Here is a 100,333-nt window from a genome sequence, read left to right as displayed (position 1 = left end):
ACACTCGGTGTTAATGGTGTTATCGCTGTGCCTACTGTATATACATTGGGCGTAGTGTAACTTAAGCCACTCGGTGCTACATCATTCACTGTTATGTTGACAATTGCTGTTGTACTACCACCGCTATTAGTTGCTGTAATTGTATAATTTGTCGCTGCACTTATTGCTGTCGGTGTTCCACTAATTACACCTGTAGTTGTATTAAAGTTTAAACCCGCAGGTAATGTTCCACTTATACTGTAGCTAGTTACTGCTCCACCACTCACACTCGGTGTTAATGGTGTTATCGCTGTGCCTACTGTATACACATTAGGCGTAGTGTAACTTAAGCCACTCGGTGCTACATCATTCACTGTTATGTTGACAATTGCTGTTGTACTACCACCGCTATTAGTTGCTGTAATCGTATAATTTGTCGCTGCACTTATTGCTGTCGGTGTTCCACTAATTACACCCGTAGTGCTATTAAAGCTTAAACCCGCAGGTAAAGCAGGACTGATACCAAAATCAGTTACTATACCACCACTATATGTTGGATTGAGTGATGAAATAGTAGAACCCACTGTATAAACATTTGGCGTAGTATAACTTAAGGCACTTGGTGGCACCTCGGTAACAGTTATATTCAAAGAAGAACTATTAGTACATGTTCCATTATTATAAGTATAAGTAATTGTAACATTTCCTTCTGCAACGCCAGTTACTAAGCCACTACTATTTACAGTTGCAATGCTATTATTTGATGAACTCCATGTACCTCCATTGGTGGAATTATTGAGTGTAATGGTGTTTCCCTTTTGAACAGTATTGGGCCCTGTAATATTTGCAACTGCAGGCAAAGGATTAACTGTAATAATAGCAGGGGCTGCAGATGCCGGATTTCCAATTGCACAACTTACGTTTGAGTTTAATGTTAAGCCTATAACATCTGCGTTATTCAAGCTACTATCTATATAAGTTGCTGCTGAGGTTCCAACTACAACATTATTTTTTGTCCAAACAAAACTGGGACTTGTTCCTCCATTTATTGGATTTGCTGTAAACGTTACCGGGGTATTTGCACATATAGTATTACCGGGATTAGCTGAAAAAGATACACTAACTGTGTTACTAGTATTTACAACTACCGGTACTGCATTGGTGGCTGCAGTAACTGAATTTGCACCACAAGTAGAAGTTGCCACACAATAATAATATGTAGTTCCTGAAGAAGATGCTGAAAAAGTTATATCTTTTTGCGTAGCACCGGATATTGCAGTTCCACCTGTATTAGCATTATTGGTATTAGTATACCATTGATATGTTAAATTGCTTCCAACTGCTGACATTGAAAGTGTTGTTGTAGAACCCTGACACAAAGTGATACCCGTTGGCTGTGTAGATATGGTTGCAGATGCACCAGATATTGATATGGTAGCAGCCGTTGAAATAGCCTGTGGGCTACAAGTTCCGGAAACAACACACCTATATTGATAATTATTGGCGCCAATTGGAACGTTGGCAAGTGTTAATTGATTTGTTGTATAATTACTATATGTAATACCATCAGCGGGAGTACCTGAGCCGGTTATATTTACCCAATTGTTTCCGTCTGTGCTTCTTTGCCACTGATAAGATAATCCGGCACCTGTAGCTGTAACTGAAAAATTAACTGTACCACCCGTACAAGCACCAACACTAGTTGGGTTAAACATAATAGCAGGAGGTGCATTTACCGACAAAGTAGTTGGGGTACTATATGCAGGAGGACAAGAACCATTTTGTACCTTTATTCTATATAAAGCACTTGTAGTAGGGTTATTAGCTGTGTAAGAAGTGCTTGTAGCGGCAATATCATTCCAAGTTAATCCCCCATCAGTTGAATTTTGCCAACTTTGAATTGTACCGGTATAACCACTAGAACTTAATGAAACATTAGTTCCTGCACAAACACTTGTACCTCCTGTTGTTGTACCACCCACACTGGCAGGTGAATTAATAATAGAAAGTGTTGAAGCACTGGGATTGCTAGATCCACAACCATTTTTAGCAACAACCGAAATAGAACCACCAGACGTAGTAGCATTTACTGTTACGGTTGTATCAGTTCCTCCATTAACAATCGTCCATCCTGGCGGAATTGTCCAAGCGTAAGAAGAAGCATTACTTACCCTGTTAACGGTATATGTTAAGTTAGAAGAATTATTACAAATTGAAGCTGGCCCACTAATTGTTCCCGGGGCTGCCGGAACAGAAGTAGCTACTGTAACATTTAATGAACGGGTTTGAACACTTCCGCAAGATTTTGTAGGCGTAACAGTTATGTAACCACCATTGCTGCTTGGGGTAACAGTAATTGCGTTGGTTGTTGAAGTACCTGTCCATCCTGAAGGGAGAGTCCAGTTATAACTTGCCCCCAAAATAGGCGGTGTAGAATATAAATAAGTACCATTGTTACCACAAATTATACTATTACCGGTAACAGAACCGGCCCCACAACCATCATTCCGTATAGCAAAATAAGCATAACCATAGTGCCCACCTGCAGAGCAGTCATCTGATTCAAATTCAATAATGATAGTTTTGCCTGACCAACCGGCTATATCCAAAGATGCTTCTGACCAATCTTTAGCATATGCCCCGGAACTGGTTAAGAAAAAACCTTGGGCTGCTTTATCTGCCGCTGAGGCAGGAACAAAATAAGAAACAGAAGCACATTTAATAGTATCTTGCCCAGCAGGCTTTTCTGGATCACGCACTGTAGCTGTAAAACGCGGTTGCGCATCCCAGGCATGCCCGGGATCTTGCAACACCAAAGCATATGCATAAGTTACATTATAAGCGGTAACACCTGTTGGCACATTAATTAAATAAGATATTTTTCTAACCAACCTGCCGGTAGTTGTATTCCCCAATTTTACTGCATAATCATACTGATAGCCATTAATGTTTGGTACAGTTTTGATAGTTGGTGCAATTGGATCAGTTGATTGACTACTACCGGTGTTCGCAAAAATTTGAACCGCATTTTGACCACCAGATTGGTCTAAATATGACTGTAGTGATTGAATAGATGCAGGTGGGGCATTGAATGTAGTAACATTTGTATTAGGAACTGTTGCACCATTGTATAATTGTAAATTAATTGTCCAATACGACAAATTATTATAATTAAAATTGAAATTGGCAGGACATTGAGCATATAAATTATTTATACTCAAAATCAAAAAAGCAGCCACAATAATCAATAACCTATTGTAATAGACTTGTCTGCTCTTTTGTAAATATTCAGAATAATCATTTCTCATATAACATATTTAATCAGGTTAGAATATAAAATGGGCAGACAAAAAATTAGTACATTGAAGAAAGTAAGCCAATCACCATTTTACCTACAGTAAAATGTGCAATAATATTTGCCTCCCTGCCTTTGGGTGAAGTAACCATTAGCCAATCACCATTCTTTGATACCGCAAGTTCCTCACCTGCCTTATTGGTTAAGTGTACTATGCTATTAGGTACTTGAAGCGACGAGAATAACTCACCCGCATCAATTGCGGCCGAGAAACTAAGATTTGAAAAAAATTGAATGATATTTTGTTGATTTTTTTCAACCAATAATGCCTGAGAGATATTTGCCGGCAATGCCTCAAAAGCAATATTTGGTATTAAAAAAATAGTAGCCGTATTAGCAGTCTCTAATTGACCTAGAATATTACCCTCTTGTAATAACTGCAACGACTTTGAATAATCGTTTTTTTGCACTACACTCATTTTGGCTTTTATGTCAGCTACTGTTTGTGCAGATAAATGAAAGAAAATAGAAACAAATAATGCTAGAAGTAAAGTTTTTTTCATATACAAATTTTTTAAGGGTTGTATCAAAAACACAAAAACGTTACAGTGCTAACAAAAGGGCGCTTGTTTAACATTTTGCTATTTTTAAATGATAGCACTCAACAATATGTGTAATTGAAAAAGTTTTTTTAGATCATGTGAGTAATAATAGGTTTTTTCGATATTAAATTTTACTTAACAAATGTAGCATGGCATTGAACAAAAAAAAATGATGTTGAAATCAGTCGAAAAAAAGAAAAATTTGCATTAGTTTATAATATAACATATAAATAACTAAAATTTAACTGAATACATTATTTATATATCATCATTGTAGTAACAATTTGACACTTTAAATCATATAAGACTACTTGGAATATCATTAAACTATTGCAATACAACATGATAGTTTCAAATAATAAATAATAATAAATATGTATATGAAAATCGATAGAAGTAAAAAAACATCAAAAAATATAAGACATTTTACAAGCTGTTAAACAAGGAAATAATAACACATGAATAAACTTAATCGCATCATTTTTTTCGGCAATCATAGTAAACCGATAACTACAAAACATTGATTATCATTTACAAAACACCTAAAAAATAACTATTAAAACATTTATGATGAAAAGGTAATTACAATGATTTTTATTAATAAGGTTAAAATATCATCATTAAACTAGTAATTAGACGACACTCATGCCCTAAGAACTTTATACAACTGAATAATAGTATAGGCATATAATAGAAGGAAAGAGAAGATTTAAACTTATTTAATGCAGAAATGTGAATTCAATAAAATAATATTAACCATCATTCTAAACTAATCAAACTCAGCTAAAGTTTATGAAAAAAACAAAATACCCATTTTAGGGGATTGCTAGGTTAAAAATCGATAAGTATATTTGTTTTCAATTAATTACGAATACATAAAAAGTATGAAATTGGGCTAATGTGCATAATTAAATATTTGGTTCTCAATCGAAAAAAACCATATATTTGACTATAGAAATAACGCAATATTGATTGCTACATATCATTAATATCAATACCAAAAATCCTTATCAAAAACCCGTGCTTTAGTGTTTTAACATCCAAACATCCTACCCAACTATCCTCCGTAAAAAACAACTAACTGTAAATCCTATTCATTATTTTATTATTAGGTTATTAATAATTAGATTTAGTATAAATGCTAAAAAATAAATATTAATAATGTTCATAAAATCAATATAAACGCTATAAATGATAGCCGTGTAAATATTGGTTGAATGAATGTGGGATAATTAAATTAAATAAAGCGTGAACCGGTAAATACGTATTTACTGGTTTAAAAATGCAAATAATTGCTTCTGAGACACAGAAATGTGGCAAAGAGTAGCGCTAGCTTTATGTTTTTTATCGAATAAATGCACACTGATTAAATTATTCAATAAAAAAGTAAAGAAATTACGAAAATGAAATATAACAAAAATGATGCCTAAAATCAATTTTTATGGCTTTAGAAAAAAAATGGTACGCTGTTTACACAAAACCTAAATGGGAAAAGAAAGTAGTTCAACTATTAAACAAAAAAAATATCACAAATTACTGCCCATTCAACAAGGTAATTAAACAGTGGTCAGACAGGAAAAAAACAAGTTATGAGCCTTTATTTCGTTCATACATTTTTGTTCAAATAAGCGAAAAAGAAAAAATAGAAACCCGTAATACAGATGGTGTATTGTATTTTGTAACACATGAAGGCAAACCGGCTGTAATTAAAGAAGAAGAAATAACCTTGATTCAATCTTTCCTGGAACAATACAATAATGTAACAGTAGAAAGTAACAGGATTCATTGCAATGATACAATACGCATTATTGAAGGACCACTAAAAAAATATGAGGGAAAAGTATTAGCCGTTTACAAAAAAAGTATCAAAGTAATATTACCTTCTATTGGCTATGCAATGGTTGCAGAAATAGATGTTCATCATGTTGAAAAAATTGATAACAACCGAACCAATTCAATGAGTGCGTAAATTATTAATTGTCAGTTCCTTGTATGCAAGTTTTTAAAAACTACATCTGAAAAAACAATTGGAACAACAATTAAGCTATATAATAAAGATGCAATAATGGATACCAATATTGAAAGAGGCCGATAAAACGGCATAAAAAAATAAATTCTTACAAAGCAAATTATAAAAGCAAAAATTAAAACCTTTATCCAATAATAATTTATAGTTGTATCCCTTTGTTGTGTTGTACAATTTCTATTTGGTAATTGTAAAATAACCCATACAATAAACCACATTCCAATTGCAGAGCTCAATAATTGCAACCAAGATGTGATATGTAATCGAATGTTAGCAATGTTTATCCTATGTCCACTAATATGTAATAATTGCGCAATCAAGCCATTGTCGTGGGTTAAACTATCCCACAACAGATGAGTAGCACCTCCCAATAAAATAGAAATACATACTACAACATAATGATGTTTAAAGTATGTATTCCAGTTTAAGGAATTATAGGGTAACAATTTATTTTTAAAGACGGGGGGCAAATGCAGCAACAATTGTTGCTTTACAACATAATGAAAAATGTAAGCAAGAATTATGCCAAGTGGCAAATCAGCCCAAATTAATCCGAACCAATTATGTGTGTACAATCGGTTTTTTGACATTCGGATGAAATATTCAAAATCTGGCACTAAACTACCCACTACCAACCCGGTAAGTGAAAAATAATTTTTCCATTTTCTGTAAATGGGAATAATAACTGCTGGATGGGCAAAGGTGAATGGCATATTGCACAAATTAATTATAAACATTCAAAGAATAGCAACAAAGCAATACAAAAAAACATAACTAGGATTAATAATATAAATAATTGGCTTAAAACATTGTTTTTATGAAGGAATTGAAAATAGCGATTATAGGTTTAGGATACGTAGGCTTACCGCTGGCAGTAGAATTTGCAAAAAAATATCCTGTAATAGGTTTTGATATAAATGAAAGAAGAGTGCAAACATTAAATAATGGATATGATTACACACTTGAAACCAATGAAGAAGAATTAAATGCAGTGTTAAAACAACAACATAATGCAGAACCAGGCTTATTTGTTACTAAGAATAAGGCAATTTTAGCTGAAGCCAACTTTTACATTGTTACTGTACCAACGCCTGTTGACAAATACAACAGGCCCGATCTTACTGCTTTAATAAAAGCCAGCGAAATTGTTGGTGAATATTTATCAAAGAACAACATAGTAGTTTATGAATCAACTGTTTATCCTGGCGTTACTGAAGATGAATGTGTACCTGTTTTGGAAAAAAAATCGGGTTTAAAATTTAATCAAGATTTTTATGTAGGCTATTCACCCGAACGTATCAATCCGGGTGATAAGGAACATACCGTTTCAAAAATCAAAAAAGTAACATCGGGTTCTACACCTGAGGCAGCCCAAAAAATAAATGCCGTTTATGCAAGTATCATTGAAGCCGGTACGCATATGGCCCCCTCTATTAAAGTGGCAGAAGCAGCAAAAGTGATTGAAAATGCACAGCGCGATATCAATATTGCCTTCATTAATGAGCTATCGAAAATATTTAATCATTTAAACATTGATACCAATGATGTTTTAGATGCCGCAGCTACTAAATGGAATTTTTTAAAATTTAAACCAGGTTTAGTTGGCGGTCATTGCATTGGTGTTGACCCTTACTATTTAGCACAAAAAGCTATGGAAGTAGGCTATCACCCTGAAATAATTCTTGCCGGAAGAAGATTAAATGACAGTATGGGAAGTTATATAGCAGATGAGGTAATTAAATTAATGGTAAAAAAAGAAATTCAAGTTGTGGGAAGCAGAGTACTTGTTTTAGGAATAACTTTTAAAGAAAATTGCCCCGACGTAAGAAATACTAAAGTAATTGATATTATTCGTCACCTAAAATCATACCAAATTAATGTAGATGTTTATGACCCTTGGGCAAATAGAGAAGAAGTTAAACATGAATATGGCATTGAAGCTTTAGAAGAATTCCCGGAAATTAAACACTATTATAACGCCGTTGTAATTGCCGTTGCACATAAACAATTCACGTATGAACAAATAAAAAATATATGTAGAAAACAATGTGTGGTGTATGATGTAAAATCGGTTTTTGATAAAGAATTAATTGACGCAAGACTGTAATATATGTTTAACAAGCCTTTTCATTCTACTCCACTTAACGACAAGAAAATATTAATTACGGGTGGCGCAGGTTTTATTGGTTCAAACTTAGTTGAATATTTACTAAAATATGAAGCAAAAAAAGTTAGGGTGTTAGATAATTTTAGCACAGGCCATATAAATAATGTAAAGCCATTTTTGCATTATCCCAACTTTGAATTAATTGAAGGTGATATAAGAAATTATGAAACATGTGTTAAAGCAATAACTGATATAGACTTTGTATTACACCAGGCAGCTTTAGGCTCTGTACCACGTTCAATTGAAGATCCTATAACAACAAATGAAGTAAACATTTCAGGATTTTTAAATATTTTAACTGCTGCAAAAAACATAGGGATCAAACGATTAGTTTATGCAGCCAGCTCAAGTACTTATGGTGATAGTAAAAACTTACCCAAAGTTGAACATATTATAGGGAACCCACTTTCACCTTATGCAGTTACAAAATTGGTAAATGAATTGTATGCAAAAGTGTTTTCAACATCTTATCAATTCCACTCTATTGGATTAAGATACTTTAATGTATTTGGTCCAAAACAAAACCCTAAAGGTGCTTATGCAGCGGTTATTCCATTATTTGTTCATTCAATGCTTCAAAAAATTGCACCCAGCATTTACGGTGATGGATTAACATCGAGAGATTTTACATTTATTGAAAATGTAGTTCAGGCAAATATAAAAGCACTATTTGCAGATAATATTTTTGAAAGTGAAGTATTTAACATTGCTTATGGCAGTTCCACAACATTAACAGAACTATGGCAAAAAATTAATGCAATAGGTAATGTAAATATTTCCCCTAATTATTTACCGGAAAGAAAAGGCGATATTAAACATAGTTTAGCCAATATTGATAAAGCAAGAAAAATTTTAGATTATAATCCAGAATTTTCAATTGATGAAGGGCTGGCAATTACCATAAAATGGTACCGCGATAACCCCGATCATTTTGAAACGAAATAAGCAATTTTCATATTCTACCAAAAATAACCTTAACCCTATAACCAATTAGCTATATGAAAACACAATTAAAACAATTTACTTTTTTTTGTTTAGTTATTCTTACTGTTACATCATGTGTTAGTACAAAACGTTCTACCTACTTTTATGATGCAGGACAAGTGCAATTTAAAGTACCGGATGATGTTAAAGAAGTACCTATTCAAAAAGGCGACATTTTATACATTAACATTAGTAGCTTAAATGCAGAAGCCTCTGCTATATTTAATTCTACCAACAACATTAATGCAAGCACCACTTCAAGTACAGGCACATCAGCAAATATTGGCGGTTATTTAGTAAACAATGAAGGATACATACAATTGCCGGTTTTAGGATACATAAAAGCTGCAGGTTTATCTAAAAAAGAATTAAAAAGTTATATCACCAATCAAATTTTGGAAAAGAAATTATTATTAGACCCAATTGTTACCATTCGACAAATGAATTATGAAGTTACTGTATTGGGTGAAGTAGGAAGACCCACCGTAATAACAGTACCCAGCGAAAAAATTTCAATGGTAAAAGCACTCGGATTAGCAGGCGATATAACTATATATGGTAGAAAGGACAATGTGTTATTAATAAGAGAACACGATGGTGAAAGAAAAGTTACTCGTATTGATTTAAACTCACCTTCCTTTTTTACTTCACCCTATTATTATTTAGAACCAAACGATGTAATCTATGTAGAAGCCAATAAAAACAAAGTGGCAAGTGTTAATAGAACGCAACTATTATTACCTGCAGTATTAAGCGGCTTATCAGTAGTTGCCATTGTATTAGATAGAATTATAAAATAATAAATACACGTAAATTATGTCAGCCAATCAAATTTCCGGATTGCCTAAAAATGAAAGCTTATTTAGGCAAATGGTAACAAAGTACCTTCCCTACTGGCCATTATTTGTAGTGTTTTTAATAATTGGTGCAGCCTTAGCTTTTACTTATTTGCGGTATGCTACACCTAAGTATGAAGCAACAGCAACACTATTGGTAAAAGATGAAAAAAAAGGTTATGATGATTCAAAATTTGTTGAATCATTAAACATGATTAGTACCAAAAAAATTATTGAAAATGAAATTGAGGTGTTGCAATCAAGAACATTAATGGATAGTGTGGTGAGGAAATTACATTTGTATGCACCCATAACGCAAGAAGGTAAAGTTCGCCCAAGACCCGTATACAAAGAAAGTCCTGTTTTTATAGAAGCAGCAAATCCTGATTCTATAAAAAATGTAAAAAAAGTGTTTATAAAAATAAACAGTTCTTTTACTTCAGTAACCTTGAACAATAACTTAACATATGCAGTAAATGAATGGGTTTACACACCTTACGGAATATTAAAGTTCATTCCCAACCCAACTGTTTTTGTAGATAACAATAATGATAAACCTTATTATTTTTCTTTGTTAAGCCCGAAAGAAACGGTAGAAAATATTTTACGAGTATTAAAAGTAAGTGCATCCAACAAATTATCAAGTGTTATCGATTTAAGTTATCGCGATGCAGTTCCTAAACGGGCAGAAGACATTTTAAACTATTTAATTCAAGAATATAGAAATGCTGCCATCATTGAAAAAAACAACTTGGCAACCAATACATTGGCTTTTATTGATGAACGATTAAATTTAGTTGGCCGTGATTTGGATAATATTCAACAAAACATTCAAAGTTATAAAGCAGGCAGCAATGCTGTTGATATAAGTACACAAGGGCAATTATACTTGCAAAATGTTAGTGCCAACGATCAAAAAATGAGCGATTTAAATATGCAAGCTGCGGTATTAGACCAACTCGATAAAACAGTGAATTCAGAAAAGGGAGGCATTATTCTTCCATCTACTTTAGGTGTAAATGATCCCGCATTAGTATTATTAATAACCAACTTAAATAATGCACAGTCTGAATATGATAAACTTCGCAGAACAGTTGCTGAAAACAACCCCATGCTAATTTCTGTAACCGATCAAATTAAAAGAATTAAAGGAGATATAATTGACAATATAAAATCACAAAAAAACAGCATTCAAGCTGCAAAGGAAAAACTTGCAAGTACCAATAACCAATACAATGCAGTATTAACCACCATTCCACAAAAAGAAAGACAACTGTTAGAAATAAGCAGGAATCAAAATATTCAGAATGGCATTTATCAATTCCTATTACAAAAAAGAGAAGAAACAAAACTATCATTGGCAGCAATTATATCAGACAGCAGAATTGTGAATTATGCAGAAGCGGGAACTGACCCGGTAAGTCCTAATAAAATTATTATTTACTTAGCAGCTTTAGCATTTGCATTTGGTGTACCTGTTGTTTTCATAACTTTAAAAGAAGGCTTCAATAAAAAAGTATTGTTTAGAGATGAAATAACTGCACTCACCTCAATGCAAATTATTGGTGAAGTTTTCTTTGAAAAAACCAAAGATGCCTTTGTTATTGAATCAGGAAAGAAAAGCATCATATCTGAACAAATCAGAAAAATTAGAGCTGCATTACCATTTTTAGGAATATCTGAAAAAAATAAAAAAATTCTAATCACCTCAAGCATTTCCGGTGAAGGAAAAAGTTTTATTGCAGCCAATTTAGCAGCGGGCATTTCATTAACCGGTCAAAAAGTTATTTTATTAGATTTTGACTTACATAATCCGGGCTTAAGTAGAGCACTAGAAAAAACAGAAGAACCCGGAGTAAGTGATTATTTAAAAGGTGAAAAAGAGCCGGAAGAAGTAATAAGAAGAGTAAATGGTTATGATAATCTGTTTTTTATACCGGCAGGTAACCTACCCGATAATCCATCTGAATTAGTAGTAAGTGAAAAAACAAAAGAATTGATTCAATATGTAGAAAATATTTTTGATGTAGTTGTTATTGATAGTCCACCTGTTTTCTTAGCTACCGATGCGTTTATCTTATCAAACTATAGTAGTGCAACATTGTATGTAGTACGTCATAAATACACACCTAAACAATTGCTGAAAAGAATAGATGATACTTGTAAAATCAATCCATTAAAAAATGCAGCAATTATATTTAATGGAGTGAAATCGCGTGGATTCTTTAAAAATAATTATGAGTACGGTTATGGTTATGGTAATGATTATGTTTACACCTATAACCGACCTAAACAAAAAAACAAATAATTTATTGATACTACCAATTCCAATTTCCTAAGGTTACCCTAGCCTTGATGAAACCTCCAATAGCCTTTTATTTATAACCCTTTAAAAATTCACAAAATGACACAGAATTGGTATGTAGTTTACACTAAATCAAATGCTGAAAAAAAAGTAGCAATGCATTTAGCAAAGAAAGGTTATGAAGCCTTTTGTCCGTTAAACTGTATTTTAAATCATTATCAAGACAAGAAAAAGCTTGTATTCGAACCTATGTTCAAAAATTACGTGTTTGTAAAAACAACACCTAATAAGTTAAAAGATATTACAAGCATCAGTGATGATATCATTAATTTAGTTTACTGGCTTGATGAGGTGGCCACAATTAAAGAATCTGAAGTAAATGATATTAAATATTTTTTGAACGAGTTTAAAAATGTAAGATTAGAAAAACGCCCTGTTAATCAAGCTACTTTAATGCACATGACAGAGTTTGTAAATGTTAACAAAACCAATACACAATTGGATACAAATACAATCAAATTGTCAATACCTTCATTAGGCTATAATTTATTAGCTGATTTAGCTGAAATACCGACTATGATGTTGGGCACAACTTCAGTAAGTTTTAATAAACTTATGCCATCTTTCTAAACATGGCTTATTGATTTAATTATCAACAATTAAGTTGGGAAGATGCATATATGAAAAACTTTGTAAGAAATATTTTAGCTGAATTACTTGGATTTTGGTATCTGTTGTCGGGAAAAATTAAAAGAGCAAAAAAAGGAGCTTTGAATGGTGAATATATTCTATCTATTTACTTTCATAAACCATCATCCAAATTATTTGAGTTTGTAATCCGTTGGCTTTTAAATAACGGATTTACTATTATTCCTACAAAACAAATTGAAAAAATTGCAACGGGTAAAATTCCCTTTCCAAAGGCAACCGCAATTATAACGGTTGATGATGGCTGGAGAAGCAATATAAAAAATATTGTGGCCGTAGCCAAACAATATCAAATTCCCGTAACCATATTTGCTGCTACTGAAGCCATTGAAATGGGCGGTGGCTATTGGTGGACCTATGTTAATAAAGCTCAAAAACTACATTTAACAACGCACAATGCAGAAGCATTAAAAAAACTAAATAATGCTGAACGATTAAAAGTGGTAAATGAAATTAAAAATGTGTTGAATTTGGATAGAGAAGCAATGTATCCGGAAGAATTGCAGTCCGTATCGGAAAGCAAATACATTACCATAGGAAGCCATACAGTAACACATCCTATTTTACCTAATTGTAATGATGATGAAGCACAGTTCGAAATAAAAGAATCAAAAAAAAAATTAGAACACTTGTTAGGTAAAAAAATTGATGAGTTTGCTTACCCTAACGGAGATTATGGAAAAAGAGAATTAGAATTATTGGAAAAAAATGGATACAAATTAGCATTCACCACTAAAACAAATTATTTAACTAAGGAGCAGCTTACCAACAAATTTGAAATACCGCGTTTTGAAATTTGGGAAAATGCAGGATATTTTGAAACCATTAGTAGAATAACCGGGGTTTGGTTTAATAGCAATCAAAAGAAAAAGTATTAGATGGGCAGTAAGATATTTATCATATTATTCATGTTAACTGTAGCATCATTTTTTGCATTGATGCTATTTACTACCGGCGATAAAAATAAGGCTTATGTACAATTCATATTATTAGCATTCCCTTTCCTTGCAATAGATACACATTATGGCGACTTATTTTTTTCGGATTTTGATGTAGTAACGCTAAGTTTTTTATTTGGGTTTTATTCACCCAAAAAAGTAAATCTTAAAAATGGGAAAGTATATCTTATCACATTCATATTTCTCGTTATTATAATAATTGTAGGACTTTATAAAGCTGAAAGCTTAACAAGTTCCACTACCACATATTGCATAGAATATATATGTTTATTTTTATTTGCTAAAATTTCAGTTGATGAAATAGTTGCCGATCCGACATTTTTTTATAAAATTGTTCAGTGTTTAAAAATAGTATTCCTTTTCTCACTGGCATTTCTATTGGGACAATTTGTTTTGGGTGTAGGATTTTCTTTAGCAAAAGTGCAAAATCCCAACGTATTATCGGAAGGTACCAGATATACAAGCTTTTTTCAAGATCCACAAAAGTATGCACAGTACCTGGCAGCCATGAGTTTTATTTTTTTAATAAAAGATCCAACAACACAAAAAGTATCTACACTTAATTACGCTTTATTTTTAAGCGCATTAGTTGCTATACTGTTTACAGGTGGGCGTGGTGGATTGGGTGGATGGGCTGCCGGAATGTTCTTAGTAATTTTATTTGGAAAATCTAGCTATCGCTACGCCATTATAGTTGTAGGAATTTTAGCTTACATTGTTATTGACAACTTTAAGGATAATATAGCAATGTTTAAACGTACATCGGTTGATGACACCTATGCTTTCAGATTTGCAATTTGGGTTGATGCATTTAAAATATTTTTAGATCACAAATACTTTGGTATTGGATTAGGTAATTATACCAATTATGTTTCTGTTCATAACCCTGACCAGTTTTGGTTGGTCGATAATGAAATTACGTATTATGATCATCCGGAAAGCGGCTATTTAAAGTTTTTAACCGAATTAGGCGCAACAGGATTTATAAGCATATTTTTTATGATTATATTTCCAATGGCGCAAGCGTTTTTCCTTTTTGTTAAAAACAAAGACAGTACAATTATTTTACTAATTGCCGGCGTAATAGCCTGGATGATTGGATTTTATACAGTGTATTCATTTAGTGATGTTAGAATGACCATTTTTATTATTACATTTTTAGTAATGCTGGCAACCAGCTATAAATGGAGTAATTATAATATTGAAAAAAATGCTGCAACAATTCTATAAGAAAATTTCCGGAAGCATATTTAAGAACAGTGCTTGGGGAATATTTTCAAATATTTTTCAGAATATACTATTTAGTGTTTTTTTTATTGTAGTGGCCAGAAAGTATAGTACAGATGATTTTGCCAATTACATTTTAGCCAACACCTTATATTCATTTGTTGTAGCATTTTCCTCATTAGGATTAGGTCAATGGTTTATTAGAGAATTAATTACAACAAACAGCAAACAAATTTTAATAAATAAATTTTTCAAAATTCAAATTTTTGTAGGTGTATTTTTTTATGTTGTTAATTTAATTATCGCAGTTCTTTTATACCAAAATCAAACCATTAGAACACTATCAATCTTTATCGGAATTAATGTAATATTTGATAATGTTATTTATGTAATTAAATACATCAATGTAGCGGAAGAAAAACAAAAGAAAAGCTTTATTATTTTAACCGTAGAAGCAGTTTTAAAATTTGGTGCCGGTTGTTTGCTGTTTATATATCCTATTCCAATCGTTTACTTATCAATCATTTTAATATTACTTCGATTTGTTACACTTAATCTATTTATTAAAATCGGAAGTTCAAATTTGGTAAACATAAAAGCCATTCTACAAACAAGCATAGATTGGACTGAGATAAAAAAATTATTAATCAGCAATTGGTCATTTGTTGTAATAGGTAGTATTTCAATCATCTATTGGCGAATGGGCAATATATTAATCTCAAAAATTTTACAGGCACAAGATGTAGCCAATTATGAAATATCATTTAAGTTATTTTCAATGGCTGAAATATTGCCGGTAATTGTATCAACATCTATATATCCTTTATTGGTGAAAACTTATCAGGAAAGTCAGGAAAAAACCATTCAACTATTTAGAAGAGCATTTGTTGCTTATGCGTTATATGGAATATTAGCATTTACTTTTATTTACAGTTTTTCAGATGCCATTATTCCTTTTCTGTTTGGTGCAAAATATTTAAACACAGCAATGTATTGTAAAGAAATGTTCTTAACAATACTAATATTTCCAACAGCATTATTACAAGCCAATTTACTGGTAGCAATGAAAATGGAGAAAAAGGATATGTGGTTAAATTTGATAAGTTTAGCGTTGAATTTAATTTTTAGCTTAACAGGTTTTTATTTTTTCAAATCACTTTCAGTTATCAACTTTTCTATATTTTTTTCTTTTGGCTTTTTTCATATACTACAAGATGCACTTCTAATAAAAAGAAAAATTATTTCGGTAATGCATACCATAAGTTTTTATGCAGCCACAATAAGCATAATAATTTTATTTTATTGGGGAAGTAAAATAATAAATGAGTATGTGTTATTTATCGGTTTTTGGATGATTGTTACAACTATTATTGGCATTTTTGTTTGGAATATGTATAAAGAAAACTTTGCCAAAAAAATCAAGTTACAGTTCTACAAAAGATAGATAACTGTATAATAAGCTCTTTTAAATACCGACTTTATGGTAGTCGTATATTATACCACACCTTACTTTTTAGATGCTGCTTTAGAAACTATTCAAAGCATAAAGTATCAGGTATTATTACATGTGATAATTGAAATATCACCGGAATCCAAACAGAGCAATGTAATTAATTTAGAAAACTTAGAAAAATACAATTATTTAGAAGATGCTGAATATGTTTTAGGAGAAGAAACATGGAAAAAATTTAAACCCTACTTTGAAGGTGTTTGCAGTGTAAAATTTGTAATACATAAAAGCAAGCGAGGATTTGGATTAACAAGTATTAAATATGCTTTTAAATTAGGAAGTCATATTAATAAGCTAAAAGCAAACATCATACATTTTGACAGTATAACCGCCAGAAGTATAGGACTATATCCATTTATACGATTTAAGAAATTATTCATTACTATACATGATCCCGTTCCACATAGTGGCGAAAATAATTGGAAACTAAACATACCCAGAAAAATATTTTTTAGTTGGGCCAAAGGATATTTCTTTTATTCGGATTTTTCGTTGCAACTTTTTAAAATTAACTATCAAAAAATAAAGGCACCACTAATGCAACTAAAGTTGCTTCCGTACAGTATTTCTGCACAAATAAAGGATAACAAATTTCATAGAAATAGTATCCTATTTTTTGGAAGGTTATCAGAATATAAAGGTATTGACTTATTTATAGAAGCCGCTAAAATTATTTTGAAAAAGCATCCTGAAGAAAAGTTTGTTATTGCAGGAGCGCCATCATTTAATTATGAAATTGATAAAAAACAATTAGTGGGATATGAAATGAATTTTGAGATACATGAAGGCTATTTAACAACTGAAGAATTAAGCGAAGAAATAATAAAATCAAAATTTGTTGTATGCCCTTATAGAGATGCTACACAAAGTGGCGTATTAATGACTGCTTTTGCAAACCGCAGAATGGTTGTTGCAACAAATGTTGGTGCTTTTAAAGAATACATAACACCCCACAAAAATGGATTATTATGTGAACCTAACAGCAAAGACTTAGCTGAAAAAATAGAAGAAGCATTAATAGATAATCAATATCAAAACATTGAAATGAATATTGAAAATGAAGACACTGCTACAGAAATAGAAAAAAACCAACATACCCTTTTGTATGCTTACGAAAGAGTATTAAAAATGAGAAATAAAAGAACTTCAAGTCTTAAATTATTTTTAACAAGAAAGTACAAATACAGAGAAGTACTAAAGATTAAAAGTTAGCAATGCATTTACTTATGCACAATTAATATATGGTAAAAGAAAAAAAAATTGCATTTGTTATACACGGCCTTCCAATGGGTGGTGCCGAAAAATTTATGATTGGTTTAGCAAATCATTTTAAAAACAAAAACTATAAAATACATATTATTCTATTAAGCAATGATGATGAATTAATTAAAGAAGTTCCAAGCGGTATAACAGTAACAAAAATATTAAAAAACAGCAGGTTCGATATTTTAGTTACTAAAAGAATAAAACAATACATTCAAAAAGAGGGAATAAATAAAATAATATGCATTAATTCTTATGCTTATTTCTTAACTAAAATTGCATATATCGGAAATAAGGATACTAAAATATTTGTTTCACTTCATACTACTAAGCCATTCTCTAGAAAGAGCTACTTACAAAATATAGTATATTTTAGATTTATTGATCAACAAGACTGTTTCATTTACATCTGTAAAAATCAAAGAGAATATTTACGAAAAAAGTATTGGATTAGTCCGAAAAATGAAGTAATAATTTACAACGGAATAGATACAGATTACTTTACTGCACAAAATGTAGATCAAAATAAAATTCCTGAAATTAAAACAAAACTTGGCATAAAAAATAATGAGCAAATTATTATTAAAGTAGCCAGAATTCAAAGTGAAAAAAACCATGAAGCAGCTATTAAAGCGCTTGATATTTTACATACTCAACTAAATAATAAGGCACACTTAATATTTGCCGGAAATGGTAATAGTAACTATATCAATAGTTTAACAAGCTTAGTTAAGGAATTAGATTTAGAAAATTATGTACATTTTATCGGAAATCAAGCCGATGTTCGCCCCTACTATGCACTTTCAGATATATTTACCTTAACTTCTAACAGTGAAACCTTTTCATTATCTGCATTAGAAGCAATGGCATTTGGCTTACCCTGCTCACTAACAAATATTGGAGGTGCCTCGGAAATGATAGAAGAAAATGTGAATGGATTACTAACTGCACCCAACAACCCAACATCTATTGCCAAAAGTTGGGATACGCTTTTAAGAATGAATGCAAATAAGGAATTAATAAGAGAATTGGTAATAAGAAAATTCAATATCAATAATATGCTTGTTCAGTACGAGCAACTAATAGAAAATTAAACATTATGAATATATTTATTACTCTTGATTACGAAATATTTTTTGGAGAAGCCACAAAGAATATAGAAAAATATTTAATAGAACCAACGAATAGATTATTAAACGAGTTAGATAAATATAACAAAAAGGCGGTATTCTTTATAGATATAGGATATGTAATTGCTTTAAAAAAGCAAATGCATAAACATATAGAATTACAAGAAAACTATAAAGCTATTGTTACTCAAATAAGTGATATAGATGATCGTGACCATGAAATTGGTTTACATATGCATCCCCATTGGGAAGATTGCTATTATGATGGAAAAAAATGGCATATGCATTTAAGCAGATTTAAACTTGCTGATTTTAACAAAGAAAAAGCTAAAGAACTTTTTATCCAATATCATAAAGAATTATCTGCTTTAGTACAACAAAAAATCATAAGCTACAGAGCCGGTGGTTGGTGTTTGGAACCATTTCATCATATTAAAGAAGCCATGGAAATATGCGGAATTAAAATTGATTCATCTGTATTTAGCAATGGTAAATCAACAACCAAAACCCATCATTTTAATTATACAAACTATCCAAATGAAACATGCTGGAATTTTAAAGAAGAACCCAAAATAATAAATGCAGCAGGGCCTTTCATAGAAATACCCATAAGCTCACACAGCGTAAAACCCAATTTATATTGGAAAGTGCTTTTTGATAGACTATTTAATAAAAAAAAGAATCAAGGAAAAGGGAAGTCTACTAAACCATCTAAAATTGAAACGTTAAAAAAATTATTTACCTCAACAACCGATGTATTATCTATTGATAATTATAAAGCTAATTTATTAATAACGACTGTAGAGAAATATTTTTTAGAGCACAAGAAAAATATTTGCATAATCGGTCATCCGAAATGTTTTTCAAATGAAACATTTCTTCAATTAGAGCAATTACTGCGATTCTCAATTCATAAAAACGCACCAATAAAATTGTTTAAACAAATGGTTCCAAGCAATGCTTTAAAAATAAGATAATATTAATATGTAAGACATAAAAAGCTTCTCTATATTCTTTAATACAATACAACATAAAAAAATGTACAAAAAATTTGAAGAGGTGCTATTCATAGGACCTGAAAAAGACTATGGCGGAATGGGCTCAGTATTAGAAATTTATGCTAACTATATACCAAGCTTTAAATTTATAGCCAGCTACCCCTCTTTCCAGTCGGGGCGAAAAGGATGGGAAAATAAAATATATGCCTCGCTATTTTTTTTGCAGTGTATATTTCACTACATATATGTATTAATATTTGATAGAAAAATAAAAATTGTACACATACATAGTGCTTCCAATGGCAGTTTTATTCGAAAATCAATTTTAACCCATATTGGAAAGGTTTTAAACAAAAAAGTGGTTCTACATATACATTCCGGAAATTTCAAAAACTATTATTACAATGCGGGTTTACTGAAGAAATATATAATATATACACTAAAGAAAAGCGATAAAGTAATTTGTCTGTCAAATGAATGGTTAGAATTTTATAGCAAAGAGTTGAACTTAAAAAATGTAATTGTACTTCCAAACCCGGTTGATACACACGTAAAAACATTGTTTGATTATAATAAAGAAAAAATTAACTTATTATTCTTGGGAAAAGTTTGTAAGGAAAAAGGAATTTTCGACTTAATAGAATTTCTTAAAACAAATGTATGGTTCCAAAAAAATTATATTGGGTTAACAATTGCAGGAAATGGTGAAATACAAAAATTATTACACATTATTAATAACGAAAATTTATCGGAACATATTCAATATATTGGTTGGATAAAAGCTGAAGAAAAAAATAGAGTAATTCAAGAAGCAGACATTTATATTCTCCCATCCTATTTTGAAGGTGTTCCAATTTCTATTTTAGAATGTATGTCAGCAGGAAAACCCATTATTGCAACAAAGGTTGGTGGAGTACCATCAATTGTAGAAGCTAATGAAAATGGGTGGTTATTTGAACCGGGAAAATTTGAGCAGTTAAATAAAATTTTCGATGAAATATTTTCTTCTAAAAAATTAATAACCAAGTATGGTGAAAATTCATGGATAAAAGCACAGAAATATAAACCGGAAGCAATTATTCAAAAATTGTTAACCATTTATTCTGAAATGTTACCTCTTCAGTCCAGTGTAAAAGAAGAAGTTAAGAACTACTTCTTGTAAAATCTCTAAAATTATTTTCAATTTTAAGAATATGCTTTTCAATTATTGGATAGGCCAATTAAGGTTATTAATAATAGATATTGCCAGAGGTACAAATATTAGAAAGCAGCTTGCTTATTTGCGCCGAGAACAATATTTTAATAGTAATGAAATAAAAAAAATTCAAAAGGAAAGATTAGACAGAATATTTGCATTAGCTCAAACCAATACAGACTATTATAGAAACTATAAAAGCTATGAAGAGCTTCCCATTTTAACTAAGGACTTAGTAAGAAAAAATGAAGATGGCCTAAAAAATAAAAATTTTAAAAAGAAATTATTTAAAAAAGGAACCAGTGGTTCAACCGGAACACCATTAGTGTACTATACTACCCAGCTTGCACAATCATTTATGTGGGCAGGATTATTACTTTCATGGGAAGTAACAAAATTTGTAGTAGGTGATAGAATAGCATTTATTTCAGGTTCAGCAATAATAAAATCAAGCACACAACATAATATATTCTACAAATTATTAAACATAAAATGTTATTCAACCTTTACACTAAATGATGAAAATATACAACACTATATTGATGATATTAAAAAAAGAAAAACAAAATTGATATACGGCTACGCAACCGCATTAGATAAAATGGCAACTTATATTAATAATAAAATGCCGGAAATCACATTTCCTCATCTTAAAGGCATTGTAAGTTCTGCGGAAGTATTAACAGAAGAAAACAGAAAAAATATTGAAACAGCATTTAAAACAAACGTTTATAATCAATATGGTTGTAACGAAGCAGGCATTTCAGCATTTGAATGTGAACACAAAAAAATGCATTTAATTTCCACCAGAAGTTGGTATGAAACAGATAAAGAAAACAATTTGATAAGTACAGACTTAGCCAATGAAGGCTTCATTATGTTGCGCTATTTTACAGGCGATAAAGTACTTTTCTCTAAAGAAAATGTTTGCAAGTGTAAAAGAAATTACCCAATCATAGATAATGTAATTGGCAGAAGTTATGACTTTGTGGTTGATATGAATAAGAAAGTTTTACATGCAGCCTTCTTTAATATTTTATTTCGAAACGATCCAACGGTAAAACAATTTCAAGTAACATTTAATAAAAACACCATCAAAATATGCTTAAATGTAGATAATACGAAAAGTCTGTGTGAATACGATATATACTTAAATGCAATAAAAAAACATCTACATTTTGAAAAATATGAAATGATATTTAATACACCATTTTTAACGGCAGAAAATGCAAAACATCGATATGTAATTGATGAAACCAATTTAGCCGGTTAAATTTTTGCAATGGGAAAAAATCTAAATTATACATTATGAAAATATGGTTCGATCTTTCGAATTCTCCTCATGTTAATATGTTTTATCAACTTATTAAGGAATTAGAAGCAGATGGACATGAAGTAATTATTACATCAAGGCCTTTAGCCAATACAATTGCATTATTGAATCAAAAAGGATTAACACATACACCTATAGGCGAACACTATGGAAAAAATATTGTAAAAAAAATATTTGGATATCCCATACGTGTTTATCAACTATACAGATTTTTAAAGAATAAAAAAATTGATGTTGCAGTATCACAAAGCTCATTTCACTCTCCGGTAGTGGCTAAGTTATTGGGCATCCCATCTATTTATACAAATGACAACGAACACGCTATTGGAAATAAAGCAGGTTTTTATTGTGCCACAAAGGTTTTTATTCCGGAAACACTGGCCATTAATAAAATCGCAAAAAATGGAATTTCATCTAAAAAAATTGAACAATATCCGGGTGTAAAAGAAGGTATCTATTTATGGCAAAAAGGAATTGCTATTCAAAATGAACGAAAAAATAATAATGATACTCAAATAAATATTTACATACGTCCTGAACCACAAACAGCACAATATTACAATGGCAAAAAAAATTTTTTAGATGATACGATAATTGCATTACAGAATAAATACAATATTATTATCCTTCCACGTGATAAAGCACAATCAGAACATTATCACCAGTCGAAATTTTCAAACATAGTAGTTGCTGACAAACCCATTGGCTTTGATGAAATAGCAAGAAAATGTACCCTTTTTATTGGTGCAGGCGGATCTATGACAAGAGAATTAGCCATTTTAGGCATACCTACTATTTCAGTATATCAAGATGAATTGTTAGATGTTGATAGATATATCATTCAAAAGAATTTAATGTTTCATGAAAAAGCATTAACACCGGATAAGGTAGAAGCATTTCTTCACAACTTAAATAACAAACAACCGGATTTAGAACTGATGCATAAAGGAGAGGCAGCTTATAAATTATTAAAAAACGAAATTTTAAAATTACAATACGTATGATAAAGGTAGCATTGATTGGCGCCGGAAAAATGGGCATATCACATTTGGCAATTTTAGGTGCACATAGTGATGTTAAAGTAGTAGGTGTAACAGATACATCTAAATTAGTAACCGATGTTTTATCGAAATATGGTTCATTTAACTGCTATAGTGATTATAAAAAAATGTTAGAGGCAGAAAAACCTGAAGCAGTTTTTGTAGCAGCACCCACAAAATATCATACAGAAATTGTAAGTGAATTACTTAAAAGAAATATACACGTATTTGTAGAAAAACCCTTTTCATTGAACACACATGAAGGAAAAACATTGGTTCAGTTAGCAAAAGAAAAAAAACTGATTAATCAAGTTGGTTATCATAACAAATTCTTAGGAACATTTGAAGAAGCGAAACAATTGATATCAGAGGGTTTTTTAGGAAAAATTCAACACTTTACCGGGGAAGCTTATGGCCCGGTAGTTGTTAAACCCAAACAGGATACATGGCGTTCAAAACCAACTGAAGGAGGTGGATGTCTAATGGATTACGCATCACATGTAATTGATTTAATAAACTATTTAATAGCGCCGGTTGAAAATGTGCATGGCTCTATACTAAAATCATTTTATTCAGATACTGTTGAAGATGCTGTATATGCATTATTAGAAACCAGCTCAAAAATTTCAGGAGTACTATCCGTTAATTGGAGTGATGAAACTTACAGAAAAATGTCAACCTCACTCACAATCATTGGCACAAATGGAAAAATAATTGTAGATGCTACTGAATTAAAAGTGTTTTTTAAAGACAATCAATGCCCAACAAATTATACCAAAGGCTGGAACATAAGGCATATTAACGAATTAACACAACCGGTTGATTTTTATTTGAGAGGCGAAGAATACTCATTACAAGTAGATTATTTTATCAAAGCAGTTCAAGGAAAAGTACCCAATATAATTAACACTTTTGAAAGTGCATTATTAACAGATATGGCCATTGAACAAATTAAAAATTTTAAAAATAACTAAAATGGAAAGAATACTATTTGGAGATAATCAGTTTTTTGGCGTGAACCATATATCTGATGAAAAATCCAGAGCACAGGCAATTAAATTTAAAGAAGATGCTGCCATACTTAAAGTGTTAGATCAATCAAGAGACTGTGGCATTAACACTTTTATGTGTACAACCCACGATAGAATAGCGAATATATGCAATGCCATTAGAAGTAATCCTGAGAAATATAAAGGGTATAAAATTTATCCATGCATGCCATATGCACACAAATATGCAAATGCTGTAACCGAGTTGGGAATTATGGGGGCAATGAAACAGTATGTACCCGGTAATTTTTTTGGAAGCTTATTGAAAGGAGGGGTTGCTTTTGTATCGAAGGATTATATATCAATGATGGAATTGATGATTGATGCTGAAATGAAAATGTTCAAAGGAATTGACACACCGGTTATATTTCTACAAAATGTAATAACTGACCTTTTAATTGGGTTAGGCATGAAAGATATTTTAAAAGCATTTAACGACTATATCATTAAAAAATACAATGCCGAACCCGGTTTTATTACTATGAACTTGCCTAAACTGGTTGATATGTTGGAAAGTGTAGGCATTGAAAATCCAATTATATGTACTTCCATAAATAAAGATGGATTTAGAATGTCGGGAGGAAAAGCATTATATGAACAAACATTACAAACTAAAAAAGTTAGAGTAATTGCTATGCAAGTTTTAGCAGGTGGCGCCATTTCGCCCAAAGAAGCTGTTGATTATGTTAATTCCTTACCCAATATTGCTTCTATTTTATTTGGTGCCTCAAGCAAAAACAATATAAAGGAAATGGTAACATTAATTAATACCCACGAATTACAACCACAGTTCAATAGTTTATAAACTATTCTCATCCCATTACTTCATCCCAAACCTTAATGTATGTTAATTACTTTAGTAGCAGGTGCAAGACCCAATTTTATGAAAATTGCACCTATCATTCATGCCATAAAAAAAGCTCAAAATAACGGTACACCCATTATGTATAGACTTGTACATACCGGACAACATTATGATAAAAAAATGAGTAGCGATTTTTTTGAACAATTAAACATACCTGAGCCTGATATAAATTTAGAATGCGGCGGCGGTACACAAGCTGAGCAAACCGCTGCTATTATGGTAAAGTTTGAGAAAGAGCTTTTAAATAATAGACCTAATTTAGTAATAGTAGTTGGCGATGTTACCTCAACAATGGCATGCACCATTACAGCAAAAAAATTATGTATAGATGTAGCGCATGTTGAAGCCGGCATAAGGTCCGGTGATATGACAATGCCGGAAGAAATAAACAGAATAGTTACCGATTCTATATGCGATCATTTTTATACAACCAGTAACTACGCCAATGAATTATTACGTAAACAACAAGTATCGGAAAACAAAATACATTTTGTGGGAAATACGATGATTGATACGTTGTATCACAATCTTCATAAAACTATTCAACCCGATTTTTGGAACCAATATCAATTAACAAATAAAAATTACTTTTTAATTACGCTACATCGCCCATCCAATGTTGATAATCCGGAAAAACTAAATTCTTTATTAAAGGAGATAATGTTAGCAACATCTGATTATCCGGTTATTTTCCCGGTACATCCACGAACTAAGCATATTATTGATCAACTTGAGATACAATATGAGCGATTAATTATGATTGACCCGCAACCCTACCTGCAATTTATATATTTAGTACAACATACCAAAGGAGTTATTACTGATTCCGGTGGCATAACAGAAGAAGCTACAGTACTTCAAATTCCTTGCATAACATTACGCAATTCAACCGAAAGGCCCGAAACAATTACCATGGGTACCAATGAGTTAATTGGTGACGATATGGAAAAAATGCATCAATGTATTCAGTTAATTCTTCAAAATAAATGGAAAAAAGGCACTGTACCACCTTTATGGGATGGCAAAACAGCAGAGCGCATTGTTGAAAATATTGCTAAAAATTACTTACAAAAAAAAGTAGCCATCAAAGAAACCTTGTAACACCTGATTATAAAAAGTGAATTGTAATCGATAATTTTCATATATTTTATGAACAGGCAATTAAAGTATTATTTACAAGCCAGCTTAATTGGGATGGATTTATTCATTCTAAATCTAAGCTATTTTTTGTCACGCATTTTCTTGTATGAAATTATGAATGAAAACATTCCTGAAAGTTTTTATTCATCATACTTTTTATTTTGGCTTTTAATTAATGCAAGCTGGATAATCATTTCATTTTACTTTGGTATTTATAATGAAAAAAGCATTTTACATTTTGAAACTTTTACGAAACGAAGTGCGCAGGTTTATTTTTTATGGATTGTAATAATGCTGTTTTATTTATTCCTATCAAGAGAGTTTAAATTATCGCGCTTTTTTATTATTTCAACAATTACCATTTTTGGCACCGGTCTTATCATCAATCGGTTTTTGTATTTAAGCATTAAAAAATACTTTCGAAAACAAAGTAATTTACTGAGCAAAGTAATGATTATAGGATATAATGATACGGCCAGAAAACTTGAAAGCTATTTTGAAGAAGAAGGATTAAATATGCGTTTAGTTGGTTTTGTTGAAAATAGCGAAAACGTTTCTGAATTAACACATCATCCAATATTTCCCGACATTACCAAAACCATAAAAGTTGCTGAAGATTTAGATGTTCAAGAAATATTTTCTACAATTTCACCAGAGCAAAATCATTACATATATCAATTAATGAAAGATGCAGAAATGAAATGCATTCGATTTAAAGTAGTACCCGATTTATCAGTTTTTTTTACCAAACCTGTACTTATTGATTATATAAGAGACCTTCCGGTTTTATCCTTTAGAAGTGAACCTTTGGAAGATATTGGCAACCGGGTAAAGAAACGAATTTTAGATATTGTTGTAAGTGCTTTGGTTGTAATTTTTATTTTATCGTGGTTATTCCCATTACTGGGTTTATTAATTTATTTAGAGTCGCCCGGGCCAATTTTGTTTAAACAAATAAGAACCGGAAAAAACAATAAACCTTTTTATTGTTACAAGTTTAGAAGTATGCGTATCAATAAAGATGCTGATACCAAGCAAGCTACCAAAAATGATAGCAGGGTTACACGAATAGGACGTTTCATTCGTAAAACAAGCTTAGATGAATTTCCACAATTTTTAAATGTATTAAAAGGTGAAATGAGTTTAGTTGGCCCCAGACCACATATGGTAAAACACACCAACGATTTTTCTAAAATGGTAGATCATTATATGATTCGTCAGTTTCTAAAACCGGGCATTACAGGTTGGGCACAAGTTAATGGGTATAGAGGCGAAATTTTTAATGATGAGCAAATTATTATGCGGGTTAGAAATGATTTATGGTATTTAGAAAATTGGACTATATGGCTAGATATAAGAATACTTTTCTTAACTGTGTACAATGTTATAAAAGGTGAAAAAAATGCTTATTAATTAAAAATGAGGCCCGAATGCAGAACCTCATTTTTAATTTTTCCGGAATGTATTGTATATTCATGTTTATAGTTTCATAATCTTTAAAGTTTGAACGGTAGTACCTTGTTGTACCTTCACATAAAACATACCGGTAGAAAAATTACTTCCAAAATTATAGTCATTATTGGGCGCCCCATCTAGTAAACTGTAAACAAGTTGACCATTGGAATTATAAACATAAATGGATATACGTTGGTTACTACCCGATTTTACTCGCAATTTAAATTGGTTGTGTGTAGGATTAGGAAAAGCTTTAATCTCCAATTTAAAACTATCAGTAGTTGTAGTTGCTGGGGCAATAGTAAATGATTGTTGAGCTGTACAGGCATTAGCGTCTTTAACAATTGCCAAATGATTACCTGCCGTTACATTATAAAACAAATTATTACTTTGAAAAGTGTTATCATCTAAACTATATGAAAATGCCCCTGTGCCTCCTGAAGCATATACAGCAACTGTTGTAGTTGTATTGTAAGGCGCTATAGTTGGAATAGGTACAGAAATAGTTAAAGCAGGTGGCTCAGTAATCGTAATAGTAATTACACCATAATTCCCTTTTGAATCAGTTACCTTGTAAGTATAAGTGCCGGCACCCACAGTAAAGGTACCAGCGCCTGTGTAAGGCGGTGTACCACCGGTTGCACTTACAGTAACAGTAGTTTTATCACCATTACATTTTATAGTTCCGGCAACTGCAGTTGCCCGTACAGTATCTGTTCCTGATGGTTGTGTTAAGGTAAAGTTTTGCGCTGCAGATGAGCAGCCGTTTCCATCTTTAACAACTATTGTATGCGTTCCCGCCATTACATTTGAAAAGCTTCCGGATGATTGAAAACTTCCACCATCTAAACTATAATTGTAACTGCCTGCACCCCCAGTGGCAGTAGCAGTAACCCAAGTACTTCCATTATAAACGGTAATAGTACCTGTATTAATACTAACACCGATGGCTGTTGGTTCTGTAACTGTTATTGAAGTTGAAGCAGTAGCACCGGTTGCATCTTTAACTGTGTAGGTATATGTTCCTGCTTTTACTGTAAAAGTTCCCGTACCTGTATAGGGCGATGTACCACCTGTAGCAGTAACCGTAACAGAAGTTGTTCCGCCGTTACATGAAATATTACCTGCAGTTGCACTTGCCTTTAAAGTTGTAGTAGAACTTATAGATTGAACGATTGTAAAACTTTTTGATCCACTACAGCCATTCGCATCGTTTACAATAACAGTGTGATTTCCCAAACCAATATTTGAAAAAGTAGAAGAGGTTTGAAAACTTCCACCATCAATACTGTAGGTATAACCGCCTGCACCACCCGACGCAGTTGCAGTAACAGATGTAGTACCGGTGGAGGTTGTTATATTTCCGGTAACTACACTTACGGTAATTGGAGTTGGTTGCGTAATAGTTACAGTGGTGCTAGCTGTATCGCCTTTGGCATCGGTTACCTTGTAAGTATAAGTACCGGCACCCACAGTAAAATTTCCGGTTCCTGTATAAGGCGATGTACCACCTGTAGCAGTAACGGCAACTGTAGTAGTACCGCCATTACATGTAATTTTTCCGGCAACTGCACTAATAGACAATGGATTAGTTGCTGCAACATTAGTAGTATGCTGCAACATGCCAATATCGGGTTTAGATGACGGCACTGAATTGCCGGCATAATCAGTTGATAAACCAACACCCTGACCAGTAGCAATTGCAGGACCGGGATTTAATAATGTATAATTCCATTGTGAAGCATCTGAATTACTGGTATTCGTAAACACGGCAGTTGTATTACCTAACAATGTTTCTGTTGGATCTAAAGTAAAATTTGTTTTTCCGCCATTAATTATATGATACAAATTGTTTTGGTGCACCATTTGACCATTGGTGAATTTACTTGCACTACCCGAGCTAATTACACTAATGCCGGTATTTAACCAAAAAATGTTATTTTTTAAAATAATAATATTTTGAATTGAAGACGTAGCCTGCATTCCCAACATATAAGTAGGCAATGTTAGTTGGTTTACTGTTTCTATAATGTTATTATTATAAAACTGAAGGTTATTAATTGTTATAGCAAAGGTACCACTGTTCTGTAAATACGCTAATGAACCATTATTAATAAGTAGGTTATAAGCTACTAACATATTATTACAAGTACCACCGGCATTACTGCCAATTTCAGTAAAGCCATTATTATTAATAGAGGTATTGTACATAAATGTATTATTGTTAATGGCAGACCCAAACATTTCTACCGCTCCCCCATCCCATCCATAGTCATAACTCATTGCCCAACAATCTTGAAATAAGTTATGGGTAACAATGTTATTACTGCCGCCAACCACAATACCATTAGCACCATAATCATCGTTATTATTGACACTGGTTGGGGTATTTCGAACCATACGCATATTATAAATCTTACAGCTATCCATTAAGTTATTACTACTTCCATCCCAAGAAACCCCAACACCAACTAAAGAAATATCTAAATTCCTAAGTTTAACATAATTACATTGATCCATTGAAACACCATATCCCACATTTGAAGTTATGGTATGGTCATTAGGATTCATGGTTGTATCCGTAATCTTAATACCATTTATTTCAATATAGCTTTGCTGATACATATAAATGGCATTACGTGCGGCATTCGATTTGCTATCGGGCAATGCATATTGAAAAACAGGCGGTGCAGATGCACTACCATAAGTAGTAAACACAATTGGTTTCCCAGCACTACCCGATACTGTAATATTTAGGTTACCAACAAAAGTTTGCCCACGCTTAAAAAAAATGGTGTCGCCCGCTTTAAAAGAATACATATTGCTGTTTACAGAAGCAAGGGACTTCCATGGAGTGTTCAATGATCCGTTTTGGGTAGAAGCGGTAGAAGAAGGATCAACATAATAATTAGTAGCTTTTGATTGACTTACTATTGTTAAAAAAATAAACAACAGCAGCCTAGGAATTACATAGGATGGCTTAATCATAAATATTGAATTTTTTTTGATATTGCATTTCCATTTTTTTGGTTGGAAATTTGCAATTATCAAGCCAAATGTAGTGTGTATGGGAATATTAAAGACAAAATTTTGTGGATTTTTTTAAGTATTTTTTACTTTTTTCCACATGTCATTTAATAAAAAACACTTACACATAAACATAATTTTTTACGTAAGCGTTAATTTTTTTGAAAAAAAGTAAATTTTAACACTTTTTAACTTCTGTTTGGCACGGCCAATACCCAATAAACACATCAAAAGGATCACTTTTGAAGCAATCCTTTTAAATAACAAGAAACTAAAATTATTGAATGACTTAAAAAATTTTTTAGTATTTATTCTTAGCGAAGTCTATCTACACTCTTTACCAATTGTTCATCTTTATAAATACCTCGCATAGCTAAAATTAATAAAATGGGCATAGCAATATAAATAAGAATAGAAATAGCCCAAGTACCTTGCACAAATGAACTTGTTTGAAAATACAACAACACTATTTGCAGTATGGTAAGTACAAATAGTAAAAAGGTCAACCACAACTGCCGCTTTCTATTCTTGAATAAAAAGATAAATACAATTGCAAACACACCTATAATTACAGTAATAATATTAATAAGTAATGAACTGCTAGCTGTTAAGCTTTTAAATACTGAGCTTTGGTTTTCCATTACATTACCGGTATAAAAAGGCAACTTTAATGATATAAATGCACAAGCTGCAGTTAATAACAGCCAAAGTGTTTGTATGCGTTGTATCATATGATTTAATTAAATAATTAAAAAACATTAACCTAACTCAGGATACAAGGGAAACTGCAGCATCCAATCATTCACACTTTTCTTAGTTTGTTCGATGATTGCTTGATTATCGGCATTCATTAATACAGTATCAATAGCATCTACTATAAAATTCATATGCTCCTCTTTGCAACCACGGGTAGTAACAGCAGCCACACCAAAACGAATACCGGAAGTAACAAAAGCACTTTTATCATCAAAGGGAACCATATTTTTATTGGCGGTAATATCAGCCATACCTAAAACTTGCTCTGCTTTTTTACCACTAATATTTTTATTACGTAAGTCAATCAGCATTAAGTGATTATCTGTGCCACCACTAATTATTTGATAATTTTTTGCAACGAATGCTTTTGCCATTGCTTGAGCATTGAGCTGAACCTGTTTTGCATATTGGGTAAACTCATCGGTTAAAATTTCTCCAAAAGCCACAGCTTTAGCGGCAATTACATGCTCTAAAGGCCCACCTTGGGTGCCCGGGAAAACTGCCATATCAATTAAATTACTCATCATCCGCACATTTCCTTTCACATCTTTTAAGCCAAATGGGTTTTCAAAATCTTTTCCCATCATAATAACACCACCACGAGGACCACGCAAAGTTTTATGTGTAGTAGATGTTACAAAATGACAATGTTCAAACGGATTGCCTAATAGCCCTTTGGCAATTAAACCTGCCGGATGTGCAATATCTGCCATTACGAAAGCCCCAACTTCATCGGCCACTTTTCTAATTCGGGCATAATCAATATCGCGGCTGTAAGCGCTGGCACCACAAATAATTAATTTAGGTTTTACTTTACGGGCCTGCGCTTCCAGCATATTATAATCAATTAAACCTTCTTCTTTTGTAACGCCGTAAAAATGGGGTTGATACAATTTTCCACTAAAGTTTACAGCAGCACCATGTGTTAAATGCCCGCCCATGCTTAAATCTAATCCTAAAATGGCATCACCTGGCTGCAAAATAGCCAACATTAATGCAGCATTTGCTTGTGCACCACTATGTGGTTGAACATTAGCGTATTCTATATTAAATATTTGCTTTAACCGATCAATGGCTAATTGTTCTGTTTGGTCAACAATTTCACATCCACCATAATATCTTCTACCCGGGTATCCCTCTGCATATTTATTCGTCATCACATTTCCCATAGCCTGCATTACTTGTAAACTGGTAAAATTTTCAGATGCAATTAATTCAATGCCTCTTCTCTGACGCTCTAACTCCTGACGAATAAGATTAAAAACAAGGGTATCTTTTTGCATAGAAATTCTTTTGAAAATTGTTTGTAATTGAATATTTGCAAAAGTAAATGTTCAATCTTAGCCTGCCATAACTTTTAAAAACTATTGCCGAAAAAACTTGATTTAGCTATAAAAAAAAGTTTTACCTATTTTCACACCCCCAAAAATGCACTTAATGATGAATAAACTGATTTGAAAACGGGAAATTATTCACCCAAACTTATTTTTTGATACTAAAGAAAAAACATAGTTTTAAAATCATTTTAGGTTATAAAACAAACCCAAAAACTACCCTCCAATAATGAAAGCAATAATTCCGGTTGCTGGTGCCGGCACCAAATTAAGACCACATACTTATACCCAACCTAAAGCCTTAATTCCTATAGCGGGTAAAACTATTTTAAGTTTTATTGTAGATCAGTTACATGAAGCCGGTATTCAGGAATTTATTTTTATAGTTGGTTACTTAGGTGAAAAAATTCAGGAATATGTTCACCAAACTTATCCGCACTTAATTACCCATTTTGTTTACCAAAATGAACGCCAAGGCACAGGCCATGCCATTGAATTAACTAAAAACATAGTTGGCAATGATGAGGTTTTTGTTACACTTGGTGATACCATTTGCGAATTTGACATAAAAGAAGTATTAGAAAGCCCATATAGCATGTTAGGTGTGAAGAAAGTTGATGATCCCAGGAACTTTGGCGTAGCATCTATAGATGATGATGGGTTTATTGAACAAGTAGTTGAAAAACCCGCCATTCCTAAAAGCAATATGGCATTGGTTGGTTTGTATAAAATAAAGGAAACTAATTTTTTGTATGATTGCTTGCATCACATATTTACCCAAAATATAAAAACATTGGGTGAATACAACTTAACCGACGCACTAGAATGTATGATTGCCAGAGGTGCAAAGTTCCAATCATTCAAAGTAAAAAACTGGTTTGATTGTGGTAAAAAAGAAACCCTTTTAGAAAGTAATGCTACTTTATTAAAAAAGTTTGGCGGAAAAATAGACCCCTCTGCTAAACTGGAAAATACCATTATTATTCCCCCTGTTAGTATTGGTGTGGGCTGCACTTTAAAAAATGCGATTATTGGGCCACATGTTTCAATTGGTGCCAATACAAACATTCAATTTTCTATAGTTCGCGATAGTATTATCGGTTCCTATACGCATTTATATGAAGTTGTGCTGGATAATTCTTTAATTGGCAGTGATGCCTCGGTTAAAGGATTGAGCCGCAGTTTAAATATTGGCGACAATACAGAAATTGACTTTGGATAAATAAGTTATTGAACAAAAATGTACACTGCTATGTTTTCAAATAGCATTACAAAGCTTTTTAAAATACAATACCCCATTATACAAGCCGGTATGGTTTGGGCAAGTGGTTGGAAACTGGCATCAGCAGTTAGCAATGCAGGCGGATTAGGCATTATAGGGGCCGGAAGTATGTATCCACCTGTATTGCGTGAACACATTACTAAATGCAAGCAAGCTACCGATAAACCATTTGCAGTTAATTTACCATTAATGTATCCCGACATTGATAAACATATTGAAACAATTATTGACTTAAATGTTCCTATTGTTTTTACCAGTGCGGGCAACCCAAAAACGTACACAAGTTTTTTAAAAAGCAAAGGCATTACCGTTGTACATGTGGTTAGCAGTAGTTTATTTGCGCAAAAAGCTGAAGCAGCAGGCGTTGATGCTGTTGTTGCCGAAGGATTTGAAGCGGGCGGACATAATGGACGTGAAGAAACCACCACTTTTGTATTAATACCTTTGGTTAAACAGGCAGTGAAAATACCAATAATTGCTGCCGGCGGTATTGCAACAGGAAGACAAATGTTGGCAGCTATGGTATTGGGTGCAGATGGTGTACAAATTGGAAGTAGATTTGTTTGTACTCCCGAAGCTTCATCACATATTAACTTCAAAGAAAAAGTAATAGCAGCAAAAGAAGGTGATACTTTATTAAGTATGAAAAAACATGTGCCTGTTCGCTTATTGAAAAATAAGTTTTTTGAAGAAGTACATGCAGCAGAATTAAATGGTGCTGATGTTAATACATTACAACAGTTATTAGGTAAAGGCCGTGCCAAAAAAGGAATGTTTGAAGGCGACCTAGAAGAAGGGGAATTAGAAATTGGACAGGTAAGTGCCTTAATTAATGAAATAAAACCAGCCGCAGAAATAGTTAATGAAATATGGCAAGATTTTTCGGCAGCATTACAAAAACCTATTGAAGGCATGTAAATAAGAAAGGATGGTGAAATCACCATCCTTTCTTAAGATTAATTTTTTAAAAAAGCCCATTTCCACATTTCTTTCCATGTAGGCTTCTTACCATACATTAAAATACCTACTCTATAAATTTTAGCTGCAAGCCATGTTGTAGCTAAAAAGCCGCCAATTAACAATGCCATACTAACCAACAACTGCCACAAGGGTACACCGTTAGGAATACCATGTGCAATACGTGCCATCATAACAATTGGAGAAGTTAAAGGAAACAAACTTCCAAAAACGGCAATAGAACTATTGGGATCATTAACCGCCTTTGTCATAATAACCATGGCAAAAATAATAGGCATGGTAATAGGCAATAATAAACTTTGTGCATCCTGTGGATCTTCATTTACAGCACTACCTACCGCTGCAAATAAAGAAGCATATAATAAATAACCACCCAAAAAATAAAAAATAAATGTTCCAATTAACAAAGGGAAATTAATGGTGCTTAAAGCAGACATAATACCCTGTAACTCTCCGCTATTTTTTACGGATTCTGCTGCTTGCATGGCACCGGGTTGCATAGGTAAATTATTGGTTTGTTGAGCCAGTTGAGGAAAAAATAGAGGCAACAACATGGTCAATATCAACACCAAAACAATCCAGATAATGAATTGCATTAATCCTACGGCACCAATTCCGGTAATTTTTCCCATCATTAATTTAAAAGGTTTTACACTACTTATAATTACCTCAGCAATTCTATTCATTTTTTCTTCCATAACACCACGCATTACCATAGTTCCATAAATGAACAGTATTATATATATCAAAAAGCCGCTAAAATAACCAACACCATAACTTATTCCTGCTTTGGCATTCGAATCTTTTTCACCTTGCAAACTGGTAAATTGTAATGTATTGGCATTTTGAATACTATCAATTTGTTTTTTATTCAAATTCAAAGCCATTAAACGTTTTTCTTCTAATAATTCCGAAAATTTTCTTTGAATTTTATCGCGGGTAAGTATTCCAATGGATTTATCAGACTTTAGAGAAAGGGTATCAAAACCCATTATGTTATAATTTTCAGGAATTACGATATAGCCGGTAATCTGCTTCTTTTGAATTAAATTATCTAACTCGCTTGTAGTAACGTTTTGCACAACATTAAAATGTATGTCTCCATTTTGTTTATCGTTAATATTCGTCATTAGCTTCGCATTATCAACAATAGCAATTTGAATATGATCACCGGTTTTTACCGAGAAATAAATGATAAGTGCATAAAACCCAAAAATGAGTAGTGGTAACAAAATGGTGGTTAATAAAAAAGTCTTCTTTTGTACTCGTGTTAAAAATTCACGTCGAGCTATTAAAAAAGTTTTACTCATATTAAAATGTTTACATGGTAATAGTTAAAGTTTACGGCAAGTGCATTTATTGTATGGCTTGAAATTTTCGAGAAGCAGCCCCTTGACTATCTTCTACCAATTGTATAAAAATATCATTTAAAGAAGGCAATATTTCATTGAACTGGGTAATATGGACTTTTTGATCAATGAAGAATTGCAGTACATCATTAGTCGAATATCCTTCTTGAATTGTAACCACTAAATTGTTTTTATTCTGAGTAACCACATTAAAAGCAGCGTTTATTGTTGCAGATGGCTGTTCAGAAAATGAAATATTAAATTTATTTTCTTTGAACTGCTGTTTAATATCACCTACATTTCCATCCAATATTTTTTTCCCGAGATTTACCAACACAATATGGTCACAAATTTCTTCAACTTGTTCCATACGGTGTGTACTGAAAATAACGGTAGCGCCCTGCTGTGCTAAACGAAAAATTTCTTCTTTAATAAGATTAGCATTCACAGGATCTAACCCGCTAAATGGTTCATCTAAAATAATAAGTTTAGGCTCGTGTAATACGGTAGTAACAAATTGCAGCTTTTGGCTCATCCCTTTACTTAAGTCTTCTACTTTTTTATTCCACCAACTTTCCATTTCCAGTTTTTTAAACCAAAAACGAATTTTAGTTAGTGCTTCTGCCCTACTTAACCCTTTTAATTGAGCTAAATACAAAGCCTGTTCACCAATTTTCATTTTTTTGTATAACCCTCTTTCTTCAGGCATGTATCCAATTTTGGCAGTATCATTCATGGGATTAAAAGGCCCACCATCAAACAATATCGTACCTTCATCGGGATAAATGATACCGGTTATCATACGCAACAAAGTAGTTTTACCGGCACCATTGGGACCCAACAAACCAAATATGCTACCATTGGTTATTTCAAAACTAATATCATCAACAGCTTTTTGTGTAGCGTAAAATTTTTTTAAATGCTGCAATTGCAGTAAAGCATTATTCATAAAGGGTTAACATTTAGGGTTTACCAAACCGCTTTTAAACAAGTGTTAGCAAGATAAATATTTATTATTAATAAAATATTATATCACTAAAATTTAATGATGAGTGGAATACTTTAACAAACCAGCAGTAAATTAAAGGTGCAAAGTTGCTGCTATAGTGGCCGCAACTAATTCACCATCCATTGCAGCACTAACAATACCACCTGCATAACCTGCTCCTTCCCCACAGGGATATAAATTTTTTACTTGTATATGCTGTAAATTTTCAGTTTTGCGGGGTATACGAACCGGCGATGAAGTTCTACTTTCGGTAGCAACTACTAAGGCTTCATTGGTATAATACCCGTGCATTTTTTTTCCAAACTGATAAAAACCTTTTTGCAAAGATTGATGAATAAAATCAGGCAATACAGTTTGTAAGGATGCCGATTGCACACCTGGTATATAACTACACTCGGGTAGTTGGGTAGATATTTTATTGTTCACGAAATCAACCATTCTTTGTGCAGGCGCTACAAATTTACCCCCACCGGCTGCATAGGCTTGTTGCTCAACCCATTGTTGAAAAAAAAGCAGTAACAATGGATGTTGCAAATAATGCTCTTTCTTCGCATACATTTTTTCCTGCATTTGTAATTGCAACCATTGTTTATGCTTTTGCAACCATTGTCCCGCATCGGCCTCATTTACTTGCACAACCATTCCACTATTGGCAAAAGGATTATTTCGTTTAGATGGACTCCATCCATTTACCACCAATTCATTAGGCGAGGTAGCTGCCGGTGCAATAATGCCGCCGGGACACATACAAAAACTAAATACTCCTCTATCATTTACCTGTTCTACCAAACTGTAAGCAGCAGGCGGCAAATGCGCATTACGTTCACTATGCGCAGGAAATGCTGTCGGTAATGGGCAATGGTATTGTATAGCATCAATTAAGGCCTGTGGATGTTCAACCCTTACCCCTAAAGCAAATGGTTTTGCTTCTATGGCTAAACCCTTTCTAAAAAACAGGTGAAAAATATCACGAGCAGAATGACCGGTAGCCAATATAACTGCATTGCCATGCCATTGTTGGCAATTGGCTGTAATTACACCTTTAATAACATTGTGCTCAATAACAAAATCTGTTACCCGCTGTTCAAAAAAACATAACCCGCCTGCATCAATAATTTGTTGCCGCATAGCAGCAATAATATGCGGCAACTTATTGGTTCCTATGTGCGGATGTGATTGATATAAAATTTTTTCGTCGGCACCAAACTGTACAAAGCGTTGTAGAATACTATCTATACTTCCCCGTTTATTGCTGCGGGTATATAACTTCCCATCACTATAAGTACCTGCACCACCTTCTCCAAAGCAATAATTACTATCTTCATTTACAATACCTTCCTTATTTAGTTTGGCCAAATCTCTCCTTCTTTCTCTAACGGATTTACCGCGTTCTAAAATAATGGGCTGTATGCCATGCTCAATCAACTTTAATGCGGCAAATAATCCCGCAGGTCCGGCACCTATTATGAGTACTTTATGGGCTGCATTATGAACAGAAGAATATTCAATATGTTGAATGGAACGATTAACAAATGGTTCATCAACAAAAACATGAAGGGTTTTATTAATCCAAATTTGCTTTCTACTTCTTGCATCAATGGATTCTTTTTCTATAAAATATCCGTAAATACGGGTTGGAGGAATGCCCAGCTGCTGAACCAAATGGCTTTCAATAGCTTTTTCATTCGCCGCTTCATCGGGCGTTAAACGCAGTACTATTTTTTTTTGCATGTTGATAGGTTTTTATCCTATAAAATCATGAACCATTAAAATGGTAAATCATCGGCAGGCATATCATCGGAAGTAGCATCCGGAACAAAATCGGGAGCATTACTTTGCATGTCGCTAAGTTTAGCCGATTCCATACGCCAAGCATCTAAATTGGTAATGTAGTTTTCTTTACCATCTTTAGTCCATTTAGTACCTTTTATATTAAACAAAACTTTTACTGTTTCACCAATTGAAAATCGGTCGGGCATAGAAGTTTTATCTTGCACACACTGAAATTTTATATAATTGGTAATGGTTCTTCCACCAATATCTTCCGATTTTTCAATAACAAATTCACGTGTTTTAAATGTTTCGGTACGTTGAACAATATCATATTTTGCTACCAACTTACCTGTAATTTCATAACTCATATATCAAATATTTATTGCGGCAAATGTAGCAGTTTAAAAAGGGAATACCATTCTTAAATTTTAATATTTTCTGTACATTTTTTTTGTACCTTACTGCTCAAACACCAACTATCTATGTTAAAGGCCATTTCCATTAGTAGCTTTACCTGCTTATGTATTGCATGCATTGGCCATTCGCAAACCGTTTCAACTGTTCAGTTTCAGTATCACAGCATATCATCTTCTATCCAAGCAGATAGTGCTACCCAACAATGGCTTAAACCCTACAACGATAGTATTGAAAAATATTTAAATACAACAATAGGCTTTGCATTAGAAAATGTTTATAAAGGCAAAGGAGGTGGTGCTTTGGGAAATTTAGTAACCCAAGCAATGTTACACCAAGCACAAACAAAAACCGGCACAACTATACATGCGGCAATGCTTCATCCCGCTTCCATTAAAGGTTATTTGGCGCAGGGAAATATTACAATCGGTTCTTTAACCCAACTTTTACCTTACAATAACCAACTGGTAATTGTTTCAATTAGCGGGTTACATTTAACCCAGTTTATTCAACAAATGGCTGCTGATGGTGGATGGCCTATTTGCGGAATTAAGTATAACATAACACCCCAAGGAAATGCTACCAATATTTACATAAACAATGAACCTATAATTCCCGGCAATACCTACCAAATTGTGGTAACTGATTATATGAAAAATGGTAATTATAAATGCGAAATTTTAAAATTATTACCTCAGGTTTCATTAAATACCAACCTAAGAGAAAGTTGCAAAGTTTATATTGAATCGTTCACCAATAACCATGAGCCACTTGCCATTAATAAAGTATCACCCATAAACTATGTTTATGAATAGAAGAGATTTTATAACAAGCACGGCTAAAGCGGGTTTATTATTCAGCTTGCCTATTATTCCAAACAAATTTTTATGGGTAGATGGTAGCACTATTACATTTACATTATTACATACCAATAATTTACAAAGCAACTTATTTCCTGTAAAAAATGAATATGATACTGAACGCCATACGGGAGGAATTGGAGCACACAAAAAAGTGATTGATGACATAGTAAAAAATAATCCTTATACTTTATTGGTTGATGCGGGTGATTTTTGTGGAGATGGCCCTGTTTTTGATACATTTAAAGGCAAGGCTGAATTAGAAGCTTTGAAATATTTAGGATATCACGCTTTTACATTGGGAGAAAAAGATTTTATGGCAGGAATAGACCATTTAGCGAATAACTTAACATTAACCGGTATGAAGCCTGTAGTTAGCAATTATGATTTCACGCATACAGCTTTACAAAATTGTTATGAACCATACAAAATAATAGAATGGCCAAACTTAAAAATTGGTATAATGGGTATTGTACTGCCACTGCATGACAAAATTTCTATTCCGGATAAAGAAAAAATAGTTTACCTTGATGCGGTGGAACAAGCCAATACAACTGCCAACTATTTAAAGCAAAAAAATTGCAATATGATTATCTGTTTATCGCACTTAGGCGACCGTTATTCAGATGGCAACTTAAGTGATGAAATACTTGCAAAAAATAACTATGATATTGATGTAATTGTTGGCGGCCACACACAACGTTTTTTTAAGCAGCCTAGAATTTATCAAAATAAAAGCAGTGGTTACACAATTGTGAACCAAGCCGGATGGGGAGGTGTTCAATTAGCCCAACTAGATTTTGAAATAGACAATAAAATGAACAAAAATTTGCTGCGAACGAAAAACTTTTTACTAAAGGAAAAAAAGAATCAATAAAAAATTTTTTTTTCAACATAAAGTCTACATATTCGCAGTCCGTCTAAAATTTTTTTGTGCAGTTTGATGCTGAGGACTTATATGGGGCATTCAAAAATTATTCTAAAACTTATTGATAAATTGTTGCAAATAGTATGGTAAAAACTGCTGAATCAATCTGGAACAATTGCCTTAAAATTATTAAAGATATTGTAGAGTGGCAACATTTTAAAACATGGTTTGAGCCCATAAAACCAATTGAATTAAAAAATAATGTATTATTAATTCAAGTACCCAGCCAATTTTTTTACGAATACCTGGAAGAGCACTATGTTAACTTATTAGCTAAAACCTTAAAGCGTGAATTAGGTAAAGATGCTCGTTTGGAATATAGAATAATGGTTGATAGCGGTAATGGAAGAAATGGCAGCATGGACTTGCCTGCCAGTGGCATGAAAATTTATGCAAACAATGAAATGAATTTCCCGCTGGTGATTGATAACCCGGTTAAAAATCCTTTTATTATTCCGGGATTAAAGAAAATGCAAATTGACCCTCAATTAAATCCTACTTATACATTTGAATCATTTATTGAAGGTGATTGTAACCGTGTAGCGCGCAGAGCCGGGAAAACTGTTGCCGAAAAGCCCGGCGCCAACTCATTCAATCCTTTAGTTATATATGGTGGTGTTGGTTTAGGAAAAACACATTTAGCTCAAGCTATTGGCAATGAAGTAAAAAGATTACATCCCGGCAAAGTGGTTTTATATGTTAGCAGTGAAAAATTTATTAATCAGTTTCAAGACCATAGCCGCAATAATGCCATCAACGACTTTATACATTTCTATCAATTAATTGATGTATTGATTATTGATGATGTACAATTTTTCAATCGTGCCGAAAAATCGCAGGATGCATTTTTTGCCATATTCAATCACTTACACCAAAGCGGTAAACAATTGGTATTAACATCTGATAAAGCCCCTAAGGATTTAGATGGCATGCAAGAACGTTTATTAAGCCGCTTCCGCTGGGGTTTAAGTACCGATTTACAATTACCGGATTATGATACCCGCATTGAAATTTTAGAACATAAAATGAAGAATGACGGGTTAGACATGAGTAAAGATGTAGTGAAATATGTGGCTTATAACATTAATACCAATGTTAGGGAATTAGAAGGCGCATTAATTTCATTATTAGCCCAGTCATCATTAAACAAAAAAGAAATTGATATAGAATTAGCCAAAAAAGTATTGCGCAATTTTGTTAAAACAACCAGCAAAGAAATTACCATTGAAGCCATACAAAAAATGGTATGCGAATATTTTGATGTACCGTATGAACGTTTATTGCATAAAACAAGGAAACGTGAAATTGTACAGGCTCGTCAAATTACAATGTACTTAGCCAAAGCATTTACAAAAAATTCATTAAAAACCATAGGCGAGCATTTTGGAGGAAGAGACCATACAACCGTTATTCATTCATGCCAAACCGTAAAAGATTTAATGGATACGGATACCATTTTTAGGGAAAATGTTATGGAATTAACACAAAAGGTGCAATTAGCTGCCATGTAATGAATCAATTTTTCGGCTCAAAAAATATTTTAAAAATTACCAAAGCCGATTTTAGGATTTTACAAACAGCATCCCTATTTTTGCAACCCCAAATAAAACTTGGGAATGGTGAGGTGGGTGAGTGGCTCAAACCAGTAGTTTGCTAAACTGCCGTACGGGTTAAACTGTACCGAGGGTTCGAATCCCTCCCTCACCGCAAAATACACGCACAAGTAAAGTGCGTTTTTTTATCCATAGGGCTTCGGGAGGTAGTTCAGCCCGGTAGAATACCTGGTTTGGGACCAGGGGGTCGCAGGTTCGAATCCTGTCCTCCCGACAGAAGCTTTCAAAAGGCAATCTTGTAAAAGGTTGCCTTTTTTGTTGTTGGAATTGGTCGCAGAAATTCACCTTTTGGTCGCTGCTACACATGCTTTATAACTTAACTAACTTATTTTAGTATAATGAAACAACAGTGGTACGCCAAAAAATGGGTAATTATTGCCATGCACATTGCTGCATGGACACTACTTTTTTCACTCCCTTTTTTACTGCGCCCCTCTTATGAAACCAAACATGAGCATGATGATTCTTATTCCCTTATTAAATACATAATTACAGCCGCACTTTGGGCCGGTTATTTTTATTTGAATGCTTACTTACTAATGCCCAAATTCATTTACAAGAAAAAGTATTGGGAATTTGCATTGATACAAGTTGTGATTTTTGTTATTCAAATTGTATTCGATTGGATTTTGTTTGAAACCTTTTTAGCGGCAAGAACCTATGAATTAAAACCTGCCATACTATTTGTGTTTTTTCCCTTTCTGTTTATTTTGGCCACGAGTACAGCTTACAGAATGATTCGCGACAAAATAAAATACGACCATATTTTACAACAAAAAGAAAAAGAAAATTTAACCACCGAACTTTCTTTTTTACGTTCGCAGGTTAGTCCGCATTTTATGTTTAATGTATTGAATAATATGGTGGCATTAGCCAGAAAAAAATCGGATGTATTAGAACCATCGCTTATTAAATTATCGGCATTAATGCGTTACATGTTGTATGAAGCCGATGAAGAAAAAGTACCCCTCGAAAAAGAAATTGAATACCTGCAAAGTTATATTGACCTGCAACAACAACGCTTTGGCAACCATGTTACCGTTCAGTTTAATGCAAGCACACCTGATAAACATTATGATATTGAGCCCATGCTCTTAATTCCATTTGTTGAAAATGCATTTAAACATGGCACAGGTTTAATAGAAGAAGCAAAAATTGTGATTGAGTTGAAGGCCAATAACAATCAATTATTATTTAAAGTTCAAAATAAATACAACCCAACCTCTAGTGAGGTAAAAGATAAAACCTCAGGCATTGGTTTAAACAATGTTGAACGAAGATTAAAACTGCTTTATGGTCATTTTCAACATTTATCCATTCAGCAACAAGATGGCTGGTTTGTCGTTACCTTACAACTAAACTTTCATGCATGATACAATGTATAGCAGTTGATGATGAGCCCCTGGCTTTAGAATTGCTGGCCGACAATATTAGCCAGGTTCCCTTTTTGCAACTTAAAGCAACTTGCAATAATGCCATGGAGGCCATGAAAGTATTACAAACGCAGCCTATTGATTTAATTTTTCTTGACATACAAATGCCCGGATTAACCGGCTTACAATTTATTCAAAGCTTACCCAACAAACCCATGATTATTTTGGTTACAGCTTATGAAAAGTTTGCATTAGACGGATTTAATTTAGATGTGGTGGACTATCTCGTAAAGCCGGTATCGTTAGATAGATTTGTGAAGGCGTGTAACAAAGCATGGGAACTATTCCAACTAAAAAATGCGCATGCACCAATCAGTCCCACACCTACTCCCTCCTATTTTTTTGTGAATGTAGATTACACCCTCTTAAAAATTGCTTTTAAAGATATTATATGGATTGAAGGTTTGAAAGATTATATTAAAATCCACCTCATCCATTCTAATAGGCCTGTTGTTACCCGCATGAGCATGAAAACATTGGAAGAACAATTACCCGGAAACTTATTCATCAGAATTCACAAGTCATACATCATTGCTATTGAACACATCACTGCCATTAAACGAAGCAGCATTTTCATCAACAATATTGAACTGCCTATTGGCGACAACTACAAAGATGCAGTGATTGCTTTAACCGGCAAGACCTCTTAATGCATCCTTTCTAACACAGCAATACAAGAATATCTCTTTTTTATTCATTAATATTTTAGTGAATGCGAAATAGTTAAGCATTATATCAATAAAAAACAAACCGCCTCCCAACTGAACGGAAGACGGCTTTTTGCCTAACAAATCAAACCATCATTACTGAACACCTTGTAGAGCGTCCATACCGGAAGTATTGGTATTTTTTCTTTTAAATAATGAAACATCCATTTTACCAAACCGATAACTAAAGTTGATACGTAACATTTGTGGGTTGCGCAATCTGTTATAATCTTGTACAAAAAAGTTACTGAAAGAGTATTGATCTGAATAGCGTGTTCTAAAAATATCACTCATACTAATACTTACTGTTGCAGCATCATTTTTCAAAAAGCTGCGGCTAATGGCAGCATCAACACTATAGAATGAACGGATATACCCTTGCGAAGCACTTTGTGATTGCATCATTGGTGGCCCCATTTGCTGTCCGCTATTATTATTAACAGGCAAGTTGGTTTTTGATTGGTATAAACCGGTTAATTGTAGTTTAAATTTTCCCGGCAATGTAAAATTGTTGTTGATTTTTCCAAACCAACTCCACAATGCTGCCTGAGAAGTGCCTGTAATATTATTGGTATTGATTTGAGAGTTATAAATGTTTACATTCATCGTCATATCCCACCACTTGGCCAACTTGGCTACTCCCGTTAATTCGGCGCCAACAGTGTAGCTTGAGTTAGCATTTACATATGTATTGATAATATCTTGTTTACCGGTTAAATAGTTTTGTGCAGTATCTAAATATCGAGTTATTAAACCCTCGGTATGCTTATAATAAAGTGAAGCCAGGAATGTATTATTATGGGGTAAAGTTTTTAAATACGATAACTCAAATGAACTGGTAAACTCAGGCACCAAATTAGGATTACCGCGGGTAATATTTAAACTATCAGAATAATCAGTATAAGGAATTAACTGAAAAAAATTAGGTCGGTTAATTCGGCGGGTATAACTAAACTGTACTTCATTCGTACCCTTAAACTTCTGGCTTAAAAATATAGATGGAAATAAACTGATTGGATAACTATTACTAAAATGTTGTTGTGTATTCAACAAATCACCTGAATAGTCTGAACGTTCGGCCCTTAAACCAATTTGGTAACCAAAACTTTTAATAGCACTAGTTACAGAGGCATAAGCAGCATATACATTATTGGTGTTTTTGTAATGAATGGAAGCCAAATTAGAAAGTATAAAATTTTTGCTTGCATTATCTAGATAATAATTATCGGTTTCATTGGTTAATTTTTGTTGCTGAAAACGTAAGCCGGTTTCTAATTTAGATTTTTTACCAAATGGTTTTACATAATCGGTTTGTGCAGTTAGAAACTGATTATAGCCTGTTCCCAAAGTTTGTTGCTGAGTATTATTCACAATTGTACTACCTGCACCATTGTTATAATAATTGGTATTGTACAACACGTTATTGGAGTTGTTACCTGAAAAGTAATTCATGTCAGCAGTAAGTGTCTGCCCCTCTTGTTTAAATAGTTGCTTAAACCCAAATTGTGCACCTGTGCCATCAAACTTACGGTGGGTATTGGCATATCGTTCACTATATTGATTAGCAGTTCCCGATTGTAATAAAGTATCAATATTAGTTGAGAGAAATTGGTTAGGAGTCATATCGGCATGCACTTTAATCATACCGGCTGAAAAAGAGGTACGGTTGGTCATAAAATAATCTAGCCCTACTCTGCCAAAAACAAAACCACCATTATCTTTATCGGTTGAGGATTGATTAACAACCGTACTAGTATCGCCAAAGTTGGTACGATTAGTTGTACCGAAAGTTTTCCCTTTATTTTGATTAACAAAAGCCGAAGCATTGAAATTAAATTTTCCCTGGCGAACATTAAAATCACCTCCACCATTTAAAGCGCCATAGCTATCAACGCCAGCTCTAAGATTACCATTATAGCCTGTTTTTCTATTTTTCTTTAAAATGATATTTAAAATACCTGCACCACCGCCAGATGCATCATATTTAGCAGAAGGATTAGTAATTACTTCTACACTTTCAATTGCATCAGCGGGAATTTGATCAAGCGTTAACGTTGTAGGACGTCCTTCAATATATATTTGTGGTGTTGCATTGCGTAAAGTTACATTGCCATCAATATCTACATTTACCGAAGGAACATTCTTCATTACATCTAATGCTGTTCCACCGGCGTTTAGAATATCTTTCTCAACATTATATACTTTTTTATCTATGTCCATTTTAAGGGTGGGCTTAGCAGTAGCTGTTACCACTACGCCTTGCAATTGATTCACTGATTCTGTTAAACGAATATTACCCAAATCTTTATCAAAAGCATTCAAGGCTTGATTCATATTACCCATTGGTGATTGAGCACCCGGCATAGGCATTACAAAACTTACATTTTGAGAAATAGGCTGAAAACCGGTAGCTGAAATCTTTAATTGAAGTGCCCCAATAATTGGCACATCTTCAAAACTAAAGTCTCCATTGGCTTTAGTGGTAATTCCTTTATACAATACTTCTTTTGTTTTTTTAGTGGTAGCATCTATACGGCTTTGTAATAACAATACAGTAGCATCATGAATGGGTTTTCCGGTACTGTCTAAAATACGTCCATAAATGTGCCCAATATTAGTGGCTGCAGGTTTGCCACCCATACCGGGCATTTGACTATACGCAGCATAACCAATTAACAAGGATAAGCAAATAACAATTAGACTTTTCATATACTATGATTATAGTGCCCAAAATTATATGCACTAAAAGCATGGAAATGGATAGTTGCGACCAGTTAGAGAATTGTTGCGACGAAAATGATTTATTACATAATTCAAGGCAGGCAAATTCGACATTTCTCCCTATCAACAGCGTTGTGCAACGCTGTTGAGTCGAACGAGAATCGAAGCAATATAGAATGGGGTCGGAATAGATTGAATCTTTGGTTGATGATGTATGTCTGCACTATTGGTTACAATACTGCATTACGGCTTGAAAAATTTGCTTGCGAATGGGTGTTACATCAAAATAGGTACCATTCGGTAACAAACCCATGTGTTGCCGATTAATAAGTAAAATAATGGAAGCATGGTATTGGGGTATTACAACTATACTGGTACCGGTAAAGCCGGTATGCCCAAAACTACCTTCAGGTGCATTTTTCATAAATGAATCATGGGCATCCATCATCCACCCCAAACCATTTTGAAAAGCATCTTTTGTAAAAAAGGTTTGCAGTGTAGAAGCACTAATAAAAGATTGGCCATTAACAGTACCATTATTTAAAAGCATATCAACTAGTTGCTGTATGTCTGCTGCTGTGGAAAATAAGCCAGCTGCTCCGGATACACCGCCGTTGGCATACCAAGCATTTCCATCATTAACCTCACCACTTAACACATAGTTTCGCCAACCATTCCATGAAGTGGGATCAATATCTTTTTGGGTAAAACCTAAAGTACTATCATACACCATTCGTTTTTCATAAGGGTTACCGAATGAAGTAGCAGCAAAGTGTGTAAACAATTTCTTTTGTAAAGGATTATAAGTTGTATGCAACATATTCAATGGCTTGAATATTTTTTCTTCCTCAAATTGTTCAAAAGGCATACCTGTAATATTTTGAATAATTTCACCTAGAATCGTAAATCCTAAATCGCTATACTTACGCTGTGCACCAATGGGATACCGTAAAGGTAATTTGGCAATTAAGGAAAACACCTGTTGTCGGTTATGGGCTTTATAAAACAAAGGATACCATTCAATAATGCCGGATGTATGCGTTAATAAATGTCGAATGGTAATATTTTTTTTATCAGGCGTATTAAAATCGGGCACATATTTACAAACCGGATCATCAACCGACAATAAATGCTTGTCGGCCAAGTACATAATTGCCGTAGTTGTACCCACCACTTTTGTTAGCGAAGCCAAATCGAATAAAGTATTTAATTCCATTTTTTCCGGTCGCTTCAGTAATTGATGTTGATTATTGAACAAACGTGCATACCCATAGGCATGTTGATATAAAATCTTACCATCTTTTTTAATTAAAACAACAGCACCGGGTATGTGCCTTTCCTGAACTTGGGTTTGTAAAATACTATCGATGGTATGAGAGAGGCTAAATTCATGTTGGCTTTGTTGTGCAAACAAAGGGAATACACAAACGATTGATAAAAATAATAGAAAAAATTTATTGATAAAGCAGGACTGAATCATAATTACTGGAATTATGTTCTAAAATAATGAATTTCATTGAAGAACATTTCTTTGCCATTCCGTCCAAATTTCAGCATTATCATCCATTTTAGACAAAAAGGATAATGTAGAACGTTCATTTAATTTGTCGTCTTTTATTAACCTATAAATGTCTGCACTGTTAGGAAATTTTTTTATGCATTGTTGTTCAAAATGATTTTTTTGAGTAGGATTATTGATAACATTAAAGGCTAACATAGTAACATAATACCGGAATGGACTAATAGAACCTTCAGCTATTACTAATTGTTGCATGGAATTATCAATAATTTTTTGCAGTGTAAGTGATGCTGAATTTTTGTCTTGAAGTGCCAAATAATTTTGATACTCTAACCAGTTTTCCAGTGATTCATCTAGCATATTGTCATAAGGCTTTCCCGCACCTAAATTTTCCGGCCAAAGTTTTGAACGTTGAATAAAAGCTAGTGCTTTCTCATATTGATGAAGCTTCATTTGTTGAATTGCAAGCATCAATAAGGCTTTCCTATACAAATTTCTTCCAACTGTTGATCCCTCATAAGGCAAAATATTGATAGATTGAAGTAAATTCAAAGCTGTTGAATATTCCTTATTCTGCATTAAAGTTTGGATGTAAGAAATTCCCATTAAATAATTAGCGGTATCATATTCATAAGTTTTTTTTGCCAACAAAATAGCTTCTTCTAATTTTTTATGAAGCGAGTAAAATTCAACTAATGAATTTGCATATCGCCATTGAGTAGGTTCTAATTCATAAGCGCGTAACAAATCATGCAATATAAGTAATGAATCTTCCGGATTATATAAAGAAGCTCGTACAGCGTAAAAGGGCGCATATTCGGGACGATCATCACATGATTTTAATAATTTCAATGCAAGATCTTTATGATTATTATTACGTTCAATTAAGGCACTATAATATTTAAGTTTCCAACTATCAAATTGTAGCATTAGCTTCTTTAATATAAAATTAGTTTCATTCCTAAAAGGAAATATCATATCAGGTTTCAAATAATCAGGCAAAGATTGTTGCTTTAAATACGCTTTCCATATTTGTATCTCAGTGTTTATTGGAGACATTTCCAATAATTCAATAGCCTCTTTATTTCTTCCAATATTCCAATACCATATTGCCATTTCTAAAAAAGTTTGACCGGGAAATTCATTGGTAATGGTAGCAAGGAATTGTTTTTGATTGGTAGCATTTTTGCTTAATAAATATTTTTCATAAGCAGCAATATGATTTAAAGAATTAAATGACAAAAGTTTTTCTAATGATGATGTTTGTAGCTTTATATTCTTTGTAATACGTCCGATTAAAGTTAAAAGTTGATAAGCATCTACATTAAAATAATTTGTATATAATGATTGCTCAGCATAATAAGTTGCTTTATCAAATTGTGCTTCTTTAAAATAAACTTTAGCTAAGTTTATGAATGCCGCACTTCTATATCCTGGGTCTAATGCTGCAATTTGAAACCCATCTTTAGCATCAGGAATTTTATCTAATCGTACATTCGCCAAAGCATAATAATAATTTGCTGCCGGTTGATATGTATTAATGGCAAGGGCTCTTTTCGAAAAAAAAAGTGAATTTAAATCATCACCATTATGGTAATGAATAATTGCAGCATCAATTAATGCAGGTGTGTAATTAGAATCTTTTTGAATTGATTGATTAATATATTTAATAGCTTCAGCATAATTTCTTTCTACCATATTTTCATGCCCCAACGTGTATAAACCATCTGTACTATTCCAATCATAATTAATGGGTAAATCTAAAGGCCGATTTAAAACTAATGATTTAGGATTGGATTGATAATTAAGTAAGTGTTTTCCTATGCTGATAGTGAAATTGCTATCTGCATTAACTAAAGGAATAAATTGATGATATAATTGCATTACATTTAATTGCAATTTTTTTTCTACTAAAATCTTATAATCAGATTTTACAACAATCGAATCATTCAATTTTTGAAGTGGCGAAAAATAAATATCAATTCCATTATGATGCTTAATTACATTCAACGTACCAATATTATTTGCCATTACCATTCCCTTGGTTTTAACTACAGGAAACCAGTATTCAGTCCAGGCATCAGTTGAGTGGGGAGCGAATCCTTTATGTTTGAATGGCGTATAACTACTTTTTTCTTCTGCTTGGTTAAACAATCTTCCACTTTGTACCTCGGTATATTGCCCACTTGAATCCGTTAATAATTTTTCCCAAATCATACCTTGCTGCGATAAGCCCCAAATCCATAACTTTTTACCGGGTTTATCCGCTCTTGTACTATATCTTCCCATTCCGAAATCTTCATCATGCCAATAAGCACCAAAAAAATTGTTCAAAGTTCCAAATACATGGTATGACTTATAACCACCGAAATTATTTTCTTTATACCAATCAATATGTTTGCCATTTTGATGATTGATTGGCCAATTATGGTGTTGCCCTTCATGTCCTAAATAAACATTTCCCGGAAAAATAAATTGTAAATCTTTTTTTGCCAAGATGGCTGCATTCATCCATGTATAATAAGGTTGTTCATCACTACTGGCATTATACCAAAAGGAAGAAGTTGTAAAATAAGCTTTATCCTTTGGTAAATTAATTTCTATTTGCCAAGATGTTCTGGTTAACAAATCTAAAACGCCAATAAAACAACTAACACTTCCATCTTTTTTGTATTGAATTGAATAATCAACAGGAGTAGCACAATTGGGTGTATGCCCAATAATGCCATAATTAGCTTCTATTCCGCCGCTTGTCCATGGACCTCTCATAGCTACGTCTCTAAACTTTACAACATCATTATCATAAATAAAAGGTCTACCGGTAGACTTTTCAATTGCAGTCCAAATTTTTCCACCAATTTCCGGTAGTATTAAAACCCGTATATATTGGTTTTCAAGTTCAATTACCTTCCATGACTTTAAAACGGAATTATTAGTGAACAAATCAAACCTATAGTAAGGATAGATAATATTATTTTGCGGAATGGGATTTGCATCTCGATACGGATACGTTTTTATCAATTTATTGTAAATATGTACAGTTGTGTTCTCTTGGGCAAATGAATGAGAACTTATTAAAAGTATTGAAAGAATATACATGAACAAGAAGCTTCTCATTCTTGTATTTAAACATATACCATGAATCATAAAAGTATATTTAATTATTTGAATCAATTTTGTAAACACTTCAACAGTTCTAATCTTACATTATCATAATCGTTTCCTTTAAGTGACCATGGTGTAGCCGCATCCATTGGTACTTCACTTAAGGCCGCAGGCACAACTTTATTTATGTATTCTAACACTTTATTCCTTCCAACTTTTTTTTCTACCAATTCCAAAATAGCAGCATCTTGCTGTCCGCGTCGCATATTTTGTAAGCGAATAGAAGGGAAGAGTTGGTTTAGACCAAAATTTTCATCAGGATAAAATGGGTTATTTCCCGGATAAAACATGATACCATCACCGTTACCCCATTCCATACTATTATTGATATACGTTAATGGATTTGAGTAGATACGTTGATACAAGTCGCGTTTAGGACCACTATGGTTGTGTTGCCATTGTGTTCCATTCCATATAAACCAAACATTTACACCATATTTATACATAATCCAACTGTTTACTCGACAATCAACAGCTGATGCTTCCAAAATAATAGAACCATACCTAGGTCTATTTCCATTATAAAACCAATGATCACCACCTAGTTTTTGAATAGTTGGAAGCATGGATAAATCTAACCCATCATATCCTGCCCAATATTTTATTATGCTTTTTAATTCAGGTGTATAGGAAGTTGTTGTAAATAAAGGCATGAATTTACCTATACCTGTATCATTTTCAATCCATCGATGGCGTTGTTTAATGAAAGAATACTGCTCCGGTTTGGGTTCATCTATTAAATACCAAAAGTATTGAACGTTGGGGGCAAATTTTTTAAACCAACTTACCCATAAATTGGCTTGTTGTTGTACTGTTATAGAATCATTTCCCATTACCGGATCATCGCCATACATCCCAATGGGGAATATTTTTTCACCAACCCCGATTCCTGGACCTTCATATCCATTGTTTGGACGATATGCATCACCGTTTAAGTAGGGCAAATAAGCTTTTAAATTTTCTGCATTAAAAGAAGTTTTGTTTACAGTAAATCCACCCATAATATCAACCCGGTGTCTATGACCTTCAAACTTCAGCATTCTATCAATTTCATTGTGTGAAAGCGATGGAAAATAAGGATATACATTTTCTGTGTATAACCAAATAGTGTGTTGATCTGTATCGGGCAAATACCAAGGCAAAAGTTCTAATTCAATTGGAATTGTTTTAACAACTTTCCCACTTTCCCGTACTATAACTTTACTGGTATATGAACCAGGCTGAAAACTTTTCTTATCTCTTGGCAAATAAACATCAATCCAAAATGCTTGTGTAGGTATAGTATTGATTGACTTATGGCCAGGATCAATTTCACTTAAGGGCGGCAAATCAATTGGATATTTTTTTATGTTTTTGTATGCGCTTATTGGTATTAAGGCATCCGGAATCCATCCCGTCATTTTTTGTGGCATAGCTTTAGGTGAACCATAATACCAATTAGGATGTGTTGAATCCTTTACAAATAAATAGTGTTCTATAAATATATCAATACAACCATCATCACCATAACTATCACTCGCACTTCCGAAATTCTGATGTGTTACTTGATGAATGAATGGTTGTACTTCAACACTAACTTGTTTAGCACCTGAAGTATACGTTTCAAGCACTACCTGAAAGGCAAGTATTTCATTGTATAACCCTTTTAATTGTATTTTATCTCCATTCCAAATGGAATTGATGTTTTTTTCTGGTGATACAAATCCGGTTTTAAATATTTTTTCTCCATCGCCAATAGCCCATACATTCTTTATCTGTGCATTTAAAAAGCCAACAGAAAATAGAAAGAAAAAGAATAAACAATTTTTCTTTTTTTCAAATATTAAATAACTATGAAGCTGCATAAGCTACCTATTTAGTTTTAATATAAAATCAAAGCTTAATAAAAATTCTGTTCTTCGATAACCAAAAACATAAATACCAATAAATAAACCAAACTACTAAAGCATTAATAAAATAGGCTAATGAATTAGACATGTGCAATAAACTAGAAAAACCACCTATAAAAATATAAACAGTAGGTCGCAGCCATTGGTAACCAACTGTTTCAAAAAACAAATAAATAAATATTGCATTCATTCCCACCGAAGTTATTATCCATGCAAAGCGATGATGATTACGAATATCTATCCACCAATATAATAGTGTCATTATAATTAATACCCAACCAAAAGAAACTAAAACAAAAGCTCCCGTAGCAATACGTTTGATAATGAGAGATAATCCAAAATAGTCAGCAATATATCCGATAATAAGTGCAATTAATGCAAACACGAACATTCGCGTTAATTTACTGTAGTTACTTTTATTTGCTAATAGCCATTTTCCAATTGTAACGCCCCATATTGTGTGTGCAGCAGTTGAAATACAATTAATAGCAACCCATCCATCTGTATTTATTTTACCCATTAATTTTAAATCAATAAAACTTCCCAAATTTTTACCTTCAACAAATGGATAATTAAACGAAGGAATTTGAATAAGTTGGTAAGCAAGATCATTGATCACTATCAACAAAACACCAATAATAATTTGTACTGTATAAGATGAACGTATCAATAAATATGCAATTAAAGTAGTAACAGCTAATTGAGTAAGCACATTCCATAGTTCAAAAACTAATTTTCCGGCATAAACACAATGTAAACCTGTACCTAATAAAAACAATTTAATGCTACGAATAACTATATGCTTTAAGTTATGTTTCCAGGTAATTCCCTTTTTTAACTTTTGTATATAAGATATGTACATGGCTGTACCGGCCATAGTCATGAAAGCAGGTTGTACTAAGTCCCAAAAATGCAAGCCATGCCATGGATGATGAAAAAATTGCTGATTAACATTATGAAGCCATAATGGCAAGGATAAATTATTAATTGATGAATAAACAGTTGCACTTTCCCCAGCAAGCAAAATCATAATCAATCCTCGCATCACATCAAGCGATATTAACCTTTCAGATTTATTGAGCGCTATTGACATATTAACGATTTAATTTTAAATCAATAACACTGGTATCATTGCTAGCAACAAGTATGTGCGATTGCATACCTATATTTATAGATGTTGCACTGCGGACATTAGAGCGGATATTTAAGCCTGAAGAATACTGAGGCACATATTTAAACGCACCTTTTCCATTCCCCAATAATAAAACGCCATGATTAGCATCGTACCTTCCAAACTTAATGCGTGTGTAAGTATTATTTCCTGTTAGTAGTATATCATTATTTCCATCACCATTTACATCTAATACATTAATACCAAATATAGGTGCATATTGTGCTTCAGTTGGCAGAACATGCCATTCAAAACCAGCCTTTCCTTTATTTTCTAAATAACCTGTAGTTAAATTATTACATACCAATTTACCTGCATCGTTTAATTGAGTTTTTGTAAATAAATCAAATATCGTTGCGTTTGCATAATCATGATATTGCAAAAATTTATTTTTAAGTGATGGTATTTGTTCTGTAATATCATCTTTAGAAAATGCCGGATAACTGACACCATTAATATAATAACATAAGATTGGGTCAATAGAACCATTACCATCAAAATCTTTATAATAAAGCTCCATTGGTTCTTTTTCGTTTACTTTAAATTGTGTATTTAAACCATAATTACCTAAGACAATATCCATATCACCATCCTTATCTAAATCAGCTAAGGCTATTCTATTCCACCAACCATTGTTGGGGAAATGAATGTAATTGTTAGAAGAATCAACAAATGAACCTTTTTGATTAATAAAAACTTTTACAGGCATGAATTCGCCTACCACGATTAAATCGGGCAATTTATCTCCATTCAAATCTAAAAAAGCTGCATCGGTTACCATTCCAACTTTTCTAAGCATAGCCGGTGTAGCATCAGTAAAATGGCCTTTCCCATCGTTAATTAAAATAGCACTTGAAGGAGTGAGTGGATAGTTACGAGGTGTTACTCTTCCACCAATAAATACATCTAAATCGCCGTCACCATCAATATCAGCAACTTTCACCACACCGGCACTTATTTTATTTTTAGGAATTGATTGATAACTTCGAATAAACTTTCCATTTCCCTTATTTAGATAAAGTCGGCTTTCTAGTAAAGTATCATTTTCATTTATGTCATACCCACCACTTGCTACAAATAAATCAGGAAGTCCATCGCCATTGGCATCAAAAAAAACTGCAGAGGCATCAACATAATATTTATCTTTTAGGAAGTCTGGATTAACAATTTTTTGAAACGACCCATTTTTCATTTGTAAAAAAAGCTGTCCGGGTTGTAATTTGGAACTACCTAAATACACATCCGTCAATCCATCATTATTCACATCTGCAGTAGCCATACAAGGACCTTGATGAGATAAAAAATTGGGCAATAATGTTTGAATACTAAAATCATTAACATCCTCATCGCGATACTGCATTTGCGATAAAGCATTTTGTGTAAATATTGGCTTAGGATTTTTTAAATTATAATGATACAAGGTATTAGCCTGCCGCAATTGAAATGTTATTGTTTGATTAGGTTTTACATTTTTAATAATCTGAGCTGAATCATTAGGCCAAATAACCAATATAGAATCAATTATAGAATGTGTACCAATCCCAAAATTTAAAATGGGTTCGGTTGAAGATTGAAAACCTCTTACAGGGAAATTTTCTTGATAAAAAACTTCATTAGCACAATACAATTTTACTTTAGCACCTATTCCATTTTTATTTAAACTATTTCCAACAAACTTAACTTTCAGGTAATGATTCTCTGAGTTTTTATTCGCATTATTTCGATAAATTGAAGCAATATCATTGGTATTATTAATAACAACATCCATATCTCCATCATTATCTAAATCGGCGAATGCCGCGCCTGCTGATACCGTAGTTTGATTTAATCCCCATTGCATATTATATTTTACAAAAGAGTCGTTGCCCACATTTTTAAAAACATAACTATGCTGTTTGTTTTCAGGCATTTTCTCAATAAATGTTTTTACTGCTTCCTCCTTATTTAATATGTTAGCTTTAGATGCCTTATCAGCAGAGAATTGTAAAAAATCCATATCGGTATAATCCTTTACATATCCATTAGTCACTAACAAATCTTTTTTACCATCGTTATCAAAATCAGTAAAAAGAGCAGACCAACTCCAATCAGTATTTGAAACACCCGCCAGTTGACCGATTTCAGAAAATGTTCCATCACCATTATTTTTTTGTAGCATATTGCGACTATATTGGTAATAAAACCCTCTATTAAATAGAAGTTGAAACTTATTATAATTTTCAGCTCCACTATGCATTTTTTGTGTATAGTTATCTTCAGGCAACATGTCTAATGTAAATAAATCAATAAGTCCATCATTATTATAATCAGCCGCATCAGAACCCATTGAATATAATGAAACATGATCCATACTTTTATTCAGCTTATCTGTAAATGTTCCATTCCCATTATTCATAAATAAATAATCAGGTTCATTAAAATCGTTGGAAACATATACATCGGGCCACCCATCGTTATTCAAATCAGAAATTGCTAACCCTAATCCAAAAGTATATACATTGGAAGTAATTCCTGCTTGCTTTGAAACATCAGTAAAAACAGGATGTTTCAATTGCTCATTCCAATCATTCCTATATAATTTACATTCGAATTCAGGAATTGATTTATTTCTTAATTCAGGATTTTCAATTGCACCGGTAGTATATTCATGCAAAGAGTGATTAATTAAGAACATGTCTAAGTCTCCATCTTTATCATAATCAAAGAAAGCAGCTTGTGTAGAATAGCCGGTATTATCTAATCCATATTCTTGTGCTTTTTCTGTAAAGGTTAAATCACCATTATTAATAAAAAGTAAATTTCGCCGCATTTTAGAATTAATATCTGCAGAGCGACAAATGTATATATCGAGCTTTCCATCTCCATTAACGTCTACCATAGTTGCACCTGTACACCATCCTTGCATTGCAGCAATACCACTTTTGTCGGTAATATCTTCAAATTTGAAGTTCCCCTTATTTAGATACAATCGGTTTTTAACCATGTTACCTGTAAATAATATATCAGGTAATCCATCATTATTAATATCGCCAATAGCTACGCCACCTCCATTATAAAAATATATATAATTTAATATATTAAATGAAGACTCTGTAAAAAGTTGATTATTAAAATGAATACCTGTTTCATCGGCATCTAACTTTGCTAATAGTTTATTTGAACCGGAATGGCAGCCACAAACTAAAAAAATCAACATTAAGGGAAATAGTGATTTATGTGTTAGCATACATTTTGTTTGAGCTTTAAACTTAAGATTTATAATAAAAGATTCCATCTTTTTAGATGGAATCTTTTATTTAATTGATGGTTAATAAATGCTCTAATTCTTATCCCACCACAAAGGTGTGGTAACTTTATCAGGCCCACCTAATAAATTAACTGCTTTGTTAACTTCAGCTCCGTTGGTTTGATACTCTGATAATAAGAAGGGAATTCTTCGTATCCATTGTGTAGTTGTATTTGTAATATCAGGATTATCTGAGTTTACAACCGGGTACAATTTCAATACATGGCTTCTTCGATAGTCAGCCCAGGCTTCCTGACCATCAGGATATAATGCCAACCATTTTTGCGTCATAATTTGTTCAAGTTGTACAGCAGGATTAGAAGGATCAAACTTAACCGGAATATTAGTCATAGGAGGAGAATTTAAATAATCACCGGGTGCAATTGGTGTAGCCATACTATTAATATAATTATTAATGATAGTAGGATCTGTAATACCCCATTGGTTCATTGATGCAGTAATTCCTTGATTATATAATGTTTGAGGTGTACCACCCATGTTCCAACCTAACATAGCACCTTCAGCACGTAAAAAATATACTTCTGCGCTACACATTATATTTTGACGTGTTGATAATGACGTGGCAGATCCTGTAACATTACCATTAATATCCGTTACATTGGTTGATGACCATCTTTTACCAACATGAGAATTATTATTGTAATTATTGGCAGGCTGTGTTAACTGATTAACACTTAATCCGTTTCGGAGTCCTTGATATTGGTTTGTATTGACAGCCGGCAAAAAATATTCTTTTAATCTTGGATCATTATAGCCTTTTAAAACAGATGCCATTGATGCGCTCATTCTAAATTCATTCCAGTCAGACATAATTGATAATCCATTACCGTCATTTCCTTTAGTACTTCTATCAACCAAAGCATCATCACCACCCGGATTAGCTGTAGGATCCGTAATAGGTGCGCTAACTGTCATTACTCCACCTGCATATGCAGCTTCTCCTTCTGCCTTAGCACGTGCCGGATCAACTTTTGATATTCTAATAGCTAATCTTAATCTTAAAGAATTTGCAAATTTTATCCAATGATTTACATCGCCTCCATAAATTAAATCATAATTACCAAAATGATTCTCCCCTTGATGTTGATTTAGTACTGCAACAGCGTTAGCAAGTCGTTTAAAAAAATCGTTGTAAATCTGATCTTGAGGATCATAAGGAACAGATGGTGTTGAAACTTTTCCTGCTTGAAAATAAGGAATAGGCCCCCAGTAATCGGTTACTCGATGAAAGGTATATACCCACCAAATACTTGCCATTGCATATTCGGCTGAAGTTGAATCAGTGTTTGCAAATATGGTTTGTAATTGTGGCATTACATCTGTGTACATGGGATTAAATGCTGCTCCAACCCAATCTTGTCTTATCACCAATCTATCTGAAGGGAAATAGGTTGCCTCACAGGCAAAATATTGTGCATACTGGTCGGCAAATAAATTTTGAGCTACTTGATAATTATACATATCATGTGGTGCCGCTGAAAGCGCTTTTGAAAACAGAAACGGTAACTCAGCCGGTCCAATAGTAGCAATTGTGTTTTTATCGGTATTTATCGACTTAAAGTCTTTTGTACATGCATTTATTTGAAAAATAGCAACAAAAAACAATAAGTATAAAAGCGGTGCAGAAAATATATTAAACTTTTTCATATTATACTTATTTAATAATTAAAATGTTAATTGCAAATTCACGCCAATTGAACGAGTGGCCGGTAATGTACCGTAAGTAATTCCTTGATAATTTCCATTTCCTAAACTCATATCAGGATCAAATGTCATTTTTCGTTTTCCCAAACCTGGAATATTTAGCAACGACTCACCTCGATATAACCAAAACAAGTTTCTTGCAACTGCTGATAATCTGGCAGCTTTAATAAAGAAATTATTTTTTAATGGAATGTCATATCCTAAAGAAAGTTCTCTTACTCGGAAACTAGTTGCATCATAAGCAAAGAAATCACCAACACCATAACGCTTTCCAGATGCAGTTTGCCAAAACTGCTGAGCATTAATAGTTGTAGTAACTGCATTACCATTGGCATCTACACCACCTAAGCTCCATCCTCCTTCTCTGTATTTAGCTGTTGCAGCAGGTATTCCACTAAACGCTAAGTTCATTTCGGTACCATCTACTATAACGCCACCAATTCTACCATCAACCAATACTCTTAAAGAAAAGTCTTTATATCTAAATGTGTTTGTTAATCCAACAGTTTCATTAGGATTAAAGTTGCCGATATAAGCCTGTGGATCACCTGTTTGATATGAGGTTAAAGGTGTACCATCAGCATTTACTTCATATCTTCCCTTTGAATCTTTCAGCCATTTAAAACCAATTAAATCACCATAACTGCCCCCTTCCTGAATTTGCATGGTTGCAGCTCGGCTATCACCAAAATAAACAGTTTTTAATTCCGGACTTAAACTTATTACCTTATTTCTATTCAATGCAAAATTTAATGCAACATCCCAATTAAAGTTTTTTGAATGAATTGCTGTTGCATTTAACACCACTTCAATACCTTGATTCTGAATGTTTCCGGCATTAATATATTGTGTTGCATAACCTGTAGGTGTTGGTAAACCAATTTGAAGTAATTGGTTATAAGAATTACTTTTATAATAAGTGAAAGTAAAGCCCCATCTGTTTTTATTAAAACGTGCTTCTATTCCTGCTTCTGTATTTTTTACAATCTCAGGCTTTAATCCCGGAATAGGTAAAGTAGTACTTCTACTTAAAAAACCATTACCTGCTCCTTGACTATAACTATAAGTACTAGTTAATAAACCAAATTGACCACCGTTACCTACTTCAGCATAATTTAAGCTAGCTTTCAAGAAAGAAATATAATCGGGTAAATTAACTAAATCTGAAATTAATGCTGAAGCACCAATTGAATAATATTGATAAGCATAAGGTGCAGGTAATCTTGAATCCCAATCGTTCCTAATACTAGCATCTAAATAAATTGCATCTTTATAAGAAAAATTGGCTTGAGCAAAAACGGCTTGTGTTTGAACTTCTGTTCCGGTTTGATATAATGCAGGATTAGTTGCATAGTTTAAACTAAACTTATTAGTAACATTTAAACCATTAGCAATACCCTGCATCAAATCAAACTTATTGTCCTGATAAATGGCACCAAAATGATAATTGGCTTTGAAATTTTGTGAAATCTTATTGCTACCGTCAAAAATCGCATCAAACCATTTTTGAGTAGTTACAATATTCGTTTGTGAGAAATACCCACCAGCTTGATTTGCCCACAATAAAGTGCCTTGTGCATATTGTTCTGTTAATTTATCCATACTTCTATCTAAATTAGCCCTTCCTGTTACGCTTAACCAAGGTGTAATTTGATATTTAGCAGATAAAAAACCCATTATCCTATCGCGTGTTTCATTCAAAGCAGTATTGTTAATCATCCAATATGGATTTTGATAAATAGAATTCAACGTTGATGGCCAAGGATTAGGATTAGGAACACCTACATTACTTATACTTTGGTATTGTTGCGCTTCAGCTAAGCTAACATTTCTTGGTATTTGATAAATATCTATAACAGGTGAATTTTCTTCCCCGGTTCTAGGTTTGTTTTTTATATCTTGATTTATATAAGTAATTTTTGCATCAGTTGAAAACTTGGAACTGATTTGATTTGTAAGCCTTAATGTAATTGTATGGCGCAGCAATATATTTTTAGGAATAATACCTTGTATTGAGTTGTTTGTATAAGATAAATAAGTTTGAGCTTTTGAATTACCACCGGAAACACTGATAGAGTTATTCAATCCAAGCCCTGTTTGAAAAAAGTCTTTGATATTATTTGATTGAGGAGCATATTTTTGAGTTTGCCCTAAAAAGTTAGTATAGGTTTGACCTGTCATTTTTGCACCCCAACTATCCCCAAATAAAGAATCTACGTACTGATTATTATTACCTTGTCCGTAAATATTTTGCACTTTTGGAAGAGCAAAAGCATTTTCAAAAACAGCACCTGAATTTACATTGACAGATATTTTGTCTTTAGATCCTTTTTTAGTTGTAATAACAATTACACCATTGCCTGCTTGGCTACCGTATAAAGCTGCAGCTGAAGCACCACGCAAAACAGTAACTGATTCAATATCATCAGGATTAATATTTGATGCTCCATCTGAACCTTGTATAGAACCAAAAGTACCACCGGCAGCACTATAAGTATTATTCTCAATAGGCACACCATCAACAACAATAAGTGCATTATTATCTCCTTGTATAGAACGATTACCGCGCAAAACAATTCTAGCACCACTACCAGGACCACCAGAACCTTGATTGATAACAGCATTAGCAATCTTACCCTGTAATGAATTCAATACATTATCTGATGCACGAACACCGGTTAACTCAGAAACTTTTACATTTTGTGTGGCATAAACTAAAGTTTTTGCTTGACGAGTAATTCCTAATGCTGTTACAACAACGTCTTTTAATTGACTTGAATCACTACGCATTTCAATTGTAACATTATTTTCATCAGGTCGTAAATTCACTTCTCTTTTCAAATAACCAACAGAAGTAATTTCAAGTTGCACTCGCCCATCAGGCACTTTGAGTGTAAAATTACCATCAGCATCAGCAGCAGTTCCCTGCGATTTACCCTTAATAAGAATAGAAGCCCCTGATATGGGTTTCTTTTCCGAGTCAATAACCTTTCCCGTCACTGTTCTTGTTTGCGCATAAAGTGAATAACTGAGCAAAAGAGTGAAGAGAAAGCATAGAGTGAAGCTAAATTTCCTCATAACACAGTAGTTTTTTTGTAAAAAAAATTTATATAAATATAAAGACAAGAAATGAAATCTTATAATACATTCATTGCGCAAACGTTTGCAAATGCAATTATTTTCAATTGTAAAGACAATACTCAAACAAGTGGTATCATAATAATAGTAATATTTTTTATTTTTCAATATCTAGCATGCAGCAAAAAGTTTTAAAAATGTTTCATCATAAAAATTTCCGCCAACGTTTGCATGGCATAAAAGAAAAAAAATAAACTAAGTTTACTGTATTCTCTAATAATTTAAAAACGATTGCAATGTACAACCGTAGAAAATTTATTAAAACAACGGCATTAACTGGCGCAGGAATTACTTTACTTTCTAATCCTATTTTATCTTTTGCTGCTAATAAAAAAGATAAAATAAATGTAGCTATTATTGGTGTTGGGGCTAGAGGAAAATTGCATTTAGAACAAATGCTAAAAAGAGATGATGTTAATGTTGTAGCAATAGCCGATCCAGATGAGCATAGTATTAATACAGCACAAGCAGTACTAGCTAAATATGGCAAAAGCCCGGTAAAAGCATACAATAATGGCCCCTCAGATTATAAAAGATTACTAGACAGAAAAGACATTGATGGAGTAATAATTGCTTCACCTTGGGAATGGCATATTCCACAGGCTTTATATGCCATGCAAAACAAAATTGCAGTAGGATTGGAAGTTTCCGGTGCATTACAACTTCAAGATTGTTGGGATATTGTAAATGCTTACGAGAAGACAAAAACACCCGTAATGATTTTAGAAAATGTTTGTTACAGGAGAGATATTATGGCTGTTTTAAACATGGTAAGACATGGCCTATTTGAAGATATATTACACGTTGAAGGCGGATATCAACATGATTTACGCGCTGAGTTATTTAACACAGCAGATAAATGTTGCTCGGGAGTATCCTTTGGCCCTACTGCTAAAGGTTCAGCAAAATGGCGAACTGAATACTATGTGAAAGAAAATGAAGATAATTATCCTACTCATGGCTTAGGACCTGTTGCTATGATGATTGATATTAATAGAGGGAATAGATTAACCAAATTGTCAAGTATAGCTACACCGGCAAAAGGCTTCAATAGATATGTAGCTAAAAATCCATTAGGTGGCCCAAACAGTCCAAATGCAAAATTGAAATTTAAACAAGGTGATATTGTAACAACGCAAATTCAAACACATAATGGACAAACCATTGTTATCACCTTATCAACCTCATCACCACGCCCCTATAATTTAGGCTTTAAAGTACAAGGCACTAATGGCCTTTGGCAAGAATTTTCTGCCGGTGAATTTGATAAAGGATTAATTTATTTTGAAGATAAAAGTCCTGCTGAAACTTGGGAAAATCCACAAAAATATATGGAAGAATATGATCATCCACTGTGGAAGAAATATGCCAATGAAGCGGTAGGTTCAGGACATGGCGGAATGGATTTTTTTGTGGATAATGCCTTTGTTGAATGTATAAAAAGAGGTATAGACTTTCCATTAGATGTTTATGATTTAGCAACTTGGTATTCAATTACACCAATTAGTAGAACTTCAATAGCAGAAGGCGGGACATTGCAAGACATTCCTGATTTTACTAAAGGTGCATGGAAAACAAGAAAAAATACTTTTGCACTTAGTGACGATTATTAGTCTTTTCAGTTTTTTCATAAAGCAATCAGTTCCGTTATTTCTATTTCGGAACTTTTTATTTAAATCTCATAATAATTAACCATGCGCAAAATTATTTTCCTATTCTTGCTTATAATTTTTTCTTCCCAAATACAATCTCAAAATAAAGAAGCGATATTGCAATTAATCAAAAGAATCATTCCTTCAAAAGCTTCTTCATTTACCATTAAATATCAAAAGGCTACTTCAGGTAAAGATTTCTTTGAACTATATTCTGAAAATAATAAAATTGTTTTAGTGGGTAACAATAATGTAAGTATTGCAAGCGCATTATATTATTATCTGAAAAATTATACACATTGCGATATCAGTTGGAATGGTACAAATTTAAAATTACCTGACAAGCTTCCATTAATAAAACAAAAAATTGTTCATAATACTCCTTATCAATATCGATACTATATTAACTACTGTACAAATAATTACAGCATGACCTGGTGGGACTGGAACAGATGGGAGAAAGAAATTGATTGGATGGCTTTAAATGGGATAAATATGCCATTGGCAATAATTGGGCAAAATATAATTTGGTCTGAATTGTACAAGTCATTGGGATTTAATAATAATCAGCTAAATAATTTTTTTACAGGACCAGCTTATACAAGTTGGTTTTGGATGAACAATATAGACAAATGGGGTGGTCCTTTGCCATACAGTTGGTTGAAGAAAATGGAGTTATTGCAAAAAAAAATATTGGAAAGAGAAAGAGAATTAGACATGACCCCAGTTTTACCTGCTTTTACTGGTCATATACCTAATTCATTCAATCAGCTTTTCCCAAATGCATTAATTAAAAAAGTAAATTGGGGTCCCGGATATGAGGACGTGTCAATACTAGATCCCAATGACTCTTTATTTCAAATTATTGGAACCGAATTTTTGCGTTTACAAAATAAAATTTTCGGTACTGACCATTTATATTCTGCCGACACATTTAATGAAAATATACCACCCACCAATGACTCTTTATATTTAAACCAACTAAGTTCAACTGTTTATAAAACAATGGCATCCGTTGATTCGCAAGCTATTTGGGTAATGCAGGGATGGTTATTTGTAAATGCCCCGGATTTTTGGAAACCTACACAAATTAAAGCGCTTTTAAACGGGGTTAATGACGAGCACATGATTATTTTAGATTTATGGAGTGAAACAAGACCAATTTGGAGTAGCACCGAGGCTTATTATGGAAAAAAATGGATTTGGTGTATGTTACACAATTTTGGAGGTAATATAGGTATGTTTGGAAAAATGGACACAATTGCTAATGTGCCGGCGAAAACATTACATAACAATAACAGCAAAAATTTAATAGGAATAGGTTTAACACCCGAAGGCATAGAACAAAATCCTGTAATGTATGCACTGCTACTTGAAAATATTTGGCGAGACCAACCCATAGAATTAAATGATTGGCTGAGCAATTATGCTTTAAGAAGATACGGAAAAACAAATAAAGAAATTGATAGCGCATGGCAAATTCTACGAAAAACAGTATATAATGGTGGAAATACTGAAGGCGCCCCCGAATCAATCTTTACTGGCAGACCAACATTAAACAAAGATGCAGTTTGGACTTATACTACTTTAAATTACAATCCAAAAGATCTTCTCCCTGCCTGGCGACTATTTATATATAACAGCAAAAATTTAAATAAAAATGAAGGATTCAGCTATGACTTAGTTGATTTAACAAGACAGGTGTTAGCAAATTATGCAGATACTTTGCAACAACAAATAGCCAAAGCCTTTTATCAAAAAAACAAATTACAGTTTAAATACTTAACAAATAAATTCATCATTTTACTAGATGATATTGATGCTTTATTACAAACCAAAAAAGATTTTTTACTTGGTAAATGGATAAATAGTGCAAAGAAAATGGGAACAAATTATAGAGAAGAAAAATTATATGAAAGAAATGCAAGAAATCTGATAACTACATGGGGTGATAAAAATTCAGGGACACATGATTATGCCAACAAACATTGGGCAGGATTAATTAAAGACTTTTATAAACAAAGATGGTTACAATACTTTAAATTTTTAAAATCAAATTGGAATTCAGATATTTCAACTAAACAAAAAGAATTTGAAGAAACAATAAAAAACTGGGAATGGCATTGGGTAAACAAAACAAATAAATTTTCAAGTTTACCCAAAGGGAATAGTGTACTAGCATCGAAAAAACTTTTTGAAAAATATTATTCTGAAATTTTAGAGCAATATTAAAAAAGGAAATGTTTATATTGTTATCAAACTGCTATTTAAACTATGCCAAAAAGTGCACCTACAATAAAAGAAATTGCAAGAAAATTAAATATATCTTTTTCAACTGTATCAAGAGCATTGCATGATCATCCCAGTATAGGATTGGGAACAAAACTTAAAGTAAAAAAACTTGCAGAAGAATTAGGATACGAGCCCAATCAAACTGCTGTATTTCTGCAACAAGGTAAAACTTATACAATAGGCGTAATACTGCCACATTTAGCAGAATCATTCTTTCCTGCAGCTATTAGTGGAATTGAAGAAGTAGCAATAAAAAATGATTATGTAGTTTTATTAGGACAGTCACTTGACAGTACTGAGCGAGAAATAATGCTTGTAGAATCAATGCGTAAACATAGAGTTGATGGACTTATTATTTCAATGGCAAAAAACACTACTAACTATGAACACTTCGAAAAATTAAAGAAAAGCAATATACCCATTGTTTTTTTTGATTGTATTCCTAGCATGAAAGAAATACATACTGTATCCTGTAATATGATATCGGGAAGCATCCAGGCAGTAAGTTATCTTTTAAAAAAAGGACATAGAGTTATTGGATTAATCAATGGACCAGAAAAACTTACTGCATCAAAAGAAAGATTAGAAGGATATCAACAAGCATTATTAAAAAACCGATTGAAATTTGATCCTTCTCTAGTGGTAAATTCAGATTTAACAAAAGAAGGAAACATTAAAGCACTCCATGAAATTCTAAAAAACAAAAGAAAAATAACGGCTATTGTAGCCTTTCACGATAATTTAGCACTTGATATAATGCAAGAGTTAGATATAACAAAACAAGAGCACAAGCCTGTTATAGTAAGTTATGCCAATTTACCAATGATGCAATTTTTAAAATATAAGCCAAATGCATCCGTTGAACAATTTCCGTATTTACAAGGTAAAAAAGCAGCAGAAATTATACTTGATATTATAAAAAATAAAAACAATGAGCAAAATCAGAACAATGCTTTTTATAAAATAATTTTAGATTCTAAACTCATTGATTATCATTAATCGAATACTATTGTAAGCTTTTTACACAAACGTTTGCAAGTGTTTATCATGCTCAATTATGGTAAATTTAAATTCATAATAATTGAAAATTGATGAACACCATAAATCAAATTCTAACGGAACTTCAAGTTGAAAAGGAAGTAGGGAAAATAGAAATATTCGGGAATGGCCTAGTGAATAATACATGGCTTGTTACTTTAAATAATAGAAAAATCATAGTACAAAGAATTAATACAAACGTATTTAAACATCCTGAAAATATAGACCATAATATCAATGTACTTGCAAATTATTTTAAGAAAAATTATCCTGAATATATTTTCACCAAACCATTAAGCAATAAGTATGGCATTTCACTTTTCAATTTTAAAAATGAATTCTATAGGGCTTATGAATACATCAATAATTCATACTATTATAATATACTAGAAAAAGAAGATTTGGCTTATGAAGCAGCAAAACAATTTGGAAAATTTACCAAACAATGCGAAGGCCTTAATATTAAAGAGTTAAAAACAACGATAAAAAATTTCCATAATCTTAGTTTAAGATATAAATTATTTGAAAACGCAATTTCAAAAGCAGATTCAGAGAAAAAAAATATTGCAAATGATATAATACGGGAATTAAAAGAAAAAAGCTACATAAAAGATAAATATAATTTAATAATTAAATTTAACAAAACAAGACTAAGAGTAACTCATCATGATACTAAAATCAACAACGTCTTATTCGATAAACATGACAAAGGAATTTGCATAATAGATTTAGATACAATAATGCCGGGTTATTTTATAAGTGATGTAGGCGATATGATGAGAACGTATTTAAGCCCCGCAGACGAAAACGAAATAGATTTAGAAAATATATATATAAGAAATAATTATTTCTTTGCTTTGACAGAAGGATATTTAGAAGAAATGAATACAGTACTAAAGGAAGAAGAGTTGAACGAATTTATTTATTCAGGACAATTTATGATTTACATGCAAGCTATTCGTTTTTTAACCGACTACCTAGAAAATGATATTTATTATGGTGCAAAATTTCCTTTAGAAAATTATTATCGAGCAAAAAATCAACTAACATTATTAGAGCGCTATGAAGAAAAAATAGCCGACTTCAAAACATATATCAAAAAACTACTTGTGAAAAAATATATTTAAAACTGAGTTGTATGGAAAATACCAACTTCGATGCTATAGTGGTGGGTAGCGGTATATCTGGTGGATGGGCTGCTAAAGAATTAACTGAGAAAGGTTTAAAAGTATTGTTATTGGAAAGAGGTAGGAATTTTGAACACATTAAAGATTATGTAAACGCCAATAAAGAATTTTGGGATTGGCCTCATCGAGGACAAAGAACGCAGGCTATGATTAAAGCCTACCCTGTACTGAGCAGAGATTATTTAATGGATGAAAATATTATGGATTATTGGCCTAACGAACAAGATTGTCCATATACTGAAATCAAGCGTTTTGATTGGTTTAGAAGTTATCAAATGGGTGGAAGATCTATCATGTGGGGAAGGCAAAGCTATAGATTGAGTGATTTTGATTTTGAAGCAAACAAAAAAGATGGAATAGCCATTGATTGGCCTATACGTTACCATGAAATAGCACCATGGTACAGTTATGTTGAAAAATTTGCGGGAATAAATGGCTCTATTGAGAAGTTACCACAATTACCGGATGGAGAATTCCAACCAGCGATGCAGATGAATGTAGTTGAACAGCACCTTGCAAAAAAACTCGGAAATACTTTTCACCAAAATAGAAGAATGATTATTGGGCGCTCTGCCAATCTTACCAATAATTTACCAGGCAGAACTAAATGCCAATACAGAGATAAATGTGCCTTAGGATGCCCTTTTGGCGGTTATTTTAGTACACAATCATCTACCCTTCCAGCAGCTTTAGCAACTAATAACTTAACTATTAAAACATGGAGTATTGTAATACAAATTATATATGATAAAGACAAAAAAAAAGCAACTGGTGTAGAAGTACTTGATGCTTTAACCAATAAAACTTACATATACAATGCAAAAATAATTTTTTTGAATGCTTCTACACTTAATAGCACATGGATACTAATGAATTCAGCTACAAATATTTGGCCTCAAGGATTAGGAAGTAGCAGTGGTGAACTGGGTCATAATTTAATGGATCATCATGTTGGCATTGATGCTTCTGGTGATGTAGAAGGTTTTGAAGATAAATATTATTATGGAAGAAGAGCAAATGGAATTTATATTCCAAGATACAGAAATTTATTTGGTGACAAAAGAGATTATTTAAGAGGATTTGGTTATCAAGGAAGTGCCAGCAGAGAAGGATGGAATAGAAATGTTGCAGAATATTCTATCGGCAAAAACTTGAAAGATATTTTATGTGAACCGGGTAAATGGAAATTTGGTATTGGTGCTTTTGGTGAAATGTTGCCATATCATGAAAATAAAGTCATGTTAGACAATTCAAAGAAAGACAAATGGGGTTTACCCATTTTAGCTATTGACTGTGAAATAAAAGAGAATGAGAAAAATATGCGAAAAGACATGTTAAATGACGCAGCAGAAATGCTAGAAAAAATTGGTGTAAAAAACATACAAACAAATGATAATGCCGGTGCTCCCGGAAGAGCTATTCACGAAATGGGGACAGCAAGAATGGGTAATAGCCCTAAAAATTCTGTTTTGAATAAATGGAATCAAGTTTGGGATGCCAAAAATGTATTCGTAACTGATGGCTCCTTTATGGTTTCATCTGCTTGTCAAAACCCCTCATTAACATATATGGCATTTACTGCACGTGCTGCCAATTATGCTTTTGAAGAACTAAAAAAAGGGAATATATAAAATGAGAAAAAATATTAAATACAAGATCACCATTTTATTATCATTTTTATTAATGACAACTACTGCATTTGAAACAAAAAGAAATGATAACTCTAAAATAAAACCTTGGCATTTGGGAATTCAACTTTGGACATTCCATCTATATCCTTTCATTACTGCCATTGAGAAAGCAGATAGTTGCAAAATAAAAAATATTGAGGCATATTCAGGACAACCGATTGGTGGTATTTACACTGATTCGTTTAATGTAAATATGTCTGACAAATCAAAAATCTTTGTAAAAACCATACTTGCCCAAAAGAAAATGAAACTTCATTATTGGGGGGTTCTAAATCCATCAGGAAAAAAAGAATGGAATAAAATATTTGAATTTGCTAAACAAATGGGAATAAAAGTTTTAGTAGCTGAACCTTTAAAAGAAGACTTAGATTACGCAGATAGTTTAGCTGGTATATATAGTATGAAAATTGCAATACACAATCATCCAAAACCAGCTCCTTACTGGGAACCTCAACTAGTAATTGAGGCCATGAATAAACATCCCAATATATATGCCTGTGCTGATATAGGCCATTGGGAAAGAAGCGGCTTAAACCCCGTGGAATGTATAAAATTATTAAATGGAAAAATTATTGATGTGCACTTAAAAGATGTAGATGAATTCAATAATATTGATGCCAACAATAAGATACTTGGTAAAGGCATCATTAATTTAAATGGAATTTTTGAAGCATTAAAAAAACAAAAATATACCGGACAAATAACCATTGAACATGAGCAAGACTGGCTGAACAATGTACCAGGAGTAAAAGAAAACGTGAAATGGTACAGCAATGAAATGAATAAATTATTTAGTAGTAATTATAGATAACTATTTATGGACAGTATTGTAAAAACAAAGAAAAACAATCAAAACGCAATTATTATTATAGGTATATTATTTTTCATCTTTGGTTTTGTAACATGGCTAAATGGAACATTGATTCCATTTTTAAAAATCATTTGCGAGTTAAAAACAGACACACAAGCATTTTTAGTAGTAACAGCATCTTACATGGCCTATTTTTTTCTCGCAATACCATCATCATTCATATTAAAATTTACCGGATATAAAAAAGGGATGGCATTAGGTCTTATTATTATGGTAGTTGGAACATTATTATTTTTACCAGCAGCAGCAAATAGAAACTTCACAATATTTCTAATCGGTTTATTTTCTCAAGGAGCAGGTTTGGCTCTACTACAAACAGCAGCTAATCCGTACATAAGCATACTTGGGCCAATTGAAAGTGCTGCAAAACGAATAAGCATAATGGGAATTAGCAATAAGATTGCCGGTGTATTAAGTCCTTTAATACTAAGCACATTGTTGTTAAGTAATATCGAAAATGTTCAAATAAAACTATCTACAACAATAAATACATCAGATAAAAATAATTTATTAACAGAGCTATCTAATAAAATTAGGATGCCATATTTAATAATGGCCATTGTATTGATAATACTTGCCATCGTAATTTTTTTTTCGTCATTACCAGAAATAAATGATAAAGAAACAGTAACGCAAAATGAAAATAAAAGCACGACCAATAAAAGTATTTTCAAATATCCACATTTATGGATGGGTGTGCTTAGCATTTTTTTGTATGTTGGTACAGAAGTTTTAGCTGGCGATGCAATAGGGATATATGGGAATGCAATGGGAATGCCTTTGAATGAAACACGTTATTTTACCTCATTTACTTTAACAGGAATGTTAATTGGATATTTAATTGGTATTGTAAGCATCCCCAAATTAATTTCACAACAAGATGCGTTAAAATTTGCTTCCATATTAGGAATTTTCTTAACCATTGCAATATATGTTACTCATGGTTATTTGGCTATCTTTTTTATAGCAATGCTAGGCTTAGCAAATTCACTGATGTGGCCTGCAATTTTTCCACTGGCTATCAATAAACTTGGTGAAAAAACAAAAATTGGATCTGCACTTTTAATTATGGGAATTGCTGGTGGTGCAATACTGCCATTAATATTTGCTACATTAAAAAGCATTCCTAAAGTAGGTTATAAATTAGGTTTCTTTTTATGTTTACTTCCTGCATATTTAGTTATTCTTTATTACTCATTGAAAGGATACAAACTTGGAATGAAAAATTATAAATAATTAAAGCCAATCCAATATGTATCAAGATATTAGCATAAAAACTACTTACAAACTAGAAAAAAAACCTTTGAAAGACAAGGATAAAATAAACAAAGAAATTAAAAAACAAGCATATCAACTATTTATAAAATATCAACCACCTTTAAGCATAGAGGAGTGGGAAAAAGAAAAAAATAAAATTTATTCAAAAATCATTGAAAGCACTAATTTTCATTTTTATAACAGTTTACCACTAAATATTTCAATTAGTAAGATAATCACGAAAGAGAATTTTACAATTCAAAATATTTATTTTCAAACTCTACCCAATACCTATGCCACAGCTAATATATATATACCAAATGGAACAGGTCCATACCCGGCTGTAATAAACTTACATGGTCACATAAAAGATGGTCGTCGAAATATATCAGTTAATAAAAGAGCTGAATTATTAGCAAGTAATGGCTATATATGTTTATGTATGGATTCGTTTGGTTCAGGTGAACGCTCTGAAATACATGGTGAATCAGACTATCATGGTGCTAATAAAGGTGCTTCTCTACTTAACTTAAATGAAACACTATTAGGAATTCAAATATCAGAAAACATAAGATGTATTGATTTACTGTGTAGTTTAAATATTGTAGACAAAAACAATATAGGAGTTACTGGCGAAAGTGGAGGAGGCAGCCAGGCAATGTGGCTTGCAGCCGTAGATGAAAGAGTAAAAGCTGCAATGCCAGTGGTTAGTGTGGGAACTTTTAATGCATTTGTAATGGAGCACAATTGCGTTTGCGAATTATTACCAAATGGTTTAACATTTTGTGAAGAATTTCAAGTATTAGGATTGATTGCACCCAGGGCGTTGAAGATATGTAGCGCTCTACAAGATCACCATGCGGCATTTACTGCAGAAGAAATGTTGAAAACAGCAAAGTATACAGGAAAAATTTATGAGTTATACCATGCAGATAATTTAATTAATTTTCAAATATTTAATCACAGTCATGAGTTTTCAAGTGAAATAGAACTTGAAATGATTTATTGGTTCAACAAAGTACTAAAAAATGAAATACGAAAAATAAATATATCTTCTCCAAATTCGTACACAGATAAAGAAAGTTTAATGGTGTTTGAATTGGGGAAAAGAGATGAAAAAATCGTAACACAAAGCAATTACTTAAAAAATAGATGTAATGAAATTTTTAGTGACTTATATAATAAAATTGGAAAACCAAAAGCAGAAATCAATGAACTTAAAAAAATTTTAAACATAACGAAAAAAGATTTAGTAAAGGGTTACAATTTTTACACAAAAAATTTGAATAACATTATATTCTCAGATGAAATTATAATTAATTTTAATTTTAAAGGAAAATTGCTTAATGATGTAGAAAAGTACCAATTAAATGATCAAACAACCAATAAACTCGAATTCAATTTATTTGGCACAGGACATTACAAATCAACCGTTGCGAAATATTTTGATCAACAATTAGTTCCATTTCATACACTCGCAAGAGCATATTATTGGATTGGAAAGTCAATAATTAGAGAGTGGATTATACAAATTAAAGTGACAATAGATTATATTCAAAAAATTAAACCCAACTGCGATATCATTCTGAAAACAACAAAAGAGGCTGGAATAGCAGCTATTCTGTGTTCTGCCATTTGGCCTGACAAAATTAAAATTATTGAAATAGAGAATACACCAATTAGTTATTTATACAAAGGTGAAAATAAATTTGATTATTACAATATGTCAATACATTTAAAAGGTATAATTAATTGGGGAGATATTGTGAAAGCTTTGGCTTTGAGTAATACAAATTTTATTTTGACAAAGCCAAGAAATATTCATGGGAAAATTCTTTCGAAAAAAGAAAAAGAAAATTTCATTAAAACTTATTCTAACTTAAAAAAAATTTTAAAAAGCAATTCAAATATAAAAATAAAATAATTTATTTATGAATATTCACATTTTGACAAACAAAAACATTTTGGGTGTATATGCCGGTGAGAATGCAGCTGAATCAATAAAAAAAGCAATAAAATCAAACGGTACTGCAAATATTATTCTAGCTACAGGATCAAGTCAATTTGAAACATTAAATTATTTAATTGCTGATAAAGAAATAGAATGGAGTAAGGTTAGAATGTTTCATTTAGATGAATACATTGGAATAAACCAGTATCATAAAGCTAGTTTCAGAAAATATTTAATAGAAAGATTTTTAAATAAAGTTTCTCCACTAATGGAAACGATACTTATTAATGGAGAAAATGATGCATTGGAAGAGTGTAAGCGTATTTCGAACTTAATAATGAAATATTCAATTGATGTAGCATTAGTTGGAATAGGTGAAAATGGGCATCTAGCATTTAATGATCCCCCTGCAGATTTTGAAACTGAAAAACCATTCTTAATAGTAAATTTAAATAATGAATGTAAACAACAACAAGTTAATGAAGGATGGTTTAATGAATTGAATGAAGTTCCCAATCAAGCCATAAGTATGTCAATTAAACAAATTATGAAATCAAAAAAGATTATTTGTTCAGTTCCAGACAAGAGAAAAGCAATCGCAGTGGAACACTGTATCAAAAATCAGGTTAGTAATCTATTCCCGGCAAGTATTCTTCAATTACATCCGTCTTGTGATATATATTTAGATTATGATTCTGCATCCAATCTATTCAACTTGAAACATTGACAGTTTTATATGAAAACAGCAATAATAAACGCAAAGATTATTAGCAACGATACCATTATCGAAAATGGGAATATATCGATAGAAAACGGAATCATAAATGGCATTAATCAAGTTTTAAATGAAAATAATTTTGATATAATAGTTGATGCTAAAAATAATTTTTTATCACCCGGCTTTATTGACCTACACATACACGGTGGTGGTGGGTATGATTTCATGGATGGCTCTGTTGAAGCCTTTACAAAAATTGCTGAAACACACATTAAATATGGTACAACAACTTTAATGCCTACCACACTTACTGGTTCAACAGAACAAATAATTGATGTAATAGAAACATTTGGAAATTTTATAAAAAATAATACAACTAATGTTTCTTTTCTAGGTATTCACCTTGAAGGACCTTACTTCGCAATGGAACAAAGAGGTGCTCAAAACCCCAAATACATTCGTAATCCGGATATTAATGAAATAAATTCCATTTTAAAATATGAAAAATTAATAAAGCGATGGAGTATTGCACCTGAACTTTTAGGTGCTTTACAATTAGGAAATATGTTGAATGAAAAAAATATTATAGCTTCTGTTGCACATACTAATGCTTTATATGATGATATAGTAGCTGCTGTTAGTAATGGCTATAACTTAATAACACATTTATATTCTGCAATGAATGGAGTTATTCGAAAAAATGCTTATCGATATGCAGGTACAATTGAAGCAGCCTATTTAATTGATGACTTATTTGTTGAAATAATTGCAGATGGAAAACATGTACCAATACCTTTATTAAAACTTGTTTATAAGATAAAAGGTCCTGATAAAATTGCATTAATAACAGATGCAATGAGAGCATCCGGCACCAGCTATACTAAAAGTATATTAGGTAGTAAAGTTGATGGAATTGAAGTTATTATTGAAGATGAGGTGGCTAAATTACCAGATAAAACCTCATTTGCAGGAAGCATAGCAACAACCAGTAGATTGGTGAAAACAATGTGGAAAGATGCAGAATTGCCACTAAGTGATGTTATTAAGATGATGTGCACAACACCAGCAAAAATAGCAGGAATAGATCATAAACTTGGTACCATAGAAATTAATAAAATAGCTGATTTAGTAATTTTTGATGACAATGTGAATGTTTATAAGGTAATTAAGAATGGCGTAATAGTTCATGAAGTAGATTAAATAAATTGCACAAAAAAGCCACCCCCAAACGGGAATGGCCTTTTATTGCTTACCAAAAATTATTTGTGTTAAAGTATTTTGACTAGTGCAATTGGAAAGCTAAACCGGCATGTATGCCTACCATATTAATATTAGCAGCATCACTCATACCAAATTTGGTGTAGTTGTATGACACACCAATTTTGGCCGCAACATTTGAATTGTATCTGCTAAAGGGCAAATCAATACCTGCATCGGCCATGGCAGAAAATTTTCCACCGGAAGTGTTATCGGATGAAAACTCACCTAAATATTGGTTATAAGTTACAAAGCTAATACCTGCGCCTACTGAAGCATAGGGTTGTATTAGTTTAGTTGTTCCTAGAAAAGGCGTATAAGTGAATTTTGCTAATACAGGTACTACTTGTATGGAATTTGACAACACAGCTGAAATTTGTTGATTAGGCGCTAAATCATACACAGCTCTTGGATATTTCTGATAAAAATCTTGAAAACCAAAACCTATGCCAACCGAATATTTATTATTCAAACCTAATGATAAATCACCCATAAAACCTCGTGGTGAAGCATTAGAAACATAATTGGAATTAAAATTTCCTAATGGTAAACCAACATTATATCCTGCATTTAATTTTACAAGACCACGTTGTGCCATTACGGTACTTGTTGAGGTAATACAGAACAATGCAATTATTGCTATAATATATTTTTTCATATAATACTTTTAATATTTATTGAATAGGGAATATTAATTTGCCTTTATGTATGGTGATTGACTAAATAATGCCTGTACTTGACTATCGGCTGTAGTAGCATCGGCAATACCTTCACCCCGTATTAATCCATTCCAAATAATTTTTATTTTTCCGTTGGCAGCTGCATTTTTTAAATCAAGCATGTCGATTGACAGCGCACCTGAATTAATTTGATAAACCCCATAAATGTATGGGGAATAATACCCGTAGCCGCCATATCCCCAAAATGTAGGATCATAATAACCACTATACAAATCATAATAGTCAGTATAATCAATTATACCTGTTGTGGTAGTATTGATATAGGTTACATTAATACCCAAATCAGGATTAGAAGTATTGGATACTAATGTATAACCGGCCTGTTGCATATATTTACTAATAGCATCTATAAATGCTTGTCCGGTTGGTGTTAACGACTTAGACGATTGACCATTATTAATTACCGTTACGGAATCATTAATACTAAAAGTTTTGTAATTACTAAAATTAACAGTTGAATCTCTTTGTGTGATGTAAATACGTGTATCGGCATTGCTTAAATTATTTACCGCACTGTTTTTGGTACAGCTTACCAACCCCAAAACCAGTAGAGCAATAAAACTAAATGCCCATTTTTTAGTTTGTTTCATACAGGAAATTTTTATGATGTAAATTTAATCATTATCGAAAGCATTAGATTGGTGAGGTTGAGAATAGTTAATGCCAATAAATGGTTTTAAGATTTTATTGACATTATCATTAAAAACCATAAAAAAAACACCCTTTTGGGTGTTTTATAAATCAAAATAATTAGTATCAAAGGTTAATGAACGCCTTCAACCAAAACAGTTACTTTATTATTCAATACTTCGGCAAAACCTCCGGTAATAGCGTAATGCTCAGTTTTATTTTTATCAACCAACACTTTAATATTTCCTTTGGTTAATGCACTTACCATAGGGGCATGTTTATCAAGCACTTCAAACAAACCTGAAATACCGGGTAATTGTATTCCGTAAATATTACCGCTATACACTTTCTTTTCAGGTGTTAATATTTCTAATTGCATAAATCTTAGTTTCCAATTAACAATGTTTGAATTAGCTGCGCGCCTGAGCCAATAATTTTTTACCTTTTTCTATGGCGTCTTCAATGGTACCTACCAGGTTAAAGGCAGCTTCAGGATATTCATCAACGGCGCCATCCATAATCATATTAAAGCCTTTAATAGTATCATTAATGTCAACAAAAACTCCTTTTAAACCGGTAAACTGTTCGGCCACGTGGAAAGGCTGCGATAAGAAGCGCTGTACTTTTCTGGCACGGGCAACTACTAATTTATCTTCGTCACTTAATTCATCCATACCCAGAATTGCAATAATATCTTGCAACTCTTTGTAACGTTGTAAAATTAATTTTACGCGGTTAGCACATTCATAGTGCGCATCGCCAACAATTGAAGGTGTGAGGATACGAGAGGTTGAATCCAATGGATCCACCGCAGGATAAATACCTAAGTCAGCTATTTTACGACTTAATACTGTAGTTGCATCTAAGTGAGAGAAAGTTGTTGCCGGAGCGGGGTCTGTTAAGTCATCGGCAGGTACATATACTGCCTGTACAGATGTAATAGAACCATTTTTGGTGGAAGTAATGCGCTCTTGCATTAAACCCATTTCAGTAGCTAAGGTAGGCTGATAACCTACGGCAGAAGGCATACGACCTAATAAGGCTGATACTTCAGAACCTGCTTGGGTGAAACGGAAAATGTTATCAACGAAGAATAAGATATCTCTACCCTTTCCTGTTCCATCACCATCACGGAAATATTCTGCAATAGTTAATCCACTTAAGGCTACACGTGCACGAGCACCGGGGGGCTCATTCATTTGTCCGAATACGAAGGTAGCTTTTGAGTCTTTCAGTTCTTCCAAATTTACTTTACTTAAATCCCATCCACCTTCTTCCATACTATGCTTAAAGCTTTCACCGTATTTCATAATACCGGCTTCTATCATTTCACGCAATAAATCATTTCCTTCACGTGTTCTTTCACCTACACCGGCAAATACAGATAATCCGCCATGTCCTTTGGCAATATTGTTAATTAATTCTTGAATTAATACTGTTTTACCTACACCAGCACCACCAAACAATCCAATTTTACCACCCTTTGCATAAGGTTCAATCAAGTCAATTACTTTAATACCGGTATATAAAACCTCGGTAGCAGTACTTAAGTTTTCAAATGTTGGCGGCTTACTGTGAATTGGGCGACCATTTGCTTTTGAAATTTGAGGCAAACCATCAATAGCATCGCCGGTTACATTAAACAAACGGCCATTAATTCCTTCACCCACCGGCATTGAAATAGCTTTACCGGTATCTACAACTTCCATACCACGTACCAATCCTTCTGTTCCATCCATAGCAATGGTACGAACACTATCTTCACCCAAATGTTGCTGTACTTCCAGCACCAGCGTATCACCATTGGGCTTTTTTATTTCTAATGCATTGTAAATTTCTGGCAAATCGTTTTGGTTGGGAAAATGCACATCCACAACGGCTCCAATAATTTGCTTGATATTACCTATAGCGGCCATAAATAGACAGTTTTTTTAAATTTTGCGGCAAAGGTAAGGGAATGAAGGTTTCAAATTCTAACCATTTTTTAATAAATGGAAATTTTTATGCCGAGATGGTATAATCCCTTCAAATCCGACAGATTTTGCCTTGTTAATTATAGTAAAATTTGTTTTTTACAACCTTATTTAATCTGCCTTATCCTCGTTATATAAAATGTACCCTTTTAATTGATAATATGACAACATGGTTTGTGCCGATAATGCTAAGCCTATATTGGGTATTAAGTCATCCATGGAAAGATTCAAAACATTTAAAGCCTGCCCGCAAGCAATAAACTTCACCCCTTTACTTTGTAATTCTTCTATCAAAGGCAGGTTAAAATTGTCAACTTTATACCTTTTTTTATAATTATTATTGGTTAATAAAGAAAATAAGGATGGGCCGTGTACCAAAACCACCACTTCTAAATTTTTTGCCGGAACACCCGATGCTATGTGCAAGTTCATGATTCTTCCTATTTCTGTAAATCCAGAATTTTCCGTTTTAGCTGAACTGGAATCAGTTGGACCCACTGTTACGCTAAATAATAATTTGTAGGGCAAGTTTACATCAATGTTATCGGTAATTCCTTTTACAGGTATAACCCCCGTCCATAAGCTGGTTTGTATGTAAGGGTGTATAGCCAACTTTTCAAACTTTGCTTGCATACGCGCTTGCCTTTTGGTAAGCTTTTTATCCGCATTTTGGGCCATTACTGCCTGATGAAAAAAGGGAAAAGCAAAAAAGATCATAAATACGCTGCGTATAAAACATTTCATAGATTAAGGGTTTGGCCTATCAAGTTATGCATTGCTATCTGATTTCTCTGTTTTTTCCGAAAAAAAATTATAAGAATTAAAAATAATTTTAATAAAATACATTAAACATTAAAATGAACTTTTTGTTACCGATAATTTTTTAATATCAATTGTTTTTAAATGCCCTTATTTTTGGCGCTTTAATTATTTATTAATCAATTGAAGCGGTGAAACGAAACGGTAAAATTATTTACCGATATGATTTTGTGGGAATTAAGCAAATATTTAGCTTCACCGTTTTAATTAATATTTAATCAACAAACCGTTATCCAACAAACCAAATTTTTATAACCAAACATGCACCTATGGGAAAATTTTACACAAAAAAGTTCTTTTTATTGGGTTTATTAGCCTTTCTGATGATTTCAGCTAAGGCACAAGTTTTTTTAGGGACTTCGCCTTTCATTCAAAATTTTGACACCATTGGAACGAATGGATTGCCAAATGGTTTCACAGTTAGAACAGGCGCCACAAACACAGCATTGGGTACTCCGGTAAGTTTAACTACTACAGCCACCAGTTGGTTCAGTACTTCAGGACGCTTTAGCAATTATGCTTCTGCCACCGGTTTAACAGCCAGCACGCCTGCTACCACTCAAAACACTACTGTTAACCGTGCATTGGGTGTAAGACAAACCGGTAGCTTTGGCGATCCCGGTGCAGCTTTTGTTTTTCAAGCGGTAAATACTAAGGGCAAAAAAGATTTTGCTTTGAGTTTTAACCTACAATCGCTCGATACCAGTTCACCTCGCAGCACTACATTTTTAGTTCAATATGCTAAGGGTACAAATCCAAACAGCTTTACTACCGTAACTACCTCTCCTACACCTTTAGTAACAGGTGGAGGGAAATTTTTTGACACATTAGTAAACGTAAATTTTGGCAGTGCACTGGATGATATTAATGATACTGTATGGATTAGAATAGTAACTTTATCGGCCAGTACAGGTAGCAGCAACCGCGCAACTTCAGCCATTGATAATTTTAATCTTAGTTGGAATGAAATTCCTGCAGACACCATACCACCTGTTGATACACTTTTAATCCCTGCAAATGGCGCAACCGGTTTCTCCTCTGTTTTACCCTTGAAAATTTATTTTAGTGAACCGGTAGTTGCCAATAGTGGAAATTTATACATTACTGATGTTACTGATAATGTTACTGATACTGTTAAAGTTGATAGTAGCATCATTAGTATTAGCGGCAATTTAGTAACCATAAATGCCACGTTACAGCCATTAAAGCATTATGCTGTTGGTATAGATGCCGGTGCATTTACCGACTTTTCTAATAATCCCTATGCGGGTAAAAATGCTACCAACTGGCAATTTTCTACTGCCAGCAATGATACCATTCCACCAATCGTTACAAGTTTATCGCCTGCAAATGGTGCAACGAATGTGCCTATTAAACCCAACTTCAGCATAAAGTTTAATGAGGGCGTTGCTTTAGGCTTAGGTGCCATTCACATTAAACAAGTAAGCAATGATAGTTTGGTTCAACTTATATGGTTGAATACAGCTACTGTAAAGGATAGTACCATTCAATTTTCAGCCATTGAAAATTTAAAATTCAGCACCAAATATTATGTAAAAATTACCGATACTGCATTCCAAGATTTATCGGGCAACTACTTTGCAGGATTTAATGATAGCACACATTGGAGTTTTACTACACAGTCACCTAATTATTTCTTTAGTTTGAATAACTGCAGCAATGGTTTACCGGATGGGTTTACACAATATAACGCTGCCGGCGATTCTACTTGGAATTGCACCATTTATGGTTACCAGGGCAATGGTATTCAAATAAACGGATATGGCGGTGGTGGTGCCCAGTTGAATGATGATTGGTTAATAAGTCCACCTTTAGATTTAACCAGCTTTACTTACCCTTTATTGCAGTTTTATAACAGAACAAAATATAACGGGCCACAATTAAAGTTGTTGGTTTCAACAAATTATTCTGGTTCAGGTAATCCGGCATTAGCTACTTGGACAGAAATAAATGGGCATTTTCCGCCTATTAATTCTGATACCTGGACTAAATGCGATAGCATTAACTTAACAAACTTCAAATCTACTAACACCTATATTGCTTGGCATTATGCTTCAAGCCCAACTGATGGTGCTGCCAGAACTACATTAGATAATATTACTGTTTATAATAGTTCACAAATACCGCAACCCAGCATTTCAGTTCAACCCAATGATTTATTTTTTGGATATACAGCCCCAGGCTCAAACACTGCAGGAAAAGCCATTCAGTTTACTGTTATAGATGCAAACAGCAATCTTACCATAACAGCACCTGCACAATTCCAGGTTTCAAAAGACAGCAGCACTTATGCCAATAGCATACAATACACTCCTACAGAATTGGCACAGCCTAACGTTAAGGCATTTGTGCGGTTTGCACCCAATCAAAGCAACTTAGAATTTAGCGGACAAGTTAATTTTGCTATTGGTGCAGTAAACAAAAACTTTACCAGAGTATATGGCAATACAATCAATAGAAGTAATACGATTGATATTGTTAACTGGAACATAGAGTGGTTTGGCAGCAGTGGTTTCGGACCCACCAATAAAGATTTACAAGAAAATAACGTTAAAAAAATATTGCGTTATTTAGATGCAGACATATACGCGCTAATTGAAGTGGTAGATACGATGCGATTTAGAAGATTAGTGGATTCATTAGGAAGTAATTGGGGTTATACCATTTCGCCTTTCTGTACAAATGCCAGCACCCCATCAGGAGGCAACTGGTTAAGTGGTCAAAAAATGGCATTGGTTTACAAAAAAGATATGGTAAAAAATGTTACAGGAAGAGGCTTTATGTTAACCAGCCCTACTGCTTACAGCAATTGGGCAACAGGTCGCGTACCGTATTTGGTTACTGCCGATGTAACCAAAAATGGTGTAACCAAAACCATTAATTTCTTCATTATTCATGCTAAATCCGGTAGTACCAGCTCAGATTATGACAGAAGATATGCCGGTGTAAAAGAAATGAAAGATAGTTTAGATGCCGGCTTTAGCAATAGCAATGTAATGATATTGGGCGATTATAATGATGATTTAGTAAGTACTATTTCAACGGGTTCAGGACCAGTTTCATCATGGGATCCTATTTTGAAAGATTCTGTTGGAACGAAATTTTATAAAGCACTTACGCTTCCGTTAGATTATCAAGGTTATGCCTCAACCATTGATTATCCGGGCATGATTGATCATAATATCATTTCAAGTAGCTTAGTAAGTAGTTTCATAAATAATTCTGCTAAAGTTCGTACCGATGTAACATCAGTAGTGCCTGATTATTTATCCAACAATACGTCAGATCACTACCCCATATATGTGCGATTTAATTTTGGAACTGCTACCGCTGTTACGCCTGTAAATAACGATCCTAATTTACTAACCTTGCTTGGCAACCCCGTTCACCAACAAATTCGCTTTATGTTTAACAAAAACGTGAATGGACGTTTACAAATTCAATTAATGGATTTAAATGGCCAAATGCTTCAAAACCAAATTGCAGAGCAAGTTACAAAAGGGCAGGTTATAAGTTTACCGGTACAAAGTTTACCTGCAGGAACTTATATGTTACGTGTAGCGCATAAAGATGGAACTACTGTAAAACAAATATTAAAATACTAAGGTTTGGTTGTTTGGTTGATGAAAAAAACCCGTGGCTTTAATTAGCTGCGGGTTTTGTTTTTTATCCTAACGGACACAGATTGATGTAGATGCTTTTTGAACAAAAATTAAACTACTTGCTTACATTACCAATTTTGTTGGCTTATGAATAAGCACAGTAGCATAAGCAACCAACCCTTCTTCTCTGCCAACAAAGCCCATTTTTTCTGTGGTGGTAGCTTTTACGGAAACATCTTCTTCCATTATATTACAAGCGCTTGCAATAACTTGTTGCATTTGTTTAACATAGGGTTTTATTTTAGGGGCCTCTAAGCAAATACTTGAATCTATATTAATAATTTTATATCCTTTTTCAGCAATTAATGAAACGCATTTTTGAAGCAAAATCTTGCTGTCAATATTTTTGTATTCGGCAGAAGTGTCAGGAAAATGCAGTCCAATATCACCCAAGCAAGCAGCTCCCAATAAAGCATCACAAATAGCATGCAATAATACGTCGGCATCTGAATGGCCTAATGCCCCTTTATGATAAGGTATATGAACACCACCCAGCCAAAAATCGCGGCCGGGAACCAATTGATGAAAATCAATGCCAAAACCAATACGCATATAAAAAAATTTAAGTAATAAAATAGTTGCCCCAATTTAGTGCAAAGGTTTTTTACATAAGAATTAAAAACACCTTTGTGCATTACAACAAAAAAGTCCGGATTTTATTAACCCAGACTTTTTTGGCATTAAACTATTGAAATATGATTTATTTTTTTGAACCATTGTTAGCTAAATCAAAATTCAATCCAATACGTATGGTATTGGAAAGTGGATTACGAGTGGTAACATAACCCGATGCTACTAAATAAGAAAGATTGATACCGATATTTTGATAATTCAATCCCAATCCAAAGGTTAAATAGTTTCTGTTTCCACGATATTTGTTTTCATAAAAATAACCCGTTCTAATAAAAAAGGTATTATCGTAATTATACTCTGCACCCGCAGAAACAGTCCATGAAGTTAATTGGTTACTGCCATCGTTAAACGATTTAAACCAGCTTGAGAAAACACTTTGTGTATAGTAAGTTGAAGCGGTTGCTGAATCGTAAGTGGGAACCAACAATTTATTTAAATCGAGAGCAAATGTTATGCTATTGTCGCGATCTAAACGGGCTTTGTAAGCAGCACCTAACCCCAGGTTGGCAGGAATATAATCTTTATTATTCGCATCATTGGTATAACTAATTTTTGACCCCAAATTGCTTAAAGCTATACCCCAAGTAAAATAACTTTTTGTAGTATCAGGCGCTATGTGATATAAAGAAACATCGCCCGCAACTGATGAACCTGCTTTATAAATAACGCCACTATTATTTGGGTCGCCGGAAGCAAGACTACTATTTATATATCGCAATGCCACACCAATACCTAATTGCTCAGATAGTTTACGTGAATAACCAAAGTCAATACCAAACTCACGGGGCATTGATGAACCCAATAAATTACCATTTGCATCGGCAAACTGAATGTTTCCTAAGCTAAAATAGCGCACAGATGCAGATATTACCTGCTCGTCGTCTAACTTGTGATAACCTGCAATACTGGCTAAGTACACATCATTCAACCCTAAATCCCTAAACCAGGGTGAATAAGTAACAGCAATGGAATTATCGCTTTTAGCAAAAGGCAATTTGGCTCTATTCCAAAACATACCATTGGCATCGGGCGAGGTTGCAATACCTACATCGCCCATTCCACTGGCTCTTGCATCGCTGGAAATTCGCAAAAATGGTACTGCTGTAGTCGTAACATTTACAGTTTGGGTTTGTGCCAAGGCTGCTGTGCCTAGCATACATAACACAGGAATTAAAAAGAATAACCTTATTCTCATATTTGATTGAATTGTAAAAAATACCCAATGGGTTAAAAAAAATTTCGGAGTAGAATTACTTCATTCAACTATTTTAGTGAATAATAAATTTGGCAGTTGCCTCAGCTTTTCCTGTATTGGAGAGTGCAATAATATGATAAAAATACAAACCATTCAAGATTTTTTTGTTATTCAGCCCTCGCCCGTCCCAATTTAATTCTAAAACACCACCCTGATTATTGGAAACTGTTTGCAATAACCTTGCCACTAAACTCCCGTTCATGTTGTAAACGTATATTCCCACTTGTATTTCATTATCAGGAAAGTTTTGTACCAACCTAAAAGTAGTTTGGTTGGAAAAAGGATTAGGATAATTATACACCGATAAAATACTTAATGGAGCAGGATTAACTGTAAACGATAAAGTTACCGTACTTGCTATATTAGCCACGTTCCAAGCCTTAATGGTTAAAGTATGCTTTCCTGCACTAATGCCATTTAATGGGAATCGGATGGATCCTGCTTGATAACTATTTGGCAAAGCCTCATAAAAACTATTCAATACCATTGGATTATTGGTATTATCATCTAACACTGCCGTAATGTCGTGGCCTATTCCTGCACCAATGGTGTTAATTCCTAATGAATCAAATAAATGAACCAGCAAAATGGGGTTAGGACCAACTGCACTTCCATTAACAAATAAAGTATCATTCAAATAAGCTTTAATGGTTGGCGCACTAACAGCATGGGGCAATAAACTATCACCACCTCCTATTAAAAAATTAGTGCTGTAACCGGCAGCATCAACAGTATTGTTCCATGCATATAAGCTAAGTTTTCCATTTCCCACTTTGTAATTAATATCTTTTGGAACCACGAAACTAACCTGAAATTGTCCATTACTAACCGATACTTGACCTTTATAAATAATATTGGTTTGTTGCGAAAATGTAGTTACGGGGCTTGCAGGATCATTTCCTAAAGTTTTGATGAGCTGTGGTTTGTCGAACAAAGTAGCGATTAAGTTTCCGTTGAAATTAGTTTGTACTTGCCCTTGACTGTTTGTAACAGTTCCACCCAATGTATAGGTATTTAAAGCCTTTAAAGTATCAGCACCCGTTAATCCTTTACCATTTAATGTAGTTACCTGTATTTGTAATGCAGGAAAAGCCAATTGCATGGCCGGATCGCCAAGCAGGGTGAATTTTCTATTGTTCAACACATCGCCACTAGATTGGTAAGTAAGGTTTTTAGCGGTAAGCACTGCATCGCCCAAGTTGGGGTATGCCCCATTTGCCTTTCGTTGCAAAGCAGCTTTCATATAGTTATTGTTAATAATTTGATTGCTGTAAGCAAAAACTACTCGCGTAGTGGTTAATAATGCAATAGCGCCATTTAAACTGTTATACAATAAACCACCACCTAAAGAATTTTTTGTAGGATCGTCGTATGGGGCAAAATCGCAGGTTGCTGTAATAAACAAGGGTAATTTACCGGCATTGTTAAGCTGTTGTAATTCGGTTTGGCCAAATACCGCTGAATTGGATAGTTGTTGATAGCCACCATGTCCGTTATAGTTAAAAAATAAAGCCCCATTATACAACTGATTTACAATGGCGGTGTTAACCTGAGGGTAACGACTACCTGCTGCAGTACTTACCATTGGGTATGCATCTAAATAAATTTTAGTTGCATTTAAAGTACTATCCATTTGAGCAGCAGTAGAAGCAATGGATTCTGCATCTTGCAAATGCAGGTCATTATCTTTATCATCAGCAACAAAAATAGTTTGATTACGCCAGGCTCCGAATGTAGCAGGATTATGATATTGAATTACTTTATTTACCATGGTGGCAGCTTCAGTAATACTTCTTACAGGGAAACGACCAATTGCCAATTGCAACGGAGGTGAAAGGTTAATTTGGTTAATATCATCTGAATTACCTAGTAATGCAAAAAAATCATCGGTAACATAAGTATTCAAAGGTTCTGTACTATTGCTGCTTTCATAAGAAGGAACAAAATTGGTATTGGGTTGTATGCGATTTTTATAATCGAATGAAGCTGCACCCATTAACAACACATACTTTAATCTATTAACAGAGTCGGAACCAAATTTATCGTAGTACATTTTTAAGAAATCGCGAATGGCAGAAGGATCAGCAATACCACTTCCAAACTCTTGAAAAATTTGTGCCGTTGTTACCACCTGAACCCGCTGCTGATAAAAGTTTTGATGAAAACTGGCCAATTGGTTGGCTGCATTTAAAAATTGAGGATGGGTGATAATGATAAAATCAGTGGGAGAAATTTGATGCAAGTTTTGATTCGGTATTTGACCCAAAGCAATGGGCAAAAGGGCATTAGCATCTGAAAAAGCAATAAACTGTCTTAATGAATCGGCTTTTTGTATAAAACTTAGCTGCCGGTTAGTTACCTGTACCTGCATTTCAATGGGCTGTAAAGGCTGAGTAACATCCCAAACACGAGTAGCATTATTAACATTCACTAATTGATATTGAACCACCTGATTCATACCTACTGTGGCAGGATCGGCAAATTGTAAAAAGGGATTATTGGCATACATGGCTAATTGCCGCCTAAATTGTAAAACAATTTTTTGATACCAACCTTGAGCACCCGATACCCCCGGATTAAATGAAAGTGAAAGCTTTAAAACACTATCTAAGCCTGTTAAAACAACTGTTCCTTGTTGTTGTACAGTATTGGCATAAGCATCTAAAAAATAACCCGATACTGCATTAACTGCCGGTGTGGCGAATAGATTACCATTTAATGCCAAACTAAAATTACTGTTGGTGCCAACACTATTACCTGCCAAGTAATAATTAACGGTAATAGGCACTCCATTTAAAATACCCGGTGTATTCACTGTAAAGGTTCTAGTTAATCCGGCCGATTGGTTCAGAGGATTACTCCACCACAGTTTGCCGCTATTCAATAAGTTTACAGAATCGGGCTCAAAAGCCACATGCTCCATGTAACTGTTAACTTGTATTGTTGGATTGAACCCGGAAGGCTGGGTCAAAACCCTTTTGCCGGCAGGCTGAATGGTTAAGAAATAATAAGCGGTATCACTATACAAATTGTTGACATAATTAAACTGTTGGCTTGTAGTATCAAATACCCACTGCTTTGTTCCGGCAGCATAAAATAAAAAGTAATCATTGTTATTAAAAACCCCATCCCCACCATCGTTTACCCAAATGGCATTTTCAAAAAGGTCATCAATTCTGGGCGTAGCATTATTTTCAGGAATCATTTGTCCGCCATTACCATATAAACGAATATTTGCAGAAGGCAAATTAGCCGTGTTTACACCCAAATTTTTTAAGAAATTAACGTCAATTTTATAAACACCCCCCTTTATCACCCCAATTTTATACCAATTGCCGGTAGATAAAACCGATGCCGTAGCATAATTTCTTTGCGCTTTTAACGTTATTACAGCAAAAAGCGTAAAAAAAAGTAGGGAAAATTTTAAAAAAAAGGCAATAGTTTTTGGTTGGAAACAATTTATCGTTTTATTTAGCATACGCAATTACAACGGCAATACCCTGTTTTAAAGGTTAAAATTAGGGTTTTAGATGTAAGTATGCAGGTTTTATATATTTCATGTTCAAAAAATCGCCTATATTCGCAAAGCGCAAAATTTACCCTCTATTTTTACTGATTAAAAACTTTAAATTTCGAAACATGCAATTGCTTACAACTGCAAGAAACTGTGTGCTGTTATTGTCGCTGATTGGCGCTGCTACTTCTTGTAATGTATTTAAGAAGAAACCCGAAAAATCGTCAGTAACGGGTTGGAATTATAATGATAAAACACAGGGTAATTTTTATGTAGCCAAACCCAAAGACATTAATACAGCCCCGGGTTTAGTATTTGTTCAAGGCGGTACTTTTACAATGGGTGCCACTCAGGAGGATGTAATGGGTGATTGGAATAACATTCCCCGCCGTGTTACCGTTAACTCATTTTTTATTGACAAAACCGAAATTGCCAATGTGCACTATCGGGAATATTTGTATTGGGTAGAAAATGTATTCAGCGATACTACTGCATACCCTGAAGTAATTGAAGCTGCCAAGCCCGATACTTTGGTATGGAGAAGTGAATTGGCCTATAATGAGCCCTACGTTGAATACTACTTCCGCCACCCTGCCTACAATTACTATCCGGTAGTTGGTGTAAACTGGAAGCAAGCCAACGACTTTTGTGTTTGGCGTACCGACCGCGTTAATGAATTGGAGTTAATAAAGAAAGGATACATCAACAAAAACAACATTAAAACCGAGATGAATGGTGGTGGTCAGGAAAACTTTAATACCAAGGCTTACTTAATGGGTGAATACCAAGTACAACCCGGAAAACTGGCTACTTCAAAAAGTAATCCATTAAAAGATGCGCAAGGCCGCCCAAGAACTACTGTAAAATTTGATGATGGTATTTTATATGGTGACTATCGTTTGCCTACCGAAGCAGAATGGGAATATGCAGCCTATGGATACATTGCTGAAAACCCGCAAGTAAAAAGAGGCAAAAAATCAAGAGGCGAAGAAAATATTGCTAATAAACAAATTTACGCCTGGAAAAATGCAGGCTTCGATAACCTTCGTTCAACCAAAGCCGGTGCTTACCAAGGCGCTTTCTTAGCTAACTTTAAAAGAGGTGCAGGCGATAATATGGGCGTTGCCGGAGGTTTAAACGACAATGCTGCTATTCCTGCTGAGGTAACCTCATTTGCCCCTAATGGTTTTGGAATTTATAACATGAGTGGTAACGTAAGCGAATGGGTAGCCGACGTATATCGCCCATTAACCAGTTTAGATGAAGATGATTTCAACCCATTCAGAGGTAACGTATTCAAAAAAGTAGATATGAGCCGCGGTACCGGTAATTTACGCGATAGCTTGGGACGTATTATTATGGTTCCGGAATCTGATTCTGCTTTAAGAGAAAGAAGAAATTACCAAAGAGCATATGCTAAAAACTACTTAGATGGTGATTCATTAAGTGGTGTTAGTTACGGATATGGCATTACCACATTAATTTCCGATAAATCACGTGTAGTAAAAGGTGGCAGCTGGAATGACAGACCTTACTGGCTTTCACCCGGCACACGTCGTTTCCTTGAAGAAGACCAAAGCAGCAGTACCATTGGTTTCCGTTGTGCTATGACGCATTATGGTGCGGCTGAAGGAACTTCAAGAAAAGCACAAACAGGTAACTTTTTCCCTGCAAGAAGAGCTAAAAGATAAAAGGAAAGGTAAATACAGCAATGCCACTTTATTGTGGCAAAAGAAAACGCCATCTGCCATTCATGATGGCGTTTTTATTTAAAATAAGTGATGCCTGCACTAAATTGCAATATATTTCAATGAAACTATATGATTAGTATACCACAATTATATGAGCTTTACCTTCAACACCAACAAGTTCAAACTGATACCCGTAACATACAGCCCAATGACATATTTTTTGCTTTAAAAGGACCAAACTTTAACGGTAATGCCTTTGCGCAAGATGCATTAAATAAAGGTGCAGCTTATGCTGTGGTTGATGAAGCACCAAACCAACCCAATGAAAAAATATTGATGGTTGAAAATGTTTTACAAACCTTACAACAACTGGCTTTGCACCATCGCAAACAATTTAGTATTCCATTTTTAGCCATTACAGGCAGCAATGGTAAAACTACCACCAAGGAATTAATTAACGCAGTATTAAGCAGTCACTACATTTGTTATACCACTCAGGGTAATTTAAACAATCACATTGGCATTCCCCTTACCATTTTGCGCATAAAAAAAGATGCACAAATTGCCGTAATTGAAATGGGGGCCAATCACCAAAAAGAAATTGCCGGCTATTGTACCTACACTTTACCTACGCACGGCATAATTACCAATTGTGGGAAAGCACATTTGGAAGGCTTTGGCGGAATTGAAGGCGTAAGAAAAGGCAAAGGCGAGCTATATGATTTTATAAGAGATAATAAAGGCACCATATTCATGAATGCTGATTATGATTATTTATGGAACATGAGTAATAATATTACCGAACGAATTACTTATGGAACCCAAAATGCTGATATTATTGGCAACATTGCCGGAACTAACGAAATGCTAGCGGTACAAATAACGAAGGGAACTAATGAAATAAAAACCATTCATACACATTTAGTAGGCGAATACAATCTCCCCAATGTACTTTGTGCTGTAGCGGTAGGAAAATACTTTAACGTACCGGAAGAAAAAATAAAAACAGCCATAGAAGCCTATCAACCCAACAATAGTCGTTCACAATTAATTGAATATAACAACAATCATATTATTTTAGATGCTTATAATGCCAATCCTACAAGCATGAAAGCAGCAATTGAAAATTTTGCCAAAATTCCAAGCCAACATAAAATAGTAATGATTGGAGGAATGATGGAATTAGGTGCAGATAGTGTTTATGAACATCAACAAATTGTAAACCTGCTTCAACAATTTAACTGGCAGGCGGTTATATTGGTAGGTGGTGATTTTAAGCACGTGAATCATCCCTACTTATATTTAGAAGATTCAATAGCGGCAGCTGACTGGTTCAAAAATCAACATTTAAATAATACATATGTATTAATAAAAGGGTCCAGAAGCATGCAAATGGAAAAAATACTCAATAAATAATCTCGTTCAAATTATGCAGCCATTATATAAAATGTTTCCGCAATTAGAGCCCGCTTTATTAGAAGAAATTGAAGCGAACGCTATTGTAAAAACAATTCCTGCCGATGAAGTATTAATACGCACCGGTCAATATATTAAAAGTGCCTTATTGGTTATTGAAGGAACTTTAAAAATTTTTAGGGAAAATGATGAAGGTGCTGAGTTCTTAATGTACTATTTGCAACCCGGTGAAGCTTGCGCTATTTCATTGGTTTGTGCTTCTAAGATGGAAGCCAGTAAAGTAATGGTAAAATCTGTTGAAGAAAGCATCATAATGATGGTACCTATTCAACTTATGGACCAATGGATGAGCAAATACAAAAGCTGGTATTATTATGTATTAGAAACCTACCGCAATCGTTTTGAAGAACTATTAATTTTAATTGACCATGTGGCATTTAGAAATATGGATGAGCGTTTAATTTTTTATTTAAAACGCTATGCCAAAGCGCACAAAACCAATTTTATTAACCTTTCACACCAACAAATTGCCGATGAATTAAATTCATCCAGAGAGGTAATTTCAAGATTATTAAAAAAATTAGAACAAAAAAAGCTGTTAGCACTTTCCCGAAACACTATTGAATTGAAAGAAAATTTTTATAAAGAAATTATAGATTAGCGTAACAATTGTCACATTTTGTTAATACCCTTTATATGAATTTTGCAGAAAGAGATTTTGTGAGTAAGCGATTTATTTCAGGGCAGCAACCGGTGCAACATTATTTAAAAGATTTTTTTAGAAATGGTGCAATTATTATTGACATAAGGCCAAATGATGCCTATCATCAAGAACATATTAAGGGAACTACCAATATACCTCTTGAAAAATTAAAATTGGCAATTCCTGCATTAAAACAAATTAACAGAGTATATATATTGGTATGTGAAACAGGGGCCAGTAGCAGCATTGCAGTAAATATGCTTAGAAATGAAGGCATTGAAGCCTATAATGGAGGTTGTTGGAAACAAATAAGTGAAATTGTATTGAATTAAATGAACTAAAAGTTAAAGGTATATGCGTAAAACAAGAAAAAATCCGGGTTATTTAATTGCAACTTTAACCAATAAATGCCCAAGATGCAGACAAGGAAATATATATGTTACGCAAAATGCCTACGACTTAAAGCATAATATTGAAATGCATGAAAAATGCCCTGTTTGCGGACAACCAACTGAGGTTGAAGAAGGTTTTTATTACGGAACAGGTTATGTAAGTTATGCATTATCTGTAGCTTTCTTCGTTACTACATTTGTTGCTTGGTGGGTTCTTATAGGCATGTCTTTTGCCATTGATGATATGCGCATTTTTTATTGGATGGGTACGTCCATTATCTTAATTATACTAATACAACCTTTAATCATGCGTTTATCACGTTCTATTTGGCTTAGCTGGTTTGTAAAATATGATCCGGAATGGGAGAAGCATCCGGCAAAAGAAAAACTATATTAAGTTACCCATTTATAAGAATAGCTGATACTGTAAAGTAACTGCATTCAAACGTTCTGTTTGAACAATCACATTATTTTCAATAGCATAAACGGGACGATTTTGTATATCAAGCGTAATTTTTGATTGTTGCCCATTCATTAAATAATTCAAGCCAACATTAAAGGTATGGGTAGCCAATCCGTTTAATTTATCATACTTAGCTAATGTTGCAGATGCATACGGCAAAAACTTTCCTTTTACTTTTTCATTTTTATTACCAATTAAATACCCCAACTGTGCATAAACAATATGTCCTGTTCCAAACATCGGCAATGCATTTCCGTAAACAGGCCCATTGTTCAACAAACTATTATTGGCATTTAAAACAGTGCCATTAGCGGGATTCATGATGCCATTGTATCGCAAATAATTTTTTCCATAATTGGTATTGATATAACCTAAATAGGCAGATATGGCTGAACCTTTTTTACTATTCAGTGACATGTCTAAAAAACTTTCAATCGCAAAATGCTGCATTGGTTGATAAAGGGTGTCATTATTTTGTAAATGCCAGGATGCATTAGCCTGATAAATACCACCCATAGCAATATTCCATATTTTCTTTTTGCCCAAATAGGTACCAGCCATATAAGGAGTAGTATGAGGTTCCTGCTCAAAAAATTGATATATAATGTATGCCTGCTGCTGTAAATTATGGCGCTTTTGTGCAAATGTTGCATCACTGTTAATGGTAAATAAATTTGTGCCGGCCGATGTAATAGGGAAAGGATCGCTTAGAATAAATCTGTAATCAAATTTACCCAATTGGCCACGGGCATAAAAGCTTAACTTACGACTAAAGATATCTGTTTGATCAACAGTTGTTTGTAAAAAAACTGGAACATCCATGGTTAAAATACTGCTGATAGATGGTTGCGTGAATCTGGAAAGCCCGGCAGCAATTGTAAGTCCGGCGCCTAATTTTAACTCGTTACCTGATGTAAGACTATATTCACACAAGGCATCATGAAAAAAAGCAGCTACTTTTCTATTACCATTGTTGCTATTGTATTGTGCATTAAAATTGTTTTGCCCAAATTGAAAATACAGAAAAGCCCTATCCGTTATTTTACCAAACATTTGTATTCTTGTACGGCGTAAACCAATATCAAACGTATTTTTTTGCAAATCGCCTTCTACTGTTGTACCCGGATTGTTTTGATTATACCTTAACCAAACCTGATTTAAGAATGTAAATTGAAAATATTGACTTCCTGATTCATTTAAAGAAAAACGTAAACTATTTTGTTGGGCAAAGCAACAGTTAATACTTAAAATAAGTAAACCAATAAAACGCATATAGCCAGGGTTAATTTTTCAAAGCCGTAATATAATAAAGCTAAGTTTACCCTGCAATACTTTTACAAACGAAAGTGTAATTAACTATTTTTTTGATGAACGCTTGAATTTCGCAGTATCATCAGCATAATGTGTACCGTGCAAATAATCGTAGTGACTACGAATTAAAAAATCTGTGAGATTAATGGTTGGCTGCATAGTGTACAATATTGATTTATAACGCTGTTGAAGTGCATGATTGTTACCTACTTTAAACACTAAGGTATCAAGGTTATTTAACCAAATCAGTTCTTTATGCGAAGCTGAAATTAAACGGAAAGTATCTAAATACTTTTCCCAAAAAATGCCTTTGGGTGTACAAACAATTTTTTGTAATGCAGATTGAACAGAGTCACCTTGCTGCATCTTAAAATTATATACATGAATCAACAAATCATTTTGCCTGCTAAAATATACATAAGAGGTATCTCTGCCTTGTATTACCCGCCAGTTATTGTTGCCGAATAAATGATAGATACTGTCCATTTGATACACGGGCATTAATACAACCTCATTAAAGGTGTTTTCTTTTTTTTGTTGTGCACAGGCCAATAACAACAAAACATTCAATAGCATCAATAAAAAACGAACCATATTTATGAATAAAAAAGAAAACAACAGTCCCATATGTATAATATGAGACCGTTGTTGTGATAAATGAAATATTAATTAAACTTTGTCCATGTTTTCCACCAGGCATCACCCGGAGCGCAAGCACCAATATATGCTACAGATGTGAAAAAACTGTTTGTCAATTTTGGATGGGTAAAAGATGCACCTGACTTTGCAGGTGAGTTAGCTGTTGGATTAAAATCGGGGGTTGAGTAGTTAAAAGGATCTCCTAATGCCAACTCACTGTTTTCATTCAATATGGTATTTTTATAAGCAGTTGTATTGTACCATCCTAGAATTGATGCGTCAGTTGCACCGGTTGGTGCAGTGGCAGAAGGTGCATATTTAACAGGGGTTGTACAGCCTGCTATCATAGTATTTTGTACAAATAAACTTGGATTGGAACCTGAAAAATTTAAATCGGTTGGTGTACCCTTACTGGCATCAATTAATAAACCTTGGGGCCATCCGGCAATAATTGAGTTCATGATGCTGATGCTAGAATTCCTTCTTATTTGAGCACCGCATAAAAATAAATTATTCCCCTTATTATTTATTTGTGCTTTCGGGCCTAATACCGTCATATTACTAAATACGGCATTAGTCTGTGGCAATAACGTACTGCCATTGGCGTCGTTATCACTTTCAAAAGCTTCACTTTTTGAAATGTCGGCTACGGCACTATCACGCAAAGCAATACCAAATTGAACATTACCCTGGTATCCGTTGTCGGTATCAAAATCATCATCTAAAGTTCTAAATGAAATCAAGTGTTTACAATTAACGGTTCCGCCAAACCATTCAAAAGAATCATCATTTGCATACGAAACTTGTACATAATCAACTACCGTACCATTACCTACACCACCAAATGTTAACCCATTAATTTCCTTATCAGGTAAAAATGCATAACCGGCATATTCTATACGAACATATCTTAAAATTCCACTATTGTCGGCAGGATTAGAACTGGCACCCAAACCATATAAACCCAATCCATCAGCATTGTTAATGCCACCTTCAATTTCACCAACACCGGCTTGTCCATTAAAAGATGCATTGGTAGGTGCTTGGCCTAATAATACTAAGCCAGACCAATCGCCCCTTTGAGGATTAGCGGCTTCTGAAGTAAATACAATCGGCTTATCGGGCGTACCATCGGCAATAATTTTTGAACCGCGAGTTATTACCAAACCACCTGCTTTATTTAATTCACCTACAATTTTAGTACCGGGCTCAATGGTTAAAATTGCTCCTTCCGTTACATAAACCAAACCACGTAATTTATAAGTGTAGTTGGCTTTTAAAGTTGTGTTCACTTTAATTCTTCCTTCTAAAATTGTATTTTCAGTTCCCTGAGGTTGTGTGGGTGTTGAATTACTCACCGTTCCATCTACCTCAATTTTTCTGCATCCGCTAGTAATAAAAAGGGCTGCAGTTAGCATCATGAATAATTGCTTCATACGTAAAGTTGGTTTAATTGAACAATTTTATTTTATAATTGAATAAGCAAATGCTACGTTAATGTTGGTACCATACTTCCTTCTGATTGCAAGGGCATCAACACCGGCATCATATTTTTTATTATCATTTAAATCGTGGTAAAAACGGGCTTCCTGATTAATAATATCAGAAATATTTAATTTGATTTCCCCTCTGTTTTTCAATACTTTTTTGGCAACCTGTAAATCTAACAACGGCCTTGGTGCCTCCCATACCGGTGGATTATCACTACCCCCTACATAATAAATACGGCGACCAATTTGATTGTAGAGCAGCGTAGTATTTAATCCTAAACGTGGCACATCATATTGCAAGCCGATATTTAACAAGTATGGACTTTGTCCCTGCATGGGTCTGTCTAAACTGGGTACACGGTTGTAGATGTAGGAAAGATTTCCCTGTACCGTAAAATTTTTAAGTGCATAAAACATATCTAATCGCTTTCTAAATTCTACCTCTGCACCTACACTTTGTGCATTATCGGGCGAAATATAATTGAAGGTACCTGAGCTGCCTGCACCGGTATTATTGAAATATAACTCGGTAGGATTTTGAAAGTATTTGTAGAATACACCTACATTAAAAATTTCTCCGGCACGTGGATATAATTCATACCGTAAATCAATATTTGAAATTTTAGTACGCGGCAAATTCGGATTTCCGGTTATGGTGGCACCTAAATCAAAATCATAAAACGCAAATGAAGATAACTCTCTAAATTCAGGGCGAATAACTGTTTGAGAACCGGCTAATCGGATATTTACTTTGTTATTTACTTTATAGGTAGCATTAAACCCGGGTAATACGTCTAACTTTTCAGTATGCAGGTAACGGGGATCAGCTTTGCGTACACTGCCTAATAACTGGTCAAAATTTTCAACCCTTGCACCCCATATAACACGCAGCTTATTATTCAATAACTGATTATCAACTTGTAC

72 protein-coding genes and 2 tRNA genes (1 of these 74 cut by a window edge) are annotated in these 100,333 nt (G+C 33.3%); 44 read left to right on the top strand and 30 right to left on the bottom strand.

Features of this window, described 5'->3' with window-relative positions:
* Together LX80_RS04565 and LX80_RS04560 are read right to left on the bottom strand one after the other, a co-directional pair.
* On the bottom strand, positions 1–3,287 hold a 3,287-nt coding region (locus tag LX80_RS04565; RefSeq protein ID WP_211307696.1), incomplete at its 3' end, for a putative Ig domain-containing protein.
* Between the two features lie 46 nt (positions 3,288–3,333).
* Positions 3,334–3,837 carry a hypothetical protein gene (locus tag LX80_RS04560; protein WP_111293863.1) on the bottom strand — a complete coding sequence of 168 codons (504 nt, stop codon included), beginning with the start codon at positions 3,835–3,837 and terminating at the stop codon, positions 3,334–3,336.
* Positions 3,838–5,317: 1,480 nt separating this feature from the next.
* On the opposite strand from LX80_RS04560, the gene nusG reads away from it, so the two are divergent.
* Complete coding sequence (gene nusG / locus LX80_RS04555) at positions 5,318–5,845, top strand: transcription termination/antitermination protein NusG (RefSeq protein ID WP_111293862.1); 528 nt, start codon at positions 5,318–5,320, stop codon at positions 5,843–5,845.
* Between the two features lie 11 nt (positions 5,846–5,856).
* Here nusG and LX80_RS04550 read toward each other — a convergent pair whose 3' ends face one another.
* Entirely contained in the window at positions 5,857–6,615 is a 759-nt protein-coding gene (locus tag LX80_RS04550; protein ID WP_170120377.1) for a DUF4184 family protein, read from the bottom strand.
* A 104-nt stretch (positions 6,616–6,719) separates the two neighbouring features.
* Here LX80_RS04550 and LX80_RS04545 point away from each other — a divergent pair, with 104 nt between their 5' ends.
* The 18 genes from LX80_RS04545 to LX80_RS04460 all read left to right on the top strand — a co-directional run bounded on the left by LX80_RS04545 (position 6,720) and on the right by LX80_RS04460 (position 28,024).
* Positions 6,720–8,009: a nucleotide sugar dehydrogenase gene (locus LX80_RS04545; RefSeq protein ID WP_111293860.1), complete on the top strand. Its 1,290-nt coding sequence runs from the start codon at positions 6,720–6,722 to the stop codon at positions 8,007–8,009.
* 3 nt (positions 8,010–8,012) lie between these two features.
* Positions 8,013–9,014 carry an SDR family oxidoreductase gene (locus tag LX80_RS04540; protein ID WP_111293859.1) on the top strand — a complete coding sequence of 334 codons (1,002 nt, stop codon included), beginning with the start codon at positions 8,013–8,015 and terminating at the stop codon, positions 9,012–9,014.
* A gap of 53 nt (positions 9,015–9,067) precedes the next feature.
* The gene (locus tag LX80_RS04535) at positions 9,068–9,853 is read left to right on the top strand and encodes a polysaccharide biosynthesis/export family protein (RefSeq protein ID WP_111293858.1); all 786 of its coding nucleotides are present in this window, start codon (positions 9,068–9,070) and stop codon (positions 9,851–9,853) included.
* Positions 9,854–9,869: 16 nt separating this feature from the next.
* Entirely contained in the window at positions 9,870–12,197 is a 2,328-nt protein-coding gene (locus LX80_RS04530; RefSeq protein WP_111293857.1) for a GumC family protein, read from the top strand.
* A 96-nt stretch (positions 12,198–12,293) separates the two neighbouring features.
* Complete coding sequence (locus LX80_RS04525) at positions 12,294–12,824, top strand: transcription termination/antitermination NusG family protein (RefSeq protein WP_111293856.1); 531 nt, start codon at positions 12,294–12,296, stop codon at positions 12,822–12,824.
* A 50-nt stretch (positions 12,825–12,874) separates the two neighbouring features.
* Complete coding sequence (locus tag LX80_RS04520; protein WP_111293855.1) at positions 12,875–13,780, top strand: polysaccharide deacetylase family protein; 906 nt, start codon at positions 12,875–12,877, stop codon at positions 13,778–13,780.
* 30 nt (positions 13,781–13,810) lie between these two features.
* Positions 13,811–15,091: an O-antigen ligase family protein gene (locus LX80_RS04515; RefSeq protein WP_170120376.1), complete on the top strand. Its 1,281-nt coding sequence runs from the start codon at positions 13,811–13,813 to the stop codon at positions 15,089–15,091.
* A complete protein-coding gene (locus LX80_RS04510) occupies positions 15,072–16,532 on the top strand; it encodes an oligosaccharide flippase family protein (RefSeq protein ID WP_111293853.1) in 1,461 nt (486 codons plus the stop codon). Before LX80_RS04515 ends, LX80_RS04510 begins: the two co-directional genes overlap by 20 nt.
* Before the next feature lie 36 nt (positions 16,533–16,568).
* A complete protein-coding gene (locus LX80_RS04505; protein ID WP_111293852.1) occupies positions 16,569–17,810 on the top strand; it encodes a glycosyltransferase family 4 protein in 1,242 nt (413 codons plus the stop codon).
* 74 nt (positions 17,811–17,884) lie between these two features.
* Positions 17,885–18,955: a glycosyltransferase gene (locus LX80_RS04500; RefSeq protein ID WP_170120375.1), complete on the top strand. Its 1,071-nt coding sequence runs from the start codon at positions 17,885–17,887 to the stop codon at positions 18,953–18,955.
* A 5-nt stretch (positions 18,956–18,960) separates the two neighbouring features.
* Positions 18,961–19,968, top strand: coding sequence for a polysaccharide deacetylase family protein (locus LX80_RS04495; protein ID WP_111293850.1), 1,008 nt, complete (start codon positions 18,961–18,963; stop codon positions 19,966–19,968).
* Positions 19,969–20,029: 61 nt separating this feature from the next.
* A complete protein-coding gene (locus LX80_RS04490) occupies positions 20,030–21,151 on the top strand; it encodes a glycosyltransferase family 4 protein (protein WP_111293849.1) in 1,122 nt (373 codons plus the stop codon).
* A gap of 31 nt (positions 21,152–21,182) precedes the next feature.
* On the top strand, positions 21,183–22,457 hold the full coding sequence (locus tag LX80_RS04485) for a phenylacetate--CoA ligase family protein (protein WP_111293848.1): 1,275 nt from the start codon (positions 21,183–21,185) through the stop codon (positions 22,455–22,457).
* A gap of 35 nt (positions 22,458–22,492) precedes the next feature.
* A complete protein-coding gene (locus LX80_RS04480) occupies positions 22,493–23,521 on the top strand; it encodes a DUF354 domain-containing protein (RefSeq protein ID WP_111293847.1) in 1,029 nt (342 codons plus the stop codon).
* A complete protein-coding gene (locus LX80_RS04475; RefSeq protein ID WP_111293846.1) occupies positions 23,518–24,531 on the top strand; it encodes a Gfo/Idh/MocA family protein in 1,014 nt (337 codons plus the stop codon). The genes LX80_RS04480 and LX80_RS04475 overlap by 4 nt, the downstream gene beginning before the upstream one ends.
* Position 24,532: 1 nt before the next feature.
* Entirely contained in the window at positions 24,533–25,411 is an 879-nt protein-coding gene (locus LX80_RS04470; RefSeq protein WP_111294000.1) for an aldo-keto reductase family protein, read from the top strand.
* 39 nt (positions 25,412–25,450) lie between these two features.
* Complete coding sequence (gene wecB, locus LX80_RS04465; RefSeq protein ID WP_111293845.1) at positions 25,451–26,572, top strand: non-hydrolyzing UDP-N-acetylglucosamine 2-epimerase; 1,122 nt, start codon at positions 25,451–25,453, stop codon at positions 26,570–26,572.
* A 48-nt stretch (positions 26,573–26,620) separates the two neighbouring features.
* Positions 26,621–28,024, top strand: a complete 1,404-nt coding sequence (locus LX80_RS04460) for an undecaprenyl-phosphate glucose phosphotransferase (protein ID WP_111293844.1) — start codon at positions 26,621–26,623, stop codon at positions 28,022–28,024.
* Positions 28,025–28,090: 66 nt separating this feature from the next.
* Here LX80_RS04460 and LX80_RS04455 read toward each other — a convergent pair whose 3' ends face one another.
* From LX80_RS04455 to LX80_RS04445, 3 genes are all read right to left on the bottom strand, one after another.
* Entirely contained in the window at positions 28,091–31,054 is a 2,964-nt protein-coding gene (locus LX80_RS04455) for a T9SS type A sorting domain-containing protein (RefSeq protein ID WP_146250375.1), read from the bottom strand.
* Positions 31,055–31,407: 353 nt separating this feature from the next.
* Positions 31,408–31,824, bottom strand: coding sequence for a DUF4293 domain-containing protein (locus tag LX80_RS04450; protein WP_111293842.1), 417 nt, complete (start codon positions 31,822–31,824; stop codon positions 31,408–31,410).
* Between the two features lie 27 nt (positions 31,825–31,851).
* Positions 31,852–33,132: a serine hydroxymethyltransferase gene (locus tag LX80_RS04445; RefSeq protein ID WP_111293841.1), complete on the bottom strand. Its 1,281-nt coding sequence runs from the start codon at positions 33,130–33,132 to the stop codon at positions 31,852–31,854.
* A gap of 280 nt (positions 33,133–33,412) precedes the next feature.
* On the opposite strand from LX80_RS04445, the gene LX80_RS04440 reads away from it, so the two are divergent.
* Both LX80_RS04440 and LX80_RS04435 read left to right on the top strand, forming a co-directional pair.
* The gene (locus tag LX80_RS04440) at positions 33,413–34,405 is read left to right on the top strand and encodes a sugar nucleotidyltransferase (protein ID WP_111293840.1); all 993 of its coding nucleotides are present in this window, start codon (positions 33,413–33,415) and stop codon (positions 34,403–34,405) included.
* Positions 34,406–34,435: 30 nt separating this feature from the next.
* Positions 34,436–35,383, top strand: coding sequence for an NAD(P)H-dependent flavin oxidoreductase (locus LX80_RS04435; RefSeq protein ID WP_111293999.1), 948 nt, complete (start codon positions 34,436–34,438; stop codon positions 35,381–35,383).
* Positions 35,384–35,421: 38 nt separating this feature from the next.
* Here LX80_RS04435 and LX80_RS04430 read toward each other — a convergent pair whose 3' ends face one another.
* The 4 genes from LX80_RS04430 to LX80_RS04415 all read right to left on the bottom strand — a co-directional run bounded on the left by LX80_RS04430 (position 35,422) and on the right by LX80_RS04415 (position 39,942).
* Positions 35,422–36,753: an ABC transporter permease gene (locus LX80_RS04430; protein ID WP_111293839.1), complete on the bottom strand. Its 1,332-nt coding sequence runs from the start codon at positions 36,751–36,753 to the stop codon at positions 35,422–35,424.
* Between the two features lie 46 nt (positions 36,754–36,799).
* On the bottom strand, positions 36,800–37,741 hold the full coding sequence (locus tag LX80_RS04425) for an ABC transporter ATP-binding protein (RefSeq protein ID WP_111293838.1): 942 nt from the start codon (positions 37,739–37,741) through the stop codon (positions 36,800–36,802).
* A 132-nt stretch (positions 37,742–37,873) separates the two neighbouring features.
* A complete protein-coding gene (locus LX80_RS04420) occupies positions 37,874–39,532 on the bottom strand; it encodes an NAD(P)/FAD-dependent oxidoreductase (RefSeq protein ID WP_111293837.1) in 1,659 nt (552 codons plus the stop codon).
* Positions 39,533–39,567: 35 nt separating this feature from the next.
* A complete protein-coding gene (locus tag LX80_RS04415) occupies positions 39,568–39,942 on the bottom strand; it encodes a DUF3127 domain-containing protein (RefSeq protein ID WP_111293836.1) in 375 nt (124 codons plus the stop codon).
* A 114-nt stretch (positions 39,943–40,056) separates the two neighbouring features.
* Here LX80_RS04415 and LX80_RS04410 point away from each other — a divergent pair, with 114 nt between their 5' ends.
* The 7 genes from LX80_RS04410 (at position 40,057) to LX80_RS04380 (ending at position 45,472) form a co-directional block, all read left to right on the top strand.
* Entirely contained in the window at positions 40,057–40,803 is a 747-nt protein-coding gene (locus tag LX80_RS04410; protein WP_111293835.1) for a 5'-nucleotidase C-terminal domain-containing protein, read from the top strand.
* Positions 40,796–41,725 (top strand): metallophosphoesterase, encoded by a 930-nt coding sequence (locus tag LX80_RS04405; protein WP_170120374.1) that lies wholly within the window; start codon positions 40,796–40,798, stop codon positions 41,723–41,725. The genes LX80_RS04410 and LX80_RS04405 overlap by 8 nt, the downstream gene beginning before the upstream one ends.
* Positions 41,726–41,859: 134 nt before the next feature.
* The gene (gene dnaA, locus LX80_RS04400; protein WP_111293833.1) at positions 41,860–43,287 is read left to right on the top strand and encodes a chromosomal replication initiator protein DnaA; all 1,428 of its coding nucleotides are present in this window, start codon (positions 41,860–41,862) and stop codon (positions 43,285–43,287) included.
* Between the two features lie 107 nt (positions 43,288–43,394).
* Positions 43,395–43,483: transfer RNA gene (locus LX80_RS04395), tRNA-Ser, on the top strand.
* 46 nt (positions 43,484–43,529) lie between these two features.
* Positions 43,530–43,603 (top strand) — tRNA-Pro (locus LX80_RS04390).
* Between the two features lie 124 nt (positions 43,604–43,727).
* Positions 43,728–44,762, top strand: a complete 1,035-nt coding sequence (locus LX80_RS04385) for a sensor histidine kinase (protein WP_111293832.1) — start codon at positions 43,728–43,730, stop codon at positions 44,760–44,762.
* Positions 44,759–45,472 carry a LytR/AlgR family response regulator transcription factor gene (locus LX80_RS04380; protein WP_111293831.1) on the top strand — a complete coding sequence of 238 codons (714 nt, stop codon included), beginning with the start codon at positions 44,759–44,761 and terminating at the stop codon, positions 45,470–45,472. Before LX80_RS04385 ends, LX80_RS04380 begins: the two co-directional genes overlap by 4 nt.
* A 153-nt stretch (positions 45,473–45,625) precedes the next feature.
* On the opposite strand, the gene LX80_RS04375 is transcribed toward LX80_RS04380, so the two are convergent.
* The 8 genes from LX80_RS04375 to LX80_RS04340 form a co-directional block, all read right to left on the bottom strand.
* The gene (locus tag LX80_RS04375) at positions 45,626–48,238 is read right to left on the bottom strand and encodes a TonB-dependent receptor (RefSeq protein ID WP_111293830.1); all 2,613 of its coding nucleotides are present in this window, start codon (positions 48,236–48,238) and stop codon (positions 45,626–45,628) included.
* 235 nt (positions 48,239–48,473) lie between these two features.
* Positions 48,474–49,730, bottom strand: coding sequence for a serine hydrolase domain-containing protein (locus LX80_RS04370; protein WP_111293829.1), 1,257 nt, complete (start codon positions 49,728–49,730; stop codon positions 48,474–48,476).
* Positions 49,731–49,763: 33 nt separating this feature from the next.
* A complete protein-coding gene (locus LX80_RS04365; RefSeq protein WP_170120373.1) occupies positions 49,764–52,790 on the bottom strand; it encodes a DUF5107 domain-containing protein in 3,027 nt (1,008 codons plus the stop codon).
* 149 nt (positions 52,791–52,939) lie between these two features.
* Positions 52,940–54,778, bottom strand: coding sequence for a glycoside hydrolase domain-containing protein (locus LX80_RS04360; protein ID WP_111293827.1), 1,839 nt, complete (start codon positions 54,776–54,778; stop codon positions 52,940–52,942).
* Positions 54,779–54,806: 28 nt separating this feature from the next.
* On the bottom strand, positions 54,807–55,916 hold the full coding sequence (locus tag LX80_RS04355; RefSeq protein WP_111293826.1) for an acyltransferase family protein: 1,110 nt from the start codon (positions 55,914–55,916) through the stop codon (positions 54,807–54,809).
* Between the two features lies 1 nt (position 55,917).
* Entirely contained in the window at positions 55,918–59,220 is a 3,303-nt protein-coding gene (locus LX80_RS04350) for a VCBS repeat-containing protein (RefSeq protein WP_245897968.1), read from the bottom strand.
* Positions 59,221–59,313: 93 nt separating this feature from the next.
* Positions 59,314–60,948, bottom strand: a complete 1,635-nt coding sequence (locus LX80_RS04345; protein WP_111293824.1) for a SusD/RagB family nutrient-binding outer membrane lipoprotein — start codon at positions 60,946–60,948, stop codon at positions 59,314–59,316.
* 18 nt (positions 60,949–60,966) lie between these two features.
* On the bottom strand, positions 60,967–64,005 hold the full coding sequence (locus LX80_RS04340) for a SusC/RagA family TonB-linked outer membrane protein (protein ID WP_245897966.1): 3,039 nt from the start codon (positions 64,003–64,005) through the stop codon (positions 60,967–60,969).
* A gap of 374 nt (positions 64,006–64,379) precedes the next feature.
* On the opposite strand from LX80_RS04340, the gene LX80_RS04335 reads away from it, so the two are divergent.
* From LX80_RS04335 to nagA, 10 genes are all read left to right on the top strand, one after another.
* Positions 64,380–65,756, top strand: coding sequence for a Gfo/Idh/MocA family protein (locus LX80_RS04335; protein ID WP_111293823.1), 1,377 nt, complete (start codon positions 64,380–64,382; stop codon positions 65,754–65,756).
* Positions 65,757–65,837: 81 nt separating this feature from the next.
* Positions 65,838–68,027 carry an alpha-N-acetylglucosaminidase gene (locus tag LX80_RS04330; protein WP_111293822.1) on the top strand — a complete coding sequence of 730 codons (2,190 nt, stop codon included), beginning with the start codon at positions 65,838–65,840 and terminating at the stop codon, positions 68,025–68,027.
* Between the two features lie 42 nt (positions 68,028–68,069).
* On the top strand, positions 68,070–69,086 hold the full coding sequence (locus tag LX80_RS04325) for a LacI family DNA-binding transcriptional regulator (RefSeq protein ID WP_111293821.1): 1,017 nt from the start codon (positions 68,070–68,072) through the stop codon (positions 69,084–69,086).
* A gap of 92 nt (positions 69,087–69,178) precedes the next feature.
* On the top strand, positions 69,179–70,252 hold the full coding sequence (locus LX80_RS04320; RefSeq protein WP_111293820.1) for a phosphotransferase enzyme family protein: 1,074 nt from the start codon (positions 69,179–69,181) through the stop codon (positions 70,250–70,252).
* 11 nt (positions 70,253–70,263) lie between these two features.
* The gene (locus LX80_RS04315; RefSeq protein WP_111293819.1) at positions 70,264–71,943 is read left to right on the top strand and encodes a GMC oxidoreductase; all 1,680 of its coding nucleotides are present in this window, start codon (positions 70,264–70,266) and stop codon (positions 71,941–71,943) included.
* Between the two features lies 1 nt (position 71,944).
* The gene (locus LX80_RS04310) at positions 71,945–72,814 is read left to right on the top strand and encodes a sugar phosphate isomerase/epimerase family protein (RefSeq protein ID WP_111293818.1); all 870 of its coding nucleotides are present in this window, start codon (positions 71,945–71,947) and stop codon (positions 72,812–72,814) included.
* A 6-nt stretch (positions 72,815–72,820) separates the two neighbouring features.
* Positions 72,821–74,110, top strand: a complete 1,290-nt coding sequence (locus LX80_RS04305; protein WP_111293817.1) for a sugar MFS transporter — start codon at positions 72,821–72,823, stop codon at positions 74,108–74,110.
* A 16-nt stretch (positions 74,111–74,126) separates the two neighbouring features.
* Complete coding sequence (locus LX80_RS04300; RefSeq protein WP_111293816.1) at positions 74,127–76,055, top strand: alpha/beta hydrolase family protein; 1,929 nt, start codon at positions 74,127–74,129, stop codon at positions 76,053–76,055.
* 7 nt (positions 76,056–76,062) lie between these two features.
* Positions 76,063–76,809, top strand: coding sequence for a glucosamine-6-phosphate deaminase (locus tag LX80_RS04295; protein WP_111293815.1), 747 nt, complete (start codon positions 76,063–76,065; stop codon positions 76,807–76,809).
* Positions 76,810–76,818: 9 nt separating this feature from the next.
* Entirely contained in the window at positions 76,819–78,000 is a 1,182-nt protein-coding gene (gene nagA / locus LX80_RS04290; protein WP_111293814.1) for an N-acetylglucosamine-6-phosphate deacetylase, read from the top strand.
* Positions 78,001–78,082: 82 nt separating this feature from the next.
* Here the strand turns inward: nagA and LX80_RS04285 are convergent, their stop codons facing one another.
* From LX80_RS04285 to LX80_RS04265, 5 genes are all read right to left on the bottom strand, one after another.
* On the bottom strand, positions 78,083–78,715 hold the full coding sequence (locus tag LX80_RS04285; RefSeq protein ID WP_146250373.1) for an outer membrane beta-barrel protein: 633 nt from the start codon (positions 78,713–78,715) through the stop codon (positions 78,083–78,085).
* Positions 78,716–78,748: 33 nt separating this feature from the next.
* The gene (locus LX80_RS04280) at positions 78,749–79,387 is read right to left on the bottom strand and encodes a DUF4136 domain-containing protein (RefSeq protein WP_111293812.1); all 639 of its coding nucleotides are present in this window, start codon (positions 79,385–79,387) and stop codon (positions 78,749–78,751) included.
* A gap of 173 nt (positions 79,388–79,560) precedes the next feature.
* On the bottom strand, positions 79,561–79,806 hold the full coding sequence (atpC, locus tag LX80_RS04275; RefSeq protein WP_111293811.1) for an ATP synthase F1 subunit epsilon: 246 nt from the start codon (positions 79,804–79,806) through the stop codon (positions 79,561–79,563).
* Positions 79,807–79,837: 31 nt separating this feature from the next.
* The gene (atpD, locus tag LX80_RS04270; protein ID WP_111293810.1) at positions 79,838–81,343 is read right to left on the bottom strand and encodes a F0F1 ATP synthase subunit beta; all 1,506 of its coding nucleotides are present in this window, start codon (positions 81,341–81,343) and stop codon (positions 79,838–79,840) included.
* 168 nt (positions 81,344–81,511) lie between these two features.
* On the bottom strand, positions 81,512–82,144 hold the full coding sequence (locus tag LX80_RS04265) for a DsrE family protein (protein WP_111293809.1): 633 nt from the start codon (positions 82,142–82,144) through the stop codon (positions 81,512–81,514).
* Positions 82,145–82,488: 344 nt separating this feature from the next.
* On the opposite strand from LX80_RS04265, the gene LX80_RS04260 reads away from it, so the two are divergent.
* Positions 82,489–85,845: an Ig-like domain-containing protein gene (locus LX80_RS04260; RefSeq protein ID WP_111293808.1), complete on the top strand. Its 3,357-nt coding sequence runs from the start codon at positions 82,489–82,491 to the stop codon at positions 85,843–85,845.
* Positions 85,846–85,965: 120 nt separating this feature from the next.
* Here the strand turns inward: LX80_RS04260 and ispF are convergent, their stop codons facing one another.
* The 3 genes from ispF to porU form a co-directional block, all read right to left on the bottom strand.
* Positions 85,966–86,454: a 2-C-methyl-D-erythritol 2,4-cyclodiphosphate synthase gene (gene ispF / locus LX80_RS04255; protein ID WP_111293807.1), complete on the bottom strand. Its 489-nt coding sequence runs from the start codon at positions 86,452–86,454 to the stop codon at positions 85,966–85,968.
* Between the two features lie 148 nt (positions 86,455–86,602).
* Positions 86,603–87,691: a type IX secretion system outer membrane channel protein PorV gene (gene porV, locus LX80_RS04250; RefSeq protein WP_245897965.1), complete on the bottom strand. Its 1,089-nt coding sequence runs from the start codon at positions 87,689–87,691 to the stop codon at positions 86,603–86,605.
* A gap of 112 nt (positions 87,692–87,803) precedes the next feature.
* Positions 87,804–91,268 (bottom strand): type IX secretion system sortase PorU, encoded by a 3,465-nt coding sequence (gene porU, locus LX80_RS04245; protein WP_111293805.1) that lies wholly within the window; start codon positions 91,266–91,268, stop codon positions 87,804–87,806.
* Between the two features lie 161 nt (positions 91,269–91,429).
* Between porU and LX80_RS04240 the strand changes: the two genes are divergently transcribed.
* The 5 genes from LX80_RS04240 to LX80_RS04220 all read left to right on the top strand — a co-directional run bounded on the left by LX80_RS04240 (position 91,430) and on the right by LX80_RS04220 (position 95,903).
* Positions 91,430–92,995, top strand: a complete 1,566-nt coding sequence (locus LX80_RS04240) for an SUMF1/EgtB/PvdO family nonheme iron enzyme (RefSeq protein WP_111293804.1) — start codon at positions 91,430–91,432, stop codon at positions 92,993–92,995.
* Between the two features lie 129 nt (positions 92,996–93,124).
* Complete coding sequence (locus LX80_RS04235) at positions 93,125–94,411, top strand: UDP-N-acetylmuramoyl-tripeptide--D-alanyl-D-alanine ligase (protein ID WP_170120371.1); 1,287 nt, start codon at positions 93,125–93,127, stop codon at positions 94,409–94,411.
* Between the two features lie 13 nt (positions 94,412–94,424).
* Positions 94,425–95,072, top strand: a complete 648-nt coding sequence (locus LX80_RS04230) for a Crp/Fnr family transcriptional regulator (RefSeq protein ID WP_111293803.1) — start codon at positions 94,425–94,427, stop codon at positions 95,070–95,072.
* Positions 95,073–95,107: 35 nt separating this feature from the next.
* Positions 95,108–95,446: a rhodanese-like domain-containing protein gene (locus LX80_RS04225; RefSeq protein WP_111293802.1), complete on the top strand. Its 339-nt coding sequence runs from the start codon at positions 95,108–95,110 to the stop codon at positions 95,444–95,446.
* A 22-nt stretch (positions 95,447–95,468) separates the two neighbouring features.
* Positions 95,469–95,903, top strand: coding sequence for a DUF983 domain-containing protein (locus LX80_RS04220; protein WP_111293801.1), 435 nt, complete (start codon positions 95,469–95,471; stop codon positions 95,901–95,903).
* A 9-nt stretch (positions 95,904–95,912) separates the two neighbouring features.
* Here the strand turns inward: LX80_RS04220 and LX80_RS04215 are convergent, their stop codons facing one another.
* The 4 genes from LX80_RS04215 to LX80_RS04200 all read right to left on the bottom strand — a co-directional run.
* On the bottom strand, positions 95,913–97,241 hold the full coding sequence (locus LX80_RS04215) for a hypothetical protein (RefSeq protein ID WP_111293800.1): 1,329 nt from the start codon (positions 97,239–97,241) through the stop codon (positions 95,913–95,915).
* Between the two features lie 84 nt (positions 97,242–97,325).
* Positions 97,326–97,874, bottom strand: a complete 549-nt coding sequence (locus LX80_RS04210; protein WP_146250372.1) for a hypothetical protein — start codon at positions 97,872–97,874, stop codon at positions 97,326–97,328.
* A gap of 71 nt (positions 97,875–97,945) precedes the next feature.
* The gene (locus LX80_RS04205) at positions 97,946–99,355 is read right to left on the bottom strand and encodes a hypothetical protein (protein ID WP_111293798.1); all 1,410 of its coding nucleotides are present in this window, start codon (positions 99,353–99,355) and stop codon (positions 97,946–97,948) included.
* Between the two features lie 27 nt (positions 99,356–99,382).
* On the bottom strand, positions 99,383–100,333 hold the 3' portion of the coding sequence (locus tag LX80_RS04200) for a TonB-dependent receptor (protein WP_111293797.1). It continues 1,860 nt past the right edge of the window; only the last 951 of its 2,811 coding nucleotides appear in the window; the start codon falls outside the window, past its right edge — the gene reads right to left on this strand; its stop codon occupies positions 99,383–99,385.

Source organism: Hydrotalea sandarakina, from assembly GCF_003254115.1.
Taxonomy (GTDB): Bacteria; Bacteroidota; Bacteroidia; order Chitinophagales; family Chitinophagaceae; genus Hydrotalea; species Hydrotalea sandarakina.
The sequence above is the reverse complement of the archived record's forward strand: the minus strand, read 5'-3'. Positions and strand labels throughout refer to the sequence as shown.

Coding starts and splice junctions, on each gene's coding strand:
- LX80_RS04550 (WP_170120377.1), bottom strand. CDS start 6,615: ATGCCATTCACCTTTGCCCATCCAGCAGTTATTATTCCCATTTACAGA.
- LX80_RS04435 (WP_111293999.1), top strand. CDS start 34,436: ATGTTTTCAAATAGCATTACAAAGCTTTTTAAAATACAATACCCCATT.
- LX80_RS04315 (WP_111293819.1), top strand. CDS start 70,264: ATGGAAAATACCAACTTCGATGCTATAGTGGTGGGTAGCGGTATATCT.
- nusG (WP_111293862.1), top strand. CDS start 5,318: ATGGCTTTAGAAAAAAAATGGTACGCTGTTTACACAAAACCTAAATGG.
- LX80_RS04470 (WP_111294000.1), top strand. CDS start 24,533: ATGGAAAGAATACTATTTGGAGATAATCAGTTTTTTGGCGTGAACCAT.
- LX80_RS04415 (WP_111293836.1), bottom strand. CDS start 39,942: ATGAGTTATGAAATTACAGGTAAGTTGGTAGCAAAATATGATATTGTT.
- LX80_RS04325 (WP_111293821.1), top strand. CDS start 68,070: ATGCCAAAAAGTGCACCTACAATAAAAGAAATTGCAAGAAAATTAAAT.
- LX80_RS04525 (WP_111293856.1), top strand. CDS start 12,294: ATGACACAGAATTGGTATGTAGTTTACACTAAATCAAATGCTGAAAAA.
- LX80_RS04220 (WP_111293801.1), top strand. CDS start 95,469: ATGCGTAAAACAAGAAAAAATCCGGGTTATTTAATTGCAACTTTAACC.
- LX80_RS04490 (WP_111293849.1), top strand. CDS start 20,030: ATGTACAAAAAATTTGAAGAGGTGCTATTCATAGGACCTGAAAAAGAC.
- atpD (WP_111293810.1), bottom strand. CDS start 81,343: ATGGCCGCTATAGGTAATATCAAGCAAATTATTGGAGCCGTTGTGGAT.
- LX80_RS04505 (WP_111293852.1), top strand. CDS start 16,569: ATGGTAGTCGTATATTATACCACACCTTACTTTTTAGATGCTGCTTTA.
- LX80_RS04405 (WP_170120374.1), top strand. CDS start 40,796: ATGAATAGAAGAGATTTTATAACAAGCACGGCTAAAGCGGGTTTATTA.
- LX80_RS04380 (WP_111293831.1), top strand. CDS start 44,759: ATGATACAATGTATAGCAGTTGATGATGAGCCCCTGGCTTTAGAATTG.
- LX80_RS04430 (WP_111293839.1), bottom strand. CDS start 36,753: ATGAGTAAAACTTTTTTAATAGCTCGACGTGAATTTTTAACACGAGTA.
- LX80_RS04450 (WP_111293842.1), bottom strand. CDS start 31,824: ATGATACAACGCATACAAACACTTTGGCTGTTATTAACTGCAGCTTGT.
- LX80_RS04480 (WP_111293847.1), top strand. CDS start 22,493: ATGAAAATATGGTTCGATCTTTCGAATTCTCCTCATGTTAATATGTTT.
- LX80_RS04540 (WP_111293859.1), top strand. CDS start 8,013: ATGTTTAACAAGCCTTTTCATTCTACTCCACTTAACGACAAGAAAATA.
- LX80_RS04205 (WP_111293798.1), bottom strand. CDS start 99,355: ATGAAGCAATTATTCATGATGCTAACTGCAGCCCTTTTTATTACTAGC.
- porV (WP_245897965.1), bottom strand. CDS start 87,691: ATGCTAGGCACAGCAGCCTTGGCACAAACCCAAACTGTAAATGTTACG.
- LX80_RS04310 (WP_111293818.1), top strand. CDS start 71,945: ATGAGAAAAAATATTAAATACAAGATCACCATTTTATTATCATTTTTA.
- LX80_RS04530 (WP_111293857.1), top strand. CDS start 9,870: ATGTCAGCCAATCAAATTTCCGGATTGCCTAAAAATGAAAGCTTATTT.
- LX80_RS04265 (WP_111293809.1), bottom strand. CDS start 82,144: ATGAAATGTTTTATACGCAGCGTATTTATGATCTTTTTTGCTTTTCCC.
- LX80_RS04520 (WP_111293855.1), top strand. CDS start 12,875: ATGAAAAACTTTGTAAGAAATATTTTAGCTGAATTACTTGGATTTTGG.
- LX80_RS04440 (WP_111293840.1), top strand. CDS start 33,413: ATGAAAGCAATAATTCCGGTTGCTGGTGCCGGCACCAAATTAAGACCA.
- LX80_RS04370 (WP_111293829.1), bottom strand. CDS start 49,730: ATGATTCAGTCCTGCTTTATCAATAAATTTTTTCTATTATTTTTATCA.
- LX80_RS04560 (WP_111293863.1), bottom strand. CDS start 3,837: ATGAAAAAAACTTTACTTCTAGCATTATTTGTTTCTATTTTCTTTCAT.
- LX80_RS04375 (WP_111293830.1), bottom strand. CDS start 48,238: ATGAAAAGTCTAATTGTTATTTGCTTATCCTTGTTAATTGGTTATGCT.
- LX80_RS04355 (WP_111293826.1), bottom strand. CDS start 55,916: ATGTCAATAGCGCTCAATAAATCTGAAAGGTTAATATCGCTTGATGTG.
- ispF (WP_111293807.1), bottom strand. CDS start 86,454: ATGCGTATTGGTTTTGGCATTGATTTTCATCAATTGGTTCCCGGCCGC.
- LX80_RS04235 (WP_170120371.1), top strand. CDS start 93,125: ATGATTAGTATACCACAATTATATGAGCTTTACCTTCAACACCAACAA.
- LX80_RS04320 (WP_111293820.1), top strand. CDS start 69,179: ATGAACACCATAAATCAAATTCTAACGGAACTTCAAGTTGAAAAGGAA.
- LX80_RS04475 (WP_111293846.1), top strand. CDS start 23,518: ATGATAAAGGTAGCATTGATTGGCGCCGGAAAAATGGGCATATCACAT.
- LX80_RS04410 (WP_111293835.1), top strand. CDS start 40,057: ATGTTAAAGGCCATTTCCATTAGTAGCTTTACCTGCTTATGTATTGCA.
- LX80_RS04295 (WP_111293815.1), top strand. CDS start 76,063: ATGAATATTCACATTTTGACAAACAAAAACATTTTGGGTGTATATGCC.
- LX80_RS04455 (WP_146250375.1), bottom strand. CDS start 31,054: ATGATTAAGCCATCCTATGTAATTCCTAGGCTGCTGTTGTTTATTTTT.
- LX80_RS04350 (WP_245897968.1), bottom strand. CDS start 59,220: ATGCTAACACATAAATCACTATTTCCCTTAATGTTGATTTTTTTAGTT.
- LX80_RS04535 (WP_111293858.1), top strand. CDS start 9,068: ATGAAAACACAATTAAAACAATTTACTTTTTTTTGTTTAGTTATTCTT.
- atpC (WP_111293811.1), bottom strand. CDS start 79,806: ATGCAATTAGAAATATTAACACCTGAAAAGAAAGTGTATAGCGGTAAT.
- LX80_RS04515 (WP_170120376.1), top strand. CDS start 13,811: ATGTTAACTGTAGCATCATTTTTTGCATTGATGCTATTTACTACCGGC.
- LX80_RS04420 (WP_111293837.1), bottom strand. CDS start 39,532: ATGCAAAAAAAAATAGTACTGCGTTTAACGCCCGATGAAGCGGCGAAT.
- LX80_RS04345 (WP_111293824.1), bottom strand. CDS start 60,948: ATGAAAAAGTTTAATATATTTTCTGCACCGCTTTTATACTTATTGTTT.
- dnaA (WP_111293833.1), top strand. CDS start 41,860: ATGGTAAAAACTGCTGAATCAATCTGGAACAATTGCCTTAAAATTATT.
- LX80_RS04485 (WP_111293848.1), top strand. CDS start 21,183: ATGCTTTTCAATTATTGGATAGGCCAATTAAGGTTATTAATAATAGAT.
- nagA (WP_111293814.1), top strand. CDS start 76,819: ATGAAAACAGCAATAATAAACGCAAAGATTATTAGCAACGATACCATT.
- LX80_RS04425 (WP_111293838.1), bottom strand. CDS start 37,741: ATGAATAATGCTTTACTGCAATTGCAGCATTTAAAAAAATTTTACGCT.
- LX80_RS04305 (WP_111293817.1), top strand. CDS start 72,821: ATGGACAGTATTGTAAAAACAAAGAAAAACAATCAAAACGCAATTATT.
- LX80_RS04240 (WP_111293804.1), top strand. CDS start 91,430: ATGCAATTGCTTACAACTGCAAGAAACTGTGTGCTGTTATTGTCGCTG.
- LX80_RS04230 (WP_111293803.1), top strand. CDS start 94,425: ATGCAGCCATTATATAAAATGTTTCCGCAATTAGAGCCCGCTTTATTA.
- porU (WP_111293805.1), bottom strand. CDS start 91,268: ATGCTAAATAAAACGATAAATTGTTTCCAACCAAAAACTATTGCCTTT.
- LX80_RS04330 (WP_111293822.1), top strand. CDS start 65,838: ATGCGCAAAATTATTTTCCTATTCTTGCTTATAATTTTTTCTTCCCAA.
- LX80_RS04385 (WP_111293832.1), top strand. CDS start 43,728: ATGAAACAACAGTGGTACGCCAAAAAATGGGTAATTATTGCCATGCAC.
- LX80_RS04460 (WP_111293844.1), top strand. CDS start 26,621: ATGAACAGGCAATTAAAGTATTATTTACAAGCCAGCTTAATTGGGATG.
- LX80_RS04285 (WP_146250373.1), bottom strand. CDS start 78,715: ATGAAAAAATATATTATAGCAATAATTGCATTGTTCTGTATTACCTCA.
- LX80_RS04335 (WP_111293823.1), top strand. CDS start 64,380: ATGTACAACCGTAGAAAATTTATTAAAACAACGGCATTAACTGGCGCA.
- LX80_RS04260 (WP_111293808.1), top strand. CDS start 82,489: ATGGGAAAATTTTACACAAAAAAGTTCTTTTTATTGGGTTTATTAGCC.
- LX80_RS04280 (WP_111293812.1), bottom strand. CDS start 79,387: ATGAAACAAACTAAAAAATGGGCATTTAGTTTTATTGCTCTACTGGTT.
- LX80_RS04545 (WP_111293860.1), top strand. CDS start 6,720: ATGAAGGAATTGAAAATAGCGATTATAGGTTTAGGATACGTAGGCTTA.
- wecB (WP_111293845.1), top strand. CDS start 25,451: ATGTTAATTACTTTAGTAGCAGGTGCAAGACCCAATTTTATGAAAATT.
- LX80_RS04445 (WP_111293841.1), bottom strand. CDS start 33,132: ATGCAAAAAGATACCCTTGTTTTTAATCTTATTCGTCAGGAGTTAGAG.
- LX80_RS04360 (WP_111293827.1), bottom strand. CDS start 54,778: ATGCAGCTTCATAGTTATTTAATATTTGAAAAAAAGAAAAATTGTTTA.
- LX80_RS04215 (WP_111293800.1), bottom strand. CDS start 97,241: ATGCGTTTTATTGGTTTACTTATTTTAAGTATTAACTGTTGCTTTGCC.
- LX80_RS04210 (WP_146250372.1), bottom strand. CDS start 97,874: ATGGTTCGTTTTTTATTGATGCTATTGAATGTTTTGTTGTTATTGGCC.
- LX80_RS04300 (WP_111293816.1), top strand. CDS start 74,127: ATGTATCAAGATATTAGCATAAAAACTACTTACAAACTAGAAAAAAAA.
- LX80_RS04495 (WP_111293850.1), top strand. CDS start 18,961: ATGAATATATTTATTACTCTTGATTACGAAATATTTTTTGGAGAAGCC.
- LX80_RS04500 (WP_170120375.1), top strand. CDS start 17,885: ATGGGTGGTGCCGAAAAATTTATGATTGGTTTAGCAAATCATTTTAAA.
- LX80_RS04510 (WP_111293853.1), top strand. CDS start 15,072: ATGCTGCAACAATTCTATAAGAAAATTTCCGGAAGCATATTTAAGAAC.
- LX80_RS04225 (WP_111293802.1), top strand. CDS start 95,108: ATGAATTTTGCAGAAAGAGATTTTGTGAGTAAGCGATTTATTTCAGGG.